General features: G+C 40.3%; 117 protein-coding genes and 1 riboswitch (2 of these 118 only partly in view). Of the genes, 28 read left to right on the plus strand and 89 right to left on the minus strand.

Going from position 1 to position 115,343, the window contains the following annotated elements:
• From FS458_RS18330 to FS458_RS18415, 18 genes are all read right to left on the minus strand, one after another.
• A protein-coding gene (locus tag FS458_RS18330; protein ID WP_144704172.1) for a T7SS effector LXG polymorphic toxin crosses the window boundary here: on the minus strand, positions 1-405 show its beginning. The gene continues 1,731 nt to the left of window position 1, outside the view; 405 of the gene's 2,136 nt are visible here — the first part of the coding sequence; its start codon is at positions 403-405; its stop codon lies off the left edge, out of view.
• A gap of 18 nt (positions 406-423) precedes the next feature.
• Positions 424-693, minus strand: a complete 270-nt coding sequence (locus FS458_RS18335) for a DUF5344 family protein (protein WP_066390952.1) — start codon at positions 691-693, stop codon at positions 424-426.
• Positions 693-1,121, minus strand: a complete 429-nt coding sequence (locus FS458_RS18340; protein WP_144704175.1) for a YwqH-like family protein — start codon at positions 1,119-1,121, stop codon at positions 693-695. Before FS458_RS18340 ends, FS458_RS18335 begins: the two co-directional genes overlap by 1 nt.
• A gap of 192 nt (positions 1,122-1,313) precedes the next feature.
• Positions 1,314-1,847, minus strand: coding sequence for a M15 family metallopeptidase (locus tag FS458_RS18345; protein ID WP_144704178.1), 534 nt, complete (start codon positions 1,845-1,847; stop codon positions 1,314-1,316).
• 46 nt (positions 1,848-1,893) lie between these two features.
• Positions 1,894-3,234 (minus strand): FAD-dependent oxidoreductase, encoded by a 1,341-nt coding sequence (locus tag FS458_RS18350; RefSeq protein ID WP_144704180.1) that lies wholly within the window; start codon positions 3,232-3,234, stop codon positions 1,894-1,896.
• A 124-nt stretch (positions 3,235-3,358) separates the two neighbouring features.
• A complete protein-coding gene (locus FS458_RS18355; RefSeq protein WP_144704183.1) occupies positions 3,359-4,192 on the minus strand; it encodes an STAS domain-containing protein in 834 nt (277 codons plus the stop codon).
• A gap of 41 nt (positions 4,193-4,233) precedes the next feature.
• Positions 4,234-4,464 (minus strand): excisionase family DNA-binding protein, encoded by a 231-nt coding sequence (locus FS458_RS18360; RefSeq protein ID WP_144704186.1) that lies wholly within the window; start codon positions 4,462-4,464, stop codon positions 4,234-4,236.
• 90 nt (positions 4,465-4,554) lie between these two features.
• Positions 4,555-5,727, minus strand: coding sequence for an MFS transporter (locus FS458_RS18365; RefSeq protein WP_144704189.1), 1,173 nt, complete (start codon positions 5,725-5,727; stop codon positions 4,555-4,557).
• 123 nt (positions 5,728-5,850) lie between these two features.
• Entirely contained in the window at positions 5,851-7,026 is a 1,176-nt protein-coding gene (locus FS458_RS18370) for a hypothetical protein (RefSeq protein WP_144704192.1), read from the minus strand.
• A gap of 14 nt (positions 7,027-7,040) precedes the next feature.
• Positions 7,041-8,000: a PDR/VanB family oxidoreductase gene (locus FS458_RS18375; RefSeq protein WP_260858816.1), complete on the minus strand. Its 960-nt coding sequence runs from the start codon at positions 7,998-8,000 to the stop codon at positions 7,041-7,043.
• 12 nt (positions 8,001-8,012) lie between these two features.
• Complete coding sequence (locus FS458_RS18380; RefSeq protein ID WP_144704195.1) at positions 8,013-8,468, minus strand: dimethylamine monooxygenase subunit DmmA family protein; 456 nt, start codon at positions 8,466-8,468, stop codon at positions 8,013-8,015.
• Positions 8,465-9,421, minus strand: coding sequence for a heme-dependent oxidative N-demethylase family protein (locus tag FS458_RS18385; RefSeq protein ID WP_144704198.1), 957 nt, complete (start codon positions 9,419-9,421; stop codon positions 8,465-8,467). Before FS458_RS18385 ends, FS458_RS18380 begins: the two co-directional genes overlap by 4 nt.
• A gap of 92 nt (positions 9,422-9,513) precedes the next feature.
• Positions 9,514-9,933, minus strand: coding sequence for a VOC family protein (locus tag FS458_RS18390; RefSeq protein ID WP_137791464.1), 420 nt, complete (start codon positions 9,931-9,933; stop codon positions 9,514-9,516).
• A 91-nt stretch (positions 9,934-10,024) separates the two neighbouring features.
• On the minus strand, positions 10,025-11,035 hold the full coding sequence (locus tag FS458_RS18395) for a FecCD family ABC transporter permease (protein ID WP_144704201.1): 1,011 nt from the start codon (positions 11,033-11,035) through the stop codon (positions 10,025-10,027).
• Positions 11,032-12,075: a FecCD family ABC transporter permease gene (locus tag FS458_RS18400; RefSeq protein ID WP_144704204.1), complete on the minus strand. Its 1,044-nt coding sequence runs from the start codon at positions 12,073-12,075 to the stop codon at positions 11,032-11,034. Before FS458_RS18400 ends, FS458_RS18395 begins: the two co-directional genes overlap by 4 nt.
• Positions 12,076-12,104: 29 nt before the next feature.
• Positions 12,105-13,055 carry an iron-hydroxamate ABC transporter substrate-binding protein gene (locus FS458_RS18405; RefSeq protein ID WP_144704207.1) on the minus strand — a complete coding sequence of 317 codons (951 nt, stop codon included), beginning with the start codon at positions 13,053-13,055 and terminating at the stop codon, positions 12,105-12,107.
• Between the two features lie 71 nt (positions 13,056-13,126).
• The gene (locus FS458_RS18410; protein WP_144704210.1) at positions 13,127-13,939 is read right to left on the minus strand and encodes an ABC transporter ATP-binding protein; all 813 of its coding nucleotides are present in this window, start codon (positions 13,937-13,939) and stop codon (positions 13,127-13,129) included.
• 175 nt (positions 13,940-14,114) lie between these two features.
• Positions 14,115-14,861: a L,D-transpeptidase family protein gene (locus tag FS458_RS18415; RefSeq protein WP_144704213.1), complete on the minus strand. Its 747-nt coding sequence runs from the start codon at positions 14,859-14,861 to the stop codon at positions 14,115-14,117.
• 143 nt (positions 14,862-15,004) lie between these two features.
• On the opposite strand from FS458_RS18415, the gene FS458_RS18420 reads away from it, so the two are divergent.
• Positions 15,005-15,574: a GNAT family N-acetyltransferase gene (locus tag FS458_RS18420; RefSeq protein WP_260858818.1), complete on the plus strand. Its 570-nt coding sequence runs from the start codon at positions 15,005-15,007 to the stop codon at positions 15,572-15,574.
• Positions 15,575-15,611: 37 nt separating this feature from the next.
• On the opposite strand, the gene FS458_RS18425 is transcribed toward FS458_RS18420, so the two are convergent.
• Positions 15,612-16,784, minus strand: coding sequence for a toxic anion resistance protein (locus FS458_RS18425; RefSeq protein ID WP_144704216.1), 1,173 nt, complete (start codon positions 16,782-16,784; stop codon positions 15,612-15,614).
• Positions 16,771-17,436 carry a 5-bromo-4-chloroindolyl phosphate hydrolysis family protein gene (locus FS458_RS18430; protein WP_144704219.1) on the minus strand — a complete coding sequence of 222 codons (666 nt, stop codon included), beginning with the start codon at positions 17,434-17,436 and terminating at the stop codon, positions 16,771-16,773. Before FS458_RS18430 ends, FS458_RS18425 begins: the two co-directional genes overlap by 14 nt.
• Positions 17,437-18,352: 916 nt before the next feature.
• Between FS458_RS18430 and FS458_RS18435 the strand changes: the two genes are divergently transcribed.
• Together FS458_RS18435 and FS458_RS18440 are read left to right on the plus strand one after the other, a co-directional pair.
• Positions 18,353-19,456 carry a PRK06851 family protein gene (locus FS458_RS18435; protein WP_144704222.1) on the plus strand — a complete coding sequence of 368 codons (1,104 nt, stop codon included), beginning with the start codon at positions 18,353-18,355 and terminating at the stop codon, positions 19,454-19,456.
• Positions 19,457-19,544: 88 nt separating this feature from the next.
• On the plus strand, positions 19,545-19,997 hold the full coding sequence (locus FS458_RS18440) for an SgcJ/EcaC family oxidoreductase (RefSeq protein WP_144704512.1): 453 nt from the start codon (positions 19,545-19,547) through the stop codon (positions 19,995-19,997).
• Positions 19,998-20,041: 44 nt separating this feature from the next.
• On the opposite strand, the gene FS458_RS18445 is transcribed toward FS458_RS18440, so the two are convergent.
• The 5 genes from FS458_RS18445 to recQ all read right to left on the minus strand — a co-directional run bounded on the left by FS458_RS18445 (position 20,042) and on the right by recQ (position 25,271).
• Positions 20,042-20,230, minus strand: coding sequence for a hypothetical protein (locus FS458_RS18445; RefSeq protein ID WP_137791451.1), 189 nt, complete (start codon positions 20,228-20,230; stop codon positions 20,042-20,044).
• Between the two features lie 179 nt (positions 20,231-20,409).
• Positions 20,410-21,249 (minus strand): 1,4-dihydroxy-6-naphthoate synthase, encoded by an 840-nt coding sequence (locus FS458_RS18450; protein WP_144704515.1) that lies wholly within the window; start codon positions 21,247-21,249, stop codon positions 20,410-20,412.
• A gap of 5 nt (positions 21,250-21,254) precedes the next feature.
• Positions 21,255-21,917 (minus strand): futalosine hydrolase, encoded by a 663-nt coding sequence (locus FS458_RS18455; RefSeq protein ID WP_144704225.1) that lies wholly within the window; start codon positions 21,915-21,917, stop codon positions 21,255-21,257.
• Between the two features lie 19 nt (positions 21,918-21,936).
• On the minus strand, positions 21,937-23,133 hold the full coding sequence (locus tag FS458_RS18460) for a class I SAM-dependent rRNA methyltransferase (protein ID WP_144704228.1): 1,197 nt from the start codon (positions 23,131-23,133) through the stop codon (positions 21,937-21,939).
• Entirely contained in the window at positions 23,130-25,271 is a 2,142-nt protein-coding gene (gene recQ / locus FS458_RS18465) for a DNA helicase RecQ (RefSeq protein ID WP_144704231.1), read from the minus strand. Before recQ ends, FS458_RS18460 begins: the two co-directional genes overlap by 4 nt.
• Before the next feature lie 165 nt (positions 25,272-25,436).
• Here recQ and FS458_RS18470 point away from each other — a divergent pair, with 165 nt between their 5' ends.
• From FS458_RS18470 to FS458_RS18480, 3 genes are all read left to right on the plus strand, one after another.
• Entirely contained in the window at positions 25,437-25,784 is a 348-nt protein-coding gene (locus FS458_RS18470; RefSeq protein ID WP_144704234.1) for an ASCH domain-containing protein, read from the plus strand.
• Between the two features lie 17 nt (positions 25,785-25,801).
• A complete protein-coding gene (locus FS458_RS18475; RefSeq protein ID WP_186320659.1) occupies positions 25,802-26,239 on the plus strand; it encodes a DUF2269 family protein in 438 nt (145 codons plus the stop codon).
• A gap of 322 nt (positions 26,240-26,561) precedes the next feature.
• Positions 26,562-26,990 (plus strand): hypothetical protein, encoded by a 429-nt coding sequence (locus FS458_RS18480; RefSeq protein ID WP_144704237.1) that lies wholly within the window; start codon positions 26,562-26,564, stop codon positions 26,988-26,990.
• A 39-nt stretch (positions 26,991-27,029) separates the two neighbouring features.
• On the opposite strand, the gene FS458_RS18485 is transcribed toward FS458_RS18480, so the two are convergent.
• A complete protein-coding gene (locus tag FS458_RS18485) occupies positions 27,030-27,737 on the minus strand; it encodes a proprotein convertase P-domain-containing protein (RefSeq protein ID WP_144704240.1) in 708 nt (235 codons plus the stop codon).
• A gap of 225 nt (positions 27,738-27,962) precedes the next feature.
• Here FS458_RS18485 and FS458_RS18490 point away from each other — a divergent pair, with 225 nt between their 5' ends.
• Together FS458_RS18490 and FS458_RS18495 are read left to right on the plus strand one after the other, a co-directional pair.
• Positions 27,963-28,163: a DUF3311 domain-containing protein gene (locus tag FS458_RS18490; protein ID WP_144704243.1), complete on the plus strand. Its 201-nt coding sequence runs from the start codon at positions 27,963-27,965 to the stop codon at positions 28,161-28,163.
• Positions 28,164-29,666 (plus strand): sodium:solute symporter family protein, encoded by a 1,503-nt coding sequence (locus FS458_RS18495; RefSeq protein WP_144704246.1) that lies wholly within the window; start codon positions 28,164-28,166, stop codon positions 29,664-29,666.
• 69 nt (positions 29,667-29,735) lie between these two features.
• Here FS458_RS18495 and FS458_RS18500 read toward each other — a convergent pair whose 3' ends face one another.
• The 6 genes from FS458_RS18500 to FS458_RS18520 form a co-directional block, all read right to left on the minus strand.
• Entirely contained in the window at positions 29,736-30,077 is a 342-nt protein-coding gene (locus FS458_RS18500) for a DUF1801 domain-containing protein (protein ID WP_144704249.1), read from the minus strand.
• Complete coding sequence (locus FS458_RS20865) at positions 30,049-30,240, minus strand: hypothetical protein (RefSeq protein WP_186320651.1); 192 nt, start codon at positions 30,238-30,240, stop codon at positions 30,049-30,051. The genes FS458_RS18500 and FS458_RS20865 overlap by 29 nt, the downstream gene beginning before the upstream one ends.
• Positions 30,241-30,329: 89 nt before the next feature.
• Positions 30,330-31,538: an RNA polymerase sigma factor gene (locus FS458_RS18505; protein ID WP_144704521.1), complete on the minus strand. Its 1,209-nt coding sequence runs from the start codon at positions 31,536-31,538 to the stop codon at positions 30,330-30,332.
• Between the two features lie 41 nt (positions 31,539-31,579).
• A complete protein-coding gene (locus tag FS458_RS18510) occupies positions 31,580-32,014 on the minus strand; it encodes a YciI family protein (RefSeq protein ID WP_144704252.1) in 435 nt (144 codons plus the stop codon).
• A 108-nt stretch (positions 32,015-32,122) separates the two neighbouring features.
• Positions 32,123-32,917 (minus strand): alpha/beta fold hydrolase, encoded by a 795-nt coding sequence (locus FS458_RS18515; RefSeq protein ID WP_144704255.1) that lies wholly within the window; start codon positions 32,915-32,917, stop codon positions 32,123-32,125.
• 128 nt (positions 32,918-33,045) lie between these two features.
• The gene (locus FS458_RS18520; protein WP_144704258.1) at positions 33,046-34,026 is read right to left on the minus strand and encodes a spermidine synthase; all 981 of its coding nucleotides are present in this window, start codon (positions 34,024-34,026) and stop codon (positions 33,046-33,048) included.
• A gap of 141 nt (positions 34,027-34,167) precedes the next feature.
• Here FS458_RS18520 and FS458_RS18525 point away from each other — a divergent pair, with 141 nt between their 5' ends.
• Both FS458_RS18525 and FS458_RS18530 read left to right on the plus strand, forming a co-directional pair.
• On the plus strand, positions 34,168-34,929 hold the full coding sequence (locus FS458_RS18525; RefSeq protein WP_222122241.1) for a ferritin-like domain-containing protein: 762 nt from the start codon (positions 34,168-34,170) through the stop codon (positions 34,927-34,929).
• A 12-nt stretch (positions 34,930-34,941) separates the two neighbouring features.
• The gene (locus FS458_RS18530; protein WP_144704261.1) at positions 34,942-35,619 is read left to right on the plus strand and encodes a peroxiredoxin; all 678 of its coding nucleotides are present in this window, start codon (positions 34,942-34,944) and stop codon (positions 35,617-35,619) included.
• A gap of 47 nt (positions 35,620-35,666) precedes the next feature.
• Here the strand turns inward: FS458_RS18530 and FS458_RS18535 are convergent, their stop codons facing one another.
• A complete protein-coding gene (locus FS458_RS18535) occupies positions 35,667-36,032 on the minus strand; it encodes a YbaN family protein (RefSeq protein WP_144704264.1) in 366 nt (121 codons plus the stop codon).
• Positions 36,033-36,356: 324 nt separating this feature from the next.
• Positions 36,357-36,836: an acyl-CoA thioesterase gene (locus FS458_RS18540; RefSeq protein WP_144704267.1), complete on the minus strand. Its 480-nt coding sequence runs from the start codon at positions 36,834-36,836 to the stop codon at positions 36,357-36,359.
• Positions 36,837-36,995: 159 nt separating this feature from the next.
• Positions 36,996-37,176: riboswitch (cobalamin riboswitch) on the minus strand.
• Between the two features lie 125 nt (positions 37,177-37,301).
• Here FS458_RS18540 and FS458_RS18545 point away from each other — a divergent pair.
• A complete protein-coding gene (locus FS458_RS18545; protein WP_144704269.1) occupies positions 37,302-38,429 on the plus strand; it encodes an MGDG synthase family glycosyltransferase in 1,128 nt (375 codons plus the stop codon).
• Positions 38,430-38,846: 417 nt separating this feature from the next.
• On the opposite strand, the gene FS458_RS18550 is transcribed toward FS458_RS18545, so the two are convergent.
• The 8 genes from FS458_RS18550 to FS458_RS18585 all read right to left on the minus strand — a co-directional run bounded on the left by FS458_RS18550 (position 38,847) and on the right by FS458_RS18585 (position 48,136).
• Positions 38,847-39,059: a hypothetical protein gene (locus FS458_RS18550; RefSeq protein WP_144704272.1), complete on the minus strand. Its 213-nt coding sequence runs from the start codon at positions 39,057-39,059 to the stop codon at positions 38,847-38,849.
• Between the two features lie 119 nt (positions 39,060-39,178).
• Positions 39,179-40,546 (minus strand): GH1 family beta-glucosidase, encoded by a 1,368-nt coding sequence (locus FS458_RS18555; protein WP_144704275.1) that lies wholly within the window; start codon positions 40,544-40,546, stop codon positions 39,179-39,181.
• Positions 40,547-40,561: 15 nt separating this feature from the next.
• A complete protein-coding gene (locus FS458_RS18560) occupies positions 40,562-41,338 on the minus strand; it encodes a carbohydrate ABC transporter permease (protein WP_231607552.1) in 777 nt (258 codons plus the stop codon).
• 129 nt (positions 41,339-41,467) lie between these two features.
• Positions 41,468-42,367, minus strand: coding sequence for a carbohydrate ABC transporter permease (locus FS458_RS18565; RefSeq protein WP_144704281.1), 900 nt, complete (start codon positions 42,365-42,367; stop codon positions 41,468-41,470).
• 64 nt (positions 42,368-42,431) lie between these two features.
• Positions 42,432-43,742, minus strand: a complete 1,311-nt coding sequence (locus FS458_RS18570; protein WP_144704284.1) for an ABC transporter substrate-binding protein — start codon at positions 43,740-43,742, stop codon at positions 42,432-42,434.
• Positions 43,743-43,845: 103 nt separating this feature from the next.
• A complete protein-coding gene (locus tag FS458_RS18575) occupies positions 43,846-44,856 on the minus strand; it encodes a LacI family DNA-binding transcriptional regulator (protein ID WP_144704287.1) in 1,011 nt (336 codons plus the stop codon).
• 142 nt (positions 44,857-44,998) lie between these two features.
• The gene (locus FS458_RS18580; protein WP_144704290.1) at positions 44,999-46,240 is read right to left on the minus strand and encodes a helix-turn-helix domain-containing protein; all 1,242 of its coding nucleotides are present in this window, start codon (positions 46,238-46,240) and stop codon (positions 44,999-45,001) included.
• Positions 46,241-46,390: 150 nt separating this feature from the next.
• The gene (locus FS458_RS18585) at positions 46,391-48,136 is read right to left on the minus strand and encodes a M4 family metallopeptidase (protein ID WP_260858820.1); all 1,746 of its coding nucleotides are present in this window, start codon (positions 48,134-48,136) and stop codon (positions 46,391-46,393) included.
• A 227-nt stretch (positions 48,137-48,363) separates the two neighbouring features.
• On the opposite strand from FS458_RS18585, the gene FS458_RS18590 reads away from it, so the two are divergent.
• From FS458_RS18590 to FS458_RS18600, 3 genes are all read left to right on the plus strand, one after another.
• Positions 48,364-48,996, plus strand: coding sequence for a DUF4047 domain-containing protein (locus FS458_RS18590; protein ID WP_144704297.1), 633 nt, complete (start codon positions 48,364-48,366; stop codon positions 48,994-48,996).
• Complete coding sequence (sipW, locus tag FS458_RS18595; protein ID WP_144704300.1) at positions 48,965-49,510, plus strand: signal peptidase I SipW; 546 nt, start codon at positions 48,965-48,967, stop codon at positions 49,508-49,510. Before FS458_RS18590 ends, sipW begins: the two co-directional genes overlap by 32 nt.
• Positions 49,511-49,591: 81 nt before the next feature.
• Positions 49,592-50,206: a TasA family protein gene (locus FS458_RS18600; RefSeq protein WP_144704302.1), complete on the plus strand. Its 615-nt coding sequence runs from the start codon at positions 49,592-49,594 to the stop codon at positions 50,204-50,206.
• A 72-nt stretch (positions 50,207-50,278) separates the two neighbouring features.
• Here FS458_RS18600 and FS458_RS18605 read toward each other — a convergent pair whose 3' ends face one another.
• From FS458_RS18605 to FS458_RS18630, 6 genes are all read right to left on the minus strand, one after another.
• Complete coding sequence (locus tag FS458_RS18605; RefSeq protein WP_186320653.1) at positions 50,279-51,379, minus strand: threonine aldolase family protein; 1,101 nt, start codon at positions 51,377-51,379, stop codon at positions 50,279-50,281.
• A 16-nt stretch (positions 51,380-51,395) separates the two neighbouring features.
• Positions 51,396-52,097, minus strand: a complete 702-nt coding sequence (locus FS458_RS18610) for a hypothetical protein (RefSeq protein WP_144704305.1) — start codon at positions 52,095-52,097, stop codon at positions 51,396-51,398.
• The gene (locus tag FS458_RS18615; protein WP_144704307.1) at positions 52,094-52,837 is read right to left on the minus strand and encodes a hypothetical protein; all 744 of its coding nucleotides are present in this window, start codon (positions 52,835-52,837) and stop codon (positions 52,094-52,096) included. The genes FS458_RS18610 and FS458_RS18615 overlap by 4 nt, the downstream gene beginning before the upstream one ends.
• Entirely contained in the window at positions 52,818-53,720 is a 903-nt protein-coding gene (locus FS458_RS18620) for an ATP-binding cassette domain-containing protein (protein ID WP_144704310.1), read from the minus strand. The genes FS458_RS18615 and FS458_RS18620 overlap by 20 nt, the downstream gene beginning before the upstream one ends.
• Positions 53,717-54,103, minus strand: coding sequence for a GntR family transcriptional regulator (locus FS458_RS18625; RefSeq protein ID WP_186320654.1), 387 nt, complete (start codon positions 54,101-54,103; stop codon positions 53,717-53,719). The genes FS458_RS18620 and FS458_RS18625 overlap by 4 nt, the downstream gene beginning before the upstream one ends.
• Positions 54,104-54,241: 138 nt before the next feature.
• The gene (locus FS458_RS18630; RefSeq protein ID WP_144704313.1) at positions 54,242-54,826 is read right to left on the minus strand and encodes a vWA domain-containing protein; all 585 of its coding nucleotides are present in this window, start codon (positions 54,824-54,826) and stop codon (positions 54,242-54,244) included.
• A 97-nt stretch (positions 54,827-54,923) separates the two neighbouring features.
• Here FS458_RS18630 and FS458_RS18635 point away from each other — a divergent pair, with 97 nt between their 5' ends.
• On the plus strand, positions 54,924-55,424 hold the full coding sequence (locus FS458_RS18635; RefSeq protein WP_144704316.1) for a hypothetical protein: 501 nt from the start codon (positions 54,924-54,926) through the stop codon (positions 55,422-55,424).
• A 43-nt stretch (positions 55,425-55,467) separates the two neighbouring features.
• On the opposite strand, the gene FS458_RS18640 is transcribed toward FS458_RS18635, so the two are convergent.
• The 3 genes from FS458_RS18640 to FS458_RS18650 form a co-directional block, all read right to left on the minus strand.
• Positions 55,468-56,580 (minus strand): NAD(P)/FAD-dependent oxidoreductase, encoded by a 1,113-nt coding sequence (locus FS458_RS18640; RefSeq protein ID WP_144704319.1) that lies wholly within the window; start codon positions 56,578-56,580, stop codon positions 55,468-55,470.
• A gap of 112 nt (positions 56,581-56,692) precedes the next feature.
• Positions 56,693-57,478, minus strand: coding sequence for an SDR family oxidoreductase (locus FS458_RS18645; protein WP_144704322.1), 786 nt, complete (start codon positions 57,476-57,478; stop codon positions 56,693-56,695).
• A gap of 119 nt (positions 57,479-57,597) precedes the next feature.
• Complete coding sequence (locus FS458_RS18650) at positions 57,598-58,719, minus strand: NADH-dependent flavin oxidoreductase (protein ID WP_186320655.1); 1,122 nt, start codon at positions 58,717-58,719, stop codon at positions 57,598-57,600.
• Between the two features lie 404 nt (positions 58,720-59,123).
• Between FS458_RS18650 and FS458_RS18655 the strand changes: the two genes are divergently transcribed.
• A complete protein-coding gene (locus FS458_RS18655) occupies positions 59,124-59,582 on the plus strand; it encodes a TspO/MBR family protein (protein WP_144704325.1) in 459 nt (152 codons plus the stop codon).
• 43 nt (positions 59,583-59,625) lie between these two features.
• Here FS458_RS18655 and FS458_RS18660 read toward each other — a convergent pair whose 3' ends face one another.
• The 20 genes from FS458_RS18660 to FS458_RS18755 form a co-directional block, all read right to left on the minus strand.
• Positions 59,626-60,339 carry a VCBS repeat-containing protein gene (locus tag FS458_RS18660; protein ID WP_144704328.1) on the minus strand — a complete coding sequence of 238 codons (714 nt, stop codon included), beginning with the start codon at positions 60,337-60,339 and terminating at the stop codon, positions 59,626-59,628.
• 130 nt (positions 60,340-60,469) lie between these two features.
• Complete coding sequence (xylF, locus tag FS458_RS18665; RefSeq protein WP_144704331.1) at positions 60,470-61,561, minus strand: D-xylose ABC transporter substrate-binding protein; 1,092 nt, start codon at positions 61,559-61,561, stop codon at positions 60,470-60,472.
• Between the two features lie 22 nt (positions 61,562-61,583).
• Positions 61,584-63,104, minus strand: a complete 1,521-nt coding sequence (locus FS458_RS18670; RefSeq protein WP_144704335.1) for a response regulator — start codon at positions 63,102-63,104, stop codon at positions 61,584-61,586.
• Positions 63,082-64,545 (minus strand): sensor histidine kinase, encoded by a 1,464-nt coding sequence (locus FS458_RS18675; RefSeq protein WP_144704337.1) that lies wholly within the window; start codon positions 64,543-64,545, stop codon positions 63,082-63,084. The genes FS458_RS18670 and FS458_RS18675 overlap by 23 nt, the downstream gene beginning before the upstream one ends.
• On the minus strand, positions 64,542-65,519 hold the full coding sequence (locus FS458_RS18680; protein ID WP_144704340.1) for a sugar ABC transporter substrate-binding protein: 978 nt from the start codon (positions 65,517-65,519) through the stop codon (positions 64,542-64,544). Before FS458_RS18680 ends, FS458_RS18675 begins: the two co-directional genes overlap by 4 nt.
• 175 nt (positions 65,520-65,694) lie before the next feature.
• Positions 65,695-66,870: a sugar ABC transporter permease gene (locus FS458_RS18685; RefSeq protein WP_144704344.1), complete on the minus strand. Its 1,176-nt coding sequence runs from the start codon at positions 66,868-66,870 to the stop codon at positions 65,695-65,697.
• A gap of 12 nt (positions 66,871-66,882) precedes the next feature.
• Positions 66,883-68,403: a sugar ABC transporter ATP-binding protein gene (locus tag FS458_RS18690; RefSeq protein WP_144704346.1), complete on the minus strand. Its 1,521-nt coding sequence runs from the start codon at positions 68,401-68,403 to the stop codon at positions 66,883-66,885.
• A gap of 92 nt (positions 68,404-68,495) precedes the next feature.
• Positions 68,496-69,599: a sugar ABC transporter substrate-binding protein gene (locus FS458_RS18695; protein WP_144704349.1), complete on the minus strand. Its 1,104-nt coding sequence runs from the start codon at positions 69,597-69,599 to the stop codon at positions 68,496-68,498.
• A gap of 177 nt (positions 69,600-69,776) precedes the next feature.
• Positions 69,777-70,172 carry a VOC family protein gene (locus FS458_RS18700; protein ID WP_144704352.1) on the minus strand — a complete coding sequence of 132 codons (396 nt, stop codon included), beginning with the start codon at positions 70,170-70,172 and terminating at the stop codon, positions 69,777-69,779.
• A gap of 137 nt (positions 70,173-70,309) precedes the next feature.
• Positions 70,310-71,548, minus strand: a complete 1,239-nt coding sequence (sstT, locus tag FS458_RS18705) for a serine/threonine transporter SstT (protein ID WP_144704355.1) — start codon at positions 71,546-71,548, stop codon at positions 70,310-70,312.
• Between the two features lie 297 nt (positions 71,549-71,845).
• Positions 71,846-73,519, minus strand: coding sequence for a M4 family metallopeptidase (locus FS458_RS18710; protein WP_260858821.1), 1,674 nt, complete (start codon positions 73,517-73,519; stop codon positions 71,846-71,848).
• A gap of 327 nt (positions 73,520-73,846) precedes the next feature.
• A complete protein-coding gene (locus FS458_RS18715; RefSeq protein WP_144704361.1) occupies positions 73,847-74,515 on the minus strand; it encodes a Type 1 glutamine amidotransferase-like domain-containing protein in 669 nt (222 codons plus the stop codon).
• Between the two features lie 221 nt (positions 74,516-74,736).
• On the minus strand, positions 74,737-75,693 hold the full coding sequence (locus FS458_RS18720; protein WP_144704363.1) for a tRNA dihydrouridine synthase: 957 nt from the start codon (positions 75,691-75,693) through the stop codon (positions 74,737-74,739).
• Between the two features lie 234 nt (positions 75,694-75,927).
• Entirely contained in the window at positions 75,928-76,842 is a 915-nt protein-coding gene (locus FS458_RS18725; protein WP_144704366.1) for a hypothetical protein, read from the minus strand.
• A 69-nt stretch (positions 76,843-76,911) separates the two neighbouring features.
• Positions 76,912-78,270: an MBOAT family O-acyltransferase gene (locus FS458_RS18730; protein WP_260858823.1), complete on the minus strand. Its 1,359-nt coding sequence runs from the start codon at positions 78,268-78,270 to the stop codon at positions 76,912-76,914.
• Positions 78,271-78,475: 205 nt separating this feature from the next.
• A complete protein-coding gene (locus tag FS458_RS18735) occupies positions 78,476-79,870 on the minus strand; it encodes an AMP-binding protein (protein WP_144704371.1) in 1,395 nt (464 codons plus the stop codon).
• A complete protein-coding gene (locus FS458_RS18740; RefSeq protein WP_144704374.1) occupies positions 79,863-80,111 on the minus strand; it encodes an acyl carrier protein in 249 nt (82 codons plus the stop codon). Before FS458_RS18740 ends, FS458_RS18735 begins: the two co-directional genes overlap by 8 nt.
• A gap of 624 nt (positions 80,112-80,735) precedes the next feature.
• Positions 80,736-82,118: a 23S rRNA (uracil(1939)-C(5))-methyltransferase RlmD gene (rlmD, locus tag FS458_RS18745; RefSeq protein WP_144704377.1), complete on the minus strand. Its 1,383-nt coding sequence runs from the start codon at positions 82,116-82,118 to the stop codon at positions 80,736-80,738.
• 205 nt (positions 82,119-82,323) lie between these two features.
• On the minus strand, positions 82,324-82,788 hold the full coding sequence (locus tag FS458_RS18750; protein WP_144704379.1) for a GNAT family N-acetyltransferase: 465 nt from the start codon (positions 82,786-82,788) through the stop codon (positions 82,324-82,326).
• Positions 82,789-82,872: 84 nt separating this feature from the next.
• Positions 82,873-83,778 carry a diacylglycerol kinase gene (locus tag FS458_RS18755; protein WP_144704382.1) on the minus strand — a complete coding sequence of 302 codons (906 nt, stop codon included), beginning with the start codon at positions 83,776-83,778 and terminating at the stop codon, positions 82,873-82,875.
• A gap of 366 nt (positions 83,779-84,144) precedes the next feature.
• On the opposite strand from FS458_RS18755, the gene FS458_RS18760 reads away from it, so the two are divergent.
• The 6 genes from FS458_RS18760 (at position 84,145) to FS458_RS18785 (ending at position 89,084) form a co-directional block, all read left to right on the plus strand.
• Positions 84,145-84,363, plus strand: coding sequence for a hypothetical protein (locus tag FS458_RS18760; protein ID WP_144704385.1), 219 nt, complete (start codon positions 84,145-84,147; stop codon positions 84,361-84,363).
• Positions 84,364-84,412: 49 nt separating this feature from the next.
• Positions 84,413-85,261 carry a TIM barrel protein gene (locus FS458_RS18765; protein ID WP_144704388.1) on the plus strand — a complete coding sequence of 283 codons (849 nt, stop codon included), beginning with the start codon at positions 84,413-84,415 and terminating at the stop codon, positions 85,259-85,261.
• A gap of 170 nt (positions 85,262-85,431) precedes the next feature.
• A complete protein-coding gene (locus FS458_RS18770) occupies positions 85,432-86,250 on the plus strand; it encodes an ABC transporter permease subunit (RefSeq protein ID WP_144704391.1) in 819 nt (272 codons plus the stop codon).
• Entirely contained in the window at positions 86,247-87,167 is a 921-nt protein-coding gene (locus tag FS458_RS18775) for a hypothetical protein (RefSeq protein WP_144704394.1), read from the plus strand. Before FS458_RS18770 ends, FS458_RS18775 begins: the two co-directional genes overlap by 4 nt.
• Positions 87,168-87,181: 14 nt before the next feature.
• Positions 87,182-88,162, plus strand: coding sequence for an ABC transporter ATP-binding protein (locus tag FS458_RS18780; RefSeq protein WP_144704397.1), 981 nt, complete (start codon positions 87,182-87,184; stop codon positions 88,160-88,162).
• Positions 88,155-89,084, plus strand: coding sequence for an ABC transporter ATP-binding protein (locus FS458_RS18785; RefSeq protein WP_144704400.1), 930 nt, complete (start codon positions 88,155-88,157; stop codon positions 89,082-89,084). The genes FS458_RS18780 and FS458_RS18785 overlap by 8 nt, the downstream gene beginning before the upstream one ends.
• A gap of 49 nt (positions 89,085-89,133) precedes the next feature.
• On the opposite strand, the gene FS458_RS18790 is transcribed toward FS458_RS18785, so the two are convergent.
• Entirely contained in the window at positions 89,134-89,628 is a 495-nt protein-coding gene (locus tag FS458_RS18790) for a hypothetical protein (RefSeq protein ID WP_144704403.1), read from the minus strand.
• 102 nt (positions 89,629-89,730) lie between these two features.
• Here FS458_RS18790 and FS458_RS18795 point away from each other — a divergent pair, with 102 nt between their 5' ends.
• Positions 89,731-90,693: a hypothetical protein gene (locus FS458_RS18795; protein WP_144704406.1), complete on the plus strand. Its 963-nt coding sequence runs from the start codon at positions 89,731-89,733 to the stop codon at positions 90,691-90,693.
• A 73-nt stretch (positions 90,694-90,766) separates the two neighbouring features.
• On the opposite strand, the gene FS458_RS18800 is transcribed toward FS458_RS18795, so the two are convergent.
• Positions 90,767-93,850, minus strand: coding sequence for an efflux RND transporter permease subunit (locus FS458_RS18800; RefSeq protein WP_144704408.1), 3,084 nt, complete (start codon positions 93,848-93,850; stop codon positions 90,767-90,769).
• A 93-nt stretch (positions 93,851-93,943) separates the two neighbouring features.
• Here FS458_RS18800 and FS458_RS18805 point away from each other — a divergent pair, with 93 nt between their 5' ends.
• Entirely contained in the window at positions 93,944-94,777 is an 834-nt protein-coding gene (locus FS458_RS18805) for a TetR/AcrR family transcriptional regulator (protein ID WP_144704411.1), read from the plus strand.
• Positions 94,778-95,078: 301 nt separating this feature from the next.
• Here the strand turns inward: FS458_RS18805 and gatB are convergent, their stop codons facing one another.
• The 10 genes from gatB to FS458_RS18860 form a co-directional block, all read right to left on the minus strand.
• Positions 95,079-96,509, minus strand: a complete 1,431-nt coding sequence (gatB, locus tag FS458_RS18815) for an Asp-tRNA(Asn)/Glu-tRNA(Gln) amidotransferase subunit GatB (protein ID WP_144704417.1) — start codon at positions 96,507-96,509, stop codon at positions 95,079-95,081.
• Between the two features lie 12 nt (positions 96,510-96,521).
• Positions 96,522-97,979, minus strand: a complete 1,458-nt coding sequence (gene gatA, locus FS458_RS18820; RefSeq protein ID WP_144704420.1) for an Asp-tRNA(Asn)/Glu-tRNA(Gln) amidotransferase subunit GatA — start codon at positions 97,977-97,979, stop codon at positions 96,522-96,524.
• A 15-nt stretch (positions 97,980-97,994) separates the two neighbouring features.
• Positions 97,995-98,285 carry an Asp-tRNA(Asn)/Glu-tRNA(Gln) amidotransferase subunit GatC gene (gene gatC / locus FS458_RS18825; protein WP_066390841.1) on the minus strand — a complete coding sequence of 97 codons (291 nt, stop codon included), beginning with the start codon at positions 98,283-98,285 and terminating at the stop codon, positions 97,995-97,997.
• Between the two features lie 393 nt (positions 98,286-98,678).
• Complete coding sequence (locus FS458_RS18830; protein ID WP_066390840.1) at positions 98,679-98,933, minus strand: YciI family protein; 255 nt, start codon at positions 98,931-98,933, stop codon at positions 98,679-98,681.
• An 89-nt stretch (positions 98,934-99,022) separates the two neighbouring features.
• Positions 99,023-99,379, minus strand: a complete 357-nt coding sequence (locus FS458_RS18835; RefSeq protein WP_144704423.1) for a DUF3905 domain-containing protein — start codon at positions 99,377-99,379, stop codon at positions 99,023-99,025.
• A 237-nt stretch (positions 99,380-99,616) separates the two neighbouring features.
• Complete coding sequence (gene pruA, locus FS458_RS18840; RefSeq protein WP_137791382.1) at positions 99,617-101,164, minus strand: L-glutamate gamma-semialdehyde dehydrogenase; 1,548 nt, start codon at positions 101,162-101,164, stop codon at positions 99,617-99,619.
• Positions 101,165-101,720: 556 nt separating this feature from the next.
• Positions 101,721-102,932, minus strand: coding sequence for a CamS family sex pheromone protein (locus FS458_RS18845; RefSeq protein WP_144704426.1), 1,212 nt, complete (start codon positions 102,930-102,932; stop codon positions 101,721-101,723).
• A gap of 42 nt (positions 102,933-102,974) precedes the next feature.
• The gene (ligA, locus tag FS458_RS18850) at positions 102,975-104,981 is read right to left on the minus strand and encodes an NAD-dependent DNA ligase LigA (protein ID WP_144704429.1); all 2,007 of its coding nucleotides are present in this window, start codon (positions 104,979-104,981) and stop codon (positions 102,975-102,977) included.
• Positions 104,982-105,002: 21 nt separating this feature from the next.
• Positions 105,003-107,243 (minus strand): DNA helicase PcrA, encoded by a 2,241-nt coding sequence (gene pcrA, locus FS458_RS18855; protein WP_144704536.1) that lies wholly within the window; start codon positions 107,241-107,243, stop codon positions 105,003-105,005.
• Between the two features lie 67 nt (positions 107,244-107,310).
• Entirely contained in the window at positions 107,311-108,003 is a 693-nt protein-coding gene (locus FS458_RS18860; RefSeq protein WP_144704432.1) for a heptaprenylglyceryl phosphate synthase, read from the minus strand.
• Positions 108,004-108,157: 154 nt separating this feature from the next.
• On the opposite strand from FS458_RS18860, the gene FS458_RS18865 reads away from it, so the two are divergent.
• Positions 108,158-108,697 carry a GNAT family N-acetyltransferase gene (locus FS458_RS18865; protein WP_144704435.1) on the plus strand — a complete coding sequence of 180 codons (540 nt, stop codon included), beginning with the start codon at positions 108,158-108,160 and terminating at the stop codon, positions 108,695-108,697.
• On the opposite strand, the gene FS458_RS18870 is transcribed toward FS458_RS18865, so the two are convergent.
• The 5 genes from FS458_RS18870 to FS458_RS18890 all read right to left on the minus strand — a co-directional run bounded on the left by FS458_RS18870 (position 108,694) and on the right by FS458_RS18890 (position 113,226).
• Entirely contained in the window at positions 108,694-109,224 is a 531-nt protein-coding gene (locus tag FS458_RS18870; protein WP_144704438.1) for an NAD(P)H-dependent oxidoreductase, read from the minus strand. The genes FS458_RS18865 and FS458_RS18870 overlap by 4 nt on opposite strands.
• 77 nt (positions 109,225-109,301) lie before the next feature.
• Positions 109,302-109,724: a MarR family winged helix-turn-helix transcriptional regulator gene (locus FS458_RS18875; RefSeq protein WP_144704441.1), complete on the minus strand. Its 423-nt coding sequence runs from the start codon at positions 109,722-109,724 to the stop codon at positions 109,302-109,304.
• 364 nt (positions 109,725-110,088) lie between these two features.
• Complete coding sequence (locus FS458_RS18880) at positions 110,089-110,394, minus strand: YerC/YecD family TrpR-related protein (RefSeq protein ID WP_066242834.1); 306 nt, start codon at positions 110,392-110,394, stop codon at positions 110,089-110,091.
• Positions 110,395-110,411: 17 nt separating this feature from the next.
• Positions 110,412-111,428, minus strand: a complete 1,017-nt coding sequence (locus FS458_RS18885) for a DUF3048 domain-containing protein (protein ID WP_144704443.1) — start codon at positions 111,426-111,428, stop codon at positions 110,412-110,414.
• Between the two features lie 49 nt (positions 111,429-111,477).
• Positions 111,478-113,226 (minus strand): adenine deaminase C-terminal domain-containing protein, encoded by a 1,749-nt coding sequence (locus tag FS458_RS18890; protein WP_144704446.1) that lies wholly within the window; start codon positions 113,224-113,226, stop codon positions 111,478-111,480.
• 92 nt (positions 113,227-113,318) lie between these two features.
• Here FS458_RS18890 and FS458_RS18895 point away from each other — a divergent pair, with 92 nt between their 5' ends.
• The 3 genes from FS458_RS18895 to FS458_RS21305 are packed head-to-tail and all read left to right on the plus strand — an operon-like array spanning position 113,319 to position 115,033.
• On the plus strand, positions 113,319-113,579 hold the full coding sequence (locus tag FS458_RS18895) for a YgaP family membrane protein (RefSeq protein ID WP_144704449.1): 261 nt from the start codon (positions 113,319-113,321) through the stop codon (positions 113,577-113,579).
• Positions 113,580-113,597: 18 nt separating this feature from the next.
• Positions 113,598-114,869 carry an MFS transporter gene (locus FS458_RS18900; RefSeq protein WP_144704452.1) on the plus strand — a complete coding sequence of 424 codons (1,272 nt, stop codon included), beginning with the start codon at positions 113,598-113,600 and terminating at the stop codon, positions 114,867-114,869.
• A gap of 59 nt (positions 114,870-114,928) precedes the next feature.
• Positions 114,929-115,033, plus strand: coding sequence for an EYxxD motif small membrane protein (locus tag FS458_RS21305; RefSeq protein ID WP_328086095.1), 105 nt, complete (start codon positions 114,929-114,931; stop codon positions 115,031-115,033).
• Here FS458_RS21305 and purD read toward each other — a convergent pair.
• Positions 115,011-115,343 carry the final stretch of a phosphoribosylamine--glycine ligase gene (purD, locus tag FS458_RS18905; RefSeq protein WP_144704454.1) on the minus strand. 936 nt of this gene lie beyond the right edge of the window, so only the last 333 of its 1,269 coding nucleotides appear in the window; its start codon lies off the right edge, out of view; it ends in the stop codon at positions 115,011-115,013. The two genes, FS458_RS21305 and purD, sit on opposite strands and share 23 nt — an antisense overlap.

The raw sequence follows: 115,343 nt of genomic DNA on the forward strand, positions 1-115,343 counted from the left end.
AGAGACCAGATCACTGATGTCGCTAAAAATGCGTTGTAGCGCATCTTGTTGATCTGCTACTATATCTTTTGCCATTCTCCCCGCTCGTTCTACGTTCTCTTCTAAAAATGGAACCTGAACAACCGTATCCCCCGAAAGATCAACTTCCTCTGTATCACCTGGAATTCCTTTGAAAAATAACACATTTATATCAATCAATTGTATCCATGCATCTACTACATCAATTTGTCCCTGATAAAAGCCCTTAATGGCTTCAGCTCCCTTACCTTGAAAGTCGCTGTCGTCTGCAATCTTAGCAAGCTCTGTTTTTAAGGTTTGAAACTGCTCTCTTAGTCTTTCATATTGATGGGCTCTTTCTCCAGTTGCAGCATTTAAAGTTGAAGCTTCAAGTACATGACTTCCCATTTTCCAGATGCCCTCTTTCTATTTATTTCTAAAAATCGCTTCATCCTGATTCTTTAGAATCTCAATATTCGCTTTTGTATCCTCAATATTTTTTGTTACTACATTCATGTACTCAAGTATCATCTTATGAAGATTTTCTTCACGCTGCAGAAATTCTTTCGTAAACTGAAGTTCGTTCTTTCCAAGTGCTCCAGCTGAAGGACTAGGAAGAGTAAGCGCGTCAAGCGCTTTCTGTGTTTCACCGAGTTGTTGAGTAACATCATGAAATTGTAGCTTTATGGTCTGCATTAAAAGATCCTCCTTTTCAGATCATCAATTCGGCTTCCAAGTTCCTCAAGAGCATCTTCTCCCTTGTCTAGCAATTGACTAGCCTCATTTGCTAAGCCGCCAATAACATTCAAAGATTCTCTCTCTACTTTTAATAGACCAATTACAACACCAATCTTCTGTTGATAATCCTCATAATCGTCATTTACAATGTCTTGCATAATCTTATATGCTTCTTCTCTCGATTGGTCAAAGGCTTTCGCTCGATTTCCCATCCACAAACTACCAAGCTCTGGTTCTAGAATTTTGCGAATTTCTTGCATACTCGTGTTCTGTTCTTGGTTAATCTCACCTTTAGCTCGCTGCAATCTCGCTATCTTTTCATCTATGGCCGCAGTGCGACTTGATAAGCTACTATAGATAGCACTTAAATCGTCTGAAAATCCCACACCTATACCTCCTATATCACCTAGTTACTTATTCATCAGGTCAAATTTCCTATCATTATATAAAAATACCATTAATAGTTATAATTTTCCACGTAAAATATACCCTCTTTTCTCCTAAAATAAACCAGTTAAAATAGTACTTTATTCACCGCTTTTAAAAAGTGAACAGAAAAATAGAACTAAGGATTTCCCTTAGTTCCTAATGTTAGCTGGAGGCCTTTCCCCATACCGTAACTCCCGAATACTCAATCCAAAATCCATCTCAAGGTGCGGATAATCCTTAAAACCAGCCCAATCTCCACCCCACTCAAAGCCCAAATCTTTGGCGATCCCAACCACTTCCATCCAATCCGACTGTCCATTTCCATTGTCGTCTCGTTCGAGCTCCCACACCACTGAGCCATCATCCAGCTTAAGAGCAAAATCAATCGCTAGACCGTAGTTATGATAAGATTCGCCACCTTCAACATGAGTCACAATGGTTCCTTCTCTTGAACGGCCTTGTTCATACAGCCGATCCTGTTCGGCTGCGGATCGAAAATCATCGGTTATTACAATATTAATTCCTTTTTCGGACGCTTTTTGTATTAAAAGATCACGGTTCTCTGCCACGATCGGATGCAATTCAGTAGGCAGTGGTGTGTTCCTCTTTTTCCATTCCAATGTGATCAGATAAAAGATAGATGCAAGGACTGCGAGAAACAGTATACTTTTGAATATTTTCAATGAAACAAACTCCTTTTGTCATACAGCACTCTACCTACATTTTATATCAACGAATGGATTGCGGAAAAGCAAACACTCTTTTAGGATCGTATTTTTGATTGATTCGTTGAAGTTTCTCCACATTTCTGCCAAAATACTCTTTTTCATAGTCTTTCAGTTCACTGTATGGAAAATTAACAAATGACCCTTTTGTGATGGTCTTCAAATATCTGAACCTTTTTTCCACCCATCTTCTATTTTCTGCTGCAACGGCTGGATCTTCCCATACGGATTGAATGCCCAAGATATAGCGTGCTTTTCGGTAATAAAAAGCAGATTCTGTTTTATCAACATTTCGAATCTTTCCTCCCATTGCATACACGGTGAGTGCTGCAAACACGGAACCTTCCGCACGCTTTTTCACAAGATTCACGATTGCTTCCACTTCTTCTCGATCGTATTCTTTATATACGAAGCGTCCGGTAGATTTAAACTTTTCATATGGCGGATAGGTAGACTGAACTTCCTTAACAGCTTCTAAAAAGGTAAAAGATTTGGCAGAAATCTGAAATCCCTTTATTTTTTTATAAACATCTAACAGTTTCAATGCTTCTTCCTTTGTTCCATAAAAAAATCCCCTGCCAAAGATAGCAAGTCCCTCAGACGCAGCGTTATACATGCTGGCATTCAAACACATTCGTTCATCTAAATTCACAAGCCACTTCTGCCATATTCTTAAAAATTTGCCTAGCTCTTTTGTTGTGGCATTTGGCTTGTATAACTCAAACAATATCACTTGATCGATTTTAGGGGGAAGTTTGAACGTCATGGAAACGACCACTCCAAAGTTGCCTCCTCCTGCACCTTTGCATGCCCAGAACAGATCACTATTTTCTCTTTGATTTACTTTTAGAACTTTACCTTTGTAGTTGATCAACTCCAGTTCGATTAAGCTGTCACAACCCAAACCGAATAAACGGCTAGAGAAGCCCCACCCTGCACCAAGCACAAAACCACTTACGCCTACAGTTGGACAAGTTCCTCCTGGGAAGGGGTATCCTCTCGAACCTACAGCTTGGTAAAGATCTTTGTTTTGAATACCGCCTTGGACTTTAACCGTTCCTTCTTCCTCATTAAACGCGACACCGTTTAATCGACTGATGTCTATAACCAATACACCGTTACCCGTCGAATAGCCTTCGTAATGATGACCACCTGATCGTATTCTAATATTTTTATCATACTTTTGTGCCCACAGAATAGCATGGCTTATATCTTCATATTCAGAACAATAGACAATAACACTAGGAAACTTTTGAATGGCTCTATTCCATTCTTGCCGTGCAGCGTCATATTGCGAATCATCAGGTAAAATGACTTCCCCCGTTAAACTCTCAAAAATGTCCATTCTCAACACCCTTTTAAGAAAATGAATTACATTTTAAAGTTTATGAGGAGGTGGCATGGACAAATTCTGATATGCAAAAATAATAAAAGACCAGGGGTACCCTGGTCTTTATACATACATTTTTTTATTGTTGTGAACCGATTGCCTGAGAGAGGCTCGACTTTATGGAAACTTTCTCAAAGGATAATCCTAATTGAATAGCGGTCATTGCAATTTCTGGTCGAATGCCAGACAAGGTTGACTTTACTCCGATGAGACCAAGTGTTTCAATAAGAGAGAAAATCTGCTGCGCGACCATCGTATCAATAATTAAAACACCAGAGAGATCGATAAAAAGATGTGTGATCTCTTTTTCGGTACACTGTTCTAGCGTGTTTTCAACGATATACTTTGCTCTTTGTGTATCGATGACACCGATTAAAGGCAAAAGGCCCATATGATTGTTTAGTGCGATGACAGGTGAGCTTAGCTCGTTGATCATCTCTTGCTGCGCGATTAGTTTTTCCTCACTATATTTTTGGTTTTCTTCAACAAACCACGTCACAATTTTATTAAACGTATCAATGATAATTTCATTCCATGCATCGATGATTGTTTGTGGATATTCTCCTTGATGAAGATTAACGAATTCTTGTATAAGATTTAAATATTGCTTTTGTACATTGAAGAATTCTTTCATGATAACTGTTACGGGTGTGTTCAAATGCTCATCATCTTGAGCAATCATAAGCACCCATCTTTCGAAGTCTTTTAGAAACTTACCTTCTTCCGTTACAAAAACCTCACAAAAATGTTCGTGAAATTCGTGATTTTGTTTTTTAAGCGTTTCGATCGTCTTGGGATTTGTGGAAGCGTATACCCCCTTGGCCTTTGATTTATCAATTGATTGGTACCAATCTTCCGTCAACTGCCATGTTTTCTCCATTAAAAAAGAATGCAGCGCCTTATCTCTATGCATCTCTTTTCCACTCTCCCCATCTACCCTAATTTATCATTATTTTAATCTTCGTCCTTAGCATCCCAATCTTCTGGAATGGGTTCACTCAAGTACTCCTCAACCATCTTCTTATATTTTTCTAACTGTTCAAAATGAGTATTGAACTGTTCCTTATTAATAAGATGCTGGTCACCGTCAAAAATGGTACGGATTTTATTCTGCTGAACTAAGCTTTCAACTAACGCTTCAGGCATTGATAAATATTCAGCCGTTTCTTTTATTGTAAGATACATACTCATACATCCTGTCTAACTTTTGTTTAATCTTAGCTTACAGCAAGAACGGTATGGATTCAATATACCCTAATTAATAGCTTCTAAAATCTAATTGAAGGATTTTTTATTTTGTATTAAATGTTTTGTCATTAAAATGACAAAAAGGAGTAGGATTACATCTACAAATCCATATACCAAACCGTAACTACCAAGATGATAGAGGAAACTGCCTAATAGGGGTCCGATCGACATCCCCATATACCTGAAAAAGTTATACGCACCAATTGCTGTAGCACGATTGGATTGAAACTCTTGTGTAAGAAGAGCTGTTTGAACGGGTAATGACATCCCTAAGAAAAGACCGAAGAATGAGATCGAAATAATCAATAAGATGAGCGATACGTTCGAGACTAGGATAAAGAAAAATAAAGAAACGACGTTCAAAAAGGCGGAGTATACAATCACTTTTCGTTCATTATATCTTCTCATTTTGCCGCCAATAAAGCTTCCCACTACAATTCCTAGTGATAGCGGGAGGAAAACCAAACCCTTTTGTTCTACAGACAATGAGTACCTTTCACTCATAATAGCGGGTAGAAATACCAAGAAGTTATACAGTGCGTAGTATTGAATAAATCCTAAACCGATTACGGTGTACCCTATACGGTTTTGCAGAATCGTAAGAAAATCTTTAAATCTGAAATTCTGTTTTTTTGTTGTACTTGGTTTTGTTTCGTTCAGAAAGATGAAATTTCCTGCAAAGATGATACATCCAACACAGATTAATGCAATAAAAATCATATGAAAATCAAATGAAGCACTTAAAAAACCACCAACTACAGGACCTAAAACTGGTCCTAGTGATACCAACATTTGAAAGGTTCCCATAGGTTGGATCCGCTCTTTCCCTTCGAACAGATCACCAATGACCGTTACGGCTACAACTGAACCCGCAGCAATTCCGATGGCTTGTAGAGAGCGAAACACTAAAAGAATTTCAATGGATGAAGAAAAATAACATCCGATCGTAGCCACTAAATAGATCAGGATGCCTGATAGCATCACTTTACGCCGTCCGATTGAATCCGTAAGTGGTCCATAAACCATCTGCATCAAAGCCAGGAAAATCGTATAGATCGAGATCGAAAAGTTAACCAAGAAAGGTGTTGTATGAAGTTCTTTCGTCACCTCAGGAATAAGAGGTACATATATCGTTTGAGAAAAAGGACCGAGAAACGCAGCAAGTGCAACAAGGTAGACTAACAATCTGCGGTGCTTCACAAATAAAAACTCCTATCATTTATAAAATAAAAAAGTCTGCTGAAAAAATTCAGTCAGACTCCCCTTACATTAACTTTTTAAATTATACACCTCGTTAAGCACTTCTAATAAGATTTAGCTTATTCAGGGTGTTAGCGTTTCTTTTTCTTTCAATTCATTCATCTTTTCAATATCTTTTCGTTGTTTTTCATGATAGACGGCAGGTTTAAGTTCTCTAAGAATTACTGGCAAAAAAATAAGTACGGGTGACAGTAGACTGAAAAAGAAAATTTCAAACGATAACGCCAATGTAAACTTCTCTGAAACCTTACTAATAAGACCATCTACTGTATAAGTTGCTACAACCCATGAAAAGATTGTAGCCAATGCATATTGCAAACTATGCTTAACATTGATATGAGAAATCATGTAGATATAAATTGAGAAAAACAGTATGAATCCTGTGTAGAAATAAACACGAGACGTTAATGTCAACATCTCATCTGAGGTATATTCATTGTGAAAGAAATAAATAAAAAGTATCATCGCTAAAAATTGAACACTATAGATAGCCACTTTAGGAATTTTAAACTTTACCAATTGGTTGGAAACCAGTTTTTCCTTTGTTTCTGGTAGAGTATAATCATTAGGTTTTTCCCTAGTGATCCCTATATTTAAATCCTCTATAGAATATCTATAAAAATAAGGTCTTCTTTCTACTTCGCTCCTTACAACACTAAGATAATTCTTTTCGGTTACATACCTCAAATCAAACTCAGTGATTTCAAGGGGAATCTCGTTCTCACTTAGTGCTCTAAGCCATAAATGAATTTCCTCTTCGTCATGATGCGTGAATCTCATAACTTCCATATTACCTTTACTCGTCCGAAACAAAATATTAAAGGTTATGTGCTTATTGTAATAAGTTTCAAATGAATTTGTGGCTGACGTGCGAACAACAGAATGAGGAGATAGTAAACACTTCTCCATATCGGTGTATAAAACTTCTGCTTTTATAGATTTATTCGTCTTGGTGTCGATAAAAGTTGTCACATAGCCCGTATCTGTTAGTTCAGAATCACTCACTATACTAGTTCTCTTTTTCGTTTCCGTCACTATAAAAATTATGAGTCCTGTAAGGATTGCTACGAAAAATAACATGATAACAAGTATAACCGGGTCTACTTTCATAAATCTAAAACCTATATAAATAAAGAGCCCTAAAAATAATGATAAGAAAATAATTATTAGTATAGTAGAATCTTTCCCTGCCTGACTCAATCTACTCGTATATTTCCCTCTTTTACCGTTAACGTCCATTGTTACCTCCTATACTATTTAATCTCAATGACCAATTTATCTGATTTCGCACGTGAAACACACGGAATTATACAATTATTTGCTTCTTTTTGTTCATCACTAAGAAATGAATCATAATGATCAACTCTCCCTTTTAATACAGGAAGTTCACAAGTACCACAACGACCAATTTGGCAGGAGTAAGGAGCAATGATGCCATGTTTATGGAGGGCTTCTAATATCGTTTCTGTTTTGGATACGTTTATCGTAATACCATTGTGAATCTTAACTTGAAACGCTTTTAACACTATAGGCTTTGGCGGGCTAAAACGTTCAGAATGAATAGACAAAATTGGATAGCCTAACTCTATTGATGCTGTCCTAAACTGCTCAATAAACCCTTCAGGTCCACAAAAATAAACATGGGTTCCGATTGGATGATTTGCTAAGGAAGTGGTTTGTAAACGTTGATGTTGATCGGAAAAGTAAAAGTGGCTTTGATTCGGATAATGTTTTTTTATGTATGAATGAAAAACACAGCTCTCCTCAGATTTAGAGGCGTAATGAAGTTCAAAGGTTTGTCTGTTAGTTGAGATATCCTGCATCATAGAAAGGAATGGGGTAATACCGATGCCTGCCGCGTAAAACACGTGATGTCTCGCTTTAAAGCTAAGAGAAAAATGATTCTTGGGATAACTGATCTGAAGTCGATCTCCCACTTTCATACCCTGATGCCAGTGGAGTGAACCACCTTTAGAATTTTCACTTAATCGAACAGCAATTTCATAATTGGAACGTTTGTCTGGATGACTTACTAGAGAATATTGTCTCACAATGAGTCCTGACGGTATTTTTAGGTAAGTAGAAATATGTGCCCCTCCACTAAATCTTGGAAGTTCCTTTCCCGTTTCTGGGAACAGCGTAAACTTCTTAACCTGCTTCGTTATCTTTTCTATAGATGAAACCCGTACGAATAAAGTAGGTTCAATGTACAAATAGACTCACTCCTAACCTGTAGCTGGATAGCCTAAAAATGCATGGTAAAGTTCAGAATAGTGGTCTGACACTTCAAGCTTTAATTCACATTGATGGCAAGTTAATCCAGTTTGTTGTTCTTCTGCTCTGTTCAGTTCATGACAACGGCAACAGAATATACTAATCCACTTCTCACCATAACCAAAATATTGAGTCTCATCACTCGAGAAGCCGATACGTTTTGCCATCATTTGCACGGTATGAAGTTCAGAATAGGGCAGCTCCACATAGAGAAAAGTTCCCATCTTTTGCTTACTTAGAAATTCTTCTAGGCACTCTCTTTTTTCAGCAGAAAAATGATACCACTCATAAGCCAACTTCTCTTTCTTCACGTTTTCGAACACACTACTTAAAACCCTTAATCCATGCTCATCTGAACAAAATATATATTTTCTTTTTCCTTCAATAAAGACTGCATCCATACTCATAATGTCTTCACCTGTTGAAGCTGTTTCTCCAAGTACTTCAACACAGCTTTTTTGTAGGTTGAGATTCCCTTGTATTCTACAATATGGTCAGGAAGTTCAGATAGGATTTCGTAAAATTGCTGCAGCCATTCTATGTTTGTTGCTAGTTGTTCCAGAGCCAGCAAATGTGTGTGGATGGAAAAGAGAATACTGTTTGTACGTGGTAGCCTGAATAACTTCTGCACCTCTACTCGAATATGGACAAGCTCACCTGCGTTCTCACTTGTGACCTGTTTACGGAGACGCCCCCACTGATTAAAGGTTTCAAGCGATGTATCAAGTCGATCACCTGCCATAAGCGACCAATTCAAACGTTCCCAAGGTGTTCCTGCTTCAAGCCTCATGAGAAACTGTAGAATTCGTTGATCTAGCCCTTCTTCCTTAAAGCCTGGAATAGGATGATGAATGCTTTTAAATTTCATTCCTATGTTAAAAGCGAGAGACCAGTTGGCAGGAAAACAAAGCTGCCCTGCATCTAAATACAGATTATCGTCACGCTGTCTCATGTAAATGAGATCTTCTTGCACATGCTGACTAATAAAGAACAACGGTTCACATGGAAGAGAGTTTTTCTCACCAAAAATAAATTCCTTCTTTTCATCCAATATTTTATTGGTAAATATCCATCTATTATTCTCTTGCTCGATTGAAAAATCTTGTGGGTATTGTGAAACTAAGTGATCGATCACGATCTCAACAATCTCCCACTGCCCTGTAATAGAATGTGGCAGCGATTGATAACAACGTTCAGGGTGATCACTCAATAGTTTTCGCTTGAATAGCATCTCTTTTTTGTAACTGGAGGTAACCTCTATGCAATAAGGCTGTTTCATGGGGATTGAATTGTTGGAATAACGATACGTTGAACCTTTAAACGGATAAGGAAAATGTGCAAGATCACCTGTCCATTTCATGCCTTCACCCTTTACAGAATATTCTTATAATTCATTGTAAAGAAAATTCATGTTCTTGGAAAGGCAAAAAAAGAGAACTAACTTTTAACAAGTCAGCTCTCCTCCCTCTTATCCGGATAATCACACAGCTCAATAATCTGTCCTTGTGAATGCGCAGGATTCATATAAATCAACCTTCTGCCAAAAGGATTTGTTCGATACGTATCTTTTAAAAAGGTATACCCTCTAGCTTCAAAGTCATCAATCGTTTGAAGAAGATCGTCCACTTCATAAGCCAAGTGATGCACACCCTTTCCCTTCTGTCGGATGAACCGCTCGATCGGAGATGTTTTACTCGTAGGTTCAAGAAGTTCAATTACCTGGTTTTCAAGCTCAATCACGGCAATGTGAGTCTCTACTCCAGGCTTTTCACTCGTATATCGTTCAGTCAGCTTTCCGCCTAGTACATTCGTATAAAATTCAATTGCTTCATCTATTCGTCTAACTGCAATTCCGGTATGGTCTAGTCTCATCACGTTCACCTCATTTAACTAGCATTATAGAGGGTTGTAGGAATATAAGCAAAAAGGTAGTCCTCTAAAAAGAATCACCTTCACAGATTATTTAATTCTTTCGTGCCAATAGATACATAAAGTAAGGTGCCCCAATGATGGTCACAATGATCCCTGCTGGTATTCCACTAGGATCTAATACTACTCTTCCGATCGTGTCAGCTGTCAGGAGTAAGATTCCTCCGATTAATGCTGCAACGGGAAGGAAGACTTGATGTCTCGGACCTACTAGTGAACGTGCGATATGAGGAGCCATCAATCCTACAAAAGCAATTCCACCACTGACTGCTACAGAAGCGGACGCAAGTGCTACCGAGACCATAATCAACAAAATTCGTTCTCTACTTACATTCACACCTACTCCGACAGATACGTTCTCATGCAAATTCAACGTATTTAATACATTGGATTTAAATATCGTATAAGGAATCAGCAGCAAGATCCACGGCAGCAACGATAAGACAAACGTCCAATCATCGCCCCAAATCCTGCCTGCCATCCAGTTCGCCATGAACGAATAATCTTCCATATCTAATCTCGTAGATAGTGTCAATGTTGCTCCATACAAAGCGGCTGCTAAACCCACACCGACTAAGACGAGCCGGGTAGGTTCAACACCTTCGCCTTTTATGTAAGACATGATGTAGATCACAAACGCTGTTAGCATTCCGCCAAATAGGGCGAATAACGGCAGTACATATAAAAAGCTTGTTGTTTCCACTGTAAAAAACATGATATACACCACAACCATCAGACCAGCACCAGCATTTATTCCTAAAATACCAGGGTCTGAAAGCGAGTTCTTCGTGATACTTTGGAGGATGGCACCAGACACAGCGAGCCCCATCCCCGCAAGAATAGCAACAATGATGCGTGGTAAACGGAACTCAAAAAGAATTAAATTCTCTCTCGGCGTTCCTTGACCCATTATGGTTCTAAATAATTCTGAAGGAGTTAAGGAAGCAAAACCAGTCGCCACACTAATAATGAAAACGGCTATTAGCAACAAGATCGCCGCGATCGTCGTTACTCTTACTCTCTTAATCTGTTGTGCATTCATCATGATCGTTTTCTCCCTCCCTTTCTTGCAAGGTAAAGGAAGAATGGTACTCCGATCATAGCAACTACTGCACCTACTGGTGTTTCATAAGGAGCGTTAACCGTTCGGGCAAACGTATCTGCTAACACCATGAGCACACTTCCGAAGATCGCGGAACATGGAATGATCCACCGATAGTCAGTTCCAACTAAGAACCGCACGATATGCGGAACCATAAGACCTACAAATGCAATAGCACCAACGAGTGAAACGGCAGCGCCTGCTAAGATCAACACCACCGTCATGAGAACGATTTTCGTATATAGAGTCCGTTGACCGAGGCCGCGTGCTACTTCTTCACCAAAGCTTAATATCGTTAACTGCCTTGAGAACATAACAGCTACCATGATTCCAACCAACACGACAGGTACGATAATTTTCAGCTGTGCCCAGTTTGTGCCTGATACACCACCTGCCGTCCAAAACGCAAGGTCCTGAGAAAGCTTAAAATATAACGCAATTCCTTCTCCTAAAGAAGAAAGCAGTGCAGAAACCGCTGCACCTGCTAACGTAATCCGGATTGGAGTCAATCCACCTCGACTCATGGAGCCAAGTCCGAATACTAACATCGCACCTATTCCTGCACCTATAAAGGATAGAATCATCACGGTAAGGTAGTTCGCTTCTGTATGAAAAGCGAACACACAAGCAAGAGCAAGGCTTGCTCCCGCGTTCAAACCAAGTAGACCAGGGTCTGCTAACGGGTTTCTAGTCATCCCTTGCATGATAGCTCCACTCACAGCAAAGGCCGCACCTACGATTGCTGCACCAAGCTCTCTCGGTAATCGCAGACTCATGATAATACGGTCAGCTTCTCTAGTAGGATCATAGTTGATCACAGCGTTCCATACAGTTAGAAACTGAATCTTAGCGGCTCCCACAGATATTGCAAGAATGATACTCAAGAAGAGAAGTGCGAAACCTAACAATAGAATAGCTGTTCCTACCGCTGGTCTAGAATACACTTTATTCTCTTTTATAAGCTTGGTTTTTGTTTTGAACATAGCGTTTGTCCCTTTTTATAAAGTGCTTGTTATTTCTTTTTCGTTAACTCTTCAACGATAATATCTAGTTCTTTTTCTAGAGAGATCGGGTCATTGAAATAGAATGACTCTGAATCAAACTTAATTGCGTTACCGTTCTTTACAGCCGGCAACTCTTTCCACACATCTGACTCCATGAATGAGTTATCAGGATTTCCAGTTCCTGTTCCTACAAAGATATAATCTCCAGCGTATGTTGGTATCACTTCAGTAGAAATGGCTTTCCAGCCTGGGCCGAATACATCTTCTTCTAACTTCTTAGGAGCTTTAAGCTCGAGCGCTTGGTAGATTACTTCTGTACCGCGGCCCCAGTTCTTACCGTATACATACATGTCTTTTCCGAATGCTTCCATAACCATGAACGTCTTGTCTTCACCGATTGCTGATTTTACTTTTTCACGAGCTTCAGCCGCTTTCTTCTTCCACTCTTCTACCCATGCCTTCGCTTCTTTTTCTTTATTAACCATCTTTCCGATCTCGACGTGCTGTTCCATATAGTCATACTTGTCATACGTCATTGTAACGGTCGGTGCGATCTCTTCATATTTCTTAATATTTTTGTCATCAGAGTACGTAATGATAAGGTCCGGATCTAATTCTAGTAGCTTTTCATAAGAATCAGCAGTTACAACTTCAGCTTTGTCCAATTTGTTTCCGTAGAATTTATTTTGTTTCGGATATTCATTTACTGCTACTGGTGTGATGCCTAAGTCTAGTAGGTTACCTGCATACGTTGCAGCCATCATTGCAACACGTTTCGGTTCAGCTGGCACTTTGATCTCTTTCCCTTTTTCGTCTTTATAGATTCTCGTTTCTTTCTTCGACGATTCCTTTTCACCTGAGCTTGCGCCTTCTTCTGATTTATTTCCGCATGCTGCAAGTACAAACACTAAAAGCAGTGTCATAAAGCTCACTAGTAACTGTTTTGTTGTTCTTCTCATCTTGTTATCCCCCTATATTTGACAATAAAAATCATTCTCAATTAGCTATAAAAAAACAAAGGCGATTCTATCTACGCCAAGTTCTCAACTAACTTTACATTCTTAATTAGATCATACGTTAGACATACAGGTTTTCTCGTCCTCGGATCCACACCGATTTCTGCATCAATATGAAATACATTTCGTAGGACCGTACGTGTCATAACCTCATCAGCCGTTCCCTCTTTCATGATGGATCCATCTTTCATCGCGACCATATGGTGAGCAAAGCGAGCCGCGTGGTTCAAATCATGAATGACCATGACGATCGTTCTCTTCTCATCCCGGTTCAACTGGTATAACAATTCTAAAACTTCCAACTGGTGAGACAGATCCAAATATGTAGTCGGTTCATCCAACAAGATAATATCCGTTTCTTGAGCTAATGCCATCGCAATCCATACCCGCTGGCGTTGCCCACCTGAAAGCGCGTCTACAGAACGATCTTTAAACTCGCGAACACCTGTAACGTCTAATGCCCAATCTATCACTTCAAAATCTTTTTTAGTAAGCTTTCCGAAGCCTTTTTGATAAGGAAATCTTCCGTAAGATACAAGTTCACCGACCGTAAGTCCTTCTGGTGAATCAGGTGACTGAGGAAGGATCGCCATTTTTTGAGCAATCTTTTTCGTAGATTCTTTACTGACAGCTTTACCATCTAGATAAACAACACCGGATTTAGGATTTAGGATGCGTGACAACGTTTTTAAAACCGTTGACTTCCCGCAGCCATTCGGTCCGATGATTGTTGTAATCTTGCCGTCAGGAATGGAAATGTTAAGATCCTTTACGATGTCTTGTTCACCATATGAGATTTGCAAATCCTCAGCATACAGTCTAGACACTTTATTCGCCCTCCTTTAAAACAGTAATTTGAAATATATTTAAAGCATTGGACTTAATTGAAAATGATTATCAATCTCGTTATCATTTTATTGGATATGTATGAGAGTGTCAACGGTAATTTTATTTTTAATATAAAAAATCAGCCTTTGTCCTTCAAGGCTGATCTGTCATTATTTAAAACATCCCGAGCGCTTTCTTTGTCGCTGGACCTACCACACCATCAACTGTGAGCTTCTTAGCTTTTTGGAACTTGCGAACAGCGGCATCCGTATTGGCTCCAAAAACACCGTCGACTCCTTTAGTACTGTAGCCTAGATTCGTAAGTCTTCGTTGAAGCTCCATGACTTCGGCACCACGGCTACCCTTTTTTAGATTAACGACTGAGAATACTGGCACTGTCGAACTGTTTGTTACCTTATATCCATTTGCTGCTGCTAGAGCAGGGAATGACTTACCAGAAGTTGTGATCACAACAGGGGTATTAACTGAAATCCTAGCATACAACCACTGCACCTCGTTGTTGTACATGCGGATACAGCCTGCGCTCACATACTTACCTATGGAACTTGCATTATTGTTTCCATGGATTGCGTACGTCGTGCCCCATGTTCCATTTGCGTTTAAGCCTAACCATCTGTTTCCTAAAGGATTCCGCGGATCTCCACCTGGAATGTTTCCTGTATAATAAGGCCGATTCGTGATCTTGTTTACAATTTTAAATTTACCTTCTGGCGTATACGAGGGTAGTTTACCTGTTGCTACTTTAAATACCTTTGATAGTTTATTATTCTCAAAATACGCTAACTGGTTTGTCGATTTATTTATGACGATAAATGATGAAGCTGCTGCCTTTGCTGGTTGAACTAGTAAGAACATGAAACCAAACATCAGTAATGCAATCAGTACTTTTTTCGTTTTCATTCCTTCTCTCCTATTCTTTATTGAAATAACAAATCCTCATATTCTATGCGAGGGTATAGGAGATGCATTACTACTTTTATTAAAATTTAATCAAAAAAACATGAATATTAAGCTTGTACGATGAATAGACTGGTAGGTTATATTTGTCTTATACACATGAACAGAAAGAAGATGGAATGATGCGAAATGTTATGTTAAAGAACAACCATAGAGTGGAAATTCGCGAAGCTGTAAGTGATGATGCAGAGAACATCATCGATTTTTATAATGTGGTTGGCGGTGAAAGTGATTTTTTATCCTTTGGAGCTGGTGAATTCAAACGAGAAATAGAGGATTATAGTAATTACATTGTCTCTGTCTCGAATGAACCTAATTCGATCATGCTGCTTGCGACAATCGGTTCAGAGATTATTGCGATCGCAACCATCAACTCCTCACAGAAGGAAAGAACGAAACATGTTGGAACATTGGGGATTGTTGTTTCTAAAAAGTTTACGGGGTTGGGATTAGGAAAAGCTTTGATGGATGAACTTATAGAGTGGGCAAGACAAAATGGAATCACTCGAAAGATTAGTCTCGTAACAAACGAGCATAATACGAAGGCAATCGACCTTTATAAAAAGTTCGGTTTTGAAGAGGAAGGTTTGCTGAAACAAGATAACTTTATTAACGGAACATATCAGAACACGGTAATGATGGGGTTGATTTTATAGTAAAAGGTACCTGCATTTAAGCAGGTACCTCTTTTATTTACTCACCTTTAATCTCAAGCAGCTTCTGCCTCAATCCGATTTCCATCGTAGCCAGCTCTTCTTCTGCAAGACGTCGTTTCACTCGTCCTTCTTCTTGAATACGCAGTGTCTCTTCTAGTGTTGAAAGAAGATTCTCTTGTGTTTTCTTTAACGTTTCAATATCAATCAAGCCGCGTTCGTTTTCTTTTGCGGTTTCGATCGTATTGGTTTTTAACATCTCAGCATTTTTTAGTAAAAGCTCGTTCGTTGTTTTGGAAACTTGTTTTTGAGCTTCTACTGCATTACGCTGTCTGATTAACGTTAGTGCAATAGCGACTTGGTTCTTCCACAACGGAATAGCCGTCATGATGGATGATTGAATTTTTTCTACAAGCGCTTGGTTCGTGTTTTGAATGAGTCGGATCTGTGGTGCACTTTGGATCGTGATCTCACGACTCAATTTTAAGTCATGAACACGCTTATCTAGTCGGTCAGCAAACTGGACCATGTCATTTACTTCTTGGAACTTCATCTGATCGTTCGTCTGTTCAGCTACTCTTCTCATCTCAGGGATCGTCACTTGGTTTAACTCATCCAGCTTAAGTTCTCCTGCTGCTATATATACGTTCAACGCTTGAAAGTACTCTTTGTTGTTTTCGTACAGTTTTTCAAGCATGACGATGTCGGACATGAGAACATTCTTGCTGCCGTCTAGCTTTACCGAAATACGATCAATCTGAGCTCCTGTTTTTTGATATTTCGATAGGACCTCCTGAACAGAGCCTGAAATCTTTCCAAACATGCGGCCGATCAATGTAGGTTTGTTTGATTTTAGTTCTTCAGGATTTACATCTTGAAGCTTCCTCATTAGATCTCCAATGATCTCACCGATTTGTCCAGTATCTTTCTTTTTCACATGATCGAGCATGGTGTTCGAAAAGGAATGAAGCTTTGCCTGTGCAGGTGCTCCGTATGTGATCATCGTCTGGTGGTTCGTTGGGTCGATCTGCTTCGCCAGCTGATACGCTTTTTCTTTATTTTCTTCTGGGAGAACATCTATTAATCGTACCTGTTTGTTTTCATTCGAAGGCACAGTTGCTTCTTGCTGTTCGCCAAAAGGGTTAGCCAACAAGTCATCCATTAGATTTGTCGGTTCATCTGAATGATTAAGGGGTGCATTATTTTCTTTCATTTATATCGCCTGCCTTTTTTATGGATTGTGAGTCATTCTGGGATTTAATCGAGTACTTCGCTACATCGATCTCATAATGTAGGTCATCTATATCATTTGACAGTACTTGGTATAAATCCTTTTCGATCTGATCGATCAGTTCGTCGAGAGTTCTTTTCGTTTCTACCAATGATTGCGTCAATTCTTTTGATTTTCTTGGCTGCGAGGATAGAAACATATATTTCTCGGTAAGCTCAACAGCTGAATCTAAATGAGAAAAATAGAATTGTTCTGCTTGGTAAAAACGTCTTGGTTCTTTTTGTGTTAAACTCTGGATCTTTCTAACTACACGTACAAGGTCCGCTCTTTGTTTTAAAGTTGGCAGGTCTCGGACTGAAAACATCGCTTTTTGCAGTCTATAGATCTTAGGCTTTGCTTCATCTAAGTTCTTTCTGATGTATTTATACTCTCTTCTAGATAAGTGATGTTCACTGAGAAATCTCTGTTTTTGAAGAAGTCCTGTTGCTGTGTATGCGGCAGCTCCTCCAGCTACTGCAATGCCTGACGACAAAAGGTAGGTCTGGTCATACCCGATAATACTTGCCAGCCATACTCCTACTGAAGCTGGGATAGCAACAAACATGCGGATAAAAAAAGCTAAAAATCCGTTCATTGTAATCGACTCCTGACATAAACTCTTTACTATTCATACGGATATAGTGGTTTCTGAGTTTCGTTTTCATTAAAAAAGTTCATATATACTATGTTTCTATTATTACCTTATCGAAACCTTCCTAAAATAACCATGGCTTTAAGAAGTAATGTGTTCTAAGACTTGAGGCGTATATATAAAAACTCAAAATTGGAGTTGATTAATCAAATTTAGGATATAAACAAAACAAAGACGCTGAATATGTATACATCACATAAACAGCGCCTTTAGCTTAAACTCACTTTATTCACTTAAACGTTCTTTCCTTTCTTACTAATACACAAATGCTAGTTATTGTCCCTAACTAGACTTCAATTAATTGTTCGTTCAATCAATTGTCTTGCATTAGATCTTATTTTTCCTCTACTTCTGGTAAATTCCCACACGCCCACATGCTGCGAAAATAGTTTTCACGGGCTATTTCCATCTGCAACACGATCTTAGCATGCTTCGCTCACATACGTCATTGGAATCATCCTCTTTCGTTATGTGTATTTGCGCGTTCCCACATATCCACACATCTCGAAATCAGTTTTCACTGGCTGATCTCTAACTGGATGCGATTTGATATGCTTCGCTTACTTATTTCATTGGAATCACGCCTTCCTTTATTTGAAGTAGTGTTTCTTTGTTAACTACATATTAACTCATTCTAAATTTTATTTAAATATTCAGAATAATCAATATTATGTGATTTAGGGTGTATTTATTCCTCTTTTTTAAGCCATACTCCTTCATTCGTAAAATTTCTTTTTATTTCATCATATTTCAACAATTTAAATAATAAATGTGTATTTTTAGGCTATCACCTATTCCATCATCGTTACATAACATGCAAGTAGAAACACAACTACAAAAAAGAGGAGTGTTTTGAACCTTGACTGGAAAAATCCTAAATTATTATGCTGGCGGCAATACGGCTAGAGGTTTTCACAACTTATTTACATCAAATCTTAGTGGTCTTGATCGTCTCTATATTTTAAAAGGCGGACCTGGCACTGGTAAGTCGACACTTATGAAAGCGGTCGGGGAAAAGTGGAACAACGAAGGCTATGATATAGAATACATTCATTGCGCTTCAGACAACGGTTCGATTGATGGTTTGATCATCAGAGAACTCGGCATCGGAATTGTAGATGGCACTTCTCCACATGTTATTGAACCAAAAGCCCCTGGGGCGGTTGAGGAATACGTGAATTTAGGTGAAGCGTGGGATTCTAAAAAACTCCTAAACAAAAAAGCGGAAATATTAAAGATTACAGATTCAATTTCTGCTGATTATCAGAAAGCATATGCGACTTTCCATGAAGCGCTCCTCATTCATGATGAATGGGAAGAAATCTATATTATGAATATGAATTATGAAAAAGCTAATGAAATTACAGATGAACTGATGCATCAATTTTTTTCTAAAAAAGTAAATAAAGCCGCGAACGTTTATCACCGTTTTTTAGGAGCAGCTACCCCAAAAGGTGCAGTCGATTTTGTTCCAAACTTAACAGAAGGTCTAGAAAAAAGATTCTTCATTAAGGGAAGACCTGGATCTGGAAAATCAACACTGCTAAAAAAGTTAGCTGCAAATGCCGAGGCTTCAGGGTATGATGTTGAAATTTATCATTGTGGGTTCGATCCGAACAGTTTGGATATGGTGATCGTAAGAGAGCTCGGCTTTGCGATTTTTGATAGTACAGCACCTCATGAGTATTTTCCTGAACGTAAAGGTGACTCCATCATAGATATGTATGAAAAGACGATAAAAAAAGGAACGGATGAAAAATTCTTTGATAATCTAAAAGAAATCAGCGGCCGTTATTCAAAAAAAATGAAAGAAGCTATCGGATATTTAGCAGATGCAAAAAGTAAGCACGATGATTTAGAAAAGATCTATATAGCTGCGATGAATTTTTCAAAGATCGACAAAATTCACAAGAAAATTGATTTAGAAATTGAAAAACTAACCGCTGCACAACAACAAAAATAAGGTTTGGAACAGCCACTATTTTGAGGATGGTGGCTGTTTTGTTATGATGATCATAAGACAATCTTACATATGGAGGACAGGTTTAGTGATGGATACAGAACATACAAAAGCTGTTGAAGACCTATATTTTAACTTCTTACACGCGTGGAACGATCGGAATTCACGTGCTATGGCTGATTATTTTACTGAAGATGGCGAGATGGTTGGATATGATGGAAGCCAGGCATTCGGTCCTGAAGAGATTCATGCTCATCTCGAGCCCATTTTCAGCAGCTTCCCAACTCCACCTTATTACGCAAAAGTGAAGAGCGTTTCTTTCTTAAGTGATGATGCTGTCATGGTTCGTGCTATTGCTGGCATGGTACCAGTAGGAAAAACGGAATTATCTCCGGAACTGAACACGCATCATACAGTGATTGCAGTTAAGAATGATGAAAAATGGTTCATCAAACTTTTTCAAAACACACCTGCTCAATATCACGGACGTCCTGAACTTTTAGAACAGATGACGGAAGAGCTTCGTGCCTTACTCCCTAAATAAGCACAACAAAACCCGCTTGAACTACAGCGGGTTTCTTTGTATCTTTATTTTCTTAAAATTTCTTTGAGCCCTTTATAAATCAACACAGCTCCAAATACGAGAACAGTTAAAACCGCAATAATTTTAACAGCTGGACCGAATGCGGCTAAAAACGTGCCGCCTAGTGGAAGTGCAAGTAGAAAATAACCAGCTAACAAAGCACCAATGAGTGTTAATACGTTTGTATTAGACATATTGCGCCTCCTTATAACAGTTTTTCTTCTCGTTATAAGGTATGCGCCGATGTGGAGAGTGGTTAATATTGATAAAAGCTGTTCACTGTCGACTTTTTATCATTTACTGTCCACTTTCGTACTTTTACTGTCCACTTATTACAATTTACTGTCCACTTTCGTATTTTTACTGTCCATTCTTAACTCTTCAATAGATTCGTATAATCCTTCTTCGGCACGATGCCTTCTTCTCCAGCACGGTTCAATAGAGTTGTAATCGCCTCGAAGCCCTTGTCTCCAAGATCAGCGGTAAAATCATTCACATACAGATCAATATGGGATTTTGCAACGTCCTCTGAGAGTTCGCTCGCGTGCTGCATCACATACTCTCTTGATGCCTCAGGATTTCGCCACGCATACTCTACTGATTCACGAATCCACCCTGTAATAGACTCTAAATCTAGTGAACGGCGCGCGATGATCGCTCCGAGTGGAATGGGCAGTCCCGTATCTTCTTCCCACCAGCTACCCATATCGGCCAACAGATTCAATCCGTAGTTTTGATACGTAAAGCGAGCTTCATGGATGACAAGACCTGCATCAATCTTGCCGTCTTTTACAGCAGGCATGATCTCATTAAACGGCATAACGATAATCTCTCCCACCCCGCCAGGTACATTTTGAGCTGCCCATAAACGGAACAGCATGTAGGCTGTAGAGCGCTCACTCGGAACTGCCACCTTTGCTCCGGATAGCATGTCTGGTGTAACTTCACCTGGATGATTCACAAGTACTAACGGACCACATCCACGACCGAGTGCCCCTCCGCATGGAAGCAGAGCATATTTGTCCAAGACATAAGGAAGCGCTGCGTATGAGATCTTTAAAATATCAAGTTCATCTGACTCAGCGGCTAAGCCGTTTGTAATATCAATATCTGCATATGTAACATCAAAATCTGGAGCCCCAGAAACAAGACCATGAACCAATGCATGAAAAACAAACGTGTCATTGGGACAAGGTGAAAACGCAATACTCATTTTACTCATAACAAAACCTCCGCGATAACTTTACTAGCTCTCTCTAGTGTATCGAACGCTTCCTTCATACGCCAAGCAGAACGATCTCGCGGACCAATCGGATTTGATATGGAACGTATCTCAAGTACTGGCTTTCCAAATTCTTGTGCCGCTAACGCTACGCCATAGCCTTCCATCGCTTCAGCTACTGCATCAGGCTCACGATCCTGTAGATTTTTTGTGGTTTCAGAAGTTCCTGTCACCGAAGACAGTGTGAGAACGTGACCGAGCTGAACAGAAATTCCTGCAAGCTTTAATGACGTTAAGCAGTGCATGACCAGCTCGCTGTCTGCTTTTATGCGCGTTGAAGCACCAAAGCCAAGCTCATCTAATGTGATGAATCCTTCAGGAGATTCTGCCCCTAAATCTCCTGAAATTATCTCATCCGCAATAACAAGTGTTCCGACAGCTGCTTTATCCTTAAAACCACCAGCAATACCCATGTTGATTACAACGTCATAGTCTTTCGTTAATAAAGCTTTTGTGGTTTGAATACCCGCTGAGATCGGACCAACTCCAGCTAATACCACATCAATCGAAGGCGTTTGCCCAATTCCTTCTAAGATCGCCTCTTTTTCAGCAGCTACAGAAGTCATAATTAAAATACGGCGTTCGTTATTCATCGACATGAAGATCCCCTTTCGCCGGTTAGCTTAATTTTTCAATGAACACTACTTTTAAATAGTTACCCTCTTTGAACTCTTTGTGTGTTCTAAAATCTTGTGGAAGCTTAAACTCTTCCAAAATGTTATACGTTCCGCCTGTTTGTTTAAAAGCTGATGCTATCATCTCTTTGAATTTTTTCATCCCAAATGTTGAGCAGTTAGAAGAAGCTACGATTACACCGTTTCTTTCTGTAATCTGGATCGCTTGTGCTAACAGATCAGGATAATCTTTCCCTGCACTGAACGTATGTTTTTTAGAACGCGCAAAGCTCGGCGGGTCTAAAATCACAAGGTCAAATGACATTTCTTTTCGGACAGCATATTTAAAATAGTTGAACACATCTTCAACAATGATGTCGTGGTCTTCATAGTTCAGACCGTTCACACTAAATTGTTCTTGCGTCTTGTTTCGGCTTCTATTTGCTAAGTCAACACTTGTCGTTTTCAGAGCACCACCAAGAGCAGCCGCAACTGAAAACGCACCAGTATAAGAGAACGTGTTCAGAACAGTTTTCCCTTTCGCATATTGATCACGGATCGTCTTTCGCACGTCACGCTGATCCAAGAACACGCCTACCATCGCACCATCATTCAGATATACTGCAAAGTGGATGCCGTTCTCTCTCACGATCAGTGGACTTGGCGCTTGTTCACCTTCAACAAAATCGTCATCATCAATATATTTTCCTTTTACAGCAAAACGCTTCTTCTCGTAGATGCCTTTTACTTTAACAAGCTCTTTAAGAGAAGCGATTACTTCATCCTTAAAGGAGTAGATGCCTTCACTATACCAAGTTAGAACGTAGTAGCCGTTATAGTGGTCGATTGTCAGTCCACCGATTCCGTCTCCCTCTCCGTTAAAAACGCGGAAAGCTGTCGTTTCATAATTGTTAAAAAGATCTTGGCGGTGGTTGATCGCTTTTTTCAGTTTCTTTTCGAAGAATTCTTGATCGATGAGTTCTTGTGAATTTTGCGTGAGCACCCACCCGCGGCCTTTATTTTGTTTTCCATAATACCCCTTACCGAGGAATACATTTTTTTCGTCAAACAATTCAATGATCGTTCCTTCTTCTTTTACGTTGCTAATATTTTGTACAGTATCCTCCGTAATCAATGGAAAACCTGTTTTTAACCCCTTCACATAAGAAGGTTTTACTTTTAATCGGACATTCTTCTTCATCTTGTCACCCGTTTCTTATTTTCGTTTTGCAGCAAGTAAACTTTAATCATAAAGTAACTTACTTCTTCAGGAAGTAATTCTTTGATCGGCTTTAACTTTTCTCCGCCAGCTTGTTGAATGGCATCTTCAATCTTTGAGATATATTCTTCTGGAACAACGTCCTCCATTTGAACATCCATTCCTTCTTGCATGCATTGAATAAGATGATTCTCGACCGTACTTAAAGCTAGTTTCCGATGATCAGCGATCTCATCGACTGACATCTTCTCTTTATAGAGAGTGTATGTTTCAAGATGAGAATCAGGCGTTGTCTTTTTGGCAGGTTCTTTTGCAACGGTGCTCTGATCTGCACTTTCTCTTCGCTCAGGATGTTTAGATAAATAATTTGAAATCGCAGAGATAAACCGCTCTCCGTACTTCTCTAGCTTATTCTGACCCACACCCGTCACACTCAAAAATTCAGTCCTTGACTCAGGCAGTTTCACGCACATATCTTTTAACGCCGTATCTGCGAAAATAACGAACGGTGGAACGTTCTCTTGTTCTGCTATTGTCTTACGCACGATTCTAAGCTCTTCAAATAACGGGTCATCTGCAGCCACTTGTTTAGTTACTACCGCTTCTTTACGCATGATCTGTTCCTTACCAAGCAGGATGTCTTTCCCTTTTTCTTTTATATAAAGAGTTGGGAACGTCCCATGCTCAACGGCGATAATCTCTTGTGAGATAAAAAACTCAATGAGGTCTGTTATTTCTTTCGTGCTTTTATCTTTCAGCATGCCGTAAGTTGGCAGCTTATTAAATCGCATCTCTAACACTTTTTTATTTTTGGAACCGGTCAGTACTTGTGCGATCAGTGTCTTTCCGAAACGCTTCTGCCCCATTCGTACGATACAGGACAATACGATCTGCGCGTCTCTTGTCACATCGATGCTATCGCGATTATCTGTACAATTGCCGCACCGGCCGCAAGGGGGTATTTCTTCATCACTAAAATAGCGGACGATTGATTGCTGCAAACAGCTTTCGGTGTAGCAATAGTCCACCATGAGCTGAAGCTTCTCCAGCTCTTGCGCCATACGATCCTGCTCACTAGATTGATCGATCAGAAAACGCTGCACCTGAACGTCTTGTGATGAATATAACAGGATACATTCACTTGGAAGTCCATCACGGCCAGCACGGCCGGCTTCTTGATAATAACTTTCCATGTTTTTTGGCAACTGAAAATGGATAACATATCTAATATTCGATTTATCGATACCCATCCCAAACGCAGAAGTAGCCACCATGACAGATGATTCATCTTGAAGAAATTGTTCTTGTTGTTCCATACGCTCGTTGTCATTCATTCCTGCGTGATAACGAGATACGTTGATCCCGCTTTTTTGGAGTGTTTCATAAAGCTGATCAACCGTTTTACGTGTTGCAGCGTAAATGATTCCCGCTTCTTTCTCATTCTTTTTGAGAAAATCTTTTAAGTAAGAAAGACGATCTTGCCCCTTAATCACAGAAAAAGATAAGTTTTCACGTTCAAATCCTGTTAATACCGTCTTGTTCTCATCAATATCAAGCGACCAGCAGATGTCCTGGCGAACACGCGGTGTAGCAGTTGCCGTTAATGCGAGTACTACCGGACGATTCGGCAGATTCCCGATCATTCTTTGTATACGTTGGTAGCTCGGTCTGAAATCGTGTCCCCATTGCGAGATACAGTGAGCTTCATCTACCGCAATTAAAGGAATATCGATCTGTCGCAAATGATCCATAAAGTCATAGGATTCTAGACGTTCTGGTGCAATATATAAAAGTTTATACTCACCGCTTTTCGCCTTTTCAATTCGTTCTCTCGCCTCTGTCGTTGTGAGTGAACTATTGATGAAGGCGGCGGATATACCTAACTGCAATAATGTATCAACCTGATCTTTCATTAATGAAATTAAAGGAGAAATAACAATTGTCGTTCCTTCAAAAACAAGGGCAGGTATTTGATAGCAGATCGATTTCCCGCCACCTGTAGGCATAACACAGAGTGTATCGTCACCCGCTAAAACCGATTGTATCGCTTGCTCTTGTCCATTACGGAATGAAGAATAACCGTAATGCAAATTCAGCATTTGCTTTGCTTTTTCTATCAAAACTTAAATTAGCCTCCCTCAGGTAGAGTCATCTCTTGATTATAAAGGTACTGACTCCACATAGCAAAGACACATCTTACCGTTTTCTTCCGATAAAAATAGACAGACTACTTAATAAAATGTGATACATTAGGAATTGGAGAAATGAAAAAGGAGTTTTTACATATGACAAATCAAGAAATCAACAATTTACCACCAAAAACGTGTTCCATTGAAAGACTCGTAACGATGCCGGCTGATGTTGCAAAAGTTCTAGAAGGTAAGAAAACAGCTACTCGCCGTAACGGACGCTATGCAGACATTGGGGAAATCATGGAATTAGAAGGTCATTCGTTCGTAGTGAACAATGTATACCGACAATCCCTTGGTGAACTAACCGATCAACACGCTCAAGACGAAGGATTCACAACAGTTGAAGAGTATAAGAACGCTATTCTTTCGTACCACCCAGGTATGCCTTGGCTTCCTCATATGCAAGTATGGGTTCACGAATTCAGTCCTGCTAAAGGCTAAACTGTAACTTGATGGATATTTTGTATCGTATTTTTTTGTATATCCATATTTTAAGCGTGATCATTTCTGTTGGCCCGTTCTTTATTCTGTTCCCACTGATCAAAAAGTTGCGAACAGCAACAGAAGATGAGATGCAGGCTCACCTTGGCACGTTTCGGTTTGTCGTTTGGCTCGCCAAACACGCGGGTCACGTCTTGGTATTGTCAGGTTTATTGCTCGTGTTCACAGGACCTTGGACGTGGGACACACCTTGGATTATCATGACTTTAATCATCTTGTTCTGCTCGCTTTTCTTTTTAGCGCGCGCCTTTTCACCGACACTTCGAAAGTTTGATGATGAAGCGCATGATAAAGTGGCGCTAGCTCAGAAACTGCAGCGTGCCGTTTGGATATACCTCGGATTGTTGATGATCATGCTTTGGTTTATGGTTGGAAAGCCATATTTGTGGTGGTGAGATTTGGATTGATTGATAGATTGGTGGAAGCTGCCCCTTGTGTTGTGAGGGTGCGGCTTTTTTTGACTTGGTGTCCTTTTAAGGTGGACAAAATTAATGCGGCTGACTAAAAATGTGGATTGGAGCCTAAAAGTCGTGGATTAAACAGCTAAACTTTTGGATTCAGCATACAAATTTCTGGATTCAGAAGCTATTTTTGTGTATTCATTATGTTTGTGTCCAGCTGGCAAAGAAATAGGGGTCTATGTAAGAAGAGATTTTCCTCTCTATATAGAATAAACTATGTATGAAACTCCATTTTCAGAAGAGGAGGCACATATTCATGGATTTGCATCCGATCACAGTCAATGAAATTATGTTCACCGTAACTTTGATCAGCACACTTTTCATTATTGCTTTCTTAATACCAAAAACAAAGCGAAAAACCGGCTTATACACAGCCAGTGTCATCACAGCTCTCGTTTTACTATTTTTCATCATACGTCCCTTTTGGATCGACTATCATGTCTCCGTAAAAAAAGACCAGCTCACCTTATATTTAGAGAAGCAATTTCCTAATGAAAAGTGGCAGATTACACAAAACATCGGACGGCAATACAATCCTTATATCTTCTTAGTAGAGTTTCATAATGAAAAGGGTTGGAAGTATCACTATTTTGTGAAGAATGCAGACCACATTAAGCAGCACGGTCTTAGCATGCCAGATGGTTCTAAGAAAATAGAAGGTAAACATAAGCGAAATGATTGGTAGTAAAAAAAGAAAACCTCCTTTACTTGGGAGGTCTTACAGTTAAAATGACTCTCGTGTTGTTATAGTCAGCTCCCAGCCCCTATTGATGGCTCCTTGGTCTTGAGTAAATTGATCATATACATATAATCGCCATGCACCATTCGGATTCGTTCCATTAAAAACACTAAGAACCGTTCCATAAGGAAGTCCTGGCGCACCTGGTAATGCTGTAACTGGAAGAGTAGCACTTGGTTTATAAATGCCTGATGGAGGAATAGCATCTTCTGTCATAGAATTTACTGCAGCATCACTGAACGTATACGTAGCATTGACAACACCAGGACTAAAGCCTCCAACTGTAGACATTAAGATGACATTCTGTCCTTGAGGACCTACAAGCAATATTTGCAGATCAGCTAAATATGAATGCGTGAGGTTACGGAGAGTTACCGTCACATTTGCAACTGTCCCACTTAAACCTGACACATTAATAGTCGATGGATAAGGTGTTGCAGCTCCGCTATCAGGAATTGTAATAACATTAGGATTAGAAAATCTATTTATGTTTACAGCCGTTCTGCTACAGATAACCGCCGTTATGCATCTACAGTCTAAAGCAAGTACTTGGTTACCACTCGTTATACCCACTACACAATTTCCGTTGATTCCTTGAAAAATAAAAGGAATCTGCCTGTTACCTATTAACAGAACTACAGCTTGCCCGTATTTCAAACATTTTAACGTGTGACAAACACATGAATGAATCATTGTTTCCCACCTCCCTTTATACGGTTACTTCTATAATATGCATGTCTCCTACTTTTGCTTAGGTAACACAGTATTTAATTTCACAGAAATTGAAAACCCTTTCAATGTCTAATAATATTAAATATTTTAAAAATTTATATAATTCCCCTTGTCCCTCACTTTCTAAGCTGTTATGATTGTGAACATTATATTTCTAAAAAACACCACAGAAGGGACACATGCATCATGAAGAAATTATTATTGATCGTATTGATTTCCGCTCCATTTATCGCACAACTGGTCGTTCTACCGTTTGTAAACAGGATCGATCCTATTATTTTCGGACTACCGTTTCTTCAGTTTTGGTTGTTTTTGTGGATTGTTCTAACTCCTTTTTGCACATTAGGAATCTATCATCTTCAGAAATCGGAAGGGAGTCTGGATTAAATGCAGCAAGGTAATCTTACAGCACTATCTATCACGATTTTTATTATCTTAACGGTCGTTTTGATCGGATTTCTTGCCGGCAGGGACAAAGCTACACGTAGTTCTGTTGAAGAATGGTCTGTTGGCGGAAGACGCTTTGGCGGCCTACTCGTCTGGTTTCTAGTTGGGGCTGACCTTTACACGGCTTATACATTCCTAGGATTAACAAGCACCGCTTACACAGCTGGTAGTCTCGCATTCTTCGCGATTCCCTATTCGGTTCTAGCGTATTTTATCTCTTATTTTTTCCTTCCAAAGTTATGGAAAGTGGCAAATGAGCATAAATTAACGACTCTAGCAGACTATGCTCGCGAACGTTTTGACTCTAAGCTATTATCTTCACTCATCGCCATCGTCGGCGTACTCATGCTGATTCCGTATATCTGTTTGCAGCTGAGTGGTATTCAAGATACGCTTCAGGTTGCTGGGACAGGCTTTATCAATGTAAAAGTGGTCGTGATCACCTCTTTTTTGCTTGTTGCACTGTATACATTTTTCAGTGGGATCAAAGGACCGACTTATACTGCAATCATTAAAGATGTTCTAGTGTGGGCAATCATGTTGTTCATGGTTGTTTCTCTTCCAATCATGCACTTTGGCGGCTGGAATCCGATGGTTGATAAAATCGTAACGGAAGCTCCTCACCTCTTAACGATCCCAGAGTCTGGGCCGAAAGGTGTTACATGGTTCATTACAGCAGCTTTTGTATCATCGCTTGCTCTTTTTATGTGGGCACATGCGGCAACAGGCGTTTTCACAGCAAAAAGTGCAGATGCCATTCGAAAAAATGCACTGTTTCTGCCGCTTTATAATATCGTTTTAATTCTTGTTGTTTTCCTTGGATTCATCGCCTTTCTTGTTTTACCAGATGAAACGGATCCTAGGTTTGCTCTTCTTGCATTGATCCAAACGTCTTATGGTGGAATCGGTCAGGGATTAGCGTACTCAACAATTGCACTCGCTTCACTCATTCCATGCTCTATCATGGCGATCGGTGCGTCGAACCTTTTTGCAAACAACATCTATCGTGACCTCATCAATCCGAAAGTAAATGGTGCAAAATTAACGATGATTACGCGTGGCATGGTTTTCGTTGTGATCGGACTCGCCTTATTGTTCGGTCTTGTGTTTCCACAAGCGCTCGTTTCCCTACAGTTGCTTGGTGTATCAGGGATGGTACAGATCTTTCCTGCGATTGTTATCAGCTTGTTCTGGAGAAATCAGTCTAGAGAAGCTACCATTATTGGTCTGCTTGTCGGACTTGTCGTTACCTTCACAGTCTATTCAACAGGTACAAGTCTTGGAATCTATGAAGGTTTCTGGGGATTGATGGCTAACTTTGCAACAGTAGTTGTGTTGAATCCAATCTTCGTTAAAAAAGCGAAGCATTCATCAAACGCTGTAAAAAATTACTTGTTTGATCAGTCATCAAAAGAAGAACAACTTGTACGAAAAGGTGCATAACTTTTACTCCACAAAAAAAGCTTGAGTCCAAAATCTCTCGGACTCAAGCTTTTAAAATGAACAGATTGATCATAAAGCACTCGAAGCTTCTTTTACAAATGAGATAAGTTGTTTGGAATCAATCGAGTCTCCTTTACGCAGCTTTATGGTTTTACGTTCTGGTGGACCACTGAATAGAGCTTCTGGAAGTTCTAATGAATTTGCATTAAAAATTGTAAAGCTTACGGCATCTTTGGATGTTGAGATCACTGCAGCATATTTTCCGTTTTTTAAGAAGTGAGGTTTTTTATACTGAATTCGCTCATTGACGTCAGGTATTGCTTGATGAACAACTCCGCGTAGATTCGTAGACAACTCTACCTGCCAGGATTCTTTTAATTCCTCAATAAAATGGGTAACCTCTTGATTCATCGTTTACTGTCTCCTTTATTTTTATTCTCTCGGTCTTTTGCAACATATATATATGTTCTTCTAAGTCTTTACTAAGAACTTCTTTACTTAGACTCGAAAGTGGTTGCTTTCGACGTAATGAATGTTGTGCTTTGCGTTCTACTTTACCTCTCTGATATCGCATCCATCGTTTCCTCCTTTAGATTGTGATCAGCTTTCCTACCTTTACTACGAAACTGAACACTATAATCTACTAGGCTAAAAAAAGTTTGTTCAAGACTCACATTCTTTTGCTCTGTTCATTAGAAGGCTTTTCTCTTTTTCATTCTTAGTCATGGAAGCGGCGCGTTTAAATTCTATACGAGCGTCCTCAAATCTTCCCAACTTAAAAAGAAGATCTCCACGCACGCTATATAGAAGGTGATACTCCTGTAAAGAAGACTCCCTACTTAATTCATCTACAAGTTGAAGGCCGAGAGAAGGCCCAAATGCCATTGAGATTGCTACGGCATGATTTAGTTCCACAATAGGAGAAGGGGAAATCCTGTATAACGCCTCATAAAGCGCAGCTATTTTTACCCAATTCGTTTCTTCAACGGAATGAGCTTCTGCATGACAAGCAGAGATTTTCGCTTGAATCGCATATTGTCCGAGTGGTACACCTATCCTTTCACTCCGCTCAAGTGCCGCTAATCCACGGCGAATAAGCAAACGATCCCATTGTGCTCGATTTTGGTCCATGAGTAAGATTGGTTCCCCTTTTGCATTTACCCTAGTCTTCAACCGTGAAGATTGTATTTCCATTAATGCGACAAGACCGTGTACTTCTGATTCACTTTGGGCAATCTCAGCTAGAACCCGCCCTAATCTCAATGCCTCCTGACAAAGCAAAGGACGAACCCAATGATCGCCTGATGTTGCTGCATACCCTTCGTTAAACATCAGGTAAATAACTTCAAGCACTGTTGATAGCCGCTCTTTTCGGTCCTCTTTTGCTGGAACTTCAAAAGGAACATTTTCAGATCTAAGTGTCCTTTTGGCACGTACAATTCGTTGCGCTACAGTAGATTCTGACAGAAGAAAAGAACGGGCAATCTCATCAGTAGTTAAACCACATAACAAACGAAGCGTAAGTGCAACCCTTGCATCTTGCGATAATACGGGATGACAGGTCATGAAAATCAAACGAAGAAGTTCATCTCCAATCTCTTCGTTTACTACTAGATCAACATCTTCTTCCGTATACAAATCTGTTCCTCTAGCAAGTTCGGTATATTTTTGATCACGTTTTTTTGTACGCCTTATTAAATCAATCGCACGACGTTTGGCCACAGTCATCAGCCATGCGCCCGGATTATCTGGGATACCGATATTCGGCCATTTTTCTAATGCGATGATTAATGCATCATGAGCAATATCTTCAGCGATACCTACATCTCGCAGCAAGTGCGTTAAGCTTGCGATCAACTTCGCAGATTCCATTCTCCATATCTCTTCGATCGCTCGATTTACATCGATCACTGTCACGCTTTTTGTTGCTCCTCAGCCTTTTTTCGAAGTTCTCTTTCTTTCATTAAATGAATAGGGTTTCCCATTATTTCCTCTGCTTCAAAAACCTGTCGCAGTTCAATCTCACCATCCCCATACCCATGTGGATCTGGCATACGCAGAGCCCATTGAATGGCTTCTTCTCTTGACTTCACTTCAATAAGCGTATAGCCTGCAATCAGTTCTTTTACTTCTGTAAACGGACCGTCAACCACTTTAGCACGACCGCCCCGCTCCGTGTAAGAAATTCGTATACCACTTGAACTTGGTTGTAGGCCGTCTGCAGCCAGAAGCACACCTGCCTTTACTAATTTCTCGTTATATTTTTGCATGGCATCTATTAATTCCTGACTCGGCATGACCCCCTCCTCTGAATCTGCAGTCGCTTTAACGATCATCATAAATCTCATGTTTAGTTGCCTCCTCATTTTTGACTCTTCAATTTAATGATCTGCACGATAAATCTATAAAAAGGTTTCGGTATTTGTTAAAAAAATCCTTTCATGATTTCCTCTAGTTTATACTGCCGAAAAAAATGAGACGAGCTCAGAAGAAAGCTGTTTCGTATGTCCAAGCCCCTTCTTACTTATTAATTCAGCATTAGGAAGCACTTTTACTAAAGCATCTGCTCCGTCACGAAGCACTAAAGGACTTTCTGTACCTTTAAGTACAAGTGTTGGTATTGTAACGTTATTCCATAGATCTTTAGGCAGTGATTTTCCTTCCATATACCCGTCTAATAATGCTGCATCGTACGGAAGGGTATGTGCAACCGCCATAAGATTGGACCAAACACCCGGCATCATCCGCATCATCGTTACAATGATTGAAGGAGCCCCCATGCCCTTCGTCATGAAGAATTTAATCGTATCTGCACTGCGGTCATCAGCAATAAGTTCACTAACCTTTTTTGAAAAATCACTTGGTGGTACATGATCTGTGTCATTGACGATAAATGGTGGTTCGTGGAGGGCTAATTTTGTAATGCTTGCTCCATGAGCAGCAGCTTGTAAAGCAAGAACCGCTCCTGATGATAACCCCCAAACGAATGCCGTTCCTCCTGCCTTTGAGATAATTGCATCCAGATCTTCATACTCTCGTGCGGGTTCATACTCTTCTGAGTCACCGCTATCCCCACGACCACGCCGGTCGTATGTGTAAACTGTAAATTGGTCTGATAATAATTTCGCAAGTTTAACCATGCCTGGGAACTTTCGATAACTGAATGCGCCTCCGATTAAGATGAGTGAAGGCCCATTTCCTACCTTGTCATAAACGATTTTTGTTCCATCTTTTGAAATTACAGTATTCATATAAAATCTCTCCTTAGCATTTCATTGTTTTTGAGTTGATTTACTTATACGACGAAGAAGTTATAAATATTTAGACATAAAGTAAAAAAAAATAAAAAACACCTGCAAAATCACAAGTGTTTTTTTGGTTAAACATTGGTTTCTCTTTTCACTATATCTAAAAGCACCGTATTCTGGTCTGTCTGAACCATCCCTTGGTTCTGTTTATTCAATAGATAGTAAGGCAGTTCCAACACATCCCTCAGTCTGCCTTCTGTTAAAAAAGGCGTAGAAACTTTTAGTTGGATATCGTCCGGCTCTAAAGGAAGTGTTGAAGCAAGGATATAACCCCAATCTACACCCGTCTTGTTTGAGAAATTATGAAATGGAATTGTGAAGAATCCGCATTCTTTTAACGTCTTTTCAATGCTCCACATATATTCTGGCATCAAGTTGACAGTTGAACAGGCAATGGATAGTGCACCACCAGGGTTTAAGTGTTCTTTTAACTCATGATTAAACTCTAAAGAAAACAATCGGGATAGACTCGGGCATCTTTCAGTCGGTTCTGGTATGTCTACAATGATTACGTCCCATGTTTCTAGGCTTTGTTCTACAAAACGTCTTCCATCTTCAGTCTTAGTTTTCACTTTGTGATGGTTTAATGCCCCTTCATTAAATGACACTAATCGATCGAAGCTTTTCCCAAGATTCATCATCTCTTCATCAATATCTACTGCAATAATCTCTTCAACTTCTTCGTAACGTAATGCTTCTCGTACGCTGATTCCGCCTCCGCCACCGATGATTAAGATGCGTTTCGCCTCTTTCGCTGCAGCCACTGGAACATGTACGATCACTTCTGCATACTCATTCTCATCCTGTTTTGTACCAAACATGATCTCACCATTGCTGTACACCCATACTTCATCTCCAACTTCGACTAGTGCAATTTTTTGTGTAGATGTATGAAACGTTTGAAGCACGTTGAAATTACGTTGAGGTCTCTGGCTATCATTTATATATGTTATAAAAGAGCCGTTTCCCCATTTCACCCAATAAAAATACACACTTGCTTCCACTATAAAAACTGCGGCTGCACTAATCGCTAGCCACATGAGCTCATCCACTATGAACACTCCTTATTTTGAACAAGTTATATTCACATTTCTATTCATTCATAGAACATGTGGTGTTGAAAAACTTGTACATAAGCAAAATTTAGGCGTCTGCATAGTATAATGCGACAATCAATTTTTGGAGGTTATCTTATGAGCTATATGAATCCACAACAGCAGCAACAAGACAGCGGACAGCAACAGAGTGATGGGCAGCAGCAAGCACTTCAACTGTCTCTGCAACTCATCAGGGAAGCTGTTGCTGGCGAAAGAGAAGATGAATTATTTTACGATTACTTAATTTCTGAAGCACCAACGAACGAGCAAAAGTTAATTATCGCATCTATTCGAGATGATGAGAAAAAACACAACAAGCTTTTCAGAATGATATACAGAGATCTTACTGGTCAAGAAGTTCCACCTATGAACGGAGAAGAGTTTCAAAAACCAAAATCCTATAAAGACGGCCTTGTAAAAGCTCTGTTTGGTGAACTTGCAGCTGTAGAGAAGTATCGCGTTATTCGCCAAGGACTTCCTAATACGTATTATCGAGATATCCTCTTTAACATCATTACAGATGAAATTAAACACAGTGCAAAGTACAACTATTTATTCACCTTAAACAGTACATCATCCTCTCCTCGTTCTTTTCAACATGAAAACCGAATGCCACAAACAGAGAGCTTAGCGGATCAATGGGTTTCGTATATAGACCCACTTGTTAAAAGAGCTTTAAAAGAGACCGAAGAAGGCATTAATCTTACTCACCTCTATCAGGAATTTATTTTATCTGGTGTTCTTGTCGGTCAAGGATTTACACCTCAACAAGCCATTGAACAAGTAGAAGAGTGGGAGAAAACAGGTGAATCTCAGCTATTGAAAAAGAGCAAGATGATGGGAAACCAGTCAAGATAGGAGAAGAGAGGGATGGAATCTACACAAATATATTCAAAGCCTTTTATTGGAGATCAATTTCCGGAGATGACGGTTCATACAACCCTTGGGGATCTTGTCCTTCCAACAAGCTATCAAGGTCATTGGTTTGTCCTCTTTAGTCATCCAGGAGACTTTACACCCGTGTGTACAACAGAGTTTGTCGCGTTCCAAAAGCTCATGCCTGAGTTTACAAAACTAAATACTTATTTAATCGGATTATCTGTAGAACAAGTCTACTCTCACATAAAGTGGATTGAATGGATACAGCAGAATTTGAAAGTAGAGATTACTTTTCCGATCATTGCAGATAGTCTTGGGAAGGTTGCTACCAGACTTGGAATGATCCACCCTACGATGGGAACAAGAACGGTGAGAAGTGTATACATCGTAGATCCAACAGGCAAGATACGTCTTATGCTGACGTATCCCGAGAATGTTGGCCGTAATATCAACGAGATCATAAGAGCGGTTCAGGCGTTGCAGACAGCAGATAAAAATAAAGCCGCAACACCTGCGAATTGGCCGGAAAACGAACTAGTCGGAGACCGTCTGATCGTTCCAGCACCTACAACTATACAAGAAGCAAAGAAACGTGCAGAACAAGCACAAAGTGGAGAGATTGAGTGCTACGATTGGTGGCTATGTACAAAGCCACTTCATGATAGATAAAGAGAGCAGCCTTTGAATAGGCTGCTCTCTTTACCTCCACACATACTCTATGCCGTTTTAATTTTTACGATGAAATAGTAATACTTATACATCACAACAAGAATTAATATCACTCTTGCAAGCATGCTGTCAGTAAGGATAAAAGTAATCAATATCATTGAATCTGAAAACAGACTGATCATGATCTTTTTCTTTTTGGTGAGCGATCGATTTCTAACAAAATCATCTAGATGTTTTTTATAAATGTCGGTTCCTTTAAACCACATTTCAAACTTTTTTGAACCTTTTACGAAAAAATAAGACGCGAGTAATAAGAGAGGTGTTGTAGGAAGCAACGGCAACACAATTCCAATCACGCCCAAACCGAGGAAAAAGAACCCCAATGCTACAAATATGATGTTTTTTATTTTCATTGGGATTCTCACTTCCTTTTCCTTTTAAAATAGGTTTATTCGTATACATTGTTGCTTTTGTTAGTTGTTGGTTTCCGCTCCAGGTTGCTCGCTTTCCACGGGGCGAACGGTGAGCCTCCTGCCGCTTCGCGCCTTTAGGAGTCTCCACCTGACCGCTTCAAAGTTGTCTCTTTGCTCCTGCGTCTACAAGTTTATGCTAGAAAGTGGACTTCCTCGTCGCATGCCTTGCGAGAAGCTTCTCATGTAGCAGGCAGGCAACCTTCCGCTACAACCAACTTGCAAAGAAGAAAGAAAAAAACTGCAACTATAACTTTAAAAGAATCCTTAAATTTTGTTTACATTTTTATATAACAAACGCCTTTCTTTCCTTAGCGGAGCACCTTTAAAGAGTGCTTCTTCCTCTTCTGTCTCAGGAATGACACTTGGAACCGGAAACGGCTTGCCGTTTTGATCTATAGCGACCATCGTTAAGATTGATGTGGTATTCAGCGTTCTATTTCCCGTCTCTAGATTTTGACACTCCACTTTTACGTATACTTCCATCGACGTTCTTCCGGTTGAGATCACTACACCTTCTAATATGAGAATGTCTCCCACTTTAGCTGACGATAAAAAGTTTACATTATCAATGGATGCGGTGACAACCACTTTCTTGCTATGCTTCATGGCTGCAATCGCTGCAATCTCATCAATGTACGATAAAACGGTACCACCAAATATCGTTCCCATGTGATTCGTATCAGGGGGCAATACCAACTTTGTTTGAATCGTTCTTGAGATGTTTGCTGATAACTGCTGTTCCATACCATACCCTCTTTTCTGAAGCTTGAAAGCTCCTCTTTTTTGAGGGAGTTAGTGAACAAAGAAAAATACCCATCACTAAAGACGGGTACGTAAGAATAGATAACAGAAAGAATGATCTATTAAATATCCCTCGTCCTATCTTCCCAACTCCCGAAGAAGATCAACGCTATAAAGATGGCAGGTCTCCTGACTCGTGCATCAGCCTACTCTAAGCCCTTCCCGTCAGGATTGACAGTGGTTTTGCTTATTTCGTCAGCACTTACAGTTGCGGGTACAGTTCTGGTCTTACACCAGATTCCCTATTAAGTCTGTAACAGACACCATAATTATCGGATCTTATGAAATTTTGAATCTCTCTTATTGTATCATTAAAAAATTTACTTTTTACAAAACATTCTTTTCTACTTCATACTGCGTTTAAAATCCCCTGCTATGCTTTTATTAAAAGACTGGGGAGGTTTTCTAATGATACGTCCAACAGCATTAATCCTTACAGCTAACTATGGCAGCGGCCATGTTCAAGTGGCTAATGTCCTCGCTGAAGAACTAAAAAGCAAAGGACTTCAACCTGTCATATCAGATTTATTTGGGGAAGCTCACCCCATCATGTCCCAAGTCACACAATCGATATTTATCAAAAGCTTTTCACACGGCTCTTCTTTTTATAAATGGTTCTATTATGGAACAAACAAGTTGAATGCCAATACGATTACACAATTTTCACGGTATTTAGGAAGAAAAAGATTTTTAGAATTGATCAATGAACACCAACCCCGTTTTGTAATAACCACTTTCCCGCTTCATGCTGCTCCATTTCTTATAAAAAAATCACGGTTCAATATTCCCATCTATACCGTGATCACTGATTATTTCGCTCATCCTTTTTGGATCAATCCATCGATTGATCGCTATTTTGTTGCCTCCGATTCAGTTAAAAACGGACTGATCAAACACGGTGTGGATAAAAATAAAATTACAGTCAGTGGCATCCCAATCCGCGCAGACTTTTACCGTCCGATTAATAATGAAGAAATGTTTACTAAATACGGAGTTACGCCAAGTAGTCGTGTAGTTACGATTTTAGCTGGTGCTCAAGGTGTGCTGAAAAACGTTAAGGTGCTCGCACAGCGTTTGCTGAAAGATCCATCATTGCGGGTGATTGTCGTTTGTGGTAAGAACAAAGCGTTGTACGAAAAGTTAAAACCGCTTGCTGAACAATATTCAAGCTCATTCCGATTATTTGGTTACGTCGAGAAGCTTCATGAGATTCTAAAGATCTCACATTGCGTAGTAACAAAGCCAGGAGGAATCTCTATTACTGAGGCAGCCGCAGTAAGAGTCCCCCTCCTCCTCTATAAGCCAGTTCCAGGTCAGGAAGGAGAAAATGCTAAGTATTTTGAAGAAAAAGGCGCAGCATTTGTCGTTCATACTGTAAACGAAATCGTGGGAAATGTTCAGAAGTTATTTGAGAACGAAGCTTTGCTGAGTAGCATGCAGAGAAGTTTAGAGCTCATTCACCATCCTCACTCTTCCTCAATAATAGCTGATTATGCTTTTGAAGAAGTACAAGAGCTGTCTCAAGGTACACGTTAGTTTTTTATGTCTCGTAAAGAAGTTAGCAAATATTTGATGAAGATATAAAAAGACGGTGCAGAACTGAACTACTTGGATGAAATTCTTTAACTATTCGGCCATAATAGCCTTTTAAGTGCTCGCAAACCTGGTTCTCCCTTATACCGGTCGGGGTATAACTCTTATTATTTCGAGAACTATTAGGAATAATCCTAAAATTTTGGATTTATTCCGGCGAGTTTTTGTGATATTCCAGCGAGTTTCGACCATATATCGGCGAGTCGACATATCTCGACAAGTATACATCAGCCCTATACCCTCCACCTTAACATCGCAAAGCAAAGTTAACTCATTCACGCACCCATGCTTCAATACACACTCCAAACAAATAAACGGGCAGATCGCTATCATCAGCGATTCTGCCCGTTCTATAAAATTTCAATCTTCCATAGCACCGTCTTCCGCAATGGCTCGAAGGTCTGCATAGAAAAAATCATCATTACATAAAGGAGAGTGTTCCTTTTTGTTATCATAGTTCTCAACGATTTCCTTTAGTTCACCGGTGTCACCTTTTGCGTTAATGATCTCAACGAGCTCGTTCAAGCCATCCGTTGTTTCTTCGTCTATTCGTTTCTCATTCTTATCCTTCATATCTATCCCTCCTATACGTTTTTAGCTTCCCCAACCTGGAAAATTTCACACAAACAAAAAAGCCCCGAACATAGGTCAGGACTTCAATGGTTATTATTATCTTAAAATCAGCAGTGAAATTAGCTTATTGAAATAGTATCCGTTTCTTTGTTGCTGTTATTAGTTCCTCTGTTCTTCACGATTTCTGCATAACGATAAGCGCTGTCTTTCCAGATTCGCTCTTGAGAATCAAAGTCCACATAGATGATTCCAAATCGTTTGTCATAACCGAAGCTCCACTCAAAGTTATCCATGAGCGACCATAGATAGTACCCTTCAATATTCATGCCTTCGTCGTTCAGATCAGAAACCGCTTGAAGATGCTTTTCGATATAATCAACACGGCCATGATCGTGGACTCGTCCGTTCTCTAGCACGTCATCAAAGGCTGCACCATTCTCTGTAATATAGATAGGAAGATCTGTATACTCTTTTCTCAGCCTTCTAATGAGATCCTTAAACTCTTCTGGCGCGATATCCCATCCCATGCCAGTTTTCTCATAATCAGAATGAGCCCCTCTATGTAAGAAGTCATTCGCAGCAGAGAATTCAACAATGCCTCGGCTATAATAGTTGATGCCAAAGAAATCACAAGACGTTGAGATGATCTCCATATCTCCTGCTTTAATAAAATCATATGAATGAACATATTTAGAGAATAGGTTCATCATATCAACAGGATACTGCCCTTTGAAAACAGGATCTAAGAACCAGCGATTTGAATAACCGTCAGCATTATTCGCTGCAAGCTGATCGTTTACAGAATCTGTTTTAGCATAGATCGGTGATAGGTTTAACGTGATACCGATCGGTGTTTTGGATTGGAGCTCGTTCTTTAAATATTGTACAGCTTTCCCGTGAGAAAGAAGCATATGGTGTACCGCTTTAACAGCTTCGTCCATGTTCGTATGTCCAGGCGCATGAAATCCTTGATGGTAACCTAAGAAACCGGCACACCACGGCTCGTTATGGGTAATCCAAGAATCTACCTCTGCATCAAGCTCTTGAAAGCAGACTTCCGCTAAATCCATAAACCAATCTACTGACTCACGGTTCACCCATCCGCCTTCCTCATGTGCCCATAGAGGAAGATCCCAGTGATAAAGCGTGATCGCAGGTTTGATTCCTTCTTCACGTAAACGCTGTGTCAATTTTTTGTAGAAGTCCATTCCCTCTACATTTAAAACACCCTTTTCAGGAAAAATACGAGGCCAGGAAACTGAGAAGCGATACGTTTCTACGCCAAGCTTCTTAATCTGCTGAATATCTTCTTCAAAACGGTAATAATGATCACACGCTACGCTTCCATTATGCTGTTGATATACTTTTCCAGGCGTATCACAGAAAGTATCCCAGATTGAAAGTGTTCTTCCGCCTTCAAGACGAGCTCCCTCAATTTGATAAGAAGATGTTGCTGTACCAAACACGAATGACTTATTAAAATGCATAATTGTTTCTCTCCTCTACTCTTTGATAGAACCTGCTGAAATGCTGTTGACAATATATTTTGATAAAAATAAGAAAGCTACCATGATCGGTACCACGGAGATCGCGATCCCTAAGTACATGGAACCTAAGTTTTGAGCCACTTGTGAACCTTTTAAGAAGCCCATCAACACAGGAAGCGTAAACTTTTCAGGTGAGAATAAAACAACTAACGGCATGATGTAGTTGTTCCATGACCCGATAAACGTAAAGATAGACATAGTCGCGATCGCTGGCATCATGATTGGAATCGCGATCGTATGAAAGATTTTAAATTCACTTGCACCATCGATTCGTGCTGCCTCAATTAAACTTGGGTGAAGCGTTGTTAAAATGTACTGGCGCAAGAAGAACACCACGAAAGGACTCGCTGCTGCAGGAATGATTAATGGAATATACGTATCCAATATCCCTAAGTTCTTACATAGTTCATAAAAGCCGATTAACCCTAACTGGCCAGGAACCATCATCATCACTAGCATGAAAACGAACATCGCATTCTTGCCCTTAAACACATAGAACGCAAATCCATAGGCTGTTAAGGCTGAAAAGTACCCCGACAATAACGTCACGAGAACTGAGATGAATAAGCTGTTCTTAAAGCCCGCCCAAATATTGATGTAGCTCATCATCGTTTGGTAGTTTTCAACTAACGCACTCCCAGGAATTAGAGTAAAGCCTGAAAGAATAGCTTCATTTGAGCGTGTAGCGTTTACAAGCATCATTAAGAACGGAATGAAGCATACGATGGCCATAGCAATCAATAAAGCATAGATCAAAAGTTTTGGTATGCTGATTTTTCGCTTCGGTTTTGTTTCTATAACACTTTTCTTTTGAACAGAATTTGAAAGGCTATTATCTACCGCTGTTTTTCCTATCATGCTTTACACCTGCCTTGGTTGTTTACGTTCTTTCCCATACATCCCCTTGAAAATAAAAGCAGAGAAGATGAGCGTTATAACAAATAATCCGTATGCTACTGCAGCAGCGTACCCGTAATTGTTATACTTGAAGGCTTGATTGTATAAATAGAGCACCATCGTATTCAATGAGCCATCTGGTGATCCTATTCCATCTGTTAAAAGCATCGGTAGATCAAACAATTGAAGACCTCCAATGAGCGAGGTAATCATGATATAAAGCAGGATAGGCTTTAAGAGCGGAATCGTAATCTTTGAAAACGTCTGCCAGCGATTTGCACCATCGATTAATGCTGCTTCGTAGTAGTCCTTCGATATGCCAGATACACCTGCCATTACGACGATAAAGGAGTGACCAAACCACATCCAGGTTAAGATCAGTGAGACAGATAACTGTGCACTCGTTGGTTCGTTCAGCCAGTTGATTGGATCTGAGATAATTCCTAGCTTCATTAACATCATGTTTAAAGATCCGTGCTGCCAATCTAGTAAAATACCGAATAATAGAGCAACCGAACTGATCGTAATTAGATTCGGAAGGTAAAAGATTGATCGGAAAAATGCGATTCCTTTTAACTTGATTCTCATATCTGAAAAAATCATAGCCAAGATGAGAGCAAGTCCCATTTGAAGCGCAAAGTTCACACCCCATATTTTCCATGTGTTAAAAAAAGCTTCAACAAAATACGTGTCTGTAAGGAGTCGTTTATAGTTTGCTAGACCTACTAACTGTGCTTCACCACTCCCTGTATAATTGGTAAAGCTATAATAAAAGGTTAGGGCGACGGGATATATACTGAACACTAAGAAGACGAGCCAAAACGGAGCAATAAAAAAATAGCCATAACGGTTTATATTTTTCATCTCTCCTCCCCCTTTCAATAGATAGGTCAGTGGCGAGGAATTATTTCCCGCCACCCCCTAAAACTTATTTTTTCGGTACTTTTATGTCTGGATAAGCATTATGTGCTTTTTGATAGAATTCTTTAATCGCTTCTTTTTTAGACTTCTTACCTGTTACATATTGCTGCACAGCATTTCCGTAAAGCGTATCTAGCTGCTGATCGTACTTCGTCACGATCCCTGGTGTGATCTTAGTAGATTGATCCAAGAAGAATTGATAGTTGTTCTGTCCACCCAAAAACTTGTCGCTAAAGTCGTCTTTAATTGTCTCTGTTACAGGTAGATAAGAAAGGACATCTCCGGTTTCTTTACTCCAAGATGTTAAGAATTCATCGTCTTGTGTCATCATTTTCACAAATTTATAAGCAAGTTCTTTATTATCCGATTTGTTGTATACACCAAGCCATGTTCCACCCCAGAAATAAGGACTCGGACCACTCGTTACCGCCCAGTCACCAACAGATTCCTTAACATTGGTTTTTAGGACGCTATGTAATCCCCATGTAGGAAGAACATATGAAAACACTTGTGTTTCTTTTTCCTTGCCGCCCTCTTTTACCTTGATCGGCTTATCCATGCCTTCGAACCAAGATGGTGACCATTCAGGTGCTAGAGCTGTGTATTGATTATTACGAAGCTTTTTCGAGTAATCCATGTACTCCATTTTTTCATCTGTAAGCTGAAGCTCATTCTTATCGTTTACCCAAGGCTGTGGATTGTCACCTTGTGTGAACCAGCGGATAGCTCCCTCATCTGGGAACATGCTATAGCCTTTTGCTTTCATCTTATCTGCTACTTCAAACACCTTATCCATAGAGCTCATCATTTCACCAACTTGAGTTGGATCGTCCGTTCCTAATACTTCCTTTGCAATGCTTCGCTTATAATAGATGCCTCCTGGCGTTGTTTGCCAAGAAAGAGCGCGTACATCGCCATCTTTATCTTTACCAAGGTCAAATACGTAAGGTACATACTTATCAGAAAGCTTATCTGCGTTATAAGGCTTTTCAGATAAGTTCTCCCAATAACCTGCATCTACCCATTGTTTTAAGAATGCAATCTCGCCTGTGAAAACGTCAGGAGCTCCAACACCACTCTCAAGTACAGGCTTTAACTTTGTCGGGTAGTCAGCGATCGGAACAATCGTTAACTCCACTTTTACGCCATTCTTTTCCTCAAATGTCTTAATCGGTTTCTTCAATTCATCTGTAAACGACCAGATTCTTAAATCAACATCTTTCTTGCCATTACCAGATGTTTTCGAATCGCTTGAACAACCTGCAAATAATCCCACCAACAGAATAGATACCAAAAAGATACTTAACTTCCTTTTCATGTATAAACCCCTTCCTTCTTTAAAATTTATTGAGCGAAAGCGGTTTCGTTTTGTTTTAAAATAAATATTCGAAACCGCTTTCGAATTATCCTAAAAAAATTTTTTATTTTTTTTGTGCGCACGATTCACGAATAATCAATTCAACAGGTATGCGCTTGGATGTGATTAGTTTTTTCTTTTGTATAATTTGTTTCATCAATAACTTTGCTGCTTGGTATCCAATCATATCCGTATCTTGCTTAATCGTCGTTAATTTCGGCGTAATGTATGCTGCCATTTCAATATCATCATAACCGATGATTGAAATATCTTCGGGAACGCTTAGACCCTTTTCTTTTATAGCTTCAATTGCACCGATTGCCATATGATCTCCTGCAACAAATACGGCTGTAGGTACATCATCCAGCTTCAACAGTTTTTCCATAGCTGCTCTGCCTTCTTGGATAGAGAACAATCCACCGTTGATCAGATAGCCCTCATGAATCGGCAGGTTCAACTCATTCATCGCTTTTTTAAATCCTTTGATTCTTTCTGCACCTGCATCCGTTAAAGCATCGCCAGCGATATGAGCGATTTTTGTATGACCAAGTGAATGCAAGTAATTTACTGCGAGCTTTCCACCTTCAATATTATCCGAGAACACAAGACTGCAGTTCTGTTTGTTCATATCTATAACAACGATAGGAATGGTGCTGTTTATCATCTCTTGTACTTGCGGATCTTGTGGATCAGAACAGATCACTACAATGCCATCTACGGCACGGTAAGAAAAGTGTTCCAAATAGCTGATATCCCGATTACGCAGATTTCTTGAAGCGAAGATCAGATCATATCCCTCTCGTTCTGCATTCTTTCTGAAACTTTCTATTATCGCACTAAAAAAAGGATGTTTCATTCCTACTTCATTCGACTCAGAAAACATCACACCAATCGTCCAAGACTTTTTTGTAGAAAGCGATTGGGCATGTGCATTAGGCAGATATCCCATTTCTTCGACTGCTTGTAGAATTTTCTGCTTTGTTTTTTCACTCACATCAGAATAGTTATTGAGTGCTTTTGAGACGGTTGTCGTTGAAAAACCCGTCTTTTTTGCAATGTCATAAATTGTAGCCATTGTTATCTCCTCTTTACCGAAAGCGCTTTCGTTAATTGAAATTATAACTGACGCGAAAATAACTTTCAATATAAATTTTCTAACTTTTTTGAACAAAAAAAGACAGGGGACTTTGTATCCGACCTATCTTGCATGAATTTATTTAATCTCTAGCTAAAAACAGAGCCGAAATTTCAACTGCTTTCTCGTACTGCTTCGTGTCGGCATAATAGTGATATAGCTGCTTTCCAAACTTTTCGATCCTACTGAATTGATTATGAACTTGAAAAAATGGCAGAGCTATATTTTCTAAGTAACTGAAATAAGCATCTGTCTCACCCTTTATTATAAAAAAGTGAAGTTGAAACAAGTGCAGATATAAAGGATGTTTTAACATTCTGGCTGCTGTTAATCCTTCTTCTGCATTTTTTAAATTCTGCTTTTGAGACTGAAGTTTTCCATCAATACTATTGTCCAAAAAATTATACAATCGGTTTAAATAGATCGCTGTTTTTTTATCAGCCATCTTTAACGCTTTCTGATAATAGATGTGCGCATTCTCATAATCTTTTCTTTTAAAAAATTCAAGCCCTAGATTATGTAAAAGCATTCCGATAATACCAATTTCATTTAAGGTTTCACTATCCTGAATCAACTGAAGGTAACGGTCAACTTTTTGTTCAAATTCATGTTGTGTTGCACATTCTATTTGCAGCAGCATGACTGATTCTGCTTGGATGGCTCTAGAGAAGTTATTGTTTCTCTTAAAATAGTCCACAGCTTTTTTTGCATTAATATATGCCATCGTTTTGGATTCAACCCATTGATAAGCCATTGCTAAATGATAACAGTATTCTTCATTTCCATAGGAGATCTTATCAATCGTACTCAAGAGCTCGATTGCTTTCCTACGATTCTCAACATGAAAATTGTTGTACTTCTGCAAGAAGTAGATTCCCTTTACATGCTTATACATGTTGAACTCATAAGGAATCAGGTGTTCAGTTTGTATTCGCTTTAAAACCTCTGCTGCTTTTTGTGGCTCTTTTTTTAAAAGATAATAACGAGCAAGCACCAGCTGATACAGTGCTGCATGTTTTGAGGTTTGAACAATCGGAAATTGATCTAGTTCACTTTTTGTCTTCTCTACTTCTTTCATTCTTTGCATGATAATAGAGTTGTGCCATTGATGAAGTTTCTTCTCCATATCTTGAAAGAACTGCATCTCCTTCTGTATATCAATCTCTAGCCGCTTTGAAAATAACGCAATAATCTCCGTTGAGTACTTCGTCTGTCCCCGCTCAATTTTACTAACATGTGTTGTCGTACAGATATCTTTACCCAGTTGCTCTTGAGAAAGTCCTCTTCGCTTTCGATAAAATTTAATAATTTCTCCCTCAATCATATGTGTCTCTCCTCATGAACAAATGTTTAATGATAAAAGTTTCTTTCTAAATCGTTTTTTTTCCTTCTAAAGTCATGTTTTTAAGTCTTAGTGCTCACTATTTTTCCATAAAAAATCCACGAAAGAATACTCTCTCGTGGATCATACTGCTTATTGAGCCGGTACACCAATCGCATCGTAAGCTGCCATTACAGCTTTTGTTTCAGCGGACGGAGCGCCATTACGGTCTGGATAAAGATCACGAGCGGATTGGATCGCTGCCGCACGCATCTCTTTGAATCCGGATGAAGGTACAAGATAGTTCGTTAAAGCGCGGTAGTAGATCTTTTCAGTTTTTGAACGTGTGATACCCGTGACTTTAACGCCGTGGTGCTCGCCTCCCTCGGAGATGAGATAAGCTGCTTTATTGTTGATGGAGCTGTTAATATGAACCCCACCCTTATCCAGCTCGCCTAAATAACGGTCTTCATAGTGATCAGGATATGCATTATCCTTCAATCCATAAGCGGCAGAAAGCTTCTTGGACTTTGGATTACTCATGGAACGAAGTCCGCCATCACCAGGTACGTTTGGTGTGTAAATGTCTTCACCCATCTCCCATTCTGATGGACTTGTTAATCCGTGTGAATGCATCTCAGACAACGCACCGAAGATATCAGCTAATGATTCATTAATCGCACCTGATTCTCCTTGATAGGTTAGGTTTGCTGTTTTCGAGATTACACCATGTGTCATCTCATGACCTGCAACATCCATCGCACCTGCTAGTGAACTGAACAGAATACCGTCACCATCTCCATATAGCATCTGCTTTCCGTTCCATGCCGCATTGTTCCATTTAGATCCAATGTGGACCGTGCTTATGATCGGCATTCCGTTTCCATCGATACTGTTACGTTTGTGAATATTTTGGTAATACGTATTTACTTTGATAGAGTTCGTATGAGCTGAAACCGCTGCTGGGTCCGCAAAGAAAGACGTACCTGTTTCTACTTCAAAACCTGAGAATCCAAAAAGTCCGGATAGTAGGATGAAAGGTGTTTCACCCATGCGGTTCGCTTTGTACGTATGAACCGGGACGATGTTCGGATTCGTCGTTGTTCCTCCTCCTATTGCGGCACCATGCAGATAGCTTTTCCCGGATGTACTATCTTTTACAGCGATAAAGTTTTGAACTTTACCGAATAAGTCTAGTCCTCTTCCTGTTATCGGTGTTACTGCTGGAGCATCTGCTTCATGTACCGCGTTAAACTGATCAACGATATCACCCGTCGTTGCATCTATAAAATAATGATAAAACCCAGGTGCAGGAACAGAAGTCGAAACTTTAACCAAGTACGTTAAGTAGTTTCTGCCTTCATGTGGATAGATCGTTAATTCTGTGTCAACACCGTCAAACTGCTTAACTTCTCCAATCTCAGCAACTACTTGCTCTTTAGCCGTTCTTTCTGCATCTTCCTTCGTTATGGATGGATCTGTAGGAATGATAGATCGACTTGATTTTTGAGTCACCTTTCCAAATGACGCATACACATTGTTGTTTGCGTCCAACGCAACGGTTTGTCCACTGCCGTAGATTGGGATCCCGTTGTATTGCTCAACAGTTCGCACGTGGTATGTATTCGTGCTACTATCAGCAAACTCTTTTACGATCTTAAACTGCTCTCCTATTGTAGATGCTGATTTCACTCCAACCTCGGAAACGACCTGTGATTGAAGATACGCTTTAACGATTTCAGCTTTACTCAACCCTTCAGGAGCTTGGAATAAAACAGTTGTAGGATTCGCGTGTGCATTGGATCCAGGTAATGAAAATCCTCCAAGTGTAACGGACAATGCTAGAACTGCTGGAATTACCACTTTTTTGTTCAATCGTTTTTGTCTTTTCTTTTTCAACCCATTCACCTCTTCATCAAATTGTGCTTCCGGAATAATTCCAATTATTAAGAACATTACAAAGGTGGTCAATTGGGTTAATTTTTACTAAGTTTTTCTAGGTGTCATAGCGTTTGGAAGCTATTTTCGACAAAAAACGTCTATATTTTATCGATAAATTAACCCAATAACAATCTCGAACACATTCTGTAATAATAGGGTCAAATCACTAGACGAGGAGGGCTGATATGAAAGGCAAGCTTCATAAAGGGACTGTTCTATTGGGGTTATGCTCTCTATCTTTTTATTGTGGTGCTCAAATTACCGGTCAAACCGAAGCAGCCTTTTCAAGCCAAGCTCAAATAAAACCGGTGAAACTTTCAGCTGCAGTTGTTTTTCCAGACACGGTGGAAAACCTTAACGAAAAAGCTAACATCATTTATTCAAGAATAATCTCACTATATAAGACCCTTCCGAACGCTGCTGATGATGCAAGTTTACAAGAGCTAAAACAAACCATTGAGGAAATTACAGGATTAGAACAAACACTTTACTCACTACTCCGTGATTTTGAAGACATACATAATGAGCTCTCAAATTATGCGGAGCAGGTGAAGAAACTAGATTCGAAGACATACCAATTTGTCTATGAAGGATGTAATGAGACAAACGAATTGAGCAAAAAATTAAAAACGACAGTGGAGCTACAATCTATTAAACAATTACACCACTCAATTGAAGCTCGTATTAACAAGTTTGAAGATGACGAGGAAAAGAATGAAGAGCCTGTTAGATCAGCAGAGGTGAAGAATACTGATGATTCTATACAAAACGAAGGAGAAACAAAACATGACGAAAAAACTGTTGAAATTCACAACTAAACTAGCAAGCACCTCTTTTATTGTGTTGCTCTGCTTACTTGCTTTTATCATCCTATCGTCACGTGTCTCAGGATCAGAACCTTCCGTTTTTGGTTATCAGATTAAAGCGGTATTATCCGGATCGATGGAGCCTATCTTTCAAACAGGATCTATCATCTCTATTAAACAGGCAGACGACACCACTACCTTTAAAAATGGCGATATTATCACTTTTCAAATGGAAGATAAGTTGATTACTCATAGAATCATCGATGTTGAAAATAAAAACGGACAAATTTCCTATCGCACAAAAGGGGATAACAATGACGGACCTGATATGTGGTCGGTTCCTGCAAATGATGTAATTGGAAGTTACTCAGGATTTACGGTTCCATATATCGGATATGCATTAAAGGTGACTCAATCTAAGGAAGCAACTGCTCTTTTGTTATTTATTCCTGGGTTCTTATTATTTAGTTCAGCTGTTTTTTCTATCGTGAAAGCAGCTAGAAAATTAGATGTGGGAAAAGCATAAACTTTGGTTAGCTCTCTATGTATATAACCATACATACGAGTTTAATAAATCTAGATTACATATCTATGGAGGTTGAGAAGAATGGGGTTTACGAAGACAATTAGCAAAGGCGTTATGACAGCTGCACTAGGATTATCTTTAATGGGAGGAGGAACGTTCGCTTACTTTAGTGACACGTTCGAAACGAAAAACACATTCGCTGCAGGTACGTTAGATCTTTCCATCAACCCAAACGCTGTGGTTAACATTGATAACATTAAACCTGGCGATGAAGTGTACCGTGAATTTACGTTTGAGAATAAGGGCTCTCTAGACATCTATCAAGTACTACTAGATACAAAATATTCAGTTGAAGATGCAAAATCAGATAATACGGATGATCTGGCAAACCACATCAAGGTAACCATCATGTACAACACGAGCAGCGCAACTGTACCTGTTGTTGAGACTACATTGGCACAGCTGAAAGAAAAACAACCTGATCTTACCGCAATTGATGAATTTGTTGGCACAACACAGCGTCCTGATGGTATTCCTCCAGGTGAGAAAGAAAAAATGTTCGTATTGTTCCAGTTCGTAGATAATGGCGAAGATCAAAACCAGTTCCAAGGAGACAAGCTTCAAGTGGATTGGACGTTCAACGCGAAACAAGCTCCAGGTGCTTATAACGACGATACAGATCCAGAGAATAACTAAATTTCAGAACAAGCTAGAACTGCTAAGATTAGCAGTTCTTTGCTTTTCTATCCTAAGTTACAACGTTATTATTTATACTAAAGTTCTTGTCTTCAACTTCTTATTCAGCAGTGTGAACGTCTTTTTCAAAGCACTATTAGGTACTGCTAGATAATTGTCACCTAGGCTTACCTCAAAGAAACAACGATTCTCACCATTCTCGCGAAGATGTCCTGTTAATCCAACTCCACTCTCAGCATAAGTGTCTGCCAAAATGCGTTCCATTTCATGCTTTGGTGCTTGGACATGGACATGAAACATGTTTGAAACAGGCGTTATCGGAAGTGTGCGTATACCTTCACACTCGTTATAAAGTGCTGCTAATTCCTTTGCACCCTCATAGTATTCTTCCATTTTTTCAACTCGTTGATCGAAATAGAAATCCGCGCATAAGATATATGGATAAAGACTGATCAAGTCACCACCATGACGTCTTTTCCAAACCTTTGATTTCTCAGTAAAGTCTTTTGGCCCTGCTAAGATTGCACCAGCTACTCCGCCAATCCCCTTATAAAAAGAAACATAAACACTATCAAAAAGTACACAAACTTCAGCTGCAGTTTTATTATAAAATGGGAGAATTTCAAACAGTCTTGCTCCATCCAGATGAAGTTTAATTCCTTTTTCTCTGCAGTAATCAGAAGTAGTTTGTAATTCTTCAAAACTCGGCAGCTGGCCACCGATCTCTCGCTGAGGAAGTTCCAATAATAAACAAGAAACGTCTTCCTTCATGTTGACTACGTCATCCAGTTTAATAATTTTATTAGGGTCACTAAGCAGCACAGGTTCAATGTGGTGAAGTTCTTTCAAACCATCTTCTTCGTGAATTTCCAAGTGACATAAGGGATGATACGCCACTTTTTGGATACCCTTTTCATCACACCAAATCCGCATGGCGATCTGTTGGGCCATCGTACCACTCGGGAAAAATACAGCAGATTCTTTTCCTAAATAAGCAGCCATCTTTTCTTGAAAGCTATCAATGATGTGACCGCTGCCATACATATCACTTTCTTCCTGCCCTGTTTGATTTGAAATAGAATCTAACAGGACAGACACATCTCTTTTTCCGTGTCCGGTTACTTGGTATTTTGCATTTTTGTAGGCAGCAATTAAAGTGTTTTTGTTTTCCAACGTAACAAGCTCCCCTCTATTCGTTTATCCAGCTAATATCACCATTTATCTCAATATCGTTAGGTACTTTTAATAGAATAAAATCACGGCCGATCACAGAGCTGCGATTTTCTTGAGTAAAGTGTCCCCCCTTAGAGAACTGGCTGTATGCAAAGCCTGGTGAAAATCTCGAGAAGCTAACTGTCACTAAAGCTGGGTTATTTACGGTTAGCTGTTGTCCGTTTAACAAAAGCTCTGGGGAATGCACTTTGTCTGTAAAATCTACCCCATCGATATAAGATTTCCCTACATGATACGTAGCCTCAATCTCACCATCATTTTCGCTTTTTCGCTCAGCGAAAACACTCATGATGCCTGTTTCTCCCTCTGTTAAAACAATGTCTAACGACTTTTCATTAAAAGGAAAAGACCATTTTTTCTTTTCAGAAAAAATTTTATCTAGATCGACTACGTTTCCTGAATACAAATTGTCTATCGCTTTGGTTTGAGCGTCTTCTATGCTGCTCATTTCAGCTGCCGTAGCTATTTTTTCATCATTCTTGTGGTTTGGAAGGATGCTTAGTGAAATAACTGTAGCAATCGCTAGAATCATTGTATATCCGCCAAGGATCCAGCGGATTTTTCTTGTTCCTAAGCTTAATTTAGTGTTTGATCTCAGGATTCCAATTCCGGATGAGACAACTACAAAAATTACTAGTAGTAAAACAATATTAATCATTTCCTTACCTCCATTCTATTAGAAATCCCAAGGCTAGCCAGCAGTAAAAGGGACGAGACGATAGCAATTTTACAAATGAACAGAATAAATGAAGTTTCTTGTCCAAAGAACATGGTTACATTTTCAAAAACCCTAGGATCTCCACCGATTCCATCCAAAATTAAACCGCCAAACAAGACGGTCGGAATAATCAACAAAAAGCCTTTATGCAGCTGAATTAAAATTCCAACAAGATATCCTGCGCTAGCAAACAGAAAAATATAAAGAATGGAAGTAATCATTCCGATTATGAATTCAGTAACCGTTAATGAATCAACAATGATCGAATAATTATTTTTGAAGTAAAATGCTAAGATCTGAAATAGATTAGTAGAAAGATAAACCGTTATGCCTGCAAAAATACTAGAGGATAAAAGAAATAAAATGTTAGAAACTTGGCTTATGACACGATTCGTTACAAAAGAAAAATCATCATAACGATACGCTCTCGTTGTTATAATGATGGCTGTTATGAACGCCCAAATCATCATAAAAATGAGGATGATGTCACTTGTGTAATAGTAAAAATCATATTGTATTGAATTAGATGAGCCACTTCCCGAACCGGTACCATTAAAAGAAAAAAGAATCGCGAGCAGCTGGATCACGATTAACGATGTAAACACACCAAAGTATGATTTTAGCTTATAGCGATATTGTTTCTTTACAATATCCCAAGTCTTAACCTCTGCTAAATACATGATCGATTCCCCCTTTTGTTTTACTTGTTAAATAACTGAAAATATCTTCTGCAGAAACTGGCGTGACTTCTAATCCTAACTGTCTAGCATCCTCTAACTCTTTTATCGAACGATCGTTTCTTATGACCGCGTATGACATATTTGCGCCGATCTCTTGCACGGAAATGGGTTCCATCTTCTCTGTCCACTTCTCTACGTTAACTGTCTTTCCTCTCACGCCAATCGCGTACTCCTTTAACTGATCGATGGATAAGTGAAGACACTTTTCACCAGACTTAATGAGTAGAACCTCTTCTAACAAATCTTCTACTTCATCTAATAGATGGCTAGAAAGAATGATTGTTCTTGGATAGGCGATGTATTCTTTTAATAATGCTCGGTAAAAGTCCTTACGTGTCGCAGAATCCATTCCGCTTGTCGGCTCATCCATGATCGTCAGTGGGCAGCGTGCAGCTAAACCAACGATCATATTAAACGTACTCTTCATCCCCTTTGAGAGATTTCCATGATATTGATTAGAATTAAAAGAAAAATAATCAAATAATTTTAACGCTAAGTCGTGGTTCCAATTTGGGTAAAAACTCCCCGCTGTTTCAAGCAGTTCTTTTAATGTTAACCCTTGTGAGAAACTCATCTCGTTATCGATGAAGATTGTATTTGCCGAAACCTTTAAATTATTGAACGGATTTTCAGAGAAAACCTGTATGTCACCCGCAGAATGATGAAGATAACCAGCAATTATTTTTAATAATGTTGTTTTTCCTGCTCCGTTCCTTCCAATTAAACCGGTAATTTTATTTTCCGCTATCCGAAAGGTCATATTTTGGATTGCTTTCGATCGACCATATTGTTTAGTCAGTTCATGACAAACGACAACATTCATGATTGCTCCTCCTTTATTCTTTGGTGCATATCCCTGATCATCGTTACTAGTTCATCTTCTTCGACTTGTAGCTGTACAGCTTCTTGCGCTAACTCGGTAACAAGTGAATGCAGCTTAGAACTTTTTCTTTTACCGAGGATAATTTTTCTTGCATCCGCTGCAACAAACATCCCTAATCCCCTTTTCTTATAAAGAACGTTATCGTCCGCCAATAAGTTTATGCCTTTACCAGCAGTAGCTGGATTCACATTAAACATCTCAGCTAATTGATATTGCGAATATATTTTTTCATCTGCTGAAATCGTTTCGTTCAAGATTTCGTTCTCGAGCCATTCTGAAATCTGAACATAAATCGGTTTCATACTATCAGCATTTAGCAGCAAATGTACCTCACCTCCAACTTACCACTATAGTGCATTACATATGTAATGTACTATATATTTCCAATATATGCAATATGTTGTTTATGATGACATAAAAAAGACACTCTCCTGTATAAGGAAACTGTCTCTGAGTTAATGTTATTTATTTCTTCGCTGTATGATCTCTTCACTCATCATGGAGTATAAATTTTCTATCCCATCATGAGTAGCATCAAAACTAAACGCGTCTTCTTCTTTAATACCGAGATTTTGCGATTCAGCTATAACATCAATATTTGCACCCATAAAAATAAATTCCCAATTGTATTTATCTTGCTGATGTTTAATAAGCGTCTTTACCTTTTCGTGTGTAAATTCAGAGCTCGCGTTCTCCATTCCATCTGTCGTAATAACAAAGATCACTTTACCTGGTCTATCGTGTTCTTCAGTGCGTGAGAGCCTGTAACCCACATCCAATATGGTTTTGCCTACAGCATCCAAAAGCGCTGTAGTTCCGCGGACATAATAGTCCTTCCTCGTTAACTGGACTTGTTCTGCAGGGACACCGCTCCATAAAATTTCATACTGATCATCAAATAAAACGGTCGTAAGAAGGGTTTTTCCCTTCCGCTCAACTTGCCTTTTTACGAACGAGTTAAACCCTCCAATAGTGTCCTTCTCCAGCCCTGACATCGAACCACTTCGATCAAGCAAAAATACGATTTCTGTTACGTTTTTGTTCACCCTTAATCATCTCCTAACATTTGTCATGTTATAATCATAGCTAGAAAGATTCAGCAAATGGTCGCCTGTGAAGCGACATTTTAGGAGGTGGTCGGATATGCTTGATCAAAAGCTTTTATTAGAATTAGAAACCTACCTGATTGATTATTTCATAATGGAATTAGAAGGTTGTCAGTCTTCTAAAATGATGGAGGAATGTTTAGAAGAAAGCAGTCTCCGTTTTGAGTTAGATGCGTTTATTCATCAAAACAAAAAGCCAACGTTACAGGAAAAACTTTTTCAACTGATTGATGAAAAAGGTGTGACCGACGCAGATGTTTATAAGAAAGCCGGTTTAGATCGGAAGCACTTTTCTAAGATTCGCTCTAAATCAGATTACCGACCAAAGAAAAATACGATTCTTGCGCTGGCTCTTGGTTTGGAATTGGACGAAGATGACACAGAAGAGCTTCTGGAAAGTGCAGGATACTCACTATCTTTCAGCGATACAAACGACTTAATCTTTAAGTTTTTTATTAATAAAAAAATCTATGATATAGATGCTGTCAATGAGTACCTGGTGTATTTCAGCTTAAAGCCAATTGGGAGTACCATATAAAAAGACAACTCACTTAAGTGGAAGTTGTCTTTTTTCATAGCGATTATTCAATAGCACCAGATACATCATAGTTAGATATATCTAGTTCTGTAGATTTTCCTAATGCAAGCTTCGCAAGTTCAGCTCCTAAGTAAGGTCCACTTGTAAGCCCTGATGCACCAAGGCCGTTCGCGACCAAAATGTTATTAAAATTAGGAAGCGGTCCGATTACTGGTAAAAAACCTGGCGTGAACGGTCGGAAGCCCACTCTTGTTTCAAGAAGTGATCCTTCTGACAGACCAGGTGCGACAGGTAAGGCTTTTGAAAGTATGTCATGAATACCGCCTGCCGTTACCCGGTTATCAAAACCTGCCTCATCTTCGTGTGTAGCTCCTACGACTACTCGATCATCAAAAGTGAGAATGTACTGATTTGTCGGCGGCATCACCACTGGCCAATCGTCTGTATCTGTTTTTTGCAACTCCAAGTGGATGATCTGTGCTTTTTGTGGAGTTACTTTAAAGTTGATTCCAAGTGGCTTTAAAATTTCATTCGACCATGCTCCTGCTGTTATGATGATTTGATCAGCGAAGATTTTTTGGCCATTAAGAGAAACACCCGAAACTACTTTTCCTTCATAAAGTAGAGCAGCATGACCATGAAGAAGCTTCACACCGTTTTTCTTAGCTCCATTCACCAGAGTGTCACGCATCGCTCTTCCGTTTACACGAGCACCGCCACTTACAAAAACCGAACCGAATTCGTCGGATAAGGGTGGAAAGCGTTTCTTCGTTTCTTCAGGAGAAAGAATCGTGATCTCACCAATTTCCGGAGCATCTTCTCTACGTTTCAAAGCCCGCTCTGCCATTTGTTTAAGTTTTTCAGAATCTGCATGTAAGCTCAGTGTACCTACACATTTGTAACCCGTATCGGTTTCACCGTCTTCTTCGAGCATCTTGATAAGTTCAGGATAATACCGAGCTCCGCCCTTTGCTAACTGATACCAAGCTTTGTTACGGCGCTGAGATAGCCACGGACACACGATGCCTGCTGCTGCATCTGTCGCTTGTCCCTTATCTTTTCTATCGATTATTAGAACCTCTGCATCAGATTTACTAAGATGATAAGCGGTAGACGCTCCCAAAATTCCGGATCCGATTACAATTATTTTTTTCATTTCAAACATCCCTACTATCCCGTTGATATATGTATTTAACTATAGTATTTTCTTCAACAAAACTCAAAAAACCCTGATTTTTTCATCAGGGTCTCATCAGATGTTGATTACTTTAAATTTTCATTTCCCAACGTTCTTTCTCCGTTTTCTTTAACTGTTCCTCTACTTCCTGTGGATGAACAGTGCGGAAGTAATGTTCTTCGGCCGGGATGATTTCAATCATTCTCTCGATCATGTCCTCTGGATCATATTGATTCTTCAGTTGCTCTTCTTGCTTCTTCATATCTTCCTTTCTTGTAAAGTTCTTTTCGGGATCATACCATTTGTATTTTTCTTCTGCACTTCGATCATTGAATCCAGTTGCATATGCGCCTGGATTGATTGTTGCGACTTTTACACCAAACTCTTGAAGTTCTGCCTGCATCGTTTGAGCAATTCCTTCAATCGCATGCTTTGTTGCCGTATACGGTCCAACATACGGTGTTGCTGATATACCTGCCATAGAACTCAAAAAGATAATTTTTCCGCTTCGCTTTTTGACGAATTTTTTCGCTGCAAGCTGAACGGATTCTAGCGTAGCAAATACGTTTACCTCAAATAAAGCACGAACGCGGTCCATTGGAACTTCAGCTAATGGCCCACCTTCATTGATCGCTGCATTGGCTACAAATATGTCAAAGTCATACTTTTCTATTTGTTCTAGATCTCGTTCATTTGTAATATCAAGTTTGAACACCTCTATATCAAGACCTAGATTATTTGATTCTTCTAAAAGAGCTGTTTTTTGTGAAGTCGTTTCAGTTGTGGCGATAATGGCATGTCCTTTTTTAGCGAGTCCGATAGCTGCACCTTTTCCTAATCCACTTCCTGCACCTGTTATAAAAATCGTTTTGCTCATTAAATCTGCCTCCTAGTTGAATGTCTACTCTTATGTCTTCCCATACCTGTTGAAAGTAAACTTTGTTGTGTTCACAAACAAAAAAAGCAGGATCAGCTCCTGCTTTTTCTTATCTTTTATTAAACCCCTGGAAACCATCCTGGTGCGTTCAAGACTGCGTTCCACAACGGATCTGGTACTACAAGTTCATCTTGCTTTGATTTATCAAGTTTCGTTACGATTTCAGACTCTTTGCCTTGTTCGATCTTTTGTACCCAGTCTGGATCAATGATCAGTTCACGCCCTAAAGCAATGAATGGCACTCCTGTTTCTAAAGCTTTGATCGCATCATCTGCTGTATAGATGGATCCTACTCCCATAACAGGTACACGATCGCCTACTCTTTCGTTAATAATCTCAATGCGTGAACGTGTATCTTCAACTCCTCGTCTAGGTTCAGACCAGAAATCCATTACCGAAACGTGAAGATAATCTAATTTCTTTGCACTAAGAGCATCAACAAGCGCTAACGTATCAGCCATCGTAATTCCTGGTGTTTCAGGTTCTTCTGGTGAAAAGCGGTAGCCTACGATGAATGAGTCATCTGCATATTCAGCTACTGCTTTTTTCACTGAATCTACAACAGCTAAAGGAAACGCCATACGTTTCTCTAACGAGCCGCCCCATTGATCTTCACGGCGATTCGCGTGTGGAGAAAAGAACTGCTGAATCAGATAGCCGTTCGCACCGTGGATCTCAACACCGTCATAACCTGCTTCAATCGCACGTCTTGTTGTTTCACCAAAATCACGAATGATAGAAGATACTTCTTCTGAAGTCAGTTCGCGTGGCACAGGTTTCCCCTCACCTGAAGGGATATTGCTCGCACTCACAACATCTCCGTTAGGAACAAGTTCAGGTGGCACTTCACGACCACCATGGAAAATTTGCAGAATTGCTTTTGATCCTTTTGCTTTTATGGCAGAAGCTAAGTCGCGAAGACTTGGAATCATGTCATCCGTATCTCCAGCGAACTCTCCTGGGAATCCTTTGCCGTTAGCTGTCACATTCGTACAAGCTGTAATAACCATCCCAACACCATCAGAACGGCGCTCGTAGTAGCGAATTTCTTCATCTGTTACAGTTCCGTCTTCGTTTGAAGAAAAGTTTGTCATCGGTGCCATAACAACACGGTTCTTAAGTTCAACACCGTTTTTAAAACGATAAGATTCAAACAATGGTGCATACTTTTTATTCATCATATTTGTCTTCCACCTCTTATTTTTATTGGGCTCTTCAAGTCGTTTTTGCTTTTATCTTTTTTTCATTACTTGCATGAAAGTTGATTGAAGTGCAAGATGCGAGACTCCTGGGGGATTAGCGGGACAGGTGAGACTCTTAACAGCGCAGAGCGCTAAGAGGCTCACCGCACTCCCCCCGGAAAGCGAGCATTCTGGAACGGAAATCAACCACATACATTACTATCATTGAAATAGCCCGAATTATAACTTTCTTTTTTAAAGTAACTATTATAATAATACCCTCAGTTTCCAAATGCAAAAAATACGCTTCTGGTTTTAAGAATAATTTAAAAAGGGAACAGTATAATTCTAAGAAATATAGACAATTGCTTACACGATTCCCACTACAACCCAGGAGGTAAATCATGAAAAAATCCAGTATAGTCGTCTTTGTCATTATCTTTGCCCTGTTCTATGTTTCCAGTTTTCTATTTCCGGTTGATCGCGAGTGGTATGATGCACTGAACAAGCCATCATGGACTCCGTCAGGACAAACAATCGGTATTATATGGGCTGTTTTGTTCTTTTTAATCGCTCTATCCGCAACTCTTATCTACAATCAATATGGTTTTAAACCCATTGGCTTTTGGATTCTATTTGCGATCAACTATGTATTCAATCAAGCTTTCGGTTATTTTCAGTTTACACAAAAAGATTTATTCGCAGCGAGCATCGATGCTCTATTGATTGCGGTGACGACTTTACTTTTAGTCATCTATGCCGGTCGTTTAAGAAAAGTTTCTGGATGGTTGCTTATTCCTTATCTTCTCTGGAGCTCATTTGCTACCTATTTATCATGGACCATCTATAGCATGAATGCATAAGCAATTAGAGATCTAGCCTTTTAGAAAAGGCTAGATCTCTTTATTACGTTCCAGAAATCGCTACGTATTGATTCTGAAGAACAAATTGATTATTCTCCAATCCAAGCGTGTTTACCACGTACCCTAGAGCATCTGCGTTATATAAGCCTGCAATCTTTTGATAAGCGGAAAGTTCGTAAATTCCATTGGAATCAAAATCGATTGGATAGAGACCACTTAATGGATTCACAAAGCCGGTAATTGGTTTCTTCAGCTTTCCGTTCACATCATATATTTCATTTAAATACTCTTTGTCTCGTTTTGATAGATCAATGATATACGTTTTTTTATTACGTTTACTAACAACTCGAACTTTGTAGTTATTCTCATAGATCACATCATATTCATAAGCAGCATTGTAAGCGTTGAAATTAAACATCTCTTGCGGTGTATTCCCTACAAACGAATACACATAATGATACATGAATCCTCCGCTGCCACCAGAATTGATGCTGACCAACACGTCTGAAACACCGTTACCTGTAAAATCTCCTAAAAACAAAGCGGGGTTGTATCCAGCATTGTCAGAAAGAGGTACTCTTGTCTGAGCACCTGTTCTTCCGTTTTTTACAAAAAGCGTAATGTTCTCAATGAATGTGCTGTCCTGACTCTTCGTACCTGTTAGATATACATCGTCTGGTACACGATCTCCAGTCACATCTCCCTTAGCGAACGCAACAACACTCGGAGTTACTCTATAATTGTAATGGTTATACATAACATGCTCCTTGTTAAATACAGTTTTACTACCATGTTATGGGCACTAAACGGGATTGACACAATCATTTATCTAACAAAAAAAGCCCCGTATTACAATGGAATAACTCCATTGTTTCACGAAGACTGGTTTATTGCTTATTCTGATAAACATCACTCTTAGAATGGAATCCATCTTTAATAATTGTTTCTTCGAGATTCTCTTTATCAACCGCGATGGGAGATAACAAAACAGAAGGAACCTCCATTTTACCGTTGTTTATCTTTCGTTCTGTTTTTATCGTTTCCCCTTTTGCCATCTTCACTGCCAATTCTGCTGCTTTTTCTGATAATGCCTGAATCGGTTTATACACCGTCATCACTTGCGTTCCTTGTACGATCCGCTGCACGCCAGCAAGCTCCGCATCTTGTCCTGAGACCGGAACTTTCCCAGCGAGACCTTGTGCTTCAAGGGCTTGTATGACACCACCCGCAGTAGCATCATTCGCTGCGATCACCGCATGAATTTCATTGTTGTTCGCTTTCAGTGCCGATTCCATATTTATTAACGCATTAGCAGGCGTCCAGTCTTTGGACCATTGATCGTATACGACCGTGATAACCCCTTTATCAATTAATGGCTGCAGAACTCGGAACACACCTTTTTTAAACAGATGAGCATTGTTATCCGTTTCGGCTCCCCCTATATACACGTACTTTCCATTCGGAACAAGCTTGGTTATTGCTCGGGCTTGTAGCTCGCCTACCTTTTCGTTGTCAAAAGATACGTACATGTCGAGGTCAGCATTTTTGATTAATCGGTCGTATGCCATCACTTTAATGCCTGCTGAGTGTGCTTTCCTGACGATCGCCGCCATAGCTTCAGCGTTATGAGGAACAACGACAAGAAGGTCGACCTCGTTCTGAATGAGCGTTTCAGCTTGTGCAATCTGCAAAGAGTCATCACCGTTAGCAGCGAGAATCTCTACCTCTGCTCCTAGATTCTCTACGGCTTTCTTGAAGAGCTCTTTGTCTTTAAGCCAACGTTCTTCTAATAACGTATCCATGGAAAAGCCAATCTTAATCTTTTCCTCGTTTACTGACGCGCTGCCTACTTTTTCACTTTTAGAAGGAATCGCTTTCCCAAGTGTCTCTTTACTCGTACTGTCTTTGTCGCATCCGGAAACAAATATAAAAGCTACGAATAACAGGACGAGGCATAAACCATTTAAGAATCTTCTCATGAATGATGCTCCTTTACGGCCTTCATCCTTTTTTCCCAAGAACAGTCCTGCGATATTCTGTAGGTGAAAGCGTAACCATTTTTTTGAACACTTTGCTGAAATAGTTAGGTTCATGATAACCGACCTCAAACGTGATTTCTTTTAAGCTTTTTTCTGGATCTGCCATCAGTTTCTTCGCCTTATCGATTCTGCATTCTGTCAGAAAATCAATATAGTTGATTCCCAGCTTTTCTTTAAACATCTTACTAATATAGATCGGACTCAAACCTACTTTTCTTCCTAACGCCTCAAGAGAGATGTCTTCATGAGAATGCTTTACGATATATTGTTTAATCTGATGAATCGTATCGGCTTCAAGCTGTTCATAATGTTCTTCGTATGAAATCCGCATCTGTTTGAATAGATGTTCAGATTCAGAACGAAGCTGACGGTAGTCTTGAGATTGATATGAAAAGAAAGGTGTTTCAGTCTCCATTCCCATTTCGTTCATCACTCTCGCAGCCACCCAGAGCAGTTCAAGAACACGCTGCTGTGTTTGGAGCAGATCTGTCCCTTCGTTCTCGCAACGTTGGATGAGACTCAATACATTTTTAAGAACTTCATCCCACTTTCCTAACCTGATCTCATCTAAAAACTGTTTTTCTCGCTTTTTGGATTGAGGTCTGTCCTCTGTACTCCCAAGCATCGGAACATCATGATAAAAGCGATATTTAACAGGCAAGGAGGAATCCATCGTGGCAATAAGTGATTCTTGATAGGACTGCCGAACTTGATCTAAAGAATGACACACATTTCCGATTCCTATAAACCATCCATCATCAGTCTTTGCTTTTCTCAGTGAGAGAATATCTTTTGCGAGAAAAATCGCTTGAGAACGAAACGAAGAACCAGGTTTACGAAAGACGATAATAGGAAGCTGACGGCCATACAAGGCACCAACCCACCCACTCGCTGATTTCCTGACCTTTTCTTTGATCAACGAATAAAGGTTTTCTTCACCTTGTGGAAGTAGAATACTCATCACAAATGGTTCATGAGTAGAAGAGATGTCGAGCATATCAACAAGCATATCCAAATGGACATCATGTACATGATCGAACAACAGCTGCGTGACAACATCTGTTTCCACGAGCGGTAACGTACTTTCCAAAACCTTGTGAGATCTGCGCTCTTCTGCAATTTCCATTAAGACTTTCCCGACCGTCTCTTCAATCTCACTCACTCTGCTAGGTTTTAATAAATAATCCTTCACTCCTAATTTGATCGCCTGACGTGCATAATCAAACATATCAAAAGCTGTAATCATCACAAACTTAATAAAAGGATTCGTAGATGTAATTTGCTGTATCGCTTCTAGTCCATTCATCCCTGGCATCTGAATATCCATCATCACTAAGTCAGGCTTTACTTCCGCCGCAACTTGAACTGCGACTTTTCCATTCTTCGCTTGATAAATCTCGAGATTAGGAAATGCCTTCTGCAGAATAACTTGGAGCCCTTCTCTTTCAATCTGCTCGTCATCAACGATCAAGAGTTTGAGCATGCTGTTCAATCCCCCTCGTCTTAGGAATTCTTATTACCACCGTCGTACCCACACCGATATCACTTTGAATATCCATCACGTTTTCAAGACCATAAAAAAGTCGAAGTCGCTTCACAACATTCGTAAACCCAATACCTGTTGAAGCACTGTTTGTCTCAACAAGTTCTCCGTCTAAAATCTGTAACCTGATATTCTCAGGTATTCCAGGTCCGTCGTCTTCCACTTCGATTCTCACCATGTTATCGTCATCTTTAATGCGAAGCCAGATCTGTCCGCCATCTTCTCTTGGCTCAACCGCATAGATCACGGCGTTCTCAATAATCGGTTGCAGAGTTAAGCCAGGAATCTGAACTTCTAAACAGGACTGATCGATTTCTAGGTGCAACGTCAGCCGATCAGTAAACCTTGCTTTTTGAATGTTCATATATTGCTGAATCACCATCACTTCATCTTGAAGCGTAACGGATTTGTCTAACCACTTTAAGTTGTATCTTAAAAGACCAGCCACACTTACAAGTAGATCACTCGTTTCTTTTGATCCTTCTAAATAAGCCTTTTTCGATAGGGTATTAAGCGTATTAAATAAAAAGTGCGGGTTGATCTGGCTTTGCAGATTCTTAAGCTGACTCTCTTGCAACAGAAGCTTGCTTTGCTGAAGTTCATGCTCCAGCTGCGCCTTCTGCTGTATCTCCTGAAACAAATTATTGATATTGATGCGCATTCGGTTAAAGGTTTGAGCAAGAAATGAGATCTCATCATTTGAATCAACTTTGATCTCTTTGTCAAACTTTCCTGCAGATAGCTCGTTCGCGGCACGTGTTAACTGTTGCACCGGTCTTGTGATACTTAAGCTAAACCAATACGTAATCACGAGTAACAGCAGTGTAATCAGAAGCATCAGCCAGATGCCTAGTTTCTTAAATTCACCAGACTGATCAATAATGCCTCGATAAAAAACGTCGTAAGTCTTCAGCTCTGTGTCGATCAACGTAAGCGTCATTTCTGATATATATTTGGAAAGACGCGTCGCTTCTGTAAATTCTTTGTTTGAGGTCTCGGTGTCAGATTCCGCATAGAACATCAGAGAACGATCTGTTGTTTCAATTAAACTATCAATAAGATTCATATAATTCATGAGTGCAAATTCATTTTCTGAGTTTCTTAGTTTTCCGATTTCCAATTTTGCCATGTTAAGTTTATCTTTGCTTTTATCAAGGTTATCCATATGGTTCTCTGATGGTTCAAGCAAGTAGTTATTAAGGTCTGTGACCATTTTTTGACTCGTGCTCGTCACTTCATTCATGCTTAAATAACGTTGTAAGATGTCATTGTATTGATTTTGCGTTTTCTGATTATAGTATGTAAGCGCTATCCAAATAATGGCCATGATGATCAGAACGACTGATGCAAGCATCCATATTTTTTTCTGTATTCTGTTCATCTCTCGTCCATCGCCTTTATCATTCGAATTTCACTAGAATAACCATCCGCATCAAGAGGAACGGTTTCGTTCTTTAACCATTGCATCAAAACATCTACGCTTTTTCTTCCCATCATCTCAGGTGACTGCTCAATCACACCATCTAACTTTTTTTGGTTAAGCAAGGTCATCGATTCAGATCCATCATCAAAAGAATAAATAAAATAGGGCTCTACCTGTCCGCGTCTACCAATCTCCTGAATCATAGCTCCTGCCGTATTAGCGTTCACGGCAATAAATCCATCCGCATCGGGATACTGATTCAAAAGATCTCTTGTTTTTGCGATAACTTGCTCTCTCGTCTCAGGTGTTTCTGCATAAATCGACTTTATGTTCGGAAAGCTTTGAAGCACTTCTTTAATGCCTGAAAGCCGTTGCTCTTGATAGTGCTCTTTCTGACTATCACTTAATAAAATGACTTGCCCTTCTTGTCCCATGTCAGACAACATGAGTTTTGCAATCATCATTCCTGCTAAGTGCTGATTTGAACCAACGTATGTTTTTCGGAGGCTCTCTGCTTTAGGCACGTCATTTCCAACCGTAATAATAGGAATTCCATAAAACGCCGCTTTCACTTTCGTCAACTCTTTAAAACGATCTGTATCAAGTCCTTGCACGATGATGCCATCTACTTTTGACTGAATAGCAACCTCGAGCTTCTTCAGAAAATCATCCTGGTTCTTGCCGTAGCTTCCCCAGACTTCAAGGCTTGCTCCACTTTTTTGAGCTTGTTGTTCCGCACCTTTTCCAACCTTGTCCCAAAAAGGGGTATCCAATTCTTGCGTGATAAGAACAATACGAAAAGAATCTTCTTTCTGAGTAGACGCTGCAGGCAGTTTCCAATCAGACTGAAACGCTTTTTGAGCTGTAATAAACGTTAAATAACTTAGGAAGATACATATAAAAATCAGAAAGATTAATCCAGCTTTGCGCAAGTGAAGTATCCCCTTTTTCCGAATATTTACTAATCATATTTTATCATAAGAAATGTGATACACACGCTTACTCCGTTACCAATTATAGGGACTAAACTGTTGTTTAGAGTTAAAAAAGTGAAGACATCTTCGAGCATGATGTCTCCACTTTTTACCAAACCTAATTACGAGTTAGCTATCCTCTCTTTTTACGAGTTATTACATCGAAGAGTACAGCTGCAACCAACACGCCACCTCTAATCATGTACTGCATGGAAACCCCAACACCAAGAAGGTTCATCCCGCTTGATAATGAAGCCATAACAATGGCACCGATGATGGCACCCGTCACTTTACCGACTCCCCCAGCGGAAGACACACCGCCCACATAGGCGGCAGCGATGGCATCAAGCTCGAATAGCGTTCCAGCTGTTGTCGTAGCCGATTGAAGACGTGAAGTAAAAAGAATTCCTGATAGTGCAGCAAGCATTCCCATAGAACCAAACACCATGTACGTAATCTTATTTACATTGATTCCGCTTAGATGTGCTGCTTCTGGATTACTTCCTACTGCGTAAATGTGACGGCCAAGCACCGTTTTCGTCGTTAAGAAATGGTATGCTACAACGACAAGAAGCATGATCACAACCGTCCAAGAAAAGCCGTTATAACCTGCTAGAATCCAAGTAACATAGGCAATGATCGCTGAAACAAAAACAAGTTTGATCGTGAAGATCCCTTTAGATACAACATCGAACTGATATTTAATCTTGTTGCGGCGCGTAGAGATTTCGCTATAAATGTAAAATAAGATGGATAGTAAACCTAGGATTAGAGATAAAAGATGCAAACCATTTACGATCATAAGAGAAGGAATAAATCCGTTGCCGATCGCGTTGAACGCATCGTCTTTGATAATAATTGTCCCCGTTTTCTCAGTTACTTGTAATAGCGCACCGCGGAAAATCAACATCCCCGCAAGCGTAGCTACGAAGGAAGGGATGGCGTATTTGGCGATTAACAAACCGTTAAATAAGCCAATAAAGATTCCAAGCATAAGAATCACCGGAATCGTCACATAAACAGGCAGCCCCATCTTTGTTAAAAGGATGGCCGCGATCGCACCAAGAAATCCTGCTGCGAACCCTACAGATAAATCAATATGACGAATAACGATGACGAGTGTCATTCCTACTGCCAGTACTGCGATATAACCAGTAGAATCTAATAGATTACTAATATTACGCGATGACATGAACAGCCCATCCGTCATGATGGAGAAGGTAAGCATAATCACAAACAGAGCGATATACATCCCATAATCACGGATATTCTCTTTCACTAACGTTCTTGCTTCATTGATAAATTCCATTGTGTTAACCCCCTATTGCGTTGCAAGCTGCATGATGTTTTCTTGATTGGCTTCTTCAATCGGCAGCTCACCTTTCATTCTTCCTTCAGCCATAACGTAAACACGATCACTCATCCCGAGTACTTCACCAAGTTCAGAAGAAATCATGATAATACTCATACCTTCGCTGATTAATTGGTTCATAATCGTATAGATTTCAAACTTAGCACCTACATCGATACCGCGTGTTGGTTCATCCAAAATTAATAGCTTCGGCCCAACGAACAGCCACTTTCCGAGCGATACCTTCTGCTGATTTCCTCCACTCAAGTTACCGACCGTTTGCTCTAGTGAGGATGCTTTAATATACATGGATCGCTTGTATTCTGTTGCTCTTTTTACCTCTTCATTCTCGTTGATGATTCCCTTATCAGCGACTTCGTTAAGATTTGCAGCCGTTATGTTGTTCTTAATATCTTGAATGAGGAACAGCCCATCACCTTTTCGGTCTTCTGTGACATAAGCGATGCCTGACTTAATCGCGTCACTCGTGTGCTTGAACGTTTTTTCCACTCCTGAGACTTTAAGCTGACCTTCAAGTTTATAATTTTTCGGATTACCAAACATACTCAGTGCAAGCTCGGTTCGTCCAGAGCCCATAAGTCCGGCGATCCCAACGATTTCTCCTTTTTTTACATGAAAATCAATATTCTTTAAGACATGTCTAGCAAGCTCGGTACTGTAAGCAGACCAGTTGTTCAGTTCTAGTATCGTTTTACCGATCTTCTTATGGGGTCTTTTCGGATAAATATCATCAATATCCCGTCCGACCATATTTTTAATGATCATGTTCTCTGATATTTCTCCTTTAGAAGCATCGAGCGTACAGATTGTTTTGCCATCACGCAGCACCGTCGCTTGGTCGGCAATGGAGATGACTTCCTTTAGTTTGTGGGAGATCATAATACTCGTGATGCCCTGTTTCTTCAGCTCACCTAGAAGTTTTAACAGATTCTCACTGTCATCTTCATTCAGTGCGGCAGTCGGTTCATCTAAAATAAGCAGCTTAACGTCCTTACTTAATGCTTTGGCGATTTCAACCAACTGCTGCTTTCCTACACTCAAGTCCTTCACGAGTGTTTCAGGATTCACGTCGAGCCCCACTCGCTTCAGCATTTTCTTTGCTTCGGCAATCGTCTGGTTCCAATCCACCAAGTTTCCACGTTTGACCTCGTTACCGACAAAAATATTTTCATAAACCGTGAGATCCGGAAATAGAGCTAGCTCCTGATAGATGATAACGATGCCGGTTTGAACACTGTCACTGATCTTATTGAACTGCTGAACACTTCCTTCAAACACGATGTCTCCTTCATACGTTCCATAAGGATAGACACCACTGAGCACTTTCATAAGCGTGGATTTCCCTGCTCCGTTCTCCCCGATCAAGCAGTGTATCTCGCCTTTTCTTACTTTAAAATTTACATTGCTGAGCGCTTTCACTCCGGTAAACGCTTTGGAGATCTCGTTCATCTCCAAAATATATCCGCTCATCATGATCCCTCCAATTAGCCACTCCACTGACTTCATTGTGAAAAATAGTGATAGACGTAGAATCTATCACTATTTCTCGTCCTGCTATTTTCTTATTCAAGCCCTGTAAAATCGTCGGCTTTATAATAATCAGAATCAATTAGTTCTTTCTTAACGTTGTCTTTGTTCACAACGATTACATTCGTTTGTTTTGCTTTTACTTCAACGTTTCCATTGTCATAAGAACCCGTTGTTTCTGGCTTCTTCTCATCAAGGATCTCAACTGCCATTCCCATAGCATCCTTAACAAGTGTACGAACATCCTTAAATACAGTCATCGATTGTTTGCCGTCAATGACATATTGAATGGAAGCTTTCTCTGCATCCTGACCTGTTACGAGGTAGCTAGAAACCGCGCTGTCTGATCCAAATACATCTGCGATCGAACGAGCTGTTCCATCGTTTGGAGCTAGAATTGCCACATCACCTTTTAAGTCTGCCTTAGCAGCAGTCAAATGTGTTTGCGCTTTGTTCTTCGCTTCGTTTGCATCCCAGTTCGTTGTTACTTGGCCGATGATCTTGCTCAGCTCATCGCGAGAAAGTTCGGCTTTGTCTTTTAATGCTTCAGCTTCACTCGAGTTAGCAATCTTGAATGTGCCGTCAGCAATCTTAGGCTGAAGCACTTTCCAAGCTCCTTCAAAGAATAAAAATGCGTTGTTGTCAGAAGCCGCTCCAGCATATAGGTAAAGCGGAGTGTTCGACCCTTTAGCGTTATCGATCAAGTATTGACCTTGCGCAGCACCAACTGCCAAGCTGTCAAACGTTACATAATAATCAACTGCGTCTGTATTCGTGATCAAACGGTCATACGCGATAACCGTGATGTCATCCTTTTTCGCTGCTTCTACTGCTGCAGCTGCTGCATCGCCATCTTGCGGACAGATGATAAGAACATCGATTCCTTTGTTGATCAATGTTTCAACGTTTTCTTTTTCCTTTGCAGAAGATCCTTGGCTGAACAGAATCTCAGTCGTGTAGTCTGTTCCTTTTAATGCATCCTTAAATCTTTGCTCGTCCTGCACCCATCTTGGCTCATCTTTAGTAGGTAAGACGATTCCCACGCTTACCTCGCTATTGCTGTCACTGCAACCAGCTGCAACAAGCATAAGCATGACAACAGCCAGCATCAGAGATAGAAATTTACTTTTCTTCATCATTAGTTCCCCCTTTAAAAGTACTTACAAACTAATTATAGCTACGAAAAAAGAGGGTTTGAAAGCGCTATCATTAGCACTTTATTAACATCGTCTGTACTTTTTTAACAAAGGGTATTTTTTTAGCAGCCTCAAAAAAAGACAACGCCACTAAACTAGCGTTGTCTTCACCACTATTATTTATTTCGCATTCTCATCAGGCTGATGAATGCCGAAAATATTGCCTTCTGTATCTATGTAGTATCCTTGCCAAGCCATTCCTGGGAGGGCGTACTTCGGCATCGCCACTTTTCCGCCTTGCTCCAATATCTTCGCTTCTGATTCATCATAGCTTTCAACACCCATCGTACAAGCATATCCGTTTAATGCTTGATTCGGTTCAGGCGGAGGGCTTTGACGTTGCATGAGTGCCCCATTGATTCCCATCTCTTTGTCGTCCCCAGTCACTGCACCGTAATAAGGCATTCCGGCATATTCACTCCAATCTTGAAACGACCAGCCAAACACCTCACCGTAAAACTTCATTGCCCGCTCCATATCATCCACATGAATTTCAAAATGCACTAATCTGCCCATTGGTAACCTCCTGATTTTTTTATAATAAAACCACTTATGTCATTCCATACACATGATCGCAATTCCTTTAAACGAGAAAATACGGCAACAAAAAGGCACCCTCAACGCTAAACAACGTCTCAGGTGCCATCTATCTATTATGCTGCTTTTTGAATGTTAATTTCTTTTCCATCTTTACGCCATTCTTTGTACTCAGCTGCCGCTGTAAAGAGTACATCTGTTGAAGAATTTAGTGCTGTTTCGAAAGAATCTTGTAAAACACCGATGATAAAGCCGACACCAACTACTTGCATCGCCACATCACCTGGGATACCGAACAGACTACACGCTAGAGGAATCAATAATAACGATCCACCAGCAACTCCCGAAGCACCACACGCACATACAGCGGATAGAACACTTAGAAGAATAGCAGTTCCTAGATCAACCTGAATGTTCAGTGTATGAACTGCCGCAAGTGTTAAAACAGAAATCGTAACCGCAGCACCTGCCATGTTGATCGTCGCTCCTAATGGGATGGACACAGAGTAGTTATCCTTGTCCAAACCAAGCTTCTCACATAACTTCATATTAACAGGAATGTTGGAAGCGGAGCTACGTGTGAAGAATGCTGTGATTCCACTTTCTTTCAAGCATTTGAAAACAAGCGGATAAGGATTTTGTCTGATTGCTAGGTAAACAATAAGTGGATTTACAACCAAAGCCACAAATACCATACAACCAATTAAAAGTCCTAACAACTTACCATAACTCAACAATGATTCGATACCGTTTGAAGTAATCGATTCAACGACTAGTCCCATGATTCCTAGCGGTGCAAACTTAATGACCCATGTCACAAGTTTAGCTACTGCGTCTGAAACGTTTGAAAGCATCGTTTTTGTTGTTTCCTGTGCACTTCTTAAAGCAAGGCCTAAAAGTACTGCCCAAGCCAAGATACCGATATAGTTCGCGTTAACTAAAGCGTTGAATGGATTATCAACAACATTCATCAGTAACGTTTTGAGTACTTCGACAACACCACCAGGAGGGGTCACGCCTTCTGCTCCCTTTCCAAGAGTAAGGCCGACTGGGAAGATAAAGCTAGCAACAACTGCTACCAATCCTGCCAAAAATGTACCTAAAAGATATAGGCCAATAATTGATTTCATGTTCGTCTGATGGCCTGCCTTATGTTGAGCGATCGCCGACATAACCAAGAATAATACCAAAACAGGTGCAATTGCTTTTAGTGCACCTACAAATAATGTTCCAAAAATAACAACAGGTTTTGCTGCTTGCGGAATCGCTAAAGCTAAGATAATACCTACAATTAATCCGATAAAGATCTGTTTAACAAGACTTAACTGATTCCACTTTTTCAGTATACGTTTCATAGATGTCATCACCAATCTAGTTAGAATTGTAAAGCTGTTTATCTGAATAAACCTGTAACAAGATACGCCTTTAACCAATGGGACAACTGAAGCATCATGTTATAATCCACCTGGAAAAGACAATTGTCCTTCTATTAAATAGTATTATAGTGAGTATTCCGGCTTAATACAATGTATTTATAAAAGTTGTAATCATTTGAATATTTAGATAATGTTAGACGAGTTCTCTTTACTTGAATAAACCCTCAGGATAAAATTCCTGAGGGTTTATTTCCAATTACTTAAATTCACGGTATATCAATAAATACCTACCGCATCAAAGCCTGCGTTAACTGCAGTTACTTCTTCACTTCCCGACCCATAAAGATCTGTTGCAGCTTGTACGATCGCTTGACGAGCTTCGCTAAAATTAGAATTCGATGTTAAGTAGACCGATAGAGCACGGTAATATATTTTACCCAATTTTTCTCTACCAAGCTCCTCACCAATCAGATAGGCAGCGTGATTCGTAATAGAAGAGTTCACATGCACACCGCCATTATCTACATTCAGCGGCATGTTATAATATTCATCCATATGTGCAGGATAGACGCCACTGCCGTATGCTGCTCTTTGCGGGTTGCTCACAACAACACTGTTCGGGTCGCTCAAGCTGCGCAATCTTGTTACACCATCTGCTTTTGCTGCTGGTGCCATGATGTCCTCACCCATTTCCCAATCACTATCATCAACGAGTGCACCAAAAACGTCAGCGAATGATTCATTAAGTGCTCCTGATTGGTTACGGTAAGCTAGATTCGCTGTATGCGTAATCACACCATGTGTCATTTCATGGGCCGCAACATCAAGCCCTGCGGATAATGGAATGAAAAATTCTCCGTCACCATCTCCATAAGCCATATAGCTTCCATTCCAGAATGCATTATTGTAATCGACTCCCATGTGTACATATGAATTAATCGCCATGCCCTCTCCATCCAAAGAATTCCGTCCATGCTCATTCAAATAATACTCATAAACCTTTTCAGAATTATAGTGTGCATCAACGGCCGCTCGATCATAGTCACTCTTAAAGGATGCAGAATTCCCCGTATAAATCTTGTCATTACTAGAGTCCCAATCACTTGTAGCATCATACGTAAAGATTCCTTCAAGATTCTCATGAGAGTAATCCGCTAAAGCAAACCTTGTTCCAGATTTCGGCTCCTTCACTCGGGTAATATGTAGTTTTCTATGTTCACCATGAACGCCAAGCCCAGATCCCGTTTGTGTTTTGTGTTCCTCAGCATGCATGAGCCCATTATATTGATCGATGGCTTTTCCAGTCTTAGCATCTACAAATACAAACCAGTTCCCAGGTTCTTCACCCATGAAGTTAACGTTTATTTTATAAGCGGTATAATTTTTCATTTCAAATGGATAGATAACGAGCTCTGATGTTGGTTCATACGTTAGCTCTTGAGGGGCATTGACCGACGATAAGGCAGCTCGAAGGGCATCTTGTTTACTGATGGCAGCTTGTGTATCTACGAGTTGATCGACAATCGTTTGATTCGTTCTTCCATTCACAGAAACGATCTCATGATTTTTATTAAAATGGGCAATTACTTCAGAACCTTCTACAGGAACGCCGTTGACTGATTGTGTAAACCGAACATGAGTCATTCCAAGCTCATCACTTTCTACACTTTTGGTCTTTAAGTTTTTCTCCGGACTTTTAATACCCGTTTTATCTTGATTTTCCTTTAAATAACTTAAAGCATTAGCTGCGGTGCTTGAAGAAAATTTTTCTGCAGATCGTTCTTTCACAAAAAAAGGCACACTAGCTTTTTCATTCCATTCTTTAGCTGCCTGTACACCTCTAATCTCACTCGAATCCACAGGTTGAGCTAATACATTAACTGGAATAGAGCTTAACAATAGAGCTGACGACAGCATTACAGGTCCAATAACTTTTTTCATCACTAACATAACCCCTCCCATTAATTGGCTAATATTCATTATAAAGGAGGAGAAAACGTTGCGAATGAACAATAAGAATTATCTTAATTTTACAAAAATACATATAATAGCTATTTTACTTACTAGTGTATAGGTGAAATCTACTAAGTAGAATTATGAGATCTTCGTGTTTTTAGAAAAGTACTTTCATTCATCCAAAGCCCACAAAAAAGAAGAAAGCTGGGTTTTACTCTGCTTCCTCCTTCTTTAAATTTCTAATCTAGTTCTAGCATGCTTAAGTTGATGAGCTATATGACTTAAGGACTACATGCAAACTTCTTCTACAGAAAAGTAGGATTAAGGCGAAAACAGCTTCCAATGTCCTTCGGAGATCACTTTTACCTCTCCATCAATTACTTTGATGGCGGTATCATCATTTATGGCATAGGCTGGCCCCTGCATGTCGGTGGCCCACCGCTCTGCAGCAGCCATGGTGTTTCCCGGCAGCATTTCGTGGTCAACATGTGGGAATATTGAAAAATCGACAAATCCAAGTGCTTGATCTTCACCGCTCGGTGGCGTCCAGCCAATAAAGAATTCTCCAATCTTAGGTGCCATTACCATGCTTCCTGCACTCATTCCCACATACACTGCGCGAAGCGATGGTAAGAGCTCTGCCAATCCTGATTGTTGCATCCAATGGTATAGGTAGAGAGCATCGCCGCCTGAAACTAATAAGACGTCCGTCTCCTGTACGAGCGGCATCCAGCGTTCTTTATCAATGCTTGGCAGCGCTGTTAACTCAAGCACACCAACAGACTTCCAACCTAGATTAACCATAGGATTTGCTTCTTTCCCACTGATAAATTCCCAGGCTTTCACGCCCGGCCCCACCCATGGATGTCCGTACATTGCGGTAGGTATACACAGCGCGTTGCAATCAGCAATCGGCTTGTCCAGCATATCAACCAACGCGTCATGTATGCTTTTATTAATCACGCCTCCCGATGTAAGCAGTAATTTCATAACGTGTCTCCCCCTTGCTTTTTCCATGAATGTATCTATAATTCTACAAAAGGTGTCACCTTCCTTTTATAGAGCTTGTGGAGTTACTTTTCTATTTCAATATAGAACTAGTCATTATAAGCTTTGCTGTGCTGAATTTCCCCCATAATTTAAAAATTAAAAAAAAACAGTACAAAACCTTGAAGGTTTCATACTGTTTTCCACTGTAAGTTACCTATTTTTTACATTTCTAACTTATCTAGAATCGCTCTCACTTCATCCGTTGATTTTGTGTTCATCAACTGATTTCGTAATTCAGCCGCTCCAGGGAATCCTTTTACATAGATTTTGAAAAAGCGGTGAAGCCCTGTGATGGAACGAGGCACTTCTTCGGCGTATTGATCTTGAAGATCAAGCTGCAGTCTTAACAGATCAAGATACTCTTTGCTGCTGTGCTCTCTTGGCTCTTTTTCAAAAGCAAAAGGATTTTTAAAGATTCCACGCCCGATCATAACACCATCAATACCATACTTTTCAGCAAGCTCAAGCCCGACTTGACGGTCCGGAATGTCTCCATTAATCGTTAACAACGTATCTGGTGCGATTCGGTCACGCAGCTTTTTAATCTCAGGAATAAGCTCCCAATGAGCGTCTACAAGACTCATTTCCTCTCTAGTGCGTAAATGAATAGAAAGGTTTGCAATATCCTGCTCTAAAATATGCGTAAGCCACGCTTCCCACTCACCGATCTCTTTAAACCCTAGTCGTGTTTTCACGCTAACTGGAAGCCCGCCAGCTTTAGCCGCTTGAATCAATTCGGCCGCTACATCTGGACGTAGAATAAGGCCACTTCCTTTTCCTCTTTGCGCGACATTCGGTACAGGGCAGCCCATGTTAATATCAATCCCTTTAAACCCCATCTCTTTCATGCCAATACTCATTTGTCGGAAGTATTCAGGGTTATCTCCCCAAATATGTGCCACCATCGGCTGTTCATCTTCTGTAAACGTCAAACGACCGCGAACACTTTTTAATCCTTCTGGATGGCAATAGCTATCTGAGTTTGTAAACTCCGTAAAAAACACATCCGGTCGTCCAGCTTTACTTACGACATGACGAAAAACAACATCGGTCACATCCTCCATTGGGGCAAGTACAAAAAATGGACGCGGTAATTCACGCCAAAAATTATCTATCATTGATGCTCAAATCCTCTCACTATAATGCAACTTCAAAATCCCGGTAATAAATATTCTTTTACACTTATATCATGATTGTTAACTCAATATCAATCACTGCACATTTATAATTTATGGAAATTTATAAATGCACAAAAAAGACTCTCAATGGTTAAGATATCCACACAATTCGTACAAAAAGATAGTTATAAGCTGATTCAGGAATAGCATCCAAGAAAAAAACAGTACATTGATTTAATTCTTTGTTAAATAGCCTATTCTCTTCAGTTCCTCGTATACGATCCAAGAGAACTTTTTTCTTCCCTCACTGTTTAAATGATCGGGATCGATAAAATATTCTTTTTTGTTTACGAATCTTTGATCACTCATATAATTTAAAAATGGAACATCTAAATTTAGAGCTTCTAAATGCTGAAAAACAAGTCTATTCATTACTTCTTCATTGAAATATTCTTGATAAGACTTATGAACGGGCTCCATGGTCAACACGACTTGGTAGCCTTTATCGCTGCAATAATCTACAATTTCTTCTAACTGCTTTACACTTGGTTCGATGTTATTGTTTTCAATTGCTTCCTGGTATTGTTCTTCTATTTTCTCATACTTTCTTTCCGAATAATCTTGACCGTTATTTGACCAAGGTTGATGAGAATTCCATCGTAAGTCTTTTAGTTTACCCGTGATTGCAGAGCTAAGACTCGCCGTATTTGTCCCAGGTAAGTTCAAGTAAGTGTAATAATCAATGATATTATACGGTTCAATATCATTTTGATCCAAAATCCTATAATAGTTCCCAATGTTCTTAGCCTCAGAATTGGCGAAAGTCATCTGAGAGATGGAAACGAGAACGACACCACCAGGTTTAAGATGCTCACCATACTCTTTCAACAGTTTCGAGTCGTATTGAATGGTCTGAGAAGGAAGCGCTAAGTCCAGATGAGACAAACCAGTGGGCTTAAAATAATAACCATACATCGAATGAGATGCACCTAGATTGATGATATCAACGGGATGTGGCTGTTTCTTAAATGCCAGTATGTCATGGTCAATATTGTAATCATATGAATCCTTAACAAATTGATTAATAGGCATAAAAAGCAGGATAACTACACCGATGATAACTGTTAACTTGATAAATAAACGTACCATAGCAAATCCTTTCAACACCGTGTTTCTTTTACCAAATCTTCCCCTAAACTTTACATGGAAGTTGTTGTATTAAAATCCACCATAAACAAATCCATCACCTGTAACACCTAATACAAGAACTGAAAAAATAAGAAAAATATAGAATGCCAATCTAGTAAATGTAGAGTGCTTTGATAGAAATTCCCATGCTGAACCATTGTTTCTTTCTATATACTGGAACAGTTGTAGAATAATAAAGAAAAAAATGAAAAGTAGCAGATCAAATAACGGAAAAATTTCAAAAGCTTTAATCATTCCCACCGGGCTCCAAGAGCTGATGCTCAAGAAAAGTTTTGCATGTTCAAATGCTTGTGATACGGTATCCGATCGAAAAAAAACTCTGGAAAAGCAAACGAGCAGGAAGGTTATTGCAATTTTCAACCACCTATGGAGCACTGGGCTTCTATCCAAACGAAAAAACAAAGCCATACTTTCACGATAAGATTTCGTTGCATCTCCAAACACGCGATAAAACCCATGAATGAGACCCCATATAATAAACGTCCAAGCTGCTCCGTGCCAAATGCCGCTTACTAAAAAAGTAATCACAATGGCAAAATAGATTTCGCTTCTCTTCTTTTTCCTCTTACATAACGGGAAAAAAATATAGTCCCTAAGCCATGTGGAGAGCGTTATATGCCACCTACTCCAAAAATCTGATATCGAAACGGCAAAGTGCGGCTGCTTAAAGTTTTCAGTTAAATTGATTCCCAACATTCTTGCGCTACCAATGGCAATGTCACTGCAGGCTGAAAAATCAGCGTATAACTGAATCGAGAATAATATAGTAGCTAGAACGATTTCTGAACCAGAAGGGTTAGGACTATCGTAAACACTAGAAACGATTGGAGCTAGTCGATCTGCAATTAATGTCTTTTTAAAAAAACCCCATGCAATTCGCTTCATTCCATAGACTAAATTTTCATAGTTTAAACGTTGTTCGACTTTCAATTGTGGAATTAATTTTTTTGCACGTTCAATCGGCCCAGCAACCAGTTGTGGAAAAAATGCAAAATATACCGAAAAATAACCGTAATGTCTTTCCGCTTTTTGCTTTCCATAGAAAATATCCACAAGATAACTTACAGCCTGAAATGTATAAAATGAAATGGCTAATGGCAGGACGATCTCTTGGTAGGGTATCCCATAATTCCAACCCATGAATGTTGCCAACGACCGAAGCGACTCATTCACAAAATTAAAATATTTAAACCAACCGAGAAAAAACAACAATACAGAAATACCAACGACCAAGGCTTTTTTCTTCTGTTTTTTTGTCTCCTGTTTTTCAATAAAGATTCCAGTAAAAAAAGTAAAAGCTGTGCTAATTAAGAGTAATAATATAAATTGAATACTTAAACTAGCGTAAAACACATAACTTGCAACCAATAAAAGAACCCATCTCAATCGATGGGGGATTAAATAATTCAAAAAAACAATTATAGCGAGAAATAAAAGAAACTCAATTGATATAAAAGTCATCCAATCACCTAATAATAAATCAACATATATTTTTTCTAATAAATCGAACTAGAAATCATGCACAAATGGCATTGCAACGCGGTGGTCGGCCTTAGAGATCACCGACTATACATTAGCCAAGTTTAGGAAGGTCTGAATAGAGGATTTTCCCATAATGATTACGTGGGATTTCCTCAATTCTCATAATCTTAAAGCCCTTCAAGTTTAATTTTTCTTTGACTATTTTTTTTATCTGAACATAATCATCTCTTAATGTGTAGATATACATTTGGTCATCACTTCCAGCACAGATACAATCGTGGCCATGCTCATGTAAAAACGCTTCTACATCATCAAGGCCGATGCGGTTTCCGTACACTTTAATCATTCTTTTAATGCGCCCTGATATAAAGAAATACCCATCCTCATCAAAGTAAGCCATATCTCCTGTACGCAAAACACCTTTATTCTCATCTTTTTTCGAAAGATCGAATAACGACTCCGCATACCCTAAGGAAACATTTGGCCCTTTGTATATCAATTCGCCTATCAAATGAGGTGCTGTAATTTTATTTCCCTTGTCATCTTGAAGGATCAGCTCTCCACCAGGAATAGCGATACCAATACTTCCGGCTTTTTCAATGTTTTTTTCATAAGGTAAATAGGTCATCCGCGCTGTCGCCTCCGTTTGACCGTACATGGTAAAAAACTGAATCCCCTTCTGATTAAACACATCAGCAAATTTGCGAGATAGCGTTTCGCTCAATTTGCCACCTGCCTGAGTTAGTTTTTTTAAACTTGGCAGACTAAGCTCTTCAAACTTCATCCTGTCAAGCATCTCATACACAAAAGGAACTCCACCAAAAGTTGTGACTTGCTGTTCCTTACATAATTTCCAAAAATCCTTACTCATGATAGAAGCCCCCGTTACAACGACGGTAGCTCCACATATGAAATGGCTGTTAATAATAGAAAGCCCGTAGGAGTAATTCATTGGTAGTGTAGTGATCGGTTTTTCGTTTTCATGGATATCAAGGTACTTTGCTATTGATACAGCGTTTTCAAAAATATTTTCATAGCTTAAACGAACAAATTTGGGGCTCCCCGTACTTCCAGAGGTTGTTAAGAGGAGAGCAAGATGTTCATGAAGATTATGTTGAAAATGGGTGGGACATTTATATAATGTGTAATCACCATATACAAATGAAGAATCCATTGTCTTTGAAAGATCTTGATTATTACTACTTGCCCAGATGTATGCAGGCTTATAAAGATGAACCAGTCTTCGTAACCGATCTATATGAATGGATGCATCCAAAAGCACGGGGACAACACCACCTCTAATAAAGCCCACGTAGCCAAATAAAGACTCTTTATTATTTGAGCACAAACAAAAAACGAGCGTTCTTTCACCCACATTACCGCAGATGGCATCCGATATTTCTACCATTTCAGAGTAAGAATATTCTCGGTCTGCATATACAGCTGTGCGGTTCCCAAACTGCTCCATTTTTTTGAAGTTATTCATTAATCATGTTCACTCCCGAACGTTCCAATAGCTCAATTCCAGACTGGTAAGAATTGAATTCCGTCATCCATTCTGAATCTAATGAGAGATCAAATGCATCCTCAATCTCACAAATGAGCGCCATATGTGCAATTGAATCCCATTCTGCTGATTCTGCTAATACTAGATTATCAACTACTTCATCTTCCTCTAGTTCCAAAACATTCATAAAGGCATTTCTATATTTTTCGATATTTCTCATCGTTTACACCCTTTCCATAATGACTGTTTCTGCATTTGAGGGAGAAACAGTTTCTATATACCTAACCATTCTCCAGACACTTCGGAGATTATGATTTTCTATCAACACTACAAACTTCAGCATCATTAAAAGAAATAAATGGGAACTTTACAACCAGTACAAACTATTTTTATATTTTATAAAACTCTTATTGATAATAATTATCATTCCCAAGCATGATTCTAGCATATCGCCTTTTCAAAAACAATAACTGGCAAACTGTTAAAATTCGGTATCCCCCACTCTAAATCACTTTTCTCGTCACCAGGTTTTAAAAATATATTTTCAGTAAATCCAAAAGCTTCTTAGCAACTTAAGACGAATTGAAAGAAGAAACGACTCCTACCAACACGGCTAGGGCTATAATTGCAGATTCACTTCAGCCCTAATTGCGTCTCACACTTCATCAGTAGTATGCAAAAGCATCTTCAAAGACATAATCAAAAAAAAGTGAGCCCCCATGAAGGCTCACTCACTGTAATTACCTACTCATTTTCAATTAATCTTGCCATGCCTTGTCCGCACTGCTGACATGTTCCCTTCATCTCTTCGACATCCTTACAATTCGAACAGTCAGCATTAATTTTATGATTCATTAAGCTTGAGCAGCGCAACTGCTTCAACGTGTGTTGTCTGCGGAAACATATCAACCGGCTGTACTTCTACTGTTTTGAATCCACCATCTTCTAATATTCGCAGATCACGTGCGAGTGTGGCTGGATTACAGCTCACATAGACAACACGATTTGGTTTCATTTCAATGATAGTTTTTAATAATTCCTCGTCACAGCCTTTTCGTGGTGGATCGACGACGATCACATCTGGCGTGACGCCTTGCTTCTTCCACTCTGGTATCACGTCTTCTGATTTACCAACAGCAAACTCAGCGTTATGGATATTGTTTAACTCCGCATTGCGGCGCGCGTCTTCAATCGCTTCTGGTACGATTTCTACACCGTACACTTTTTTTGCTTTTTGAGCGAGGAACAGTGAGATCGTCCCGATTCCGCAATACGCATCGATGACCGTCTCATTCCCATTCAGTTCAGCATAATGTAACGCTTGATCATAAAGCACTTTCGTCTGGTCCGGATTGATCTGATAAAACGAACGAGCTGAGATGGCAAACTTGATGTCTCCGATAAAATCATAAATATATTCAGCACCCCAAAGCACACGCGTTTCTTCACCAAAAATCACGTTCGTACGTTTTGAGTTCACATTTTGTACGATCGATTTAATCTCAGGTAGTGCTTCTCGAATATCTTCTACTATCTTCTTACGTTGCGGCAGGTCTTGACCGTTCGTTACGAGTACGATCATCAAATCACCTGTCGTTTTACCGTATCGCGCAATGATATGGCGGAGAACACCTTTATGTTTTTCTTCATTATAGGCACTGATGTTGTACTGATTCACGATTTCTTTCACAGCTTGTACCGCGTCGTCGTTCGTATCCCCCGTGATGATACAGCTGTCCATCTCTACGATCTCATGACTGCGCTTTTGGTAAAAACCTGTAATGATGCGGCCGTTGCGTTCACCAACTGGCACTTGCGCTTTGTTTCGATACCGCCACGGTTCTTCTCCCATGCCAAGTGTCGAGAGTACTGGTACATCATCTATTTTACCGATTCTCGTTAGAACGTCTTCTACTAACTTGCGTTTATACTCCAGCTGTCCTTCATAAGATAGATGCTGCAGCTGACAGCCTCCACACCATTTATAGATGGGACAAGGCGGTTCAACACGTTCAGGGCTCTCTTCGATCAGCTCTTCTAAACGGCCAAAACCGAATCCTTTTTTCACACCAATAACCTTAATCTTCGCACGCTCGCCAGGCAATGTATTCGGCACAAACAAAGTAAACCCATTTACACGAGCAACTCCTGCTCCTTCATGGGTTAAATCCACTATATCTACTTCATAACTCTCATTTTTATGAACAGGCAAATCAGCCTTTGTCATTGTCATCGTCCCTTTTTGTCACTTATGCTTTTCTGATTGTAGCATAACTGTTAGTGGACACCAAATGCTTACATAAAAAAACAGACCACCTGAAGTAGTCGGCAGTAAGGGTTTTTTTTAGACGAAGGTATGCACCCCTGAAATATTTTTAAAGATTTTACATCTTATTATGTTTGAATTTTGTTAGAGGTCAATGATTTAAAAATTAGCATTCGTATTCCATTTTTATAAACTCAAATTTACTACCGTTTGTAGCTTGCATGAAAGTCTTAATTTCTTTAAAACCTATTTTTCTATAAACTTTTATTGCTCTTTGATTAAATGTCGCTACAGATAATGTTAACTTTTTTGGTTTAAATTCCGTCCTCACAAACTCTATCCCTGATTTCAGAAATTTGAAACCCACACCTTTACCAGTTAAGTCCGGTCTTACTCCTAAACCAATATCATATATATGATCATCTACTTTATTAACACTAAAAAAACCGATTAGTTCATTATTAGTTAAGACTGAATACACAGAGTTACCTCTCTTTTCTTGGTTAATAAATTCTTCCAAATCTTCTTGATCTGACTCCATATCATAAAATGAATACTCTCCATCATAGTGCCATTGAAACGCAATCTCCTCTGCTTGTTCTTGAGTCATAACCTTATATAGATAAGTCATTAATATCCCCCGTTAACTCATTCTTTTTATATAAAAAAAGAACACTCAGCAAATTTGCTTAAAGTGCTCTTTGACATGATTGGTTTATGGTTTAAGTCGCTCTTTTGGTACAAGCAATTCAAAATGATGGTGTAAGTTTTCGAACTCACCTGGCAGGATTCCGCCAAGCTCCCCATCTAAGTTGATTTGCATCTTTTCACGAGGCGTTACTTTTACACGCTTTGCCTTCTTATAGATCACGTGATCATCATGGATGTGTTCCCCACGGATCGCAAGAGAGGCAATACGAACAAATTCTGCAAGGTTTGTTTTCTTTAAGATGATTACGTCAAAAAGACCGTCATGAAACTCCGATGATGGAGCAAGCTTCTCAAAGCCTCCAACAGAATTTGTGTTAGCAACTAGGAAGAGCATGATTTCGCCTTCGTATTTTTCTTTATCATCGAATTCAATCTCAACAAATGTTGGACGAATCGATGGCAGCATCTCGATTCCTTTTAGGAAATAAGCCAGCTGTCCGATCATCGTCTTCAGCTTGCTTGGCACTTCATACGTTAGCTCTGTTATACGACCGCCACCTGCGATGTTGATGAAGAACCTGTCGTTTACTTTACCGATATCAACAGGCATATGTACACCACCGCATAGAACGTCGCAAGCTCCTTCAATCGTACGCGGCACACCTACTGCACGTGCAAAATCATTCGTTGTTCCCGCTGGAATAATTCCTAGCATTGGGCGATCTTCAAGTCCTGCTAATCCATTGACAACTTCATAGATCGTTCCATCTCCACCGGCTGCGATAACGAGGTCGAAGCCTCTTTCTCCTGCTGCACGTGCAGCGCGAGTCGCGCAACCTTCTTCAGGTGTTGTTGCATGACAAGACGTTTCATAACCTGCATTTTCAAGTCTGTCTAGAATATAAGGAAGCTGTTTTTTTACCGTTTCTCTTCCCGAACTTGGATTATATATTAGTCGAGCTCGTTTCATATCTTTCACCTTCATTGTTTGACTTCTTTTAAAAGTTTTAACCTAAATTTGTTTGTTGTATAACTGCAAAAAACAGCCCACTGCCGGACTGCTTCTGTCGATTCCTCTTATATTATAGTGATACCTGTCTTAAAATGCAAAGCAGTTATCTGCCAGTATGTGTTAAAATTGTGTCCAAATTGTAGGGGGTCTGTCCCGGGGTCTGACCCCGGGACAGACCCTAAAGGATTTCTTTACCATTTTATAGAATTATACATTTAATGCAGCTTTGGGCATGAACAAGCTTCATCTCTTTCTTGATTCGCATATATAAGGAATAACAACATACGGTAACGAGTAACATCACTACTTTTAGGAGGTGCTTCTATGTTTTGGCTATACATTTTAGGACCTATTGCCGCGGTGACTTTACTAGCTGCAATCGTAAACTGGAGAACAAGGCTAAAGTACAGAAGGTATAACTACAAATACGAGCTTGAAGAGCATGTTAGTGATCAGAACAAGATCAATAATGCAGCAGCCTGGAACGCATCCCAACATAATCACCACTCTGGCGGTGGCAGCGGTGGTGGTGGCGGATTTTAAAAGACAGGATCTCTTCTCCTGTCTTTTTTCATTTTATTAGGAGGTTAAGATGACACATACAATCGGGATTTCTGGTAGTACCATCATGTCTGATGAAACAAAATTCAACGATCTGTTTCGAGCTCATGAACAGATTACACATATTGAGATTGGAGAGTTTGAAAATGAAGATGCCTTTCAAAGGTTTCTAACACTTCTAAAGAAAAGCAACAAAACCTTTGGCATCCACTCTCCCATCTATAGAAACGGAAGTAAATATGATTTGTTAGAGAAGTTTCAATATGCACCTGAACAAGCATGGACACTGTTCGAAAAGGAAATTCAGCGTCTCGTTAAGTTAGGCGCTCAGTATATCCTTGTTCATTTTCCTTATTTTCAAGGAAGTGCTTGTAATCCGGATACCTTAATTGAGCAGGGTCTGAAAAGATTGTCCGAACTGCAGCTAACATACAACTTGCCCATTGTCTGCGAACCAAAGCTTGGATTGGATCAATCACCAAAGGGAATCGAATACCTTAATGCCTTTCCTATCACATTATGGGAAAAATACGGACTAAAGCTGTGCATGGATATAGGTGATTACCTATTGGCTGCTGATGAACAAGCTCTAAGTATGATTCAGAAATGGAAAGATTACATAAAAGTTGTACATCTTCATAACATCGAGTTTATTGATGATAAATACTTATGGGTCCCTATCCATCCATCACATGAAGATGACGGAAAACATTATTCCATTAATGAGATTCTTTATGTTTTATCAGGATACCGTGACCTTATTTGGGTGCTCGAACACACCCCTCACTCAAATCCTTCTCAAACATTTATTCAAGAAGGAATCAACTGGTTGGCAGATGACGTATTAAAAATTAAAAATAATCTTTCTAAAAAATACTGAATTTATTTTAGTATTTTTTTATTTTCATAACTATTAAAATCTATTACCTTGTCCGAACAAAGCAGGGTTGGAAATTTCATACAGAATGTTATACCAAAGACATATCAATTAGTTTACAATTATTACATACAGATTATTCTGTCAACTATCGTTACAAAAGAGGTGTATATATGAACTTTTCATTTACGAGTTATCTGAAGAGGCTTCGATCGATCTTGATCGGCGTTTTGATTATCAGCTTTCTTCCTTCTATCTTTTTTGGTATCGCACCACTACAAAGCATGAAGCTTTGGGAGTACACCATCGAGAATCGAAAATATAGTCTTTTCCCAGATATTTTTGATAAGTTTTTTTACTCGATGACTATTTTCTTTACAGCACTACTCCTAGGTCTCCTAGTAGCATTATTGCTGACTTTCTTAGCAACACTGCTGCCAAGACCATTAAAACGCGCCGTCTATGGATTTTTAACACTATTAGAATCATTACCAGACCTTTTTATCGTTATCGCGCTACAAGTTTCAGCAGTATATATTTTTAAGAAGACTGGATTATTAATCGCGAACGTTTCTGGTGTCTACGACAACCGCATCTATTTTTTTCCGATTCTAACACTATCTGTCCTGCCAACGATTCAACTCTTTAAGATTACCTTTCTACTAATGAAAGAAGAACAAAACAAACCATACATAACCGTAGCACGAGCGATGGGACTCGGAAACCTCTACATCACGCTCAATCACGTGTTCCGTAATATCATGACCAGTCTCTTTCAATATTCCAAGACCATCTTTGTTTTTATGCTTTCGAACTTATTCATTTTAGAATACGTCTTTAACTTGAACGGAATCATGACCATCATGCTGAACACGCAAGGTGTTTCATTTATCATAACGGTCTTGTTTATCGCGATTCCTTTCTCCTTTCTGTTCGAGGTTATGGAATCATACCGCGGAGGCATAAACGTCCAAAAGGAGGATGCAGCATGATCGTTCGATTGCTTAGACAGCCGCAGTTCTTAATAGGATTTCTATTTATTGCGAGTTTAATTTTATTAAGCTTTATTTATCCATCTCTCATGGATGTTCAAAAGGAATCTAAGTTTTTATATGACGAGAATGAGGTCATCGTTGGGGTAGCTCCATTCTCACCAAAAGATATGCCTCCATTTGGAACGGATATGAACGGAAAGCACTTGTTGTATCTTGTTCTAGAAGGCGCAAAGTATACGATCCTCATCACGTTAGTCATTGCATTTCTTAGAATTTTCTTTGCCCTTTTCTTTTCCTTGTTTCATAGAAAATCGAAGAGTACATTCTTTGACGATATCGTACAAGCTACCCTCTATATTCCAACAGCTATCTTAGCTTATATGTTCATGGTTCCGCTCTTTGTTAAAGACGCTACTGAACCGATGGGCATGATGACTCTTATTATGTTGCAATGCTTGATACTCGTTGGTATCGGTGTCCCGCCATTGGTATCAACCTTTTCTGAAGAGATCCGCTCAATCCTAGCAAAAGATTATATCGTCAGTACTTTTTCATTAGGATCGAAAAAGCCGTATGTTTATTACAAACATGTCCTGCCTGAACTAAGCTCAAAACTTCTGCTTTTATTTGCTCAGCAAGCTATTCAAACATTAATTCTGTTAGCGCACTTAGGTGTTCTTGCCGTTTTTATCGGTGGATCTAAAACAGTAATGATGGGTGATATCTTTAACTTAACGCCCGCTACCATATCATTAAGCGGTGAATGGGCCGGAATCATCGGCCAGTCGTATCAGAAGCTCTTAACGGCTCCATGGATTATTTTAGTACCGCTATCATTCTTTGCTTTTACGATTTTCTCGATCAATCTCATGATACAAGGTATACAGAACAGCCTCAAATCCAACAAATCATAAGTGAGGTGTGAAACATGTCTAGCAGGCTTTTAGAAATAAACAATCTAAACATAGCGTTCGGCAGTGGGAAAAACGTGTTTAACGCGGTTACCGATATAAGTCTCTCCGTTAGTACTGGACAGACTGCCGCTCTTATCGGCGAATCGGGTTCTGGGAAAAGTATCACTTCCCTATCTGTCCTGAAACTTCTACCAGCTAACGGACGAGCAGAATCAGGCTCTATTCGTTTTGACGATAAAGAAATTTTGCAGATGACAGAAAAAGAGATGCAAAAAATAAGAGGCAACGAGATCTCCATGATTTTTCAAGACGCGATCGCCTCACTGAATCCAGCTATGAAGGTAGGTGTTCAGATTACAGAAGGCTTGAAATATCATAAACAGATGCCGAAATCAGAGCTCATAACAGTTGCCCTCACGCTCCTTGAACAAGTAGGTTTCCATAATCCTGCACACATTTATGAGCAATATCCCTCTCAGCTATCAGGAGGCATGAAGCAACGTATCTTAATCGCAATGGCCATCTCCTGTAAACCTAAACTGATTATCGCGGATGAACCAACAACCGCGTTAGACGTAACGATTCAAAGGCAAGTATTGGACTTGATTGCTGATTATAAAATACGTGAAGACGCTTCTGTTTTAATGATCACACATGATTTTGGCGTTGTAGCAGAATATGCTGACTGGGTGTATGTGATGTTCGGAGGACGAATAGTAGAATCAGGAGATGTGTTTACGATCTTTAATAATCCGATCCACCCTTATACAAAAGGCTTGATCGGCTGCATCCCAAGTTTAGAGAGCGATGGCGAGCGGTTAAAGAGTGTTTACGATTATTCGTTTGAAGAAGCGGGATACAAGGGAAGAAAATTCGCACCAGAGACGTATTCTATGGAAAGCAAAGTCTATCATGCTCCGTCCTCTCTTATAGAAGTGGAACCAGGTCATTATGTTCGTCTTTTTGATGAGAGCGAGGTGACGATCGTTGGATAAACATTTAATAAGCATCCAAAACCTTTCAAAGTACTTTGTGACGAAAACAGGGACCCATAAAGCAATCGATGGAATCACACTCGATATTTTTAAAGGCGAAACGTTAGGAATCGTTGGGGAATCTGGATCTGGTAAGACGACCCTCGGACGAACGATCATGCGATTGTATGAACCAGAGCACGGAAACATTACGTTTGATGGTCTGGACATCACACATATGCCTGAAAAAAAGTTGCGGCCGTACCGCAAAGAATTTCAGATGATCTTTCAAAATCCTTATGAGTCACTCAGCCCTCGTTTAACGATCGGGGAAATTTTAGAAGAACCGCTTGTTATTCAGAAAATGTTAAGTAAAGAAGAGCGTACGAAGAAAGCTTACAATCTTTTAGAAAAAGTAGGATTACCGAAGACTTCTTATCTTAAAAAGATCCACGAATTCTCCGGTGGACAGCGTCAGAGGATAGGAATCGCTCGCGCATTGATGCTAGATCCTAAGTTTATTATTGCAGATGAACCTGTCTCGGCCCTCGATGTATCTGTTCAAGCGCAAGTGTTGAATCTATTAAAAGATCTTCAGTCCGAACTAGACCTAACCTGTTTGTTCATCTCACATGACCTTGGCGTGGTTCATTATATGAGTGACCGTGTAGCCGTCATGTACCTGGGCCATCTGATTGAATTAGCCCCAAAAGATGAATTGTATCGAAATCCGATCCATCCTTATACGAAATCTCTTTTATCATCCATTCCGATCGCAGACCCTGAGCGTCGGAATGCATACAGAGAACCTATTATTCTGCCTGAGAAACCGCTCTATCCACCGCAGTTGATTCATGTTGGTAACGAGCATTACGTATCTGCGAACATGATCAATATTAAAGAGTTTGAGATTGAGGATAATAGAAACCTCATTCGTAATTAAGCAAATGAAAGAGACTGCCCTCTAAGCAGTCTCTTTTAAAGTCAAATAATTATTTTCGCAACATCACAAACATACTCACACTCATCGCACCTATAGTAAAAATAGACGCAATGATTACCCCGATCCATGCCATGAATAGGTCGTCTCCTAGATAAGCGGGTTCAAGCGTTGCATAATACCAAAAAATCCACCCTAAGAAAAAGAGGAAAAAAGAGTTCCCAACGAACGCCATCTTCACTTTATCCTTCCTCGATCCCCTCCACACTTCAGAAAAAATTACCCACGTAAAAAGACTAAGCGGTATGCACATCATTAGCCCTGCGATGGCGCCATAAGGGAGAAAAAAGAGAATAACAAAAGCTAGTGCGAATAATGCTGTATTCGCCGCAAATAGCATTATACCTGTTTGCCAATAGTTTGTACTTAAAGAACGAATCTTCAATTTATGGGTAATGTTCCTTACTATACCGACAGAGGCAATATCCCTTTGCTTTGTTAAGAGGATTAACGTAAAAACAATTCCAGCTAACAATAAAACCGTCAAAAAAACACCCACTTTTTTACAATAAATTCATCTTATATTATCATTAAAGTGGAGAAATAGAATATAGCTATTTGGTAGGAGACGTAGAAGGAGGCGCCATCGATGTTTGAACTATTTTTATTATTTTTTGCTATTGCCGTAATTGCTCCCCTTGTTATTAAATACACGACTAAACCGAATTATCAAAAGGTGGCAGAAAAAACTGAACTTCCACCGAACTTGGGGATTCGTGAAGATTTACATTTACAAAAAAGTGTAAGAAACATGGAGAAAGCTCTCCCTCGTGAGTTCAAAGAAAAAATAAAGCGCAGATATCTTTCAGAACACCCGAAGGCAACAGAAGCCTACTTTGAGGTTGTATATTATGAGCTTCAACGCTTCTTTATCATGTGTTCACTTTTAAATAATGTTCCCATGTTCAGTAAAAAGGTGGATGACATCTGGCACGAGATGCTGATGTATACGAAGGAGTATGAAAAGTTCTCTACTGAGCTTTGTGGTGAACCCATTCATCATGCTCCGAATGATGTTGTAGAACCCGATCCACATGGAAGAGCTTGGTTTGATTTTTTGTACGCAAAACTTTTTACGTTTACTGATTTTACACATATCGCTTGGGGTAGTTTCTTTCAAAATCCTCTTCACTACGGATTTTTACAGGAGCTAAACGCACTATCTATTGAAGAGTTAAGTAAAAAATACTTTAGAGAAACAGCAAACAAAGAAACCGTTACTGCTCTGCTCATAAAAATTAAAGGAGATATAAAGCGTGTATCCCATGATAAAAATCCTTATAAAGGATTAAAGGTTTCACCTCATTCCATAGATAGTGCACCGATCTTAGCTGGTGCGATGCTTTATTATTCCTATAATCATTATGAAGACTATGATATGCACATGGCAAAATTAAGTCCCGCTTCTAACTATTACTCAGGCAACACAACCGCCTGCGGAAGTGGGTGTGGCAACCATCGTGACGACAATGGCGGACATGACAGCAGCTGCAGCAGCGATAGCGGGAGCAGCTGTGGAAGCAGTTGCGGTAGTGGATGCGGAAGTAGTTAAAGCCTAGCATTACACTCTAAATAAAAGCAAAAGCCCTGCAAGTGACTCAACATCACTTAGCAGGGCTTTCTTCTTAATTCTCTTCTACTTCTTTACGATTCTTTTTAAAGATTTTGGAGAGCACTTCATACACGATCGGCACGATGATAAGTGTCAATAGTGTAGAACTTGCTAAGCCGCCGATTACGGTAACACCAAGACCTTTAGAGATCAGCCCGCCACCACCTGAGCCGACTGCCAACGGAATCAATGCTCCAATTGTAGCGATAGCTGTCATCAGGATCGGACGAAGACGTGTTGCTCCTGCTTCTAGGATCGCATCACGCATACTCATTCCTTCGCGTTCCATGTGAATGATTCGGTCTACGAGTACGATGGCATTCGTTACAACGATACCGATCAACATCAACAGCCCCATCATTACGGATACAGAGATGGTCTCATCTGCGATCAATAGACCGACAAATGAACCAATCACAGCAAATGGAAGTGAGAACAGGATCGCAAACGGTGCGACACCTTCACGGAAGGTTACGACAAGTATGAAATACACGATCGCGATTGCCGCAAGCATTGCCGCTCCAAGCTGTGTAAAGGTTTCGTTCATATCAGCCTGAACACCCGCCACTCCAACTGTAACTCCTTTTGGCATATCCAGTTTATCGATGTCTTTTTGGACTTCCGAAGTTGCTTTGGACATATCATCGCCAATTGCCTTACCAGACACGGTAGCATAATACTCCCCTTTACTTCGGGCAAGGGTATTAAGTGTTGTTCCTTTTTCAACCGTAACGAGCTCAGATAACGGCATTGTCGTGCCTAGAGCTGTTGGTACCTGTCTTGCTAAAATATCATCTACGGACTTAGGTTGTTTCGTTTGCTCCTGCTGAACGATAACGTCTAGTGTATCTCCGTCTTTTTCGATCGTCGTTAAGACATCATCCGCTTTCATGGGATTGAGCATCATCACGATCTGACCTGTTGTTAGTCCATATTTTAGAATCTCATTCTGATCGACGTTAAACGTATGCTCGACGAACGCATCCTTCGCGCTCGAAGTAACATCCTCTAACTGATCGTTCTTCTTCATGGCTTCTTCTGCCATCTTCACCGCTTTATTGAGTTTATTCAGATCTTCACTGTAGAACGTATAGCTGACTTCGTTTTCCGCTCCTGTTGAGGCAGCGAAGTTCTGACTCTTCCATTCGCCTGATTGACCAAGGTCAGCGACATAGTCTTCTATTTCATCTCGCACTTCTGGGAAGTTCTCCATTTCTGGATCAAAGATGAGGTACATGAGTGCCCCGCCTTCTCCTCCACCGGCCATAGCCATCATGGGATCTGCGTTATCTGAAACAGAGATTTGAACGATATCGATATAATCACGTTTTAGCATCTTTTCTTCTAATGCTTCTACGTTTTTCAATGTTTCTTCTTTAAGCTCCCCGGCTTTTGGTGTGTATGTTAAATACATAACTTTGTCTTCTTCACTGCCCATGAAGCTGAAACCGATAATAGGAGTTAAAGCTAAACTACCTGCAAGTAAAAGGACTGCCAAGATAGAAGTGATAATTTTATGATTAAGAGATTTATTAAGAATCCCTTTATACCATTTTGCTAATTTACCAGTTTCTTTATGGCTGCTTTCTGTCTTTTCGCTATACAGCTTCTTTTTAAACAAAAAGTGTGATAATGCTGGAACGATTGTTATGGCAACAATGAGAGATGCCCCAAGCGCAAATGTCATCGTTAACGCGAAAGGCGCGAACAGTTCGCCTACCATACCACCCACAAAGATAAGCGGAGCGAACACCGCAACCGTTACGAGTGTGGAAGAAAGGATCGGCTTGAACATCTCAATCGTTGCTTCTCTTATTAACGCACGTCCGTTTAATTTTTCTTCTTTCAAATGCAGACGTCGATAAATATTTTCTACGACAACGATAGAGTCATCGATTACACGACCGATCGCAACCGTAATTGCTCCTAGTGTCATGATGTTCAACGTGATATCCATCCAGTTAAGCACCAATAACGCCATGAAGATTGAAACTGGGATAGAGATGATTGAAATGATCGTCGATTTAAAATCACGAAGGAATAACAGAATGATCAGTACGGCAATCAATCCGCCAAACAATGCTTTTTCAATCATGGTTGCTACTGAATCTTCAATCGGTTTTCCTTGGTCGAGTGACACATCAATAACAAGACCATCTACTTTTGATTTTTCTTCTTTAATCAGTTCTTTTACACCATTCACGACATCAACGGTGTTGGCTTGCTGCTCTTTCACGATTTGAATGGCGATCGCTTCATCTCCGTTTGTTCGAGAAACGGATTCCACTTTACCTACCGTTTTAATATCCGCGATCTCACTAAGCTTTACAAACGGCGTTGGGTTTGTCGCAGATGGTGTTACCGGAATCATCATGTTCTTCAGTTCATCCGAAGTCATGAACTTTCCATCAACGGCAACTGCTTCTTCACCTTTTTCAAACTCATACAGTCCTAATGAAACGGCCATGTTGCTTGCTTGAATCATTTCTTTCACTTTATCTTCTGTTAGATCATACTGTTTCAGCTTATCTTTTTTATATGTAAGATCTACTTCTTCGATATGCTGACCCGTAATCTTAGCGGATGCCACACCATCAATTTTCTCGATCTTAGGAAGTATAATCTCTTCTACCGTTGATGTTAATTCAACGATATCCTCTTTCGTGCTACTTACACTTAGTGCAGCAACTGGCATCATGTTCATGCTGATAGCTGTCACAGTCGGCTCCTCAGCCGTTTCTGGCAATTCAACTGCATCCAGTGCAGATTGAAGCTCACGCTTTGCCTCGTCCATGTCTATTCCGTATTCGTACTCCACTTGGAGATTAGACATGTTTGAATAAGAATTCGAATAAACGGCTTTAACGTCTTCAAGCCCTTCTACCGCTTTCTCGATCGGCATCGAAATATCTTCCATTACTTTCTCTGGAGTAGCTCCAGGATAAACGTCCATCACCATCAAGTATGGAATTGAAACATCAGGAATCGTTTCCATATTCATGCGTGTTCCTGAATAAATACCTGAGACTGTTATAATAATGGTAAGCAGCCATACAGCTAATTTATTCATTAAGACAAAATTAACTAAACCTTTCATTCATCCACCAACCCCTAATTGACTTATCCAACTCAATTACTTATACTAATGACTGATTGGTCATTTGTCAATGAATTACTTAGGAGCGATACAATGAGTAAGAAACAATTAATCATGGAAAGTGCCTTAGAACTTTTTGCACAGCAAGGGTTTGACGCCACATCTGTACAACAGATCACAGAACATGCCGGCATCTCAAAAGGTGCATTCTATTTATCTTTTAAATCAAAAGACGAACTGATCAACGGTCTGATAGACCACTTTATGCTGAGTCTCATCTCAGATATTGACCAAGTAGTCAAAAATCACGAAACAGATGCTAATCTTTTATACGAATTCTACCAAGCTGCGTTTCATTCATTTCAAAAGCATTCTGATTTCGCCAAGATCTTTATTAAAGAACAATCCAAAACCTTGAACGAAGAGCTTATCTCAAAGATCCATCAATACGATAAACTCATCGATAACATCATTCTAGGTATGTTAGACCGCATATATGGGGAAGAAATCTCACAGACTCGTTATGATTTAATTTATTGTGTGAAGGGCTTTATTCATACGTATTCACACCTGATCCTGTTCTTTGACGTTCCACTGGATCTTCATACATTGAGTCGCTCACTTGCAGAGAAAACAGCACTGCTCGCCAAGCATTCAGAAACAACATTTATCACAGAAGAGCTTTACCATACGATAAATGAGCCTTTTCATGTTCATGTAACAAAAGAACAACTGTTAGAAATGGTAGAACAAAAGATAGAGGAAGTGGATGATTCAACGCTAGAAGAATCATTAACCCTTCTGAAACAGCAGATGATTGAACCAAGTCTCAGTCCTGCAATTGTAAAAGGGTTGATCTTAAACCTGAATAATTCTCCAGCATGTAAGCAGATTGCTTTTTTGATTCAGGGTTGTTTGGGAGTATAGTTTTGAAAGTGTTGATCTCCGCTCCGGGATGCTCGCTTTCCGGGGGGTGTGCGGTGAGCCTCTTAGCGCTCTGCGCTATTAAGAGTCTCACCTGTCCCACTGATCCCCCAGGAGTCTCGCACCCTCCTCTACAATCAACATGTCAAAGATGAAAATGAAATACAGTAATTCCAAAGTAGATTTGTTTTAGAACTGCACTGCATTACGATACCCCACCGTCTGAACTACGCACTCCAAAAAACAAGAAAAGGGTAAAGCAACCACATTTAAACTTGGTCGCCTTACCCTTTAATTACAATTCTTATCTCTTTTTAAGTTCTTCCACAATCAGCTTGTTCACAAGTGGAGGGTTTGCTTTCCCTTTTGTTTCTTTCATCACTTGCCCAACAAGGAATCCGACTGCTTTTTCTTTTCCGTCTTTATAATCCGCAACAGATTGCTCGTTCGCATCAAGAATCTTCACGACGATTTCGCGGATTGCTCCTTCGTCTGAGATCTGCACGAGACCTTTTTCTTTTACGATTTTCTCTGCGTCGCCACCGTTCTCGATCAACTCTTTGAAGACCGTCTTCGCGATCTTGTTAGAGATCGTTCCGTCTGCGATCAGCTTGATCATGCCAGCAAGACCTTCAGCTGTTAGAGCCGTTTGGTCTAGCTCTTTATTTTCGTTGTTTAAGTACGCACTCACTTCACCCATGATCCAGTTGGAAGCTTGCTTCGCATCTGCACCAGCTGTAATTGTTGCTTCAAAGAAATCAGCCATCTCTTTTGTCATCGTTAACACTTTCGCATCATATTCAGGTAACCCGAAGTCACCCACATAACGCTTTTGACGAGCATCCGGAAGTTCTGGAATGTCTGATTTCACACGATCCATCCACTCTTCATCAATAAAAATGGATACGAGGTCAGGCTCTGGGAAGTAACGATAGTCGTCAGATCCTTCTTTTACACGCATCAGGATTGTCGTTTTCGTCGCTTCGTCATATCGCCGAGTCTCTTGAAGAATCTCTCCTCCAGCTGAAACCACTTCACGTTGACGCTTCTCTTCATGCTCTAACCCTTTTTGTACGAAAGCAAACGAGTTTAAGTTCTTAAGCTCTGCTTTTGTTCCAAACTTCTCTTGACCTACCGGACGAATTGAGATGTTAGCGTCACAGCGCAATGAACCTTCTTCCATCTTACAGTCAGATACACCTGTATATTGAATGATCGCTTTAAGCTTTTCTAAATACGCATAAGCTTCTTCTGGCGTACGAATATCTGGCTCGGATACGATTTCAACAAGAGGCGTTCCTTGACGGTTTAAATCGACAAGTGATCCGTCTGCCGTATGCGTCAGCTTACCTGCATCCTCTTCCATATGGATACGCGTGATGCCGATTTTCTTTTTGTTTCCGCCCACTTCTATCTCGATCCAGCCGTGTTCACCGATCGGCTTATCAAATTGTGACACCTGATAGGCTTTCGGGTTGTCTGGATAAAAGTAGTTCTTGCGGTCAAATTTTGTTTCTCTATTAATTTCGCATTTAAGCGCAAGTGCTGCACGCATCGCAAAATCTACAGCTTGATGGTTCACAACAGGTAACACGCCAGGATGTCCTAAGCAGATCGGACACACATTCGTGTTTGGCGGTGCACCAAAGTTTGTAGAACAGCCGCAGAAAATCTTAGTGTTCGTTTTTAATTCAACGTGTACTTCTAATCCAATTATTGTTTCAAATTCGCTCATTTTCTGCACCCCCTACAGCTTCGGCTTTTCTGTGTGATGATCTGTTGCTTGTTCAAACGCATGTGCTACGCGATAAATCGTGCTCTCATCAAAATGCTTACCGATGATCTGAAGTCCGATCGGCAGTCCATCTGAGAATCCACAAGGTACAGAGATCGCAGGCACACCCGCTAAGTTAACCGGAATCGTTAAGATATCGTTCATGTACATCGTTAATGGATCTTTCGTCATAGATCCACATTTAAACGATGCAGATGGCGTTGTCGGTCCGATGATTACATCGTATTTTTCAAAAATGTTCGTAAAGTCTTCTTTAATCAGCGTACGAACTTTTTGTGCTTTTTTATAATAAGCATCATAGTATCCAGAGCTTAACGCGAACGTTCCAAGCATGATGCGGCGTTTTACTTCCTCACCAAACCCTTCGCTTCTAGACTGCTTGTACATCTCGATCAAGTTCTCGCTGTTATCTGAACGCAGTCCGTAACGAACGCCATCAAAGCGTGAAAGGTTAGCAGATGCTTCAGATGATGACAGCAAGTAGTATGTTGCAAGGGCATAACGAGAGTGCGGCAGAGACACTTCCTCCCATGTTGCTCCAAGTCCTTCAAGTATTTTTAGAGCTTCCATCACGCGCTCTTTTACGCCAGGTTCTACACCTTCACCTAGGTATTCTTTTGGAACCGCAATCTTAAGTCCTTTTACATCACCAGTAAAAGAAGCCAAGTAATCTGGGATGTCCACTTTTGCAGAAGTAGAATCCATCGGGTCGTTTCCTGCAATGGCTTGCAGTAGGTATGCATTGTCTTCAACGTTACGCGTTACAGGACCGATTTGATCCAGTGAAGACGCGAACGCGACTAAGCCGTAACGAGAAACCAGTCCGTACGTCGGCTTTAATCCAACAACCCCACAGAACGCAGCAGGCTGACGGATCGAGCCACCTGTATCAGAGCCTAGTGAGAAAAGAACTTCTCCCGCTGATACGGATGCCGCAGATGCACCGGATGAACCTCCTGGTACACAAGAAAGGTCCCATGGGTTGTTTGTTGGGTGGAATCCGGAGTTCTCGTTTGATGAGCCCATCGCAAATTCATCCATGTTCAATTTTCCGATCGTGATTGTGTCCGCTTGATTCAAGCGTTCCACAACGGTCGCATCATAGATCGGTTCAAAGTTTTCTAAAATGCGAGACGCACAAGTTGTACGGATCCCTTTAGTTACGATGTTATCCTTTATTCCGATCGGCATACCAAAGAGCAGTCCTCTGTCAGCACCGGAAACGAGCTTCTCATCTAATTGTTTAGCCTTAATGCGGCTATATTCTTCATTAAGGGTTAAAAACGCCTTTACTTTACCATCTACTTGATGAATGCGGTCAAACGTCGCATCCACAATGTCAGTTACACTCAATTCTTTTGTATGTAATAACTGATGAAGTTCTGAGATCTTTTTATCTAAAATCGACATACGTGGTCTTTCCTCCTACTCCAAAATGTTCGGAACTTTAAACTGGCCATCTCTTTCTGAAGGCGCATTTTTCATCGCCTCATCAACTGATACAGAATTTCTCACTTCGTCTTTGCGAAGGATATTCTTCAGTTCCAGAACGTGTGTAGTCGGCTCCACGTTATCTGTATCGAGTTCGTTCAGTTCTTCAGCAAACCCGATGATCTTATCTAATTGTTCAGTCAGCAATTCGGCTTCTTCCTCCGTAACCGCTAACCTGGCTAAATGCGCCACGTGCTTCACTTGATCTTTCGAAATTCGAGACAAGCATGCCACCTCCAAGACTTTCTATACGAAAAGTATTATTCTGATGATAACAAAAAGCTTGCTGTATAAGCAACTTGAGGACGGAACATTCACGAAATTGAGTTATTTTTGTGGGGTTTCCGCGGGATTGTGGGTTTTTTTGCGGGATGTGAGCCCGTTTTACGGTACGTGTTTTTATATTTATTACGCGTTCACCTGTAAATGGGTTGTTTTCACCTGTAATAACTGTGTTTCCACCGGTATATGAGTTGTGAACACCGCTGTGAAGCGTGTGACCACCTGAAGTTGGACCGCTATCACCTGAAGCCCTCACTTACACCACATAAATAGCCCTCAAAATAGAAAAAAGAATCTACTTTTACATAGATTCTTCCGTCATTGATACTAAATGCTTTAGATTCCCCACTCATGAAGCTCTAAACGGCGCACGCCTTCTTTTACGTAAGGATCTTCTTCTGCTAATTGTTTCGCTTCATCTAATGATTCAGCTTTATAAACGACCATACCGCCTGCTCCGTCTAAGAATGGTCCTTTCAGATGAACTTTATCTTGTGCCACAAGCTCTGCTAGGTAATCTAGGTGAGCCTGACGGAACTCTTGATTGAGCTCTGGTTTTTCCATATGTAAAATTGCTGCGAAATATGCCATGTTTGTTACCTCCCTCATCTTTACTCTCATCTTACTATAGTCAGCTCTAAGCATAAAAGAAAAACATCCGGTGAGGAAAACCAGATGTCTTAATCTTTTCCGTAGCTCGAGTCTTTCGTTGGATGGCGAAGCATACCCTCTTTCGGCGGTGCTTTCTTTTCGATCAGGTCGCGGTTTATATTTGTGTTCCAGCCGATATCGTTCGTCGGATGCACCCACTCTTCTCCTGCCATCACTTCTGGATCTGTGTCTGTGCTCCAGTTGTTCAGTGGCGAATTCTTTGAATCGTAAAAACTATCTCCGATCACGACACCATGCTCGTTTATAAACGGTGCTTCCATCTTCATCCCTGTACCTTTAAAATCAGGAGAACTGATCTGGTGAGGCAGCGTTTCATCCAGATCGACTTCAGGAACACTCTTCTGTTGCTTTTTATCTTTTGACATCTTCACACCTGCTTCCATATCGTTATACGATTAACTTCTCCTGAAGCCGCGTGTACAATCCATTTTTTTGTTTGCAAGATTGTGTGAAGACTTATAAACCTTTTTGAGGACTTATAAAAAAATTTGAAGACTTATAAAATTTTTTCAAGACTTATAAATTCTGATGAAGACTTATAAATGAAAATTACCACAGAAAAAAACCCTTTCTCAGGCGAGAAAGGGCACAGTTTTTAATAATTAAAGTGTTTCTGAAGTTGTTTTTGCTTGCATGTGAAGTGTTAGGTAGTCTGGGCCACCCGCTTTTGAGTCAGTTCCAGACATGTTGAATCCGCCGAACGGCTGGTATCCAACGATTGCACCTGTACATCCACGGTTGATGTAGAAGTTACCTACGTGGAACTCTTCACGTGCGCGCTCGATGTGCTCACGGTTGTTAGAAAGAAGTGCACCTGTTAGACCGTACTCCGTGTTGTTTGCAATTTCCATCATGTGATCGAAGTCACGTGCTTTACATACTGCTACAACTGGTCCGAAGATTTCTTCTTGCATCAAGCGAGCTTTTTCATCTACATCAGCAAAGATTGTAGGCTGGATGAAGTATCCTTTAGAGTCGTCGCCTTCTCCACCAGTCATCAGACGGCCTTCTTCTTTTCCGATTTCGATGTATTTCATGATTTTGTTGAAAGAAGCTTGGTCAATTACTGGCCCCATGTATGTGCCAACTTCTTCTGGATTACCCATCGTTAAAGTTTTAGTAAGAGCTACTGCTTTTTCTAAAACTTCGTCGTAAACGTCTTGGTGGATAACCGCACGAGATCCAGCAGAACATTTTTGTCCAGAGAATCCGAACGCAGAGTAAACGATTGAGCTAGCTGCTAATTCAAGATCAGCATCACGGTCAACAACAACTGTGTCTTTTCCGCCCATTTCAGCGATTACACGCTTTAGCCAGATTTGGCCAGGGTGTACTTTTGCTGCGCGCTCATAAATACGGCAACCAACCTCACGCGAACCTGTGAATGATACGAAGCGAGTTTTCGGGTGATCTACTAGGTAGTCACCGATCTCCGCACCGCTACCAGGAACGAAGTTAAGAACGCCTGCAGGAAGTCCTGCTTCTTCCATCACTTGAACGAACATTGCTGCAATAATTGGCGTTGAGTTCGCAGGTTTCAACAATACTGTGTTACCTGTAACGAACGCCGCTGCTGCAGTACCTGCCATGATCGCAAACGGGAAGTTGAATGGAGAGATAACGATACCTACTCCAAGTGGAATATAGCTAAATTTATTAATTTCGCCTTCACGGCTTACAACTGGTTGTCCAGCTTTAAGCTTGATCGCTTGGCGTGCATAGTATTCTAAAAAGTCGATTGCTTCAGCTGTATCAGCGTCAGCTTCTTTCCATGGCTTACCTGCTTCTTTTGTAAGCATAGCGGAGAATTCATATTTACGGCGGCGGATGATCGCTGCTGCACGGAACAAGATGTTCGCTCGGTGTTCAGGATCCCACTTTTTCCAAGATTCAAATGCTGTTAATGCAGCTTGCATCGCTTGTTCAGCGTGATCTTGAGTCGCTTTGGAAACAGATCCAATCACTTCTTCTTTGTTAGCTGGATTTATAGAAACAATTTTTTCGTCTGTCGTGATCTTTTCACTGCCGATAACAAGCGGAAACTCTGTACCAAGCTTTGAGTTAATTACCTTTAACCCTGCTTCGTAAGCTTCCTTGTTTGCAGGAACTGAAAAATCCATAAATGGTTCATGACGGTATTCACGTGTCATAATAAATTCCCCTCCTATTAAAGCGTTTTCATTATTCGGTTTCCCACGTTCATTCTACATGAACATAACGGTTTGTTCAAACAAACTGATAATAGTCAGAATTCTTTATTTTCAAGGGATATCGTGCATTTTTGTATCTTTTTTCTTTGTAGTGAATGAATAGTAAAGTTTTACGTGATTTTTTTAGAAGATTTAAGAGTGAAACGAATAAATATGAGTTTTAGCCGCTGTTAAGCATATTTTTCCAAGAGAGTCTTTGAAAGTGGTTCACTTTTGTTCAATATAGTTCCGTTTTGTATTGCACAGAGCTGTCTTCAGGTGGTCCCGGTGCAATTTCAGGTGGTCAAATGCGTGTTAGCAGTCCTCACAACCACTTTTCAGGTGAAAACGAAGCATTTTAAGGTTGAAACAGCCAACTTAGCGGTGAACGTGTAACAAACATAAAAACACGTACCGTAAAATCGCCAACCGTAGTGCGGACTGCATCCCCAGGTACTTCTCACCTTGCACAACAAAAACCCACTAACCATAACAGTAGTGGGCTTTCAAAACATCCTTATTTACGATAAATATGCACGAACGGTTCTTCCTGTGTTGTTTCATCTTTCACGATAAGCGCCTCTGGCTGATCAACGGCTGAACCGATGTATACTTCTACTGGCACATTCGGCAACTCTCCTAGTGCGGATGTTGCTACGAACTGGGTAAAGGAGATGATTTCTGCTTTACCGCGGAACTGAACCGGAATCTCAATCGTTAATCGCTCAAGGTTACCGTCTTTATAGTACCCTTTCCCGATTACGCCGATATAGTTAGGGAAATATTCCTGTACCTTTGATTTAAAAGTCGTGAACTTTTCGTAGTCACTTCTCTTCTTTTTTGATGCTGCGTCAGATGGGAACAGCACATAATCTTCATCTACGTCTTCCCATGAACTTACTGAGTTGCTTCCTTTTTTCACAACGCCTGAAGCGAAGAAGTTTCCTGGTGTTACAGAATCACGTTCTTCTTCTTGATAAAGAGCAAATACGATCGGCACATCTTTAAGCTTTGAATCTGTGCGCAAACGGCTTGCCACTTGTCCAGCTATTTTCTGTGCTTCTTGTTTCACTTTTTCACGCTCAAGCTTAACTTCACCAGGGTAGATCAAGCCTTGTTGGTTAACGTCATAATAGTACGTGGAGTTAAAGGATAACCCGACTACCACACCGCCAAGCTTTACTTTCCCATCACCGCTTTGAACAAGATAGTTATGTTCTAATACATAAGAAAGATACTTAGGGTTGTTCTTGTTTGCTTCTAGCATCTTATTTTTGTATTCGGGATCACCTTCGTCTACTTTTGCACCGAGCTTAGGGTTCAATCCTGTTTGATCAAGCTTGCTCTTGCTTTTTCCTGGTTCTTCATCTGCTCTTTTCAGCCAGTTCGTAACCGTTGGCTCATTTAAGATCTGTCCTTCTTGGAAAAAGTACTTGTCGGTACTGAATGTGTCTTGAGCGATGCGCATTAAGCCCATCTCGAACTCGTTGATATCAAGCCGGTTATCAACGCCATAACGGATTACACCACGGGCACCACCTGGTTCGAACGGAAAAATACTTCGGTAGTACTTTTCACCAGTGTTAATCTCCCCTGTTATAATCGCTTTCTCATCTTTTTTGCCCTTTTCTTGCACGATCTTTTCTTCTTTTTCCAGCTCGTCGCCACCCCAGCAGCCGGTCAAAAGCAGTAAAGTACTTAAGAAAAGGAGCCCAACCCGTTTCATCATCACGGACACTCCTCTAGTATTGTTGGTTAGCTCTCGCCAATCTTATTTGTTAAGCTCGTCCACCAATTTCTGCTCATCCCAAACCTCAATACCAAGGGTCTTCGCTTTATCAAGCTTAGATCCGGCATCTTCTCCTGCGATCAGCATATCTGTATTCTTACTCACGCTTCCAGTCACTTTCGCTCCTAAGCGCTCCAATTTTTCTTTTGCATCATTACGAGTTAGAATGGATAGTTTTCCTGTTAACACTACCGTTTTTCCTGCAAACGGCGTATCCAGATCTTCAACTTTTACAAGCTTCGGACCTTTGTATTCCATGTTCATGCCAAGAGTCTTCAGCTCAGCGACAAGCTCGTGCACTTCTGGCTTTGAAAAATAAAGAAGAATCGAGTCTGCCATCTTTTCACCAATCTCTTCAACAGCTAATAACTCGTCTTTAGAAGCACTCATCAAACCATCCATCGATTCAAAACGCTGTGCGATCGTTTTTGCCGCTTTCGCTCCGACATGGCGAATGCCAAGCCCAAACAGAAGACGCTCTAAAGAATTTTCTTTCGACTTTTCGATCGCTGCAAGCAAATTATCTACCGACTTCTCACCCATACGCTCTAATTCTAACAGTTTCTCACGCTCTAGCTTAAACAAATCGGCAAAGTTTTGAATTAATTTTTCTTTAAATAACTGTGCGACTACTTTTTCACCAAGTCCATCAATGTTCATGGCGTTTCGAGATACAAAGTGGATGAACCCTTCTCGAATCTGTGCCGGGCATTGCGGATTCAAACAGCGCAGTGCTACTTCTCCTTCTAAACGCTCTAGCTTGCTGTCGCACTCTGGGCATTCGGTCGGCATATTAAAATCGATCTCATCACCAGTTCGGCGCTCCGTAATCACATTCACGACTTCTGGAATGATGTCACCGGCTTTTTTTACCACAACATAATCGCCGAGCTTGATGTCTTTTTCGCGGATCAAGTCTTCATTATGTAACGAAGCACGCTTTACCGTCGTTCCCGCGACTAAAACAGGCTGCAGCAGCGCAGTGGGAGTGACAACACCCGTACGTCCTACGTTCAACTCGATGCCTTCTAGTTTTGTTACTACTTCTTCAGCAGGGAACTTGTACGCAATCGCCCAACGCGGGTTCTTCGCAGTAAATCCTAGTTCCTCTTGCTGATACAGAGAGTTCACCTTGATTACGATCCCATCGATCTCATATGGAAGGTCTGGTCGCTTCTCCTGCCAGCTGTTCACATATTCAATCACTTCTTCGATGTTCGCGCACTTCTTCCACTCTGGATTCGTTTTAAAACCTAAGTGGTTTAAGTACGTTAAGCTTTCGTCATGCGAATCGACCGAATGACCTTCAAGCTTTCCTACACCATAAAGAAATATATCAAGGTTACGGCTCGCCGCGATCTTTGGATCGAGCTGACGTAAAGAACCCGCTGCTGCATTCCGTGGATTTGCAAACAGCTCTTGTCCTTCTTCTTCTCGATGTGCGTTCAGCTTTTGGAAAGATTTTTTCGGCATGAACGCCTCGCCTCGTACTTCGAGCATCACATCTTCTTTTAACTTAAATGGAATAGAACGTATCGTTTTTAAATTATTCGTTATATCCTCACCAATTGTGCCGTCTCCGCGTGTAGCTCCACGAACGAAACGACCATCTTGATACGTGAGGGATACGGCTAGACCGTCAATCTTGAGTTCGGCAACATATGATACGTTCGAACCTACCCCATCTCTCACACGGCGGTCAAAATCTCGCAGATCTTGATCATTGAAGGCATTGCCGAGACTTAGCATCGGTACGGTATGTTCCACTTTTTCAAAAAAGTCCAAAACAGCACCGCCTACACGTGAGGTAGGCGAGTGCTCGTCATGAAGTTCTGGATGATTGTTTTCAAGTTCGATCAGCTCTTTCATAAGCTGATCATATTCAGCATCAGGTACAGACGGCTTGTCTAGTACGTGATATTCATAATTATATTTTTCTAGCATTTCCCGGAGTTCCAGGATGCGTTCCTTGGCTTGTTCTTCGTTCAACCCGTTCCACTCCTTCTTTTCTTACGCTTTTTCAATCGGGGCAAATTTAGCAAGCAGTCTTTTCACACCTACAGGCTGCGGAAACGCGATGTCGAGTTCCATTGAATCTCCTGAACCACGCATGCTTACAACGGTTCCTGTTTCCCATTTACGGTGTTTGACTTTGTCGCCTACTCTCCATTCCAGTTTCTCCCCACCAGAAGATTGATAGACAGGTGTAACCATTTTCTTTTTCGGTGCCATGAACGATGGCGTAGCTCCTCCACCCGAGCGAGCACTCGCTCCCCACGGCACAGATGGTTTCTCTTTAACTTCGGTTTCGATAAGATCTTCTGGAATCTCAGCGATAAAACGAGATTCCGGATTTGTCGTCGTACGTCCATAAAGGGTACGCATTCTAGCATTTGTTAAGAATAATTCTTCTTCTGCACGTGTGATCCCAACATATGCAAGACGACGTTCTTCTTCCATCTCATTCTCTTCAAAAAGAGCACGGCTATGCGGGAATACCCCTTCTTCTAGACCCATCAAGAAGACCATCGGAAACTCCAGACCTTTTGCAGAGTGAAGGGTCATCAGTACGACAGATTCTTTCGGCTTATCATCTGCTGCATCTTCGTCGAGCTTATCAATATCTGCAACAAGTGCAAGATCAGTTAAGAACGCGATCAATGATTTATCATCTTGTTTCTTTTCAAAGTCTTGCGTAACAGAAATAAACTCGTCGATATTCTCTAAACGGCTTTGTGCTTCGATCGTTTTCTCAGCTTTTAGCGCATCACGATAGCCCGTCTTGCTAAGCACTTCTTCTGTTAGTTCAGTCACAGAAAGAAATTCCTGCTGACGCGTCCAGTTCGTAACAAACTCGGAGAACTCTCTTAAAGCGTTCGTTGCACGCGCGCTAAGACCGATCTGTTCCACTTCTTGAAGCGCTTGATACATGGAAAGATCATTGTTTGCCGCATACTGTGCCACTTTATCCATAGAAGACGCACCAATTCCGCGTTTCGGTACATTTACGATACGCTGAAGCGAGATATCATCATCCGGATTCGAAATAAGACGAAGATACGCTAAAATGTCCTTGATCTCTTTTCTGTCATAGAACTTTGTGCCGCCGACGATATTGTACGGAATGTTTGATTTGATCAAAACTTCCTCAATAACACGTGATTGAGCATTCGTACGATACAGGATCGCGATGTCATTATACGAACGTTTACCTGATGATACAGCTTCACGAATCTTACCTGTTACGTAATAGCTCTCACCTTGCTCATCATCGCCTTGGTAGTACGTGATGCTTGCGCCATCCGTATTATCTGTCCAAAGATTCTTTGGCTTACGGTTCATGTTGTTTTCAATCACTTTATTAGCTGCTTGAAGAATCTTTTTCGTAGAACGATAGTTTTGCTCTAATAGGATAACTTCAGCATCGTTATAGTCTTTTTCAAACGATAGAATGTTCGCGATGTCCGCGCCACGCCAGCCATAGATCGACTGATCCGAGTCCCCTACAACACAAAGGTTACGGAAACGATCCGCCAGCATCTTCACGAGCATATATTGCGCTCTGTTTGTATCTTGATACTCATCAACATGAATATATTGAAACTTGCGTTGATAGAACTCGAGCACTTCAGGTACTTTTGCGAAAAGCTGGATCGTCGTCATGATCAGATCATCAAAATCTAACGCCTGGTTCTTACGCAGTCGCTTTTCATAGCCTTCATAAACTTCCTGAACAACACCTTCAAAGTGCCCGTTCGCCACCTTCGCAAAATCGGCTGCTGTTTTTAGTTCGTTCTTCAAAGACGAGATCGCGCTTAAAATTCCACGAGGTTCGTATTTTTTCGGATCATAGTTCAAATCTTTCAATACCGCTTTTACAACAGACAATTGATCTGTCGCATCTAAGATCGTAAAGTTACGGTTAATTCCGATTCGATCGATATCACGACGCAAAATGCGTACGCACATGGAGTGGAACGTAGAGATCCAGATCTCTTCTGCTACAGGTCCTGTAATCTTTGCGACCCTTTCCTTCATCTCTCGTGCTGCTTTATTTGTAAACGTGATCGCAAGGATGTTCCATGGTGCCACTTCTTTTTCCATCATTAAATAAGCGATACGGTGAGTTAATACTCTCGTCTTACCGCTTCCCGCACCAGCCATCAATAACAACGGCCCATCTGTATGTTTTACTGCCGCTTTCTGCTCAGGATTTAGTCCTGATAATAGCTTTTCAATCATTTGATGCATACTCATTCTTCATTCACCGCCCGAACATATATTCTTGTTTTTATTCTCACTTATTCTTGAGATTTTATCAACTTTTACTCTTAACCGCTTCAACCGTTTCAATCGCCGCGTTTACATCGTCGTAAATAACGTTTCCGACAACAACTGTATCCGCAAACTCTGCCATCTCTTTTGCTTGTTCAGCCGAATGAATGCCGCCTCCATAATAGAGGATCGTGTTTTCAAGTACGCCCTTAACTTGGCGAACGATATCGACATCACCGTATGTGCCGCTGTATTCCAAATAAAAGATCGGAAGCTTAAACATTTTTTCGGCCAAGCGGGCATATGCTACAACATCATCTCCCGAGAGATCACTGTCGGCACTCGAACGTTTTGCAGCCGCACAATCTGGATTTAAGATGCAATACCCTTCTGTAAGAATCTCGTCCCAGTTCATGATGTCGCCAAATTCTTTTAATGCTTCTGTATGAAGCCCTGTAATGAAATTAGCATCCTTCGCATTTAAAACGGTAGGAATATAGTAAAAATCGAACCCTGGTGTAAGTGATTCGATATTAGATACTTCAAGCACACAAGGAACCGCATATCTGCGTATTCGTGACATAAGGTCTAACGTATTATCAAGCGTTACGCCACTAGATCCCCCAACGATAACAGCGTCCGTTCCGCTCTCACAGATCTTTTCCAGGTTACTGTCACTGATCTCTTTATCAGGGTCTAGCTTAAACACATGCTTCCATTTTCGATAATCAAACATTGTGTTCTTCCTTTCATGTTTAGAAACACCCGTGCCTGCTATTTTAACAAGCCAGTTCTGTACTTCTGCATTATAACAAAAATAAGGTTCTCACTCTATGATTCATCATGTGGAAAGATTGTGAAGTTCATACTGCTTTTTGGGAGGAATAGCTATGCTTATGTGGCATATCGACGACGAAATCATGCTAAAACAAGCAGACATTAAAGAATCAGACATCATCTATGGAATGTTAGAAAAATCACGTCATCATCTTGGACCTTGGATCAGCTGGGTCGATTATACCCAATCTAGCAGTGAGATGCGTCAGTTTATTAAAACGGTGAACAAAAAGATGAAAGAACAAACAGATGTTGTTCTTTTTATATGGTATCGCGGACAAGTAGCAGGCTCTGTTGCTCTATATGATATTAAGTGGCACAACCAGTCAGGTATGCTTGGCTATTGGGTAGGATCAGGATTCGAAGGTCATGGAATCGCACAACGCGCTGTAAAAGGAATGCTTATGTACGCCTATTACACGTTGATGCTGAATCGTGTGGAGCTGCGTGCTGCGGTTCAAAATGAAAAAAGCATCAAGCTCGCCCGCCGACTAGGCTTCCAAGCAGAAGGCGTTGTCAGGCAGGCAGAATGGATACGCGGAAACTGCCGCGACCAAGTCCAGATGAGCTTGATGAAGAATGAATTTCATTAAATTTCAGGATTTAAAACATATGAGACATAGTTCTGCGCGCTTTGTTCAACGGCTTCCTCTGACGCGCGAATTGCACTATGGAAGACGAACGGCGTGATATAACGCGTTCCGATCAAGTTAGATGTCGCTTGGAACGGACGAAGCAGTTCACTAATCGTATAGTGGTTGTGACCACCCGCTTTGTAAGAGAAGTCTGGGCCTCCTGTTGAAATAGCCAGTACTAGCTCTTTTCCATGTAATGCGTCGCCTCCAGGACCATAAGCCCAACCGAACGCTAGCACTCCATCTTGCCATTCTTTTAAAAGTGAAGGTGAGCTATACCAGTAGAACGGAAATTGTAACACGATGCGATCGTGTTGCAACAACATACGCTGTTCTTCCTCAACGTTCACTTTCCCATCCGGATACAGATCGTAAAGTTTTCGAACGGTAACATGGTCCTGTTTTTCTATTTCCTCAGCCCATCTTTTATTTACTGTAGAGTTTTTTAGATTAGGATGTGCGATAATTACTAATGTACTTTTCATTAATGAATCTCCTTTATGAAAAAATATTAAATTTCATTTGCTTGTACAAACAACTTAATCGGTAAAGAAGAGAGCTCTTATGATTCGAGCTGCCCTGCTGCTAGATGTGTTGCTTTTGTGAGTGCTTTTCCTTCTTCGTCTCCTAATAGATCCGAGTATGTTCGGTAAAGATCTTTCCAAGCTTTTTCGAGATCTGTTTGAATTTCCGTTCCTGCTTTTGTCGGATGGATGTGCGACATCTTGCCTTGCACTTTACGCTCTGCAAGTCCCTTTACAACAAGCTTGTCCACGAATCTTGTGATCGTACTTGGTGTCATGTGAAGTTCTTCCGCCAATTCCGATTGAGAGATTCCTGGTTTGTTGTTCACGAGCATCATCATAAAGCCATGAGTAGGCGTAATTCCTGTCGGTCGAAAAGATTCCTCAGCCATTTTGGAAATAACGCGAGAAAGCTTGTTCACAGTAAAATATAAGCAGTTTTCTAGATACTTTTCGGGCATTTTAGCACCTCTTTTACATCGTTAATGTTGTTTGTACATACAAATATAAATTGTAGTGTGATTTCTGTCAATATTTTGAGTCTATAAGGGTGCTTGGCTGCCGCCAAGCTTACAATACTAGTCCATTTAGTGTTTTACAGAGTGGTAAAACTACCGTGCTGAGCTCCAATCCTAAAGTTTTTGCTCTTAATCCACAAGTTTGGGTGCTCAATCCACGAGTTTTAGCGTTGAATCCAAAAGTTTTTACAGTTTATCCACGAGTCTACAATCCTCGACATCTATCGACAGCCTAATAACTACTCCGACTACATACACAACCCACACAAAATACAAAAAACCCACCCTCAGGCAGGTTTTCTTCTCATTATTTCGCTTCTTCCTCTTCATGAACGCGGTCGAGTACCATCGCGTATGCGTCGTTTCCAAAGTTCAAGCAACGTTTTACACGAGAGATCGTTGCGGTACTTGCTCCCGTTTCGCTCTCGATCTTGTGATAGGTTTTTCCTTCACGAAGCATGCGCGCTACTTCAAGTCGCTGCGCCAAAGATTGAATCTCGTTCATCGTACAAAGGTCATCAAAGAATCGATAGCATTCTTCCATATCCTTCAGCGATAAAACCGATTCAAAAAGCTGATCTAGTGCTTTTCCTCGTAATTTATCAATTTGCATGAAACATGCACTCCTTTTTATTGCATCTTAACCGAATCAGTCATTCCACTCGGTACAATGTTAATCCATGTCTTTCCTGGAACAAACGCTCCACCGTCCGGAACGATTCTTCCGTTTTCGTTTTTCCACGAAATGTTTTGCGCGACACCATTCTGAATCAGAATCGCATCTCCGCCTGACGTTAAGTTGATCTCTCGTCTGCCGGCATCATCGATTACACGGTGAGCCGCTTCAACAATGAATACATTGCTAACCGTAATGGGTGTTTCGGTCTCACGATCTATCGTTGGTTCATTGTTGCTGCTTCTAGCGTACGTCTTCTTCTTAGTAGAGTAAGTGAATTCTACTGTTTCTCCGCCTGGATAAGAGATATTAACCTCTTTTGCAGGTGCACCTTCTAAATTTTTAGCACTCTCACTAGTTAAAAATGAAAGCATATCCAGATCACCTGATTGCTCAGCACCAATCTTCTCCATCCCTTTTTCAATATTTTCATAAGTGATGTAAGAGTTATGAGGCGCTTTTCTAAAATCAGCTCGATTGAAAAGAACACCATCGTAATCCATTCCGTTTAGGTGATCAATCGTTCCGCTATCGAGAATCTCTCTAGCTTCAGGACTGAATCCGTGTGCCACGAATAAAGCATTGTAGCCACGTGAGAGCTCGATATAATAATCTCTTGCGCTGCGAACCGGGCCTACTACTTCTGGCATTTCACTTTGGAAGATCGCCAAAAAGCGAGTAAGTTCTCCCTCAGCTAATACTTCGTAAACAATATCAGCTTTATGAAGTCCAGATTGCGGTCGTGCTTTTGGGTGGTTGTTCACCATGACCGAAACTGCGCGATGATCTACCTCTTCATTCGTACCCAAGCCAGTGAGTGAATAAACAGAAGAAAACTCCTCTTTTTTTGAATCCGTCGCTTCAGCTTTATCTACTTTACCTTCTTCTAATACTTTATCTCTTGCGTCTTTACATGCAGACAGCGTTAATACCATCATGATCGACATCAAGATGACGTACCACTTTTTCATTGGGCTCACTACCTTTGTATCGTATTATTTTGCCCAATCCTTTTCTATATTAACGCATAATCGAAGGAAAGAGTAACCCTTTCTTTTTAACATCGTAAATGCCTCTTTGCGTAATGCGGATGTATGGCAAGTGTGTGGAAGAGAAAAACAAAAGCGAATAGATTGGATCTTCGTATTGGTAGCCTCTTTCTCTTAATGCGTTCGTTAATCTTTTCTCTTCTACCACTAGTTCTTCTATACTAAGATTCGACATTCCTCCCGCTAAAGGAAGTTTTATCTCAGCGACAATCTCGCCTCTCTCCGCAAGAACGATGCCTCCGCCGACTTCTTTTAAGCGTTCGAACGCCACAGCCATATCTTTTTTGCTTTTTCCGATGATCAGAAGATCTCCCGTATTGGAATACGAGCTCGCAAAGCCATACAGATTTTTCGCAAAACCCTTTACGACCGTATTGATTCTCCACTTTCCTTCTTTATCGATCAGCATTAAGAAACACTCGTCTGATTCTCCGTTAATCTCTTCAGAAAAAGGATTGATCGATACATTATATGGCCGTGTGATGACACTATTGTACATTTCTATACCAACGAGACCAGAAAACTGAAAATCCTCGTCTTGAAGGTCCCATGTGATCTCTCTTTTTAGGATACCATGACCTTCCCAATCAAATTGAAAATCACGATCGGCACTAACATCCTTATCGTCACGCTTCATCCATTTTCCTTTTGCCAAAACAGATTCAGGCAGAGGATTTGTTACGTCATCTAAAATATTTAAATGTGCGACTCGCCCTGCGGCAACCATACCGAAGAGGTGATCCAGACCATAATATCTAGCCACGTTATAAGAGACCATCATATACGCATCCACTGGATCAAGCCCTGCTTCAAGCGCGATCTGCAGCATCTTATCGGTAACCCCTTCTTCATAAAAAGCAGGTGTGGATCCGTCAGTCGTCATAAAGATTCTTTCATAGTTCGTGATGCCTTCTTCTTTCATCTGACGTAATAATTTCGGCAAATCTGGACGAATCGAAGAATAACGAAGCGACACTTGCAGACCAGCATTCAATCGTTCCATCACCTCTGTCCCTGTCATCGCTTCATGATCACAGTCCACACCGAGCAACGTCATCGCAGTTAAGGTCTTTTCAGAAGCCCCTGGCAGATGTCCCTCGATCTTCTTACCCGCTTTCTTCGTCTTCAGCATCCAATGCAATAGCGTATCATCACCATGAAGCACTCGCGGCCAGCTCGTTAACTCCCCGCCTTGTAGGACATATGGGCTCTCGAGCAGCTGCCTCACACTTTTTTCCGAAAAATAATTCTCTTCTTCTAAGAGTTCTGTTTGTGCGTCATAACGGCACCACCAAAAGAAATTAGAAGGCAGATCGTTCACGTCTTCCATAAAAGAAAGCGCTTTCGAAATGTTCATTTCAAAAAGCAGCATAAAGTTGTCGGCTAAAAATACGGACGTTCCACGCTGCAATGCATATCGCGAGAGCGACTGGGGATTATAAAGTTGGAACGGATGACAATGAGGTTCAATATATCCCGGCACAACAAACTTACCTTCTAGATCAGCGATTTCCGTACCTGTTGTATGTTCAGGCATCTTTTCGCCTACATAGACGATGCGGTCTTCAAGGATCCAGATGTTTGCTTTTACCCATTTTTTAAGAGCTGTGTTTAAGTAAGTAGCGTTTGTTAAGACAAGCGACGGTGCCAATTCACCTTGAATGACGGCCACTTGTTTGCGCATTTGCGCTTTTGTCCAAAAAGCAATGTGTTGGTTCATGTTGGATCACCTGTCTTCTCTCTGAAAATTTCGTTTTTTCAAGAATACCATATTCATCAAGCAAATTGGTGAAAATTGAAAGGAGTATCATAATGAGACAAAATATTGGTTTAGTTAATAGCATGATTCGAATAATTGCAGGTCTAACACTGCTTTCTGTTTATACAGCAAAGCTGACAAGAAAGCCTTACAAAGAGTCATACATTCTTATGATCTTAATGGCTGCGATGAAAGTAGCAGAAGGAATCGTTCGCTACTGCCCAGTGACTGACCTTCTTCACAAAAGCAAAGAAATGAACGACATGGATCTTGGTAATATCGCGAAAGAAGGTTCGCCGTTCAACCCTTCATAAAAAGAAGGAGGCAGCACTATGCCCACTCATTCTTTACTAAAAGGCAACAGACCTCTGTTCAGTTTATTGGTCGTTGTCTTTATTACCCATCTTGGCTCGTATCTAGTCTTGCCTGTCCTTCCTATCCTCTTAAAAGTGGAAACCGGACTAACAGCGGCACAGATTGGATTTACTCTCGCTGTTATCTCGATCTTCATGCAAGTCGGAAGTGTAGTCGGAGGCGTATTCGCTGACCGTACAGGCAGACGTTTTATCATCGCACTTGGTGCTTTAATACGGGCTGGCGGGCTATTAGGTTTCGCTTATTTTTCAACCTATTCACTTGTTTTATTAACTGCTGCGATCAGCGGGCTTGGTCTTGGGCTTAATGCACCGTCCACAAAAGCATTTATTTCATCACTCGTAAAATCAGAAATGAGATCTACTGCTTTTTCATTGCGTGGAATCTTTGCGAATATTGGAATGGCCATTGCTGGATTGACCGTTTTTGCTTTATTTACAGGAAGTTCAAAACTAATCTTTATAACCGCTTCTGTTATTTATTTAGGAGCAAGCGTGATCAGCTGGTTCTTCTTGCCTGCAGGCTGTGGAGACGAAAACTGCCGAGAAGTTAAGTGGAGTGAATATCGACAAGCGTTAAAAAACATCCCCTTCCTCGTTTTTGTGATCGCGACAATCTTTGTTTGGGCGCTTTACGTACAGTTTGCACTCGTGCTCCCGCTTCGAGCTGAAAATGTCCTGTCCAATGGAAAAGACATCAGCATCATCTGGACCATCAACAGCATCACGGTCATATTAGCTCAAACGCTTATAACAAAAAATATTATCCGAAACATTCATCCCTTGACTTCTGTTGGTATAGGGGCGATCTGTATCGGATCAGCTCTCGGAAGTTTATACTTTGCAAACACTTTATTTTTCTTTGTTTTTACCGGAATCATCTTTATTACTGGTGAGATGCTGATCATGCCAACGTTGGATACGTCGATCTCACAGCTTGCGGCTGCTAGGTTTCTTGGCATGTTCTTTGGATTAGCCAGCGTTTTTACAGGGATTGGGGAAGCGATTGGAAATTCAATCGGAGGACGTTTGTTTGAGGTGGCGGATGGCGGACAAAGCGCTGTTCCTTATGTCACGTACGTGATAGCAGGTTTTGTTATCTTTATTGGGATGCAGCTCTTGCGGCGGTGGAAACCGTTGTCTATCATACAGCCACCTAAACCCATGGCAACCGCAGCTCCGAACACGGACTCGGCCACATCTCATCCCAATCCAATAAATGAAGGCTGACGAACAATGTCATCAACCATGTCCGTCAGCCCTCAATTTCAATATAGGAGGTAAGCCATATGAGTTACGAATACTTAATGGATACGGCTTTTCTTTATATCTTGCTTATCGGCGGAATCATCGCCATCTCGTTTGTGTTTATTAAGAAGAGACGTGCGAAATAGCTCGAAACCCGATATCTTTGCGATAGAATGAACCTTCGCACGTGATTTTCTTCATTTCTTTATACACGTTTTCCTGAGCTTCACTTAATGAACGTCCTTTAGAGGCTACCAATAATACCCGGCCACCATCTGTTAAAAGAGATTCACCCTCTCTTTTCGTACCCGCGTGAAATACGTTAGAGTCACCTGAAATGTTTTCTAGCCCCGTGATCACTTGAGCTTCTGAAGAAGAAACAGGGTAACCATCAGATGCAAGAACAACACCAAGTACGGATTCTTCAGACCATTGAAGTTCCGGCTTTTTGCCGTT

Source organism: Fictibacillus phosphorivorans (assembly GCF_007673525.1).
GTDB classification, from domain to species: Bacteria; Bacillota; Bacilli; order Bacillales; family Fictibacillaceae; genus Fictibacillus; species Fictibacillus phosphorivorans_C.

Coding starts and splice junctions, on each gene's coding strand:
- FS458_RS18860 (WP_144704432.1), bottom strand. CDS start 108,003: ATGTTTGATTATCGAAAATGGAAGCATGTGTTTAAGCTAGACCCTGAT.
- FS458_RS18710 (WP_260858821.1), bottom strand. CDS start 73,519: ATGTTAGTGATGAAAAAAGTTATTGGACCTGTAATGCTGTCGTCAGCT.
- FS458_RS18835 (WP_144704423.1), bottom strand. CDS start 99,379: ATGTCAAAAGATAAAAAGCAACAGAAGAGTGTTCCTGAAGTCGATCTG.
- FS458_RS18505 (WP_144704521.1), bottom strand. CDS start 31,538: ATGGAATCTGCGAAGTTGATCGCAAGCTTAACGCACTTGCTGCGAGAT.
- FS458_RS18355 (WP_144704183.1), bottom strand. CDS start 4,192: ATGCATAGAGATAAGGCGCTGCATTCTTTTTTAATGGAGAAAACATGG.
- FS458_RS18660 (WP_144704328.1), bottom strand. CDS start 60,339: ATGTATAACCATTACAATTATAGAGTAACTCCGAGTGTTGTTGCGTTC.
- FS458_RS18545 (WP_144704269.1), top strand. CDS start 37,302: ATGATACGTCCAACAGCATTAATCCTTACAGCTAACTATGGCAGCGGC.
- FS458_RS18550 (WP_144704272.1), bottom strand. CDS start 39,059: ATGAAGGATAAGAATGAGAAACGAATAGACGAAGAAACAACGGATGGC.
- FS458_RS18590 (WP_144704297.1), top strand. CDS start 48,364: ATGAAAGGCAAGCTTCATAAAGGGACTGTTCTATTGGGGTTATGCTCT.
- FS458_RS18480 (WP_144704237.1), top strand. CDS start 26,562: ATGGATTTGCATCCGATCACAGTCAATGAAATTATGTTCACCGTAACT.
- FS458_RS18880 (WP_066242834.1), bottom strand. CDS start 110,394: ATGCAAATTGATAAATTACGAGGAAAAGCACTAGATCAGCTTTTTGAA.
- FS458_RS18735 (WP_144704371.1), bottom strand. CDS start 79,870: ATGAATAACTTCAAAAAAATGGAGCAGTTTGGGAACCGCACAGCTGTA.
- FS458_RS18390 (WP_137791464.1), bottom strand. CDS start 9,933: ATGAGACTAGACCATACCGGAATTGCAGTTAGACGAATAGATGAAGCA.
- FS458_RS18900 (WP_144704452.1), top strand. CDS start 113,598: ATGCCCACTCATTCTTTACTAAAAGGCAACAGACCTCTGTTCAGTTTA.
- FS458_RS18750 (WP_144704379.1), bottom strand. CDS start 82,788: ATGACTTATCTATATAAGGTTATGACTCAAGAACAAGCAGAGGAGATT.
- FS458_RS18700 (WP_144704352.1), bottom strand. CDS start 70,172: ATGGGCAGATTAGTGCATTTTGAAATTCATGTGGATGATATGGAGCGG.
- FS458_RS18655 (WP_144704325.1), top strand. CDS start 59,124: ATGAAAAAATCCAGTATAGTCGTCTTTGTCATTATCTTTGCCCTGTTC.
- FS458_RS18510 (WP_144704252.1), bottom strand. CDS start 32,014: ATGAGATTTATGATGATCGTTAAAGCGACTGCAGATTCAGAGGAGGGG.
- FS458_RS18845 (WP_144704426.1), bottom strand. CDS start 102,932: ATGATGAAACGGGTTGGGCTCCTTTTCTTAAGTACTTTACTGCTTTTG.
- FS458_RS18780 (WP_144704397.1), top strand. CDS start 87,182: ATGTCTAGCAGGCTTTTAGAAATAAACAATCTAAACATAGCGTTCGGC.
- FS458_RS18770 (WP_144704391.1), top strand. CDS start 85,432: ATGAACTTTTCATTTACGAGTTATCTGAAGAGGCTTCGATCGATCTTG.
- FS458_RS18645 (WP_144704322.1), bottom strand. CDS start 57,478: ATGAGCAAAACGATTTTTATAACAGGTGCAGGAAGTGGATTAGGAAAA.
- FS458_RS18640 (WP_144704319.1), bottom strand. CDS start 56,580: ATGAAAAAAATAATTGTAATCGGATCCGGAATTTTGGGAGCGTCTACC.
- FS458_RS18760 (WP_144704385.1), top strand. CDS start 84,145: ATGTTTTGGCTATACATTTTAGGACCTATTGCCGCGGTGACTTTACTA.
- FS458_RS18350 (WP_144704180.1), bottom strand. CDS start 3,234: ATGGACATTTTTGAGAGTTTAACGGGGGAAGTCATTTTACCTGATGAT.
- FS458_RS18530 (WP_144704261.1), top strand. CDS start 34,942: ATGGAATCTACACAAATATATTCAAAGCCTTTTATTGGAGATCAATTT.
- FS458_RS18805 (WP_144704411.1), top strand. CDS start 93,944: ATGAGTAAGAAACAATTAATCATGGAAAGTGCCTTAGAACTTTTTGCA.
- FS458_RS18775 (WP_144704394.1), top strand. CDS start 86,247: ATGATCGTTCGATTGCTTAGACAGCCGCAGTTCTTAATAGGATTTCTA.
- FS458_RS18470 (WP_144704234.1), top strand. CDS start 25,437: ATGACAAATCAAGAAATCAACAATTTACCACCAAAAACGTGTTCCATT.
- FS458_RS18450 (WP_144704515.1), bottom strand. CDS start 21,249: ATGAGTATTGCGTTTTCACCTTGTCCCAATGACACGTTTGTTTTTCAT.
- FS458_RS18415 (WP_144704213.1), bottom strand. CDS start 14,861: ATGAAAACGAAAAAAGTACTGATTGCATTACTGATGTTTGGTTTCATG.
- rlmD (WP_144704377.1), bottom strand. CDS start 82,118: ATGACAAAGGCTGATTTGCCTGTTCATAAAAATGAGAGTTATGAAGTA.
- gatB (WP_144704417.1), bottom strand. CDS start 96,509: ATGAGCGAATTTGAAACAATAATTGGATTAGAAGTACACGTTGAATTA.
- FS458_RS18690 (WP_144704346.1), bottom strand. CDS start 68,403: ATGAGCGGATATATTTTGGAGATGAACGAGATCTCCAAAGCGTTTACC.
- FS458_RS18895 (WP_144704449.1), top strand. CDS start 113,319: ATGAGACAAAATATTGGTTTAGTTAATAGCATGATTCGAATAATTGCA.
- FS458_RS18715 (WP_144704361.1), bottom strand. CDS start 74,515: ATGAAATTACTGCTTACATCGGGAGGCGTGATTAATAAAAGCATACAT.
- FS458_RS18570 (WP_144704284.1), bottom strand. CDS start 43,742: ATGAAAAGGAAGTTAAGTATCTTTTTGGTATCTATTCTGTTGGTGGGA.
- sipW (WP_144704300.1), top strand. CDS start 48,965: ATGACGAAAAAACTGTTGAAATTCACAACTAAACTAGCAAGCACCTCT.
- FS458_RS18360 (WP_144704186.1), bottom strand. CDS start 4,464: ATGTATCTTACAATAAAAGAAACGGCTGAATATTTATCAATGCCTGAA.
- FS458_RS18795 (WP_144704406.1), top strand. CDS start 89,731: ATGTTTGAACTATTTTTATTATTTTTTGCTATTGCCGTAATTGCTCCC.
- FS458_RS18725 (WP_144704366.1), bottom strand. CDS start 76,842: ATGGTACGTTTATTTATCAAGTTAACAGTTATCATCGGTGTAGTTATC.
- gatA (WP_144704420.1), bottom strand. CDS start 97,979: ATGTCGATTTTAGATAAAAAGATCTCAGAACTTCATCAGTTATTACAT.
- FS458_RS18525 (WP_222122241.1), top strand. CDS start 34,168: ATGAGCTATATGAATCCACAACAGCAGCAACAAGACAGCGGACAGCAA.
- FS458_RS18600 (WP_144704302.1), top strand. CDS start 49,592: ATGGGGTTTACGAAGACAATTAGCAAAGGCGTTATGACAGCTGCACTA.
- FS458_RS18575 (WP_144704287.1), bottom strand. CDS start 44,856: ATGGCTACAATTTATGACATTGCAAAAAAGACGGGTTTTTCAACGACA.
- FS458_RS18495 (WP_144704246.1), top strand. CDS start 28,164: ATGCAGCAAGGTAATCTTACAGCACTATCTATCACGATTTTTATTATC.
- FS458_RS18685 (WP_144704344.1), bottom strand. CDS start 66,870: ATGGAATTTATCAATGAAGCAAGAACGTTAGTGAAAGAGAATATCCGT.
- FS458_RS18395 (WP_144704201.1), bottom strand. CDS start 11,035: ATGATGAATGCACAACAGATTAAGAGAGTAAGAGTAACGACGATCGCG.
- FS458_RS18515 (WP_144704255.1), bottom strand. CDS start 32,917: ATGAATACTGTAATTTCAAAAGATGGAACAAAAATCGTTTATGACAAG.
- FS458_RS18445 (WP_137791451.1), bottom strand. CDS start 20,230: ATGTCTAATACAAACGTATTAACACTCATTGGTGCTTTGTTAGCTGGT.
- FS458_RS18695 (WP_144704349.1), bottom strand. CDS start 69,599: ATGATGAAGAAAAGTAAATTTCTATCTCTGATGCTGGCTGTTGTCATG.
- FS458_RS18380 (WP_144704195.1), bottom strand. CDS start 8,468: ATGAGTATGGATGCAGTCTTTATTGAAGGAAAAAGAAAATATATATTT.
- FS458_RS18485 (WP_144704240.1), bottom strand. CDS start 27,737: ATGATTCATTCATGTGTTTGTCACACGTTAAAATGTTTGAAATACGGG.
- FS458_RS18460 (WP_144704228.1), bottom strand. CDS start 23,133: ATGAAGAAGAATGTCCGATTAAAAGTAAAACCTTCTTATGTGAAGGGG.
- FS458_RS18555 (WP_144704275.1), bottom strand. CDS start 40,546: ATGCATTTTAATAAGTCATTCGTGTTTGGTACAGCAACATCTTCTTAT.
- FS458_RS18890 (WP_144704446.1), bottom strand. CDS start 113,226: ATGAACCAACACATTGCTTTTTGGACAAAAGCGCAAATGCGCAAACAA.
- FS458_RS18740 (WP_144704374.1), bottom strand. CDS start 80,111: ATGAGAAATATCGAAAAATATAGAAATGCCTTTATGAATGTTTTGGAA.
- FS458_RS18400 (WP_144704204.1), bottom strand. CDS start 12,075: ATGTTCAAAACAAAAACCAAGCTTATAAAAGAGAATAAAGTGTATTCT.
- FS458_RS18875 (WP_144704441.1), bottom strand. CDS start 109,724: ATGCCCGAAAAGTATCTAGAAAACTGCTTATATTTTACTGTGAACAAG.
- FS458_RS18885 (WP_144704443.1), bottom strand. CDS start 111,428: ATGAAAAAGTGGTACGTCATCTTGATGTCGATCATGATGGTATTAACG.
- FS458_RS18500 (WP_144704249.1), bottom strand. CDS start 30,077: ATGAATCAAGAGGTTACCCATTTTATTGAGGAATTAAAAGAATCCTGG.
- FS458_RS18425 (WP_144704216.1), bottom strand. CDS start 16,784: ATGAAAGAAAATAATGCACCCCTTAATCATTCAGATGAACCGACAAAT.
- FS458_RS18765 (WP_144704388.1), top strand. CDS start 84,413: ATGACACATACAATCGGGATTTCTGGTAGTACCATCATGTCTGATGAA.
- FS458_RS18650 (WP_186320655.1), bottom strand. CDS start 58,719: ATGATGAATAAAAAGTATGCACCATTGTTTGAATCTTATCGTTTTAAA.
- FS458_RS18830 (WP_066390840.1), bottom strand. CDS start 98,933: ATGGCATATTTCGCAGCAATTTTACATATGGAAAAACCAGAGCTCAAT.
- FS458_RS18870 (WP_144704438.1), bottom strand. CDS start 109,224: ATGAAAAGTACATTAGTAATTATCGCACATCCTAATCTAAAAAACTCT.
- FS458_RS18865 (WP_144704435.1), top strand. CDS start 108,158: ATGCTTATGTGGCATATCGACGACGAAATCATGCTAAAACAAGCAGAC.
- FS458_RS18560 (WP_231607552.1), bottom strand. CDS start 41,338: ATGGCCATCGTATGCTTCATTCCGTTCTTAATGATGCTTGTAAACGCT.
- FS458_RS18620 (WP_144704310.1), bottom strand. CDS start 53,720: ATGAATGTTGTCGTTTGTCATGAACTGACTAAACAATATGGTCGATCG.
- pruA (WP_137791382.1), bottom strand. CDS start 101,164: ATGACACGTGAATACCGTCATGAACCATTTATGGATTTTTCAGTTCCT.
- FS458_RS21305 (WP_328086095.1), top strand. CDS start 114,929: ATGAGTTACGAATACTTAATGGATACGGCTTTTCTTTATATCTTGCTT.
- FS458_RS18610 (WP_144704305.1), bottom strand. CDS start 52,097: ATGATTAATATTGTTTTACTACTAGTAATTTTTGTAGTTGTCTCATCC.
- FS458_RS18385 (WP_144704198.1), bottom strand. CDS start 9,421: ATGAAATGGACAGGTGATCTTGCACATTTTCCTTATCCGTTTAAAGGT.
- FS458_RS18635 (WP_144704316.1), top strand. CDS start 54,924: ATGCTTGATCAAAAGCTTTTATTAGAATTAGAAACCTACCTGATTGAT.
- FS458_RS18490 (WP_144704243.1), top strand. CDS start 27,963: ATGAAGAAATTATTATTGATCGTATTGATTTCCGCTCCATTTATCGCA.
- FS458_RS18535 (WP_144704264.1), bottom strand. CDS start 36,032: ATGAAAATAAAAAACATCATATTTGTAGCATTGGGGTTCTTTTTCCTC.
- sstT (WP_144704355.1), bottom strand. CDS start 71,548: ATGAAACGTATACTGAAAAAGTGGAATCAGTTAAGTCTTGTTAAACAG.
- FS458_RS18430 (WP_144704219.1), bottom strand. CDS start 17,436: ATGAACGGATTTTTAGCTTTTTTTATCCGCATGTTTGTTGCTATCCCA.
- FS458_RS18370 (WP_144704192.1), bottom strand. CDS start 7,026: ATGGACGTTAACGGTAAAAGAGGGAAATATACGAGTAGATTGAGTCAG.
- FS458_RS18615 (WP_144704307.1), bottom strand. CDS start 52,837: ATGTATTTAGCAGAGGTTAAGACTTGGGATATTGTAAAGAAACAATAT.
- FS458_RS18755 (WP_144704382.1), bottom strand. CDS start 83,778: ATGAAACGAGCTCGACTAATATATAATCCAAGTTCGGGAAGAGAAACG.
- FS458_RS18800 (WP_144704408.1), bottom strand. CDS start 93,850: ATGAAAGGTTTAGTTAATTTTGTCTTAATGAATAAATTAGCTGTATGG.
- FS458_RS18675 (WP_144704337.1), bottom strand. CDS start 64,545: ATGAACAGAATACAGAAAAAAATATGGATGCTTGCATCAGTCGTTCTG.
- FS458_RS18565 (WP_144704281.1), bottom strand. CDS start 42,367: ATGAAAAATATAAACCGTTATGGCTATTTTTTTATTGCTCCGTTTTGG.
- FS458_RS18580 (WP_144704290.1), bottom strand. CDS start 46,240: ATGATTGAGGGAGAAATTATTAAATTTTATCGAAAGCGAAGAGGACTT.
- xylF (WP_144704331.1), bottom strand. CDS start 61,561: ATGAGAAGATTCTTAAATGGTTTATGCCTCGTCCTGTTATTCGTAGCT.
- FS458_RS18540 (WP_144704267.1), bottom strand. CDS start 36,836: ATGGAACAGCAGTTATCAGCAAACATCTCAAGAACGATTCAAACAAAG.
- FS458_RS18720 (WP_144704363.1), bottom strand. CDS start 75,693: ATGATAGATAATTTTTGGCGTGAATTACCGCGTCCATTTTTTGTACTT.
- FS458_RS18670 (WP_144704335.1), bottom strand. CDS start 63,104: ATGCTCAAACTCTTGATCGTTGATGACGAGCAGATTGAAAGAGAAGGG.
- pcrA (WP_144704536.1), bottom strand. CDS start 107,243: ATGCATCAAATGATTGAAAAGCTATTATCAGGACTAAATCCTGAGCAG.
- FS458_RS20865 (WP_186320651.1), bottom strand. CDS start 30,240: ATGCGATATCAGAGAGGTAAAGTAGAACGCAAAGCACAACATTCATTA.
- FS458_RS18335 (WP_066390952.1), bottom strand. CDS start 693: ATGCAGACCATAAAGCTACAATTTCATGATGTTACTCAACAACTCGGT.
- FS458_RS18455 (WP_144704225.1), bottom strand. CDS start 21,917: ATGTCGATGAATAACGAACGCCGTATTTTAATTATGACTTCTGTAGCT.
- FS458_RS18440 (WP_144704512.1), top strand. CDS start 19,545: ATGGATACAGAACATACAAAAGCTGTTGAAGACCTATATTTTAACTTC.
- FS458_RS18405 (WP_144704207.1), bottom strand. CDS start 13,055: ATGAGAAGAACAACAAAACAGTTACTAGTGAGCTTTATGACACTGCTT.